This is a genomic window from Caulobacter sp. FV1ye6ST (assembly GCF_058681225.1).
Window position 1 is genome coordinate 1,062,813 of the sequence record NZ_CM178733.1, and the last position, 112,095, is coordinate 1,174,907.

Genomic DNA, 112,095 nt, shown 5'->3' on the forward strand with positions numbered 1-112,095 from the left:
GCCGCTCGGGCGCGCCGTTATGTACGCCGGAACCGTTGGCTCCGCGGCTTCGTTCACCGAAGCAAGGCGCGGCCCTGGATGCAAAGCGCCCTTTCATTCCCAGCAAGGGGCTTCACGCCATGCGATCGATCCTACTCGTGCTTCTGGGAGTTCCGCTCCCCGTCATCCTCCTCCTGGCCTTCTGCACCCACCACTTTTGAGCCGGAGGAGCACCGCCATGGCTTACGGAGCCGAACTTTCGACGGCCGACATCCCCGACGAGCACCAGTCGCCCGTCAGCTGGGAGGCGATCCTGGCCGGCGCCGCGGCGACGGTCGCCATGCTCTTCGTGCTGGTGTCGCTGGGGGCCGGCTTCGGCCTGAAGATGTCGCCGCGCTGGCCCGCGGGTGTCGAAGCGCGTGACTTCACGCCGACGATCGGCGCGGTCTTCATCGCCTGCCAGGTGGTGGCGAGCATGCTGGGCGGCTATCTGGCAGGGCGGCTGCGCACCAAGTGGCTGCACATCCACGATCATGAGACCTATTTCCGAGACACCGCCCACGGCCTGCTGGCCTGGGCCGCGAGCATCGTTGGTCTCTTGGTGCTGGGCGCGCTGACCGTCCAAGCCCCGACCGCGCCGGTGGGTGAACTATCGGCGGCCGAGATGATCCGGGCCGGCCAGTTCGGCGCGCAGATCTCGTTGTTCCTGGGGATCGGCGCCCTGACCAGAGCCTTCGCCGCCAGCGTCGCCGCGACGATCGGCGGCATGCGGCGCGACGACATGCACAAGCTGCATCGCAACGTGAAGCCGTAAGGCGCTCTATGGCTGGGCGGAGCGCTCGCGCTCCGCTCGACCTAGTACCCCGGCGAGGTCACGTTGAAGCTGGCGTTATTGCCGATGGCGGTCGAGATGCCCGTGACCTGCCGGCCGGAATTGACCGTCGTGCTGGAGCTGGCGCCGATGTCGGCCGTGTTGGTCTGGTTGTTGGTTACGGTCATGCGGCCGTTGCACTTCGAGCAGGCATAGCCCGTCACCGCATTGCCCATGGCCGTGGCCGTGGTCACGGAGTCGTAGCCTTCCTGGCCCTGGAAGCTGGCGACCGCCCCGACCCCGCCGCCTTCATTGGTCTGCAGGTTGTCCAGTGTCAGTTCGGGACCGACATTGTTGACCTGTGAGGAGTTGCCGGCCGCGTAGGCGCTCGTCTGCGCGGCGCTGAATTGGTAGGAGGTTCCGTCCGCCTGGCCGCGAACGCTCGAGGTGTTCCACTGGTGGGACGTCACATCCGCCAAGGGGCCGTCGTTCTGGACCGCCAGGTTGTTGCCGGTGGCCGTCGCCACCGTCGCCGACAGGTAGCTATTCCCATAGGCGGTGACCTTGCTGGCCTGGGTGAGGTCGGCCGTATTGGCCTGGTCTGTAATGGCGCGGACGGCGGACTGATTGGCGCCGGTGATATTGATATTGTTGCCGGCGGTGGTCGCGGTCACAGCGCTGGTCCCCGAGACGTAGCCGACCGTGGCGCCGCCGTCGGCCAGCACATTGGCCGTGGTCGACTGGCTGATCCGCGCGCCGGCCGAGCCGTTGTCGAGATCGACGCCTTGGCTATTGCCCATGGCCAGGCTTGAGACGGTCAGATCCTTGACCGCCGCCTCGCCCGCCTGGACCTCGCCGCGCGCGGTGACCTCGTTCGAATTGACCTGTGCGACGCGGGCCGAGATCGTGCCGTTGGACGCGGAGAGGGCGCCGGAATTGCCGACCGCCGTGGCGCGTGCAGCCGAGGCCGCGCCGGCGTAGGCATCGATATTCACCACGCTCTGGGCAGAGACCTTGCCCTGATTTTCCTGGTTCGAGTTCGCCGAGGCGTCGGCATTGGTCACGCCGATCGAGACGCCGTTGGCCTGGGCCGTCGCGCTGGCCGTGACGCCGTCCGACAAGGTCTGAACGTTGAGCCCTTGCTCCGAGAAGATCTCGCCCAGATTGATCTGGTTGTTGAGAACTTGGCTAGGCGTGGTCGTCTGGGCGTGGACGGGCTGGCTAGTAGCGACCGCGCTTAGAATCACGAATATCGGGATCACGCTTAGCGTTCCAGCGAGACGGGTCGTCGCGGGTTTGCGCATTGTTCGTTCCCAGATTGTCGTAGGCCGGAGTGAAGGCGCCGGTCTGGCCGACCGTGGCGTCGCCGAACGGGTCGTAGCGCAGGCAGCTTTGCGGACCGGGCATGCCGTAGAGGTTGGCGCTCATCTCAACGACGGCGCGTTCGATCAGCGCGCGCACCGCCAGCTGCATGGGCTCGAGCGCCCCGCGACCGGCCGAGATGTCGAAGATATTGCCGTTCAGGAAGTCGAAGATGCCGGCGCTCACTTCGCGGCCCACCACCTGCTTCTGATAGGAGATGACGTCCACCACCTCGAGCGTGCGGGTGTTCACCAGCCGCAGATCCAGCGCGATGTTCATGATGAAGACGCGGCGGCGGAAGTTGCCCTTCAGCCCGTCGGTGTCCTTGTCGCCGACATAGGCGTCCACGCCCTGCGAACGGATGTTATAGTTCAGTTCGGTGATGCCGCCGACCACGTAGAAGTCCGAGCCGGGCACTTGGCCGGCCAGGATCTTGCGGTACTCCGCCGGCGCGTCGGGCGCGGGGTTCGGACGGTCCGAGATCAGCTTGTTGTTGGCGTATTTCAGTTCGAACTCCGACACCGAGGTGTCGAAACGCTCGACCATCGGCATTCCGGCCTTGGCGAAGGCCGAGGTCGCCATCAGCGAGGCGCCTTGCGTCACCTTGCGGCCAGAGCCGTCGGACTCTTCCTTGCCGGTATAGTCGGCTATGCGGCCGATCGCGATGCGTGGCGCGGCCACGTGGTTGGCCCGAGCGTACTGGTTCAGGCAGACCAGGGCGGCCGAATAGTCGGTGGGGTTGGCCGTGACCGGTGCGCTGCCGATCGGCTGTGCATAGTTGCCGGCCGTCGACGCCACCGGCACGCTGCCGCATCCGGCCAGGGCCGTCGCGCCCATCAGGGCCAGGACCAGGCCTGTACGCTTGAAGCTCATTGCGGGGTTCCCGCCTTCACCACGTTCGAGCCGGCGGTGACGTTGCCGTTGTTCACCTGGCTGGAATTGACGATGACCGTGTTGTTGTTGCCCTGGGTGATGACCGTCAGGTTGTTGCCGATCGCCGTCGAGCCGGCATAGCCGCCCACGCCGCCGACGCCGCCGACGCCCGAATAGGCGTCCAGCGAGCCGGACGAACGGCTGGACGAGTACACGCTCTGGTCCGAGCCGGTCAGCATGACGCCGTCGACGATCACTCGGTTGCCGTTGGCGTCGCGGGTCGAATACTCGACCATGCGATTTTCCTGGCCCGCGCTGCGGCCATAGCCGGCGTTCATCGAGGCCGAGTTCGTCGACATCGATTGCGCGGCGGCGACGCCGCCCACGCCCAGAGAGATGACGACGGCGGCGGCCGTCGTGACGCTCATCTTCTTTTTCCGATGCCAGGCCATGAGAGGCTCCGCGAACTGCAGACACCGAGCGCAAGCAACACCCGTGCCAAAAAGATACAGATCGACGTGTAGACCCCAGGTCGAGAAAAAATGGTTAAGCGCTGTTCGGAGCGCTGAGCGGCGGTTCGAATCGCCGTCGGACGCCCTAGATAGGTGGTCATGAGCGAGCAGCGTCCCGAGCCAATCTTCAACGCGCCCTGGCCCGCCCTGTTGGCGGCCGCCTCGATCCTGCTCCCGCATATGCTGCTGCTGCGCGCCAGCGATGCGACCATCGAGTCCCTGGCCCTTGTCCCGCGCGACTTCTGGAACGGCGCCTGGACCGGGCCCGTGACCATGATGTTCGTGCATGGCGGCTGGGTTCACGCCCTGATGAACAGTGCGTTCGCCCTGGCCTTCGGCGCTCCCGTGGCCCGGCTGCTGGGACTAAACGGCCGGGGAGGGGGAATATTCTGCCTCTTCTATATAGTCAGCGGCGCGCTTTCCGGTGTCGGCTATGCCGTCATACACCCCGACAGCGCCAATGCGGTGATCGGCGCGTCCGGCGCCGTCTCGGCCCTGATGGGCGCGGCCGCCCGGACCATGGACTACGAAGGACGTATCGGGCCGATCCTTGGGCCGCGCGTCCTGTCGCTCGGCCTGGGCTGGCTGATCGTCAATCTTGTGATGGCCGTGACGGGCAGCCTTGTGACCATGGGCGCCGGCGCGGTGGCCTGGGAGGCGCACCTGGTGGGCTTCGTCGTCGGCGTCCTGCTGATTGGTCCGTTCGCCCGCTGGGCCGGTGTTCAGCCGCGAACGCCGGAAACTGATTGATCGCACGGTCTCTTTGCGAGACCCTTGTTCCCTAAAAACCATAAGGGAGAGGCGCGGTGCTGGTTTCTCAGATCCTGAAAGACAAGGGTGATCTCGTGTTCACGGCCTTCCCACAGGAGACCATCGGCGCGGCGGCCGCTCTGCTTCATACAAGACGTGTCGGGGCCATGGTGGTGGTCGACGCAGAGGAAGCCGTGGTGGGCATCCTCTCGGAGCGCGACATCGTTCGGGCCATCGCCAAGGAAGGCGCGGCCGCGCTGGCCAAGCCGGTCAGCAACTGCATGAGCACCAGCGTAGTCTTCGCCCAGCCGGACGAAACGATCGACGCCCTGCTCGAGCGCATGACCGATCGTCGGATTCGACATCTTCCGGTGATCCGGGGCGGGCGTTTGGCCGGGATCGTCTCGATCGGCGACCTCGTGAAGTACAAGATCAATGAGGCCCAGGCCGAGGCCGAGGGGCTGAAGGCCTATATCGCCGCCGGCTGAGCCGGCGGGTCCCTCTACGCCGCGAGACCGTCGAACATGGCCGCCTGCCCTGGAGGGGGGGCGGTCGTCTGGCGGCCCATCCTGGTTGAGCGACGATCGAGATCGCGGCTGCGCGTCTCCATGGCTCTATAGAGCATGCCTCTATAGAGAGAGTATCAGCCCTCGATCAGTTCGGCGCCGGCGCCTTGGGCCGCGTCGGCGATGCTGTAACCTTCCAGCACCGCGGCCGTGGCGTCGCGAGCTCGCAGCAGGGCCTCGCGCAGCGCGCAGGTGACTAGGTCCCTGCAGTCCTCGCAGCGGCGGAAGGCGGTGCGGCTGACGCAGGGCGCGAGGGCCAGAGGGCCGTCGACCAGTCGAATGATCTCGGCGAAGCTGATGTCCTGCGCCGGGCGGCCCAGGACATAGCCGCCGAACTTGCCGCGCCGGCTGGCCACCAGGCCCTCGCGCGAGAGGGACAGGAGAATGGCTTCCAGGAACTTGCGGGGAGCGTCGGCGCGCTCGGCCAGCTCGCCAGCCGTCACCTGGGTATCCGCGCGCGCCAGTTCGATCATCGCGCGTAGGGCGTAGCGGGCCTTTTGAGACAACATGGACGCCGGTCACCTTATGTAAGCGCGCCTATATATAGAGGCGGCGCCCTGGAGAGCGTTGTAGCCGAAAGGTGATGCCGGTCTCGGCGACCGCCACGCTCTCAATCTAACGCGATCGAGCCTGTTATCCGTTTCGGATGGGTCACCCGAAACGGACAGGCTCGAAGTGCTCAGCCTTCTGAGGGAGGCTTGGGGCTCGTGCAAGTCCTGGATCACATCGTTCGTGCACAGGGGAATGGTCGGTCTGGGGATGAATCCGCGATTCCCCGCTTGCCGGGTCGGGAATGGGCCTCTAGAAGCCGCCCCTCGCTTCGGGGCCACGGCCCACCGGACGAAACCTTGGCCTTCGGGGCTTGCGTTTTGGAAAGTGGATCGCTAAGTTCCGCAGCCTCAATCGAATCTCTTCTGACTTACGGCGCTCCTAGCGGCGCGCCTCGGTCACCTTTTGCGCTCTGAAGTGGCTCTGGCCTCCAAGAAAACAAAAGTGAAAAGGTTGGTTGACCTGGGAGTTCTGCTTCGTTAGAAGCCGCCCTCCAAGAAATGCTAAGGAGTTCTTCGGGGCTTTTGAGTATTTCGGACTGGTCTAGTTTTTGTTTCTTTTGAGATAAGTGCTTGACTGGTTTCGGTGGTTTCTTTAGAAGCTGCCGGCTCTGCCGAAGACCTCCGGGTTGGTTGGCGGTGAGGTCGGAAAGTTTTGAAAAAAACGATTTGACACGGAATTCGAGGTTCGCTAGATAGCCGCCTCCGCCGACACCGGGCGCTAAACGGTGCGGTCGCTCCGGCGGTTCGGGTCTTTGACATTGTTGATTTGGAAAGAGAAACGCAGGCGGCGGCGCTCTGGCGGTAGACTTTAGGTCTACCTTCGACGCTGACAAATGCGGTCTCTTGAAGACACCATGAATATCATGGACTGGAAACTTCGGTTTTCATTTCATCGATGTGATTGGGAACTCGTCAAGATACTATGCAAACCAGATACCTGGTTCTGGGTTTTCCCCCGGGACTGGAAGTCTGATGTCAATGTCAACTCAACCTGAGAGTTTGATCCTGGCTCAGAGCGAACGCTGGCGGCAGGCCTAACACATGCAAGTCGAACGGATCCTTCGGGATTAGTGGCGGACGGGTGAGTAACACGTGGGAACGTGCCTTTTGGTTCGGAACAACTCAGGGAAACTTGAGCTAATACCGGATAAGCCCTTCGGGGGAAAGATTTATCGCCATTAGAGCGGCCCGCGTAGGATTAGCTAGTTGGTGGGGTAAAGGCCCACCAAGGCTACGATCCTTAGCTGGTCTGAGAGGATGATCAGCCACATTGGGACTGAGACACGGCCCAAACTCCTACGGGAGGCAGCAGTGGGGAATCTTGCGCAATGGGCGAAAGCCTGACGCAGCCATGCCGCGTGAATGATGAAGGTCTTAGGATTGTAAAATTCTTTCACCGGGGACGATAATGACGGTACCCGGAGAAGAAGCCCCGGCTAACTTCGTGCCAGCAGCCGCGGTAATACGAAGGGGGCTAGCGTTGCTCGGAATTACTGGGCGTAAAGGGAGCGTAGGCGGACTGTTTAGTCAGAGGTGAAAGCCCAGGGCTCAACCTTGGAATTGCCTTTGATACTGGCAGTCTTGAGTACGGAAGAGGTATGTGGAACTCCGAGTGTAGAGGTGAAATTCGTAGATATTCGGAAGAACACCAGTGGCGAAGGCGACATACTGGTCCGTTACTGACGCTGAGGCTCGAAAGCGTGGGGAGCAAACAGGATTAGATACCCTGGTAGTCCACGCCGTAAACGATGAGTGCTAGTTGTCGGCATGCATGCATGTCGGTGACGCAGCTAACGCATTAAGCACTCCGCCTGGGGAGTACGGTCGCAAGATTAAAACTCAAAGGAATTGACGGGGGCCCGCACAAGCGGTGGAGCATGTGGTTTAATTCGAAGCAACGCGCAGAACCTTACCACCTTTTGACATGCCCGGACCACCAGAGAGATCTGGCTTTCCCTTCGGGGACTGGGACACAGGTGCTGCATGGCTGTCGTCAGCTCGTGTCGTGAGATGTTGGGTTAAGTCCCGCAACGAGCGCAACCCTCGCGATTAGTTGCCATCAGGTTTGGCTGGGCACTCTAATCGTACTGCCGGAGTTAATCCGGAGGAAGGCGGGGATGACGTCAAGTCCTCATGGCCCTTACAAGGTGGGCTACACACGTGCTACAATGGCGACTACAGAGGGCTGCAATCCCGCGAGGGGGAGCCAATCCCTAAAAGTCGTCTCAGTTCGGATTGTTCTCTGCAACTCGAGAGCATGAAGTTGGAATCGCTAGTAATCGCGGATCAGCATGCCGCGGTGAATACGTTCCCGGGCCTTGTACACACCGCCCGTCACACCATGGGAGTTGGCTTTACCCGAAGGCGCTGCGCTAACTCGCAAGAGAGGCAGGCGACCACGGTAGGGTCAGCGACTGGGGTGAAGTCGTAACAAGGTAGCCGTAGGGGAACCTGCGGCTGGATCACCTCCTTTCTAAGGATGCTTCTCCAGCCTCTCACGAGGCTATTGAAGCTCCAATTAGTGCGCTAGACGCACACAAATGAGCGGATCGCCGCCGTCTTCGTTTCTCTTTCCACTTGTTCTGGACCGTCGAGGTTCAGGACACGATCGCGAGCCCTGGAGCGGGTCAGACTGTTGTCTGATCTGATCTGAGCGGCCTATGGGCCCGTAGCTCAGTTGGTTAGAGCGCACGCTTGATAAGCGTGAGGTCATAAGTTCAAGTCTTATCGGGCCTACCACTCTTCCATCCTACGGATCCGCAACCGACCAGTTCCCCGCTGGGCAAGCAACTCACACCGAGTGTGAGGGGCCATAGCTCAGTTGGTAGAGCGCCTGCTTTGCAAGCAGGATGTCGTCGGTTCGAATCCGTCTGGCTCCACCATTTTTCCTCGCAATCCTCGCTACCGCTTCGCTGCTTGAGCGAGGCTAGCTGGTAGGGTTGGGAAAATCGCGATCGAGGATGATCAAGTTTGCGCTGGCTCTTGAGCCAGTTGCGAAATGACATTGTGAAGGCAGGGTTCCTCCGCCAACCGTAGCTCACCCCTGGGATACGGACCTGGTTTAAGGATGGACTTAAGAAGACATCATTGTCTGACTAAAGGTAGAGCTCATGCTCGAGGCCTTCCCGCGCGATGCGGCTAGGTCTCAAGAGGCATGGGTTTTGCTGAGAACGATCAAGCGCATAAGGGCTTCTGACGGATGCCTTGGCATTGAGAGGCGATGAAGGACGTGGCACGCTGCGATAAGAGCCGGGGAGGCGCGAGCACCCTTTGATCCGGCTATCTCCGAATGGGGAAACCCACCTTTATGGTCACCCAACTTAGTCTTGCCTTCGGGCAGGGCCAGGATTGGTTGATCAGAAGAGGTATAATGGGCTGAATACATAGGCTCCATTAAGCAAACCCGGGGAACTGAAACATCTCAGTACCCGGAGGAAAGGACATCAACCGAGACTCCCGTAGTAGTGGCGAGCGAACCGGGACCAGGCCAATGCTGTCGTGACATAAAGCTGAATGTGCTGGGAAGCACAGCCATAGTGGGTGATAGCCCCGTAAGCGTCAAATAGCGACAGACTCGAGTAGGGCGGGACACGTGAAATCCTGTCTGAACATGGGGGGACCACCCTCCAAGCCTAAGTACTCCTCAATGACCGATAGCGAACAAGTACCGTGAGGGAAAGGTGAAAAGCACCCCGACAAGGGGAGTGAAACAGATCCTGAAATCGGAAGCCTACAAGCAGTCGGAGCCACCGAGCGTGGTGACGGCGTACCTTTTGTATAATGGGTCAGCGACTTCATGTGCCGTGCAAGCTTAAGCCGTTAGGTGTAGGCGCAGCGAAAGCGAGTCTGAATAGGGCGAATAAGTACGTCGCATGACGACCCGAAACCAGGTGATCTATCCATGAGCAGGATGAAGGTAAGGTAACACTTACTGGAGGTCCGAACCGGTGAATGTTGAAAAATTCTCGGATGACTTGTGGATAGGGGTGAAAGGCCAATCAAACCTGGACATAGCTGGTTCTCCGCGAAAACTATTTAGGTAGTGCCTCGGACGTATTCCTTGGGGGGTAGAGCACTGAATGGATGCGGGCGGCGCGAGCTGTACCAATTCTAATCAAACTCCGAATACCCAAGAGAACTATCCGGGAGACACACGGCGGGTGCTAACGTCCGTCGTGAAAAGGGAAACAACCCTAACCATCATCTAAGGCCCCCAAGTACTGGCTAAGTGGGAAACGATGTGGGTTTGCTTTGACAACCAGGATGTTGGCTTAGAAGCAGCCATCATTTAAAGAAAGCGTAACAGCTCACTGGTCAAGCGAACCTGCGCGGAAAATGTAACGGGGCTTAAGCCAGTCGCCGAAGGTATGGGTGTGCACTCTGTGCACGCGGTAGCGGAGCGTTCCGTAAGCCGATGAAGGTGAGGCGTGAGCCTTGCTGGAGGTATCGGAAGTGAGAATGCTGACATGAGTAGCGATAAAGAGGGTGAGAGACCCTCTCGCCGAAAGCCCAAGGGTTCCTGCGTAAAGCTAATCTGCGCAGGGTTAGTCGGCCCCTAAGGCGAGGCCGAAAGGCGTAGTCGATGGGAATCAGGTGAATATTCCTGAACCAGTTGGAAGTGACGGATCTGGTAAATTGTCGGGGCTTATTGGATTGCTCCCGGCAGTGAACAGGTCCCTGGAAATAACTCCAACGGAGACCGTACCCGAAACCGACACAGGTGGGCAGGTAGAGTATACCAAGGCGCTTGAGAGAACTGTGCTGAAGGAACTCGGCAAATTGCACGCGTAACTTCGGGATAAGCGTGACTCTCTTTTGGGCAACCAGATGAGAGTGGCACAAGCCAGGGGGTAGCGACTGTTTATCAAAAACACAGGGCTCTGCGAAGCCGCAAGGCGACGTATAGGGTCTGACGCCTGCCCGGTGCCTGAAGGTTAAAAGGAGGGGTGCAAGCTCTGAATTGAAGCCCAGGTAAACGGCGGCCGTAACTATAACGGTCCTAAGGTAGCGAAATTCCTTGTCGGGTAAGTTCCGACCTGCACGAATGGCGTAACGACTTCCCCACTGTCTCCAGCACAGGCTCAGCGAAATTGAATTCCCCGTGAAGATGCGGGGTTCCCGCGGTCAGACGGAAAGACCCTATGAACCTTTACTGCAGCTTCGCCTTGGCGTTAGCAACAACATGTGTAGGATAGGTGGGAGGCTATGAAACCGGGGCGCCAGTCTCGGTGGAGCCATCCTTGAAATACCACCCTTATTGTTGTTGACGTCTAACCGCGGCCCGTTATCCGGGTCCGGGACATGGCGTGGCGGGCAGTTTGACTGGGGCGGTCGCCTCCCAAAGTGTAACGGAGGCGCGCGATGGTGGGCTCAGACCGGTCGGAAATCGGTCGTCGAGTGCAATGGCATAAGCCCGCCTGACTGCGAGACTGACAAGTCGAGCAGAGACGAAAGTCGGCCATAGTGATCCGGTGGTCCTGCGTGGAAGGGCCATCGCTCAACGAATAAAAGGTACTCTAGGGATAACAGGCTGATTTTGCCCAAGAGTCCATATCGACGGCAAAGTTTGGCACCTCGATGTCGGCTCATCACATCCTGGGGCTGGAGCAGGTCCCAAGGGTTCGGCTGTTCGCCGATTAAAGTGGTACGTGAGCTGGGTTCAGAACGTCGTGAGACAGTTTGGTCCCTATCTGCCGTGGGTGTACGAGACTTGAGAGGATCTGTCCCTAGTACGAGAGGACCGGGATGGACACACCTCTGGTGGACCTGTCATGGCGCCAGCTGTGCAGCAGGGTAGCTAAGTGTGGAATAGATAACCGCTGAAAGCATCTAAGCGGGAAACTAACCTCAAAACAAGGTCTCGCTGAGAGCCGTGGAAGACCACCACGTTGATAGGCCGGGTGTGGAAGTGCGGCGACGCATGGAGCTTACCGGTACTAATAGCTCGATAGGCTTGATCGTTCTTCAGTCAAACCCATGCAATCGCATGGCTCTACTTCAGACACTGATGTCTTCTTCACAATCCTCATCCCAACGGGCGTGATCCCTGAGGGATGAGTGATATCCTTTTCGCTGACCTGGTGGCTTTGCCGGGGGTTCCCCACCCGATCCCATTCCGAACTCGGTCGTTAAGTCCCCCTGGGCCAATGGTACTTCGTCTCAAGGCGCGGGAGAGTAGGTCGCCGCCAGGTCCGCCAAAAGGATATCAAACCCCAAGTCCAAAACCCTGCATCACAATCTCGAAACACCCTGACGCGGGGTGGAGCAGCCCGGTAGCTCGTCAGGCTCATAACCTGAAGGTCACAGGTTCAAATCCTGTCCCCGCACCCAAGGCCTATACCGTAACACCACACACCCTGTCCGCGCGCGGATAGGGCTTTTTTGTACCTAGACGTGCAATCACCGGTGGCATAAACGCAACGCTCGCCGCCTGAAGCGCGAATTTTTGTGGACTTCGCCGCCTTACAGCCGATTTTCTCCGTTCAAAGCCCATAGCGCATGGCGCGGTTTTGCGTCATGACTTCCGTCGGAAGGACGCGGGCCGACTATCAGCCCGTCGATTGAGGTGTTTGAGGATAATATGGCGAACGGTGTCGTTAAGTGGTTCAACCCGGCCAAGGGCTTTGGTTTCATTCAGCCCGAGGACGGCGGCCAGGACGTGTTCGTCCACATCGCCGCGGTTGAACGTTCGGGCCTGGCGGGCCTGAATGAAGGTGACCAGGTCAATTACGAGCTGGAAGAAGATCGTCGCTCGGGCAAGACCTCGGCCGGCAACCTGCGCGTCACGGGCCAAGGCGCCGTGCCGGCCGGTGGCGCGCGTGGTGGTCCCGGTGGCGCGCGTCCGCCGCGCAGCTTCGACGCCCCGCGTGGCGGCGGCTACGGCGGCGGTGGCGGTGGCGGCGGTGAAGCCGGCACGGGCGTCGTGAAGTGGTTCAACACCACCAAGGGCTTTGGCTTCATCCAGCCGGACAACGGCGGTGGCGACATTTTCGTGCACATCTCGGCCGTGGAACGCGCCGGCCTGCGCGGCCTGAACGAAGGCCAGCAAGTCGGTTACGAGCTTGAACAGGACCGCCGCTCGGGCAAGACCTCGGCCGGCAACCTGCGCATCCTCTAAGACGCGCTCGCGAAAGGGCCGCCCGGACGGACGGCCTTTTCAGACACTTTTGAGGGGCCCCGCCGACGGTAAACGTCGGACGGGGCCTTTCGGCGTCTTGGACAAGCTTCAGCAGAGGCCTTCCTGGCGCCATCCGATCATGAAAAAGGCCGCCCTAGATGGGCGGCCCTTCAATATTCCGGACGTGGTCGAGGTTGGCCGTCAGGTTGCCGGGCGCGCCCGCTCCGACGCCGCCTGGTTCACGCTGAGCGCCGTCAGGTTGACGATGCCGCGCGCCGTGACGCTGGGCACCAGCACGTGCAGCGGCCTGCTCATGCCCAGCAGGATCGGGCCGACCAGCAGAGACTCCGTGGCGGCGCTGAGCAGGGTCAGGGCGATGTTGGCCGCGTCGAGCGTCGGCATGACCAGCAGGTTGGCCGAGCCCTTGAGCGGGCTGTCGGCGACCATGCGATCCCGCAGGTGCTGGCTGAGGGCGGCGTCGGCGTGCATCTCGCCGTCCACCTCGAGATCCGGCGCCTGCTCGCGCAGGATGGCCAGGGCCTCGCGCATCTTGCGGGCGGTCGGCGAGTTGCTGGCGCCGAACGAGGAATGCGAGAGCAGGGCGGCCTTGGGCGTCAGGCCGAACCGTCGCACGGCCTCGGCCGCCAGCTGGGTGCATTCGGCGACCTGTTCGGCGGTCGGATCGACATTCACATGGGTGTCGCAGAAGAACAGCGTGCCGTTGTCTAGGATCAGCGTCGACAGGGCGTAGACGCGGCTGACGTTCTCGCGGCGCGGAATGATCGGCAGGGCGTAGGTCATGTGCTGCCACCAGTCGCCGCTGCCGCCGACCAGGGCCGCCTCGACATAGCCCGACGATAGCAGCATAGAGGCGGCCACGGTGCGGCGACCCTCGACACGACGTTCGGCGGCCGTCGGCGGCACGCCGCGCCGACCCACCAGCTTCTGGTAGTCGGCGACTAGCGGCCCGAACAGATCCCTGTCGGTGTAGGGATCGACGATCTCGACCTTGCCGCCGAGGTCCAGGCGCAGGCCCATCTCGGCGACCTTGGCCTTGATCACCTCGCGGCGGCCGACCAGCACGGGGTGGGCCAGGCCTTCGTCGACCACGGTCTGGACGGCGCGCAGCACGCGCTCGTCCTCGCCCTCGGCATAGGCCACCTTGACCGGGGCCTTGCGGGCCCGCTCGAACACCGGGCGCATCAGCTGGCCCGAGCGGTAGACGAACAGCTCCAGCTCGGCCTGGTAGGCTTCGAAGTCGGTGATCGGCCGGGTGGCCACGCCGCTGTCCATGGCCGCCTTGGCGACGGCCGGCGCGATCTGCAGGATCAGGCGCGGGTCGAACGGCTTGGGGATGATATATTGCGCGCCGAACACGGGGGCGACGCCGCCATAGGCCGTGGCCACGACTTCGGAAGCCTCGGCGCGAGCCAGTTCGGCGATCGCCTCGACGGCCGCGACCTTCATCGCCTCGTTGATCTCGCTGGCGCCGACATCCAGCGCGCCGCGGAAGATGAAGGGAAAGCAGAGGACGTTGTTGACCTGGTTGGCGTAGTCGCTGCGGCCGGTGGCCATGATGGCGTCGGGGCGGGCGGCGTAGACGAGTTCGGGCAGGATTTCCGGCTCGGGATTGGCCATGGCCAGGATAAGCGGGTTCGGCGCCAGCAGCGGCAGCCACTCAGCCTTGAACACGCGCGGGGCCGACAGGCCCAGGAAGATGTCGGCGCCGGCGATCACCTCGGACAGGGTGCGAGCGTCGGTCTGGCGCGCATAGCGGGCCATGTTGTCGAGCATGTCGTCGTCGCGACCGGCGTACACGACGCCCTTGATGTCGGTCAGGGTGACGTTCTCGACGGGCAGGCCCATCGAGACCAGCAGGTCGACGCAGGCCAGGGCCGCCGCGCCCGCGCCCGAGGTGACCAGCTTGACGTCCTTCAGCATCTTGCCCTGGACGAGCAGGGCGTTGCGGACGGCGGCGGCGCAGACGATGGCGGTGCCGTGCTGGTCGTCGTGGAAGACCGGAATGTTCATCCGCTCGCGCAGCGTGCGCTCGATGATGAAGCACTCGGGGGCCTTGATGTCCTCGAGATTGATGCCGCCGAAGGTAGGCTCCAGCGCCGCCACCACCTCGATGAAGCGGTCGGGATCGTCGGCGTCGACCTCGATATCGAAGACGTCGATGCCGGCGAACTTCTTGAACAGGACGGCCTTGCCCTCCATCACCGGCTTGCTGGCCAGCGGACCGATATTGCCCAGGCCCAGCACGGCGGTGCCGTTGGAGATCACGGCCACCAGATTGCCGCGCGCGGTGTAGTCGCGGGCCTTGTCGGGATCGGCGGCGATGGCCTCGCAGGGCGCGGCGACGCCGGGGGAGTAGGCCAGGCCCAGGTCGCGCTGGGTGGCCATGCGCTTGGTGGCCTCGATAGCCAGTTTCCCGGGCCGCGGCAGACGGTGATAGTCCAGGGCGGCTTTACGGAAATCCTCGTCCATAGATCGTTCCTCTGGGCGGCCTGCGCGGCGCGTTGGCAAGCGTGACGGCCGAAGGGGATATCGGCTTCGGCGGCCGTCACGCGTCTTGGTTTTTGATCGGCGCCTGACTTTCGGACAGGCGCCAGCGGCTTCATCTCACTGCGAAGCGTCGGAACCTTTGCTAGCGGTGTTGGCTCGGCAATTCCAACTCTTCGCCGCCTCACACGCGATTTTTGTTGGTAGCGGTACCAGTCGGCGCGTGCGTTCCGGCGCAATTCCAGCTCTTATAAGTAATAAATCTATTATATAGTGCCTGTGCTTCGGGCGCCGTCCGCCCCGTTCCTCGGCGCTCTTCCTTCCCGGGCGGCCCGAAGGGGCATGGTGCTGGACAGGGCGCCCCGAGCGACCGAGCATCGACTCGGCAATGAGATCCGAGGGCGGAGCATGAGCGGACTGACGACACATATCCTCGACCAGGCGGCCGGCAAGCCGGCGGCCGATGTCGCGGTCCGCGTGTCGCGACGGGAGGGCTCCGACCTTTCGCTGCTGGCGGAATTCCGCACGGATTCCGACGGCCGTGCGCGGCTTGTCGCCGGCGAGGACCTGAAGGTCGGCGCCTACCGTCTGGAATTCGCGATCGGCGCGCATTTCGCGGCCTCCGGTCCGCCCGTCACCGACCCGCCGTTCCTGGACGTGGTGGTCATCGATTTCGCCGTCTCCAATGTCGAGCAGCACTGGCACGTGCCGCTGCTGGTCTCGCCGTACGGCTATTCCACCTACCGGGGCAGCTGATGGGCGAGACGATCCGCTTTCTGTTGGACGGCGAGGCGCATGAGGTGCGCGGCGCCAACCCGACGACGACCCTTCTGGAGCACCTGCGCGGCCCGCTGCGTCGGACAGGGACCAAGGAGGGCTGCGCCGAGGGTGACTGCGGCTCCTGCACGGTGCTGGTCGGCGAGGCCGACGGCGAGGGCCCAGAGGGGAGCATCTCCTGGCGGGCGGTCAACAGCTGCATCCAGTTCCTGCCCATGCTGCACGGCAAGGCGCTACTGACGGTCGAGAGCTTGGCCAAAAGCGGGGCGCTGCATCCGGTGCAGCAGGCCATGGTCGACAAGCACGGCTCGCAGTGCGGCTTTTGCACGCCGGGCATCGTCATGTCGCTTTACGGCCGTGCGATCGCGGCCAAGGGCGCGTCCGCGCCGGTCGGCGAGGTGCTGGCCGGGAACCTCTGCCGCTGCACAGGCTATGGTCCGATCATCGAGGTCGCCAAGGGCGTGGCGGCCGAGGCGGCGCCGGCGGTCGATCTGTCGGCGGTGCGTGACGAGACGATGCTGAGTCTCAGCTATGAGGACGAGATTCACGGCGTCACCCGAACGTGGCTGTCGCCGCGCACGGTCGACGAGTTGGCCCAGGCCTATCTGGAGCATCCAGAGGCGACGATCGTGGCCGGCGCCACCGATGTCGGGCTGTGGGTCACCAAGCAGCGGCGTCCGCTGCCGACCCTGATCAGCGTGTCCGAGGTCGCTGAGCTGAAAGTGCTGGAGGACACCGCCGAAGGCCTGCGCATCGGCGCCGGCGTTCGCTATGTCGACGCCATCGAGGCGGTGGCCAGGCTCTATCCGGATCTCGGCGCCATGATGCGTCGACTGGGCTCCACCCAGGTGCGCAACAGCGGCACGATCGGCGGCAATATCGCCAACGGCTCGCCGATCGGCGATATGCCGCCGGCGCTGATCGCGGCGGGGGCGACGCTCGTTCTGCGGCGGGGCCAGGCGCGGCGCGAGATGCCGCTGGAGGACTTCTTCCTCGACTACGGCAAGCAGGACCGCCGGTCGGGCGAGTTCGTCGAGGCGGTGATCGCGCCGCGCCTGGACGCCGGCCGGATCTTCAAGGTCTTCAAGCTGTCCAAGCGCTTCGACCAGGACATCTCGGCGGTGTGCGGGGCGTTCTCGCTGGCGGTCGAGGGCGGCGTCGTCACCGACGCGCGCATCGCGTTCGGCGGCATGGCCGGGACGCCCAAGCGGGCGAAGGCCTGCGAGGCGTCGCTGGTGGGGCAGCCCTGGAGCGAGGCGACGATTGCCGCCGCCATGGCCGCGCTCGATACGGACTACGCGCCGATGAGCGATATGCGCGCCTCGGCCGCCTACCGGTCGCTGACCGCCAGGAACATGCTGCGCAAGGTGTTCCTGGAGAGCCAGGGCGCTGCTTCGGAAACCCGCGTGGTTCCGGAGAGCGCTCATGGCTGACTCCGCCGCGACCACTCCCGTTCAGAGCGCCGCTTTCCAAGGCGTCTCAGCACCGCTGCCGCACGACAGCGCGGCCCGACACGTGGCGGGCTCGGCGGTCTATATCGACGACATGCCCGAGCCGGCTGGCCTGCTGCACGTGGCCTTCGGCATGAGCGCCCAGGCGCACGCGAAGATCATGAAGATGGACCTGTCGGCCGTCCGCGCCGCGCCGGGCGTGGTGTTGGTGCTGTCGGCCAGAGACATTCCCGGTGAGAACGACGTCAGTCCGGTCCTCCACGACGACAAGCTTTTCGCTGATGGCGAGGTCTATTGCGTCGGCCAGAGCCTGTTCGCCGTCGCCGCCACCTCGATCGCCGCCGCCCGCGCCGCCGTCGGCCGGGCCGTGGTGGAGTACGAAGACCTGCCTGTCGCCGTCGACATCGCCGCCGCGCGCGCGATGGACCTGAAGATCGAGGCCAGCCAGCGCATGGCGCGGGGCGACGCCCAGGCCGCGCTGGCGACGGCGCCGCGCCGCGTCCAGGGCCGGTTCGCGATCGGCGGCCAGGACCACTTCTATCTCGAGGGCCAGGTCGCGCTGGCGACGCCGGGCGAAGACGGCGATGTCCACATCTGGTCCTCGACCCAGCACCCCAGCGAGGTCCAGCACCTGGTCGCCCGCGTGCTGGATCGGCCGCACACCGCCGTCACCGTCGAGGTCCGCCGCATGGGCGGAGGCTTCGGCGGCAAGGAGACCCAAGCCTCGCTATTCGCCGCGGCCGCCGCCCTGGTCGCGGTGAAGACCGGCCGCGCCGCCAAGTGCCGGCCGGACCGCGACGAGGACATGGTCATGACCGGCAAGCGGCATGACTTCGAAGTCGCCTACGATGTCGGCTTCGACGACGACGGCCGGTTGACCGGGCTGTCGCTGGAACTCGCGTCGCGCTGCGGGGCGACGACCGACCTGTCGATGGCGATCAACGACCGGGCGATGTTCCACGCCGACAACAGCTACTTCCTGCCGGCGGTCGAGATCCTGTCGCACCGGTTCAAGACCCACACGGTCTCGAACACGGCCTTCCGGGGCTTTGGCGGGCCGCAAGGGATGCTGGCCATCGAGCGGGTGATGGACGCGGTCGCCGCCGCCACCGGCCTCGATCCCTTGGCGGTGCGTCGCCGCAACCTCTATGGCGGCGAGGGTCGCGACCTGACGCCCTACCACCAGGTGGTCGAGGACAACGTCGCGCCGCAGCTGATCGACGAGCTGGCCGCCTCCTGCGCCTATGAGGCCCGTCGCCGCGAGATCGAGGCGTTCAATCGGACCAGCCCGGTGCTGAAGAAGGGCATCGCCCTGACGCCGGTGAAGTTCGGGATCTCGTTCACCACCACCCACCTGAACCAGGCAGGCGCGCTGATCCACCTCTATGCCGACGGCTCGATCATGCTGAACCACGGCGGGACCGAGATGGGGCAGGGGCTGAACATCAAGATCGCCCAGATCGTCGCCAACGCCTTCCAGGTCGAGATCGGTCGGGTGAAGATCACCGCGACCGTGACCGACAAGGTGCCCAACACCTCAGCCACCGCCGCCTCGTCGGGCGCGGACCTGAACGGCATGGCGGCGCTGAACGCGGCCGAGACGATCAAGGCGCGGCTGGTCGAATTCGCGGCTGGGAAGTGGGGCGTCGCGCCACACGAAATCGCCTTCACGCCAGACGGCGTTCGGGTCGGCGCGGAGACGTTCGAGTTCGGCTGGTTCGCCCGCCAGGCCTATCTGGCGCGGGTGTCGCTGTCGGCGACCGGCTTCTACGCCACGCCCAAGATCCACTACGACCGCGCGACGCATACAGGCCGGCCGTTCTACTACTTCGCCTATGGCGCGGCATGCAGCGAGGTGCTGATCGACACCCTGACCGGCGAGATGAAGGTCACCCGGGCCGACATCCTGCACGACGTCGGCAAGTCGCTGAATCCGGCCATCGATCTGGGCCAGATCGAAGGCGGCTTCATCCAGGGCATGGGCTGGCTGACGACCGAGGAACTGGTCTACGACGCGCAAGGCCGCCTGCGGACCCACGCGCCGTCGACCTACAAGATCCCGACCATCGGCGACCGACCGGCGCACCTGGATGTTCGCCTGTGGAAGGCCGGCCGCAATGTCGAAGCGACGGTGCACCGCTCCAAGGCCGTGGGCGAGCCGCCGCTGATGCTGGCGATCTCGGTCTACAGCGCGATCAACCATGCCGTGGCCAGCGTCGGCGACTACCGAGTGTTTCCTCAACTGGACGCGCCCGCCACGCCCGAGGCGATCCTGATGGCCTGCGAGGACGTGCGAGCGAGGGCGGCCGATGCGTAACTGGGCTCGCGCCGCCCTGGCTCGCCTCGACGTCCACGACGAGGCGGCCCTGGTCACCGTGCTGGCTACCGAGGGCTCGGCCCCGCGTGAGGCCGGGACCAAGATGGTCGTCTGGCGCGGCGGACAGTCGGGCACGATCGGCGGCGGCAATCTGGAGTATCGCGTCGCCGACCAGGCCCGGCGGATGCTCGATGCCGGCCAGGCCCATTTCGCGATCCAGGATTATCCGCTGGGCCCATTGCTGGCCCAATGCTGTGGCGGCCGGGTGCGCCTGTTCCTGGAGCGCCTGAACGACAACAGCCGCGACTGGCTGACCGACGCCGCCAAGCGGATGGACGCGGCCCAGCCGTTCGAGGTTCGCACCCGCTTCGACCCTGGCCTGCTGACCAAGATGGTCGCGCCGATCCTGGCCACGGATGGCGCGGGCCCCGCGGTCTCGTTCGGCGATGCGCCCGCCACCGCGCGCGGAGCCCGACCGGACCTGGGCGAGGTGATGGTCGAGCGCGCGGATGCGCCGCGTCCGCCGCTGCTGCTGTTCGGCGCCGGCCATGTCGGGCAGGCCATCGCCAAGGCCTTCGAGCCGCTGCCTTTTCGTCTCGCCTGGTACGACACCCGACCCGAAACCGCCGACATCCCCGGCGTCACGGTGCTGGCGCCCGCCGAGGTGGCCGCGAAGGCCATGGGCGCCAGCCCCGACGCCTACGGCCTCGTCCTGACCCACGACCACGCCCTGGACTACGCGCTGGTCTCGGCCGGGCTGGCGGGGGGCGGATTTTGTTTCTTCGGCGTCATCGGTTCGAAGACCAAGCGCGCTAGGTTCATGAGCCGGTTGCGAGACGATGGTTTCTCGGAGTCGGTGCTGACCCGCCTGACCAGTCCCATCGGCCTGCCGCAGCTGAAGAGCAAGGCGCCGGAGGTAATCGCGGTCTCGGTGGCGGCCGACCTGCTGATGCGCCAGGAAGCGGCGCGCATTCGAAACGACGAGAGCGCCAGTGCAGGCTTATAGGGCGTCGATCCTCCACCTGGTGGATGATCCGACCAAGAACGCGGAGGCCGTGGCCTTCCATGAGGACGGCCTGTTGCTGGTCGAGGACGGCCGCGTCGCCGGCTGCGGCGCCTATGCCGAGCTGTCACCGTGGCTGGGCGACGCCGAGCTGCATGACCTGACGGGCCATCTGATCACGCCGGGCTTCATCGACACCCACATCCACTTCCCGCAGGTCGACGTCATCGCCGCCCACGGCAAGCAGCTGCTGGACTGGCTGGAGCAGCACACCTTCCCGGCCGAGGCGGCCTTCGCCGATCCCAAGCACGCGACCGACGCGGCGGCGTTCTTCATCGACGAACTGCTGCGCAACGGCACCACGACGGCGCTGGTGTTCGGCTCGGTGCACAAGGTCTCGGTCGACGCCCTGTTCGCCGAGGCCTATGCGCGCGACATGCGGCTGATCGCCGGCAAGGCGCTGATGGACCGCAACGCGCCGGACGGCTTGACCGACACGGTCGAGAGCAGTCGCGCCGACATGGAGCAGTTGATCGCCGACTGGCACGGCAAGGGGCGGCTCGGCTACGCCGTCACCCCGCGCTTCGCGATCAGCTGTAGCGACGAACAGCTGGCCATGGCCGGCGAGGTCCTGGAGGCGCATCCCGACATCTGGATGCAGACCCACCTGTCGGAGAACATCCACGAGATCAAGGAGACGGCCCGCCTGTTTCCGAAGGCCAAGGACTATCTCGACGTCTATGACGGCTTCGGCCTGCTGCGCGAACGGTCCGTCTTCGCCCACTGCGTCCACCTGAAGGGCGACGCGTTCCGGCGGCTGGCGGCCAAGGGCGGGGCGGTGGCCTTCTGCCCGACGTCGAACCTGTTCCTGGGGTCGGGCCTGTTCCCACTGGAGGAGGCCTGTTCGCACGGGGTGAAGGTCGGCATGGGCACCGACGTCGGGGCCGGCACGACCTTCTCGATCCTCCACACCCTGGGCGAGGCCTACAAGGTCGGCCAACTGCGGGGCGACGCGCTGGATCCGTTCCACGCCCTATACCTGGCGACCCTGGGCGGGGCGCGGGCGCTGGATCTGGGCGACAAGATCGGCAATCTGGAGCCAGGCAAGGAGGCCGACTTCCTGGTGCTGGACCTAGCCGCGACGCCGCTGCTGGCGCGTCGACTGGCCGGGGCGAAGAGCCTGGAGAACAAGCTCTTCGCGCTGACCGTGCTGGGCGATGACCGGGTGGTGGCCCGGACCTATCTGGCGGGCGTGGAGCGGTACAGGCGCTAAGCGCCCATCGTCTCCGCATACAGCTTCAACAACCGCGCCCCATCCACCGCCACCGTCGCGGCCTGGATCGGCTGATCGTCCCAGGCTGACGGGCCGAACAGCTCGCCTTCCGGCGCCTGGCAGGTCTGACCCAGGGCCACGCCCTCGGTCACCACGCGCACCGAACCGCGGCGCACCTTGAAAAGCGTCGGATCGATCACGAAGGCCACCGCGGCGGCGTCGTGCACGCAGCAGCCGACGATGCCGTCGCGGCCGCCGTAGAAGGCGGCATAGGGCTTGGAGATCGCGTTCAGGAACTGCCCGGCGTCGCTACCCGTGGCGGCCAAGGCGTCCATATAGTCCGGCGACATCACCACCTGGGTGGTCACGTCCAGGCTGACGGCGGTCAGGTTCCAGGGGGCGGTGAACACCTGGTCGGCGGCTTCCGGGTCGTTCCAGATATTGGCCTCGGCCACCGGGGTGACATTGCCTGGCTTGCCGGCCACGCCGAACGCGCCGCCCATGATGACGACCGACTTCAGCAGGGTGGCGACCTCGGGATCGGCCTTCAGCGCCAGGGCCAGGTTGGTCAGCGGACCGACGGCGCAAAGCACGACCTCGCCCGGATACTGGCGCGCCAGGTCGATGATCGCCTGGTGGGCCGGCTTGGCTTCCGGCCGCGCGGCGACAAGGCCGGTCAGTTCGACATCGCCCAGGCCGTTCTCGCCGTGCACGAAGGTCGGCGAGGGGTTGCGCGGCCGGGTCAGCGGCTTGTCGGTTCCCTTGTAGACCGGGGCCGTCAGGCCGAAGCGGTCCTTCAGATACAGCGCGTTGCGTGTCGTGGTGTCGATGTCGGAATTACCGAAGATGGTCGTCACCGCGATCAGCTCGAGGGCGGGGCTCGCCTCGATGAACAGCAGCGCCATGGCGTCATCGATGCCGGGATCGGTGTCGAAAATGATCTTGGTCGGGGTCGTGGCGTTCATGGCGGAGGCTCTAGCGCTTTTCTTGTTCTGGAGCGAGGCGCTGGTCGGCCCCGCCTTGCATCAGGGACACGTGGGCCGAGGCGACCTTCCAGCCGGCCTCGGTGCGGATCCAGGTCTGGCTCTGGCGACCGATCTTGCCGCTGTCGTCGCGGCGGAATTCGACATGGGCGACGGCGAAGTCCGCGCCGAAGGTGGTGATCTCGGTCCGCAGCCGCGTGCGCGGCGGCGAGCCGCCGGCCCGGCCGACGCGGAAGGCGGCGATCTCGTCGAAGCTCCACAGGTTCTCGGCCACGCCCAGACGCACGGTGTGGGGAGAGTTCCAGAACGCGCCGTCCAGGGCCTCGACGTCGTTGCTCATCAGCGCCGCCTCATAGGCGTCGACCACAGCCGTCACCTCGGCCAGCACGGCGGGATCGTTGACGATCATAGGGCGCCCTTCGGGGGATGGGCGGCCACGACGCCTTCGCGCTGCAGGCGCAGGGCGGCGGCGAAGGCCAGGTCCTCGCGCCAGGCCGGGGCGATGATCTGCACGCCGATGGGCAGTTGGCCCGGACGGTTCACGGGGGCGGCCACGACGGGCAGGCCGATATAGCTGATCGGCTGGGTGAAGGCGCCCAGGTTCTTGCGCACCGAGACGGGTACGCCGTCCATCTCCATGGTCGCCTGGCCGATCGGCGGAGCGGGGCAGACCGACGAGGGCGCCAGAAGGATATCGCAGCGCTGGAAGGCCTCGCGAACCTCGTCGCGGAAGACCGTGCGGAAGCGTTGGGCGGCTTCGTGGACGCCGTCCGGCAGCAGGGCGCCGGCCAGCAGGCGGTCGCGCACAGCCGGATCGTAGTCCATGGCGCGGGCGGCCAGGTCGGCGTGATGCAGCTCTCCCCCCTCGAAGGCGGTCAGGCAAAAGGCCGCGGCCCGGGCGGCGACCGCGTTCGGCAAGGTGACGAGGTCGTCGGCCTTCAGCGCCGAGCCGACACGGCCAAGGGCCTCGAGCACCTCGGGGAAAGCGCCCTGCTGGAACCAGCCGCCCAGCACGCCGACCCGCAAGGGACGTTCCGCCAGCTCGTCGAGGCGATCGGCCAGCGGCTCGGCGTCGCGGAGGCAGATGGGATCACCTTCGGGATCGGGCCCCTGCAGAACATCATAGGCCAGGGCCAGGTCCTCGACCGACCGGGCGAACGGACCGACATGGTCCAGGCTCTCGACGAACGGAAATACCCCCTGGCGCGACAGACGACCATAGGTCGGCTTGAGGCCGAAGACGCCGCACAGGCTGGCCGGGATGCGGATCGAACCGTTGGTGTCCGAGCCCAGTGTCAGGGGAACCAGCCCCGCCGCCACGGCTGCGGCCGAGCCGCCCGACGAGCCGCCGGCGATCCGGGTAGGGTCATGCGGGTTATGGACCGGCCCGTCATGGGCGTTCTCGGTGACGAAGCCGTAGGCGAACTCGTCCATGTTCAGCGCGCCCACGAGGATCGCGCCGGCGGTGGTCAGGCGCTGGACCAGGGTCGCGTCGCGGGTAGGCGGGGCGGAGTCGCGGCGGATCTTCGAGCCGGCCAAGGTCGGCAGGCCTTCCAGATCGAACAGGTTCTTCACCGCCACGGGCACGCCGGCCAGCGGACCGACAGGACGGCCGGCGGCGATCTCGGCGTCGACCGCTTCGGCGGCGGCCAGGGCGCGCTCGGCGGTCACGGCGGTGAAGGCGTTGATCCCCCCGTCCAGGCGCTGGATGCGCGAGAGGGTGGCCTCGGTCACGGCCCGGGCGGTGACGCGGCCGGCGCGGACCTCGCCGGCGATCTCGACGACGCTGCAGAAGCTCACGGCTGGAAGGTCTCCGACGGTTCGCCGGCTTGGTCGCCGAGCGCCGAAACGAACAGCGACGCCTGGGTGCGCAGCAGGGCGACATTGTCGATCACGGTCGGCAGGACGTCCGGCGACAGGACCAGATCGCGCGCGGCGGCGCGGGCGGCCGTCCACGGCGCGATCTCAGGATCCTTGAGGTCCAGGAAGGCCTTTGTGTCCGCGTCCAACGCCATGCGGTCTCCCCCTCGAAAGGCAGCAAGTAAGAAAAAACTTCATACACCCGTGTTCGCGGGAGTCGCCAGCCCCGCCGACCCCGGAAGGGCGCATCGCCCAAGCCCGCGCCATCGTGGCGTCCGATCGCCCGCGTCGCGAGCAGGCAGGGACGATCGCGTCTCGCGGCGCCCGTCAGCCCTAGCCGCCGAGCCCCCGCCGACGCGAGATGTGCTTGTAAGAAGGAACTTACTTGATGACGCACCACCGGCTGGCTTCCACCCCCGACACCGTCCGCTTCGGCATGTTCGACGCGGCCTTCGATCCCGTGCTGACGGTGAACTCGGGCGACAGCGTCACCTTCGAGTGTGTGTCGGGCGGGGTCGAGGTCATGCCGCCGCCGGGTTCGCCTCTCGTCGTGCCGCCGGCGCTGCGGGCGATCCACGACAGCAATCCGCCGAGGATCGGTCCGCACATCCTGACCGGCCCCGTCGCCATCGCCGGCGCCGAACCGGGCGACACGCTGGAGGTGCGGATCGAGGCGATCGAGCCGAACAACGACTGGGGCTACTGCGCTGTCCGTCCCCTGGCCGGCACCCTGCCGGAGGACTTTCCCGAGCGCTATGTCAGCCACATCGCCGTCGATCGCGCGGCGGGAACCTGCAAGCCCGAGTGGGGCCCCGAACTGCCGCTGGCGCCGTTCTTCGGCACCATGGGCGTCGCCCCGCCGGCCAAGTACGGCCGCCTCTCCAGCCGCGAGCCCCGTGAGCATGGCGGCAACATGGACAACAAGGAGCTGGTCGCCGGCTCGACCCTCTTCCTGCCGGTGTGGGTTCCGGGGGCGAACTTCTCGGTCGGCGACGGCCATGGCCGGCAGGGCGACGGCGAGGTCTGCGTCAACGCCCTGGAGATGGGCCTGACCGGGACCTTCACCTTCGTACTTCACAAGGCCGGGGAACCCTTCGAATGGCCGCGCGCCGAAACGCCGACCCACTACATCTTGATGGGCTTCAACGAGGATCTCGACCTCGCCATGAAGCAGGCCCTGCGCCAGACGATTGACTTCATCACCGCCCGCTCGCCCCTGAGCCGCGTGCAAGCCTATCAGTTCTGCTCCCTGGCCGTGGACTTCCGCGTGACCCAGACCGTCAACGGCGAGAAGGGCGTCCACGCGCTGTTGGCCAAGGGACTGTTGTTCTAGAACGAAACGACCGCGCCAAACTGGCACAGGACTGGGTCCTGATGGTCCGGAAACGCTGAAGTCGCTCCGGCCCGCCTCTTGCACTCGCTAGGTCACGCTGAGGTTGCAGTGTGTGGCGAGGGGTTGAGGCGATGGATATTCGGGGCACGGAAAGCGCGGACGTTCTTAACGGCGGCGCGGGCGATGACGTCATTTACGGCTTTGGCGGCAACGACACCCTGAAGGGCGGCGCGGGCGACGACGTCCTGGCCGGCAATGACGGCAACGACATCCTGCAGGGCGGCGACGGCGACGACTACCTCCAGGGCGGCCCTGGAAATGACACGATCGACGGCGGCGCCGGCAGCGATTGGGCGGGTTATGATGACGCCACGGCCGGCGTGAAGATCGACCTCAACATCACCGGCGCGCAGAACACGGGCGGCTCCGGGACCGACAGGCTGACCGCGATCGAGAACCTCCACGGCTCGGCCTTCAACGACACGCTCATCGGCGACGCCAAGGACAACGTCATCATTGGCGACGACGGCGCCGACACGATCAGCGGCGGCAAGGGAGACGACACCCTGTTCGGCTCGGCCGGCGCCGACACACTGGACGGCGGCGACGGCGACGACTGGCTGGTCGGCGGGGCGGGCGACGACGTGATCAAGGGCGGCGCGGGCAGTGACTGGGCCTCCTACGAGGACGCCACGGCCGGCGTGAAGGTCGACCTGACCAAGACCTCGGCCCAGGACACGGTCGGCGCCGGCAAGGACACCCTGACGGGTGTCGAGAACGTGTGGGGTTCGGCGTTCGACGACACCCTGACGGGCGACGCTGGCAGCAACTACCTGTTTGGCGCGGCTGGAAACGACACCCTGTCCGGCGGCGCGGGCGACGACTTCTTCGCGGGCGGCGCGGGCGTGAACGTCATCGACGGCGGGGCCGGCAACGACACGATCGACTATGCGATGAGCGACGTCGGGGTCGATATCGACCTGTCTCGCAACACCGCCACCAGCCGCACCGACGGCTCGATCAAGGACACGCTGTCCTCGATCGAGCTGGTGACGGGCTCGACCCACGACGACACGATCGTCGGCAATGACGCCGAGAACTATCTGTTCGGCGACGCGGGCGATGACGTCCTCACCGCGGTGGGCGGTCACGACACGCTGGACGGCGGCGATGGCGACGACATTCTGCGAGGCAGCTTCCGCGAGCCTGGCGATCTGCTGCTGGGCGGTGAGGGTAATGACACCGTCATCGTGTGGACCGGACCCGGAAGCGAGGGCCTGACGACGGTCGACGGCGGCGCCGGCGTAGACCTCCTGTCGTTCGCGGCTGTCTACGACATCACCTTCGACCTGAGGAACACCGGCGATCAGCTGATCGCGCCGGGCGTCCACATGGTGGCGCGGAACTTCGAGAACGTCACGGGCGGCGCGGGAAATGATCACCTGACCGGCGACGCGAGCGGCAACATCTTGAACGGCGGCGCGGGCGATGACGTGCTGGACGGCGGCGCGGGCTTCGACATCGCCTCGTACGAGGGCGGCCCTGGCGTCAGGGTGGACCTTTCCAAGGCCGGCGCGCCGCAGGACACCCAAGGCGCGGGCATGGACACCCTGATCAATATCCAAGGCCTCCGGGGCTCCAGCCTGGGCGACATCCTGATCGGCGACGCCAAGGACAACACGCTGGAAGGCAGCTCGGGCAACGATATCCTGGACGGTGGCGCCGGTGTCGACACGGCGATCTTCTGGGGCAACGCCTCGGACTACAGCTGGACGCTGAACATCAACGGGACCTGGACGGTGAAGGGGCTGGACGGCGTCGACACCCTGCTGAACATCGAGACCCTGAAGTTCAACGACAAGACGGTGACGCTGTCGCCGTCGGCGACGACGGTGACGGTGGATGACTTGGTCGAGGCTGCGGCACCCAAGTCCATCATCAGCGCCGGTGCAGGCGTTCTGCAGGACGCCATCGTCTCGGCGGACGGCCAGACCATCTATGTGTCGGACAAGGACGGCTACGTCACTGCCTTCAATGCCGCGACCGCCCAAACACTCGGCCGCTGGAAGGTGGGAACGACCTTGGGCGGCATGGATCTGTCGCCGGAAGGCCATTATCTCGTCGTCGCCGAACGGGCGGTAGAAGCTGCAACCGGAGATCAGTGGGGCTTTAAGGCGACCGTCCAGGTCCACGTTCTTGATCTGACGACCGGAGCCGTTCGCAACTATGCAACTACAGCCACTGGGTACGATCGCGGCTTTGCAGATGCAGCCTTCCAAGAGAACGGCAAGGTCATCCTCACTCAGGATTTCGCGGGGTCCGGTTTTACCCCGGTGTGGTCTCTGGACTTGGCGAGCGGCCAGTTCTCGAAGACGGGAAACTTCGACGTTCCGGGGAACTTGACCTCGCAAAGCGGGGTACTCTCGGCCAGTGACAACGGCGGCGTCATTCTGGTGGCCCCGCAGAACATCTCCGACGCGCCCCTATTCATCCTCACCGCAGGCAAGGGGGTTACCGCAAGCCACGGCGGTTACGCCGACGGAGTCTCGGGGTTCAATTTCGGGATCCAGGCCATTTCCGGCAATGGCGCGTTCGTTGCGCAAGGAATCTATCCGAACCAGCTCAACGTGTATGACGGAAATCTGAAGTACCTCGTCGATCTTACCAAGTTGCACCCGGAAATCTCTGGTCTGTTCGGCATGGATTTCAGCGCAGACGGCAAGCACTTCTTCGTGGTTGATCACGCGTCAGACCGGATCTTCGAATATTCGACCGCCGACTGGTCGCTTGAGAATGCCTACTCTCTGAGCTTTGACATCAAGCAGGGCGAGTTCTGGAATTCGGGCTCACAGTTCGGCGATCGCGTCACGCTCAGCGACGACGGCCGCCGCATGGTCCTGTTCAATGGCCAAGAGGTGTTGTCCCTCAACCTGGACAGGATGAACCCGGACGGGGGATCTGACGCGGCGAACGTCATCGTGGGGACCGAGCAAGCCGATAAGCTGTTCGGTTACGGCGGCGACGACATCATCACCGGCGGCAAGGGCGCCGACACCCTGATCGGCGGAAAGGGCGTCGACACCTTCGTGTTCGGCGCCGGCGACACGACCTGGTCGGCCACTAGCGACGCGGGTGTCGACGTGATCACCGACTGGGAGGCCAGCGACAAGCTGTCGTTCGGTTCGCTCGCGACGGGCTTCCAGATCAGCAGGCTGCCGGCGAACAGCTGGCAGGAGGCCCTCGCGGACGCCACGCAGCCTATCGGGGCGGGAACCGCAGCCTACCTAGCCTATCAGGTCGGAGCGGACGTTTATGTGTTCTATAAGCCTAACGGTACGACGGGCGTCATCGAGAACGTGGTCAAGCTGGCCAACACCACGCTCGACAAGATCGACGTGACGACCTTCATTCCGAACGTGGCCCTGCCGCTCGACGGCGACGACGGCGCCAATGTCCTTGCAGGCGGGGCGCTGGACGATTTCATCAACGGCAAAGGCGGCGCCGACATCATCAACGGCGGTAAGGGCAATGATGTCCTGACCGGCGGCGCCGGCGCGGACGTCTTCAAGTTCTTGGCGGGCGAAGGTCTATTCAACCCGAAGCTTCAGAACTTCGACACGATCACTGACTTCGGTTCGGATGACAAGCTGGCGTTCTCCGGCGCGCCAGCGGTGGTCCAAAACACAGACATCTTCCATGCGACACTGGGTGTGAACGCCAATGGAACGTTTACCGCCCTATCGCAACTCGTGATTGAAGCCTACAGCAACGAGTACCTTACGGGCGTCTTAGGTCATAAATACCTCGTCATCGGCGCTGGCGCCGACACCTACGTCATCGCCGACGACGACCCGTTACGTCCTGGCTACGATCAGGTCGTCCTGCTCAAGAACGTCTCCTCGTCCCTCGTGACGGCCGACATGTTCATGGCCGCCTAACCGACTTCCCACCGCAACCTCTCTCGCGCCCCCTACGTTGACCTGGCGTCGGCGTAGGGGCTTCTTGCTCCGGTCGGACGCCCGTCGCGACGATCGGGCTCCTTGGAGGAAGCGTATGAAATCGATCCTGCCCGTGGTCGCGATGCTGGCCCTGACCGCTTGCTCGCCCCAGCCCGACGCCGACAAGAAGGCCGAGGCGCCCGTCGTCGCCGCGCCGGCCGCGACCGCGCTGAAGCCGCCCAAGGCCGACATCCCGGCCGGCGACTACACGCTGGACAAGTCGCACGCGTCGCTGGTGTTCAAGGTCAGCCACCTAGGCTTCTCGAACTACACAGCTGGCTTCGCCGATTTCGACGCCAAGCTGCGGTTCGACCAGAACAACGCAGCCGTCAGTACGCTGGAAGCGACGATTGATCCGCGATCGCTGACGCTGCCGTCGCCGCCCGCCGGCTTCCAGCAGACGCTGGCCGGGCCGCAGTGGCTGAACGCGGCGACCTATCCGGCCATCACCTTCAAGTCGACCAAGGTCGAGATCACCGGTCCCGACACCGGCAAGGTGACCGGCGACCTGACCCTGCATGGCGTGACCAAGCCGGTCGTGCTGGATGTGACCTATAACGGCGGCTATCCGGGCCATCCGATGGATCCGCACGCCCGCGTCGGCTTCTCGGCCAAGGGCGCGTTCAAGCGCTCGGACTTCGGCATCGCCTATGGCGTCCCGGCGCCGGGCACGACCATGGGCGTCAGCGACGAGGTCCAGGTGACGATCGAGGCCGAGTTCAGCGGTCCGCCGCTGGCCACGGGTCGGGCAGCCGCGACGCCCAAGCCCTAACGCGCCCCCCGCGTGAGATAGGCTTCGAGCAGGCCCAGGGCGTGGTCCAGCCGCGCCTTGCGCCACTCGGGGGCGCTCATGTCGGTGTCCAGGGTCGCCGACAGCGAATAGCCGTTGGCCAGGTGAAAGCGGCTCATGGCCGCGATCGTCACGTAGATCTGCACGGGGTCGAGGTTCGGACCGAAGATCCCTTGCCGTTGGCCGCTCTCGATCAGCTTCTCGATCGTGCGGCGCAGGGGGAAGGCGGTCTCGGTGACCACGCGCGACTGGGCGGCGAACTTGCCGTGCTGCAGGTTCTCGTTCCGCAGCAGTCCCTCGAAGCGCGGGTTCTTCTCGAAATAGTCGAAGGTGAAGCGCTGCAATTCCAGAAAGCCGTCGAGCGGCTTGTCGAAGTCGATCTTCAGCTCGGCCTCGCGGGTGCGCAGGTCCATATAGGCGCTTTCGAGGACGGCCATGTACAGGCCCTTCTTGTCCCCGAAGTAGTGGTACAGCATCCGGATGTTGCACTTGGCGGCCTTGACGATCCGCTCGATGCGGGCGCCGGCGAAACCAGCCTGGGCGAACTCCTTCAAGGCCGCGGCGAGGATCGCCTTGCGGGTGCGCTCGGCGTTGCGCTTGCGAGGCGCGGCGTCACCCTCGGTCTTCGTGGTCGCGTCCAGGACGGCGTCGGTCACGGGATCTTGGCTCCCTGATTGATCCAGGCGCCCAACTGGGCGCGCTCCTCTACAGTCATGCTCGTCTCGTTGCCAAGGGGCATGCCGGTCGAGAGCACCGCCCGCTCACGGATTTTCGGCGCGTAGGTCTGGATATGCTCAGGCGTGTCGAAGGTCGCGCCTAACGGGGGCGCCGAGAAGCCCGCGTGCGTCGGCGTGGCGCTGTGGCACATGACGCAGTGCTTCTGGACGATCGCCTGGGCGGTGGCGAACGGCACCGGCGTGGTGATCTCGACCCTGTCCTTGGGCTTCGTGCTGGCCACGACCGTGGCGGCGAACACCAGCATCGCGCCGTAGAACAGGAAGTCGTGTCGGATCTTGCCGTGGTGCTTGAGCAGGAAGAACTGCCGGATCGAGATCCCGCCGGCGCTGATCATGGCCAGCAGCAGCCAGCTCAGCGGATGGCCGGTGACCATCGGATAGTGATTGCTGATCATGATGAAGATGACCGGCAGGGTCATGTAGGTGTTGTGCACCGATCGCTGCTTGCCCATCGCGCCCAGGCGCGGATCGACCGGGCGGCCGGCCAGCATGTCGGCGACGATCTTGCGCTGGTTGGGGATGATCACCAGGAACACGTTGGCGACCATGGCCGTGCCGATGATCGCGCCCACGTGGATGAAGGCGCCCCGGTCGCTGAACAGCTTGGACAGGACGTAGGCCGCCGCCGTCAGCGCGCCGAACCAGACGATCCCGAACCACACGCCGCGCTGGCCCAGGGACGAGCGGCACAGCGCCTCGTAGACCGCCAGACCGCCGAAGATGAAAGCCAGGCCCGTACCGATAGCGGCCGGCTGGCTGAAGGCGTGCTTGGCGGTGTCGATCAGATAGACCGGCGCCTGCCAGTAGTAGAGCACGATCAGCAAAGCAAAGCCCGACAGCCAGGTGGTGTAGGCCTCCCATTTGAACCAGTGCAGGTGGTCGGGCATGTGCGCCGGGGCCACCATGTACTTCTGAGAATGGTAGAAACCGCCGCCATGAACGGCCCACAGCTCGCCCTTCACCCCGTCCTTCTCGGGGACGGGCGCGCGCAGATTGTTGTCCAGCCAGACGAAGTAGAACGAGGCGCCGATCCAGGCGACGCCGGCGATCACGTGCAGCCAGCGCAGGCAAAGGTTCAGCCAGCCGGGAAGGTCGTAGTCCATCTTATTGCGCCACCGCGTCGAGCAGTCGGAGTTTGGAGATCAGGCCGATCTGCTGGATCGCCTCGGCGATCTCCTCGGCCTCGTCGTTGGCGAGGCGGGCCTGCATGGCGGCCAGGATCGCGGTCTTGTCGTTCAGCCGCACGGCGATGATGAACGGAAAGCCGAAGCGCGTGGCGTAGGCGGCGTTGAGCTCGTGGAATCGCGCGAACTCGTCCGAGGTCAGCTTGTCGAGCCCGGCGCTGGCCTGTTCGGCGTTGCTCTCGGCGGTCAGCTGCTTGGCGATGGCGGCCTTGCCGGCCAACTCCGGGTGGGCGCGGATCAGGGCGAGCTTGTCGGTGATGGTCGCGGCGTCCAACACGGCCATCATCGCGCCGTGCAGAGCTTCGACGCTGGCGAAGGGCCGCTCGTCGAACGCGCGCTCGACCACCCAGGGGGAGAGCTCGAAAGCAAAGCCCAGGGCGGTGGTGAAGCCGGTCTGGTTCATGCTGTTCAGCCGAGCCAGGGTCAGGGGCGGCGCGCCGCTCATGCCTTCACCTCATAGGGATGGGCCGCGATCCAGTGGCGAGCGATGTCGATGCGCTTGGCCACCCAGACGCGGTCGCGACGGGTGATGTGCTCCAGGAACCGCCGCAGGGCGCCGATGCGGCCGGGCTTGCCGACCACGCGGCAGTGCAGTCCGACGCTCATCATCTTCGGCGCGGTCTCGCCTTCCAGATAGAGGGCGTCGAAGGCGTCGCGGAGATAGGTGAAGAACTGCTCGCCGGTGTTGAAGCCCTGGGCGGCCGTGAAGCGCATGTCGTTGGCTTCCAGCGTGTAGGGCACGATCAGTTGGGCGCGGCCGTGCTGATCGTCCCAATAGGGCAGATCGTCGGCATAGCTGTCGGCGTCGTAGACGAAGCCGCCTTCCTCGGCGACCAACCGCGCGGTGTTGGGGCTGGTGCGGCCCTGGTACCAGCCCAGCGGGCGCTCGCCCGTCAGCCGCGTCTGGATATCGATGGCCTGCTGGATGTGCTCCAGCTCTTGCTCGGGCGTGAAGTGCTGATAGTCGATCCAGCGATAGCCGTGGCTGGCGATCTCCCAGCCGGATGTCATCATCGCCTCCACGGCGTCCGGGTGGCGCTCCATGGCCTGGGCGACGCCGAATACCGTCAGGGGCAGATCGAATTCCTCGAACAGTCGCCGGATGCGCCAGAAGCCGGCGCGCGAGCCGTATTCGTAGAGGCTCTCCATCGACATGTTTCGCATGCCCTCGATGGGCTGCGCGCCGACCATCTCGGACAGGAAGAACTCGCTGACCGGGTCGCCATGCAGGATGGAACGCTCCGCGCCTTCCTCGTAGTTCAGCACGAACTGCACGGCCACGCGGGCGCCGTTGGGCCAGTTGGCTTGGGGCGGGTGCTCGCCATAGCCGATCATGTCTCTCGGATAGCTCATGCGAAGACCTTCGCCGCCGCGTCGACGCCCGCGCCGGCCGGAGCCTTGAAGCCTTCCCAGCGCAGCACCGCCTCCAGCGCCGCGAGCGTCTGCAACACCGCATGCTTGCGGGCGTTCACGCCCATGGTCCCGATGCGCCAGATCTTGCCGGTCAGAGGACCAAAGGCCGAGCCGATCTCGATTTCGAAGTCTGTGCGCATCCGGGCCTTGACCCGGTCGTAGTCGACGCCGTTCGGGACCCAAATGCCCGTGACATTGGTCATCTTGTGGGCCTGGTCGCCATATAGGCTGAGGCCCATCGCCGCGAGGCCGGCGGCCATGGCCGCGCCGGCCTGAGCGTGGCGCGCGATGCGGGGGCCTAGGCCTTCCTCCAGCACCAGCCGGGCGCATTCGCGGGCGGCGAACAGCATCGGCGCGCATTCGGTGTGGTGGTTCAGGCGCCTGTCGGACCAGTAGTCCATGATCATCGCCAGGTCGAAATAGTTGGAGGCGATGCGGCGGCCATTGCCGGTCACGGCGCTTGCCCCAGCCAGACCCTTCTCGACGTGACGTCGCGAGAAGATGTGCTCGGCGGCCTGGTCGCTGATGGTGATAGGGGCCGAACCCGATGGACCGGCCAGGCACTTCTGCAGGCCGGCCGTGACGATGTCCGCGCCCCAGGAGTCGACCGGAACGTCCATGCCCGACAGGGTGGCGGTGGCGTCGACATACATCAGCGCCCCATGCGCGCGGCAGATCGCGCCGATCTCGGCCAGGGGCTGGGCCATGGTGGTCGAGGTGTCGCCATGCACGCAGGCGACCAGGCGCGGCTTGACCCGTTTGACAGCATCCTCGACCGCCTGCGGATCGACCACGGTTCCCCATTCGCCTTCGACGAAGGTGACCTTGGCGTCGCAGCGCTCGGCGATCTCGGCCAGCAGCAGGCCAAAGCGACCGGCATTGACCACCACGACGTCGTCGCCTGGCGAAAGCGTCGAGACCAGAGCCGCCTCGATGCCCGCGCGCGAGGTGCCGTCGATGACGAAGGTCCAATGGTTCGTGGTCTGGAACACGCCGCGATACAGCGCCATGACCTCGTTCATATAGCCGGTGAATTCGGGGTCGAACTGGCCCAGCAGCTGCACCGACATGGCCCGCAGCACGCGCGGGTGCACGTTGATCGGGCCAGGCCCCATCAGCAGGCGGGCGGGGTGGTCGAGTTCTTTGAAAATACCGTTGGCGTCTTGGGTCATGCGCGTTCGCGTCGTTCTAGCTTGTCAATGAAATGGAGCATGGCCCGGGCCGCCAAGGCGCAGTCGGCCTCGGTGACGGCCTCGGCCGGGTTGTGGCTGATCCCGCCCTCGCAGCGGATGAACAGCATGGCGACCGGGCACAGGTTGGTCATCACCATGGCGTCGTGACCCGCGCCCGAGGGGAGGCGACGGGCGGGCAGGGACAGGTCGGCGAGCGCCTCGTCGAGCAGGCTCATCAGCGACGGATCGCACGGGCTTTCGGCCAGGGCCTGCATCAGGGTGACGCTCGCCGAAAGGCCGCGCTTGGCGGCGATGGCATGGATCTCGGCGCCGATGGTGATCACCGCCTCGTCGCGGGTCGCGGAGGTCTCGGCGCGGATATCCATCGAGAACTCGATCGCGCCGGGGATGACGTTGAACGCGCCGGGCAGGGCGGTCATGCGGCCGACCGTGCCGACCAGGCCATCGGTCCCGGCGCGGCAGATCCGCTCCAGGGCCAGGATCGCCTCGGCGGCGGCCGGACCGGGATCCTTGCGCAGGTTCATCGGCGTGGTGCCGGCGTGACCCGCGGTCCCCTCGATGCGGACCATGAGCCGCTTCTGAGCGGCGATGGCGGTGACGACGCCCAGGGCCAGACCTTCGGCTTCCAGCACCGGACCCTGTTCGATATGGGCCTCGAGGAAGGCCAGCACCTGATCGGGCTTGCGCGCCGCGCTGGCGATAGCGTCCGGATCGCCGCCGAACGCCTTCAGCGCCTGCGCCACCGACACGCCCTCGGCGTCCTTCATGTCCAGCGCCGAGGCGTCCAGCGTGCCGGCGATCGCCCGGCTGCAGCTCATCGAGGCGGGGAAGCGCGAGCCTTCCTCGTCGCCGAAGGCCGTGACCTCGATCGCGAACGGCAGGCGGCGGCCGGCGCGGTTCAGGGCCTCGACCACGTCGATGCCCAGCATGATCCCCAGCGGGCCGTCATAGCGGCCGCCGTTGCGGACGCTGTCGATGTGCGATCCGATCATCAGGGCCTTCGCGCCGGGGCGCTCGCCCTCGTAGCGGCCGATCAGATTGGCGGCGGCGTCGCGGCGCACGCTCATGCCGGCGTCCAGCATCCAGCCGCTCACAGCGGTCAGGGCGGCCTCGTGCGCCGGGGTCAGGAACCGTCGCGTCAGCTGGCCCTCGGCCTCGCTGTAGGGCGGCGCGCCCAGCAGGTCGCAACGCGCCTTGGCTCTCGCGCCAATCTCGATTGCTTCCGCCACGCCCGATTCGACCCCGCTCTTCTCGCCGTCGAGACGCCAGCGATAGCAGGAGAGACCCTCGAAGCCCCGTTCCGCAACCGTCCCGGCGTGCTCATCACGCGCGGGCGCCTCCACACGCGCCATCCATCGAGCGGCGGCGCCTGTTGCTAAGTCATAAACGACTTACTTAGTGACGGCGAGAGCGGCTATTCCGTCTGGGCCACGAACTTGCCCGCCGCGCGCACCGAGCCCGTGGGGGCGCCGCTGGGAGAGCCGCCTAGAGGTTCGTCGGTGACGGCCAGTGTGGCGGTGTAGTGGCCGGCGCCGGTTAGGATAGCCGGTACGGCGATGCGGGCGGACGCGTCCCGCGGGATAACGCCCAGCGAGATGGGCTTCTGGCCGTCGGGGATGATCCACAGTTCTGCGTCGCGGCTAGCCGGCATCTTCATCGAGACAGGCGTCAGGATCAGCTTGCCGGCGGCGTGGTCGAGGGTCGCGACCAGGGCGGGCTGCCTGGTGGTTGGATCGGCGATCAGCGCCACTTCGGCGGCGGGCGGCGGCTTGGCCGGAGCGACGGCCGGCGGCGGGACCGGGCGCGGCGTCGCGACCAGGGCGACGACGCTGGCCGCGGCGAGCGCGAGCGCGCCGGCGGATGCGCCCTGCCACAGGCGGACATTGCTCCAGGCCGAGGGCTTCTGAGTCGCGGCGGCGCCGACCAGGTTGGCGATGCGCGGCCAGACCGTAGCCGGCGGCTCGACGGGCGGGATGCGTTCGGCCAAATGCGCGAGGCGGCCTTCCCACCATTCGACGGCGCGCGCGAAGGCCGGTTCGGCGGCGATCCGGCGTTGAGCGTCCGCGCGCTCGTCGGCGTCGAGGACACCCAGGGCGTATTCGCCAGCCAGGGGGCGGTCTTCACCTTCGGGAGGCAGGGTGTCGGTCATGATTCTAGGCACGCGCGCAGGCTGATCAGGCTGCGCCGGATCCAGCTCTTCATGGTGCCCAGCGGCATGCCCAGCATCTTGGCCAGCGCCTCATAGGTGACGCCCTCGAAGAAGGCGGTACGCACCGCGCTGGCGTGCCTGGCATCCAGCTGGTTCAGGCAGCCTTCGAGGCGGCGGCGGTCATCCTCGTCCTCGACCAGCGTCGAGGCCAGCGGCGCGCCGTCGGGCAGGGCTTCGGCTTCCTCGACGCCGGCGATCACGCGGCCGCCTCGGGCGCGAATGCGGTCGATCGAGCGGTTGCGGGCCAGGCTGACCAGCCAGGTGATCGGGCTGGCGCGCTCGGGATCGAACCGGTCGGCCTTGTTCCAGACGGTGAGATACACATCCTGAAGCACGTCTTCCGCCTCCTCGCGGTCGTTCAAGATACGGAGGCAGACGCCAAACAGTTTCGCGGAGGTGTGGCGATAGACGTATTTCAGCGCGTCGGGGTCGCGGTTGGCCACCCGTGCGATGGCGCGCGACAGCAAGGCCCGGCTGGTGTCGGCGTTCATCAAACGTCCCCGCGCGGTCCCAAGAGGCAGGACGCTCGCATGGTCAACTCCGTCTGACAACGGGACTATTTCCCCATCCAGCGCATCACCGCGTAGCCAGCCGAGGCGGCGGCGGTCGTGACCAGGGTCCCCCAAGCCATGTCGACCAGCGTGATGGTGGTCGACCAAGTCTTCAGCGTCGCCTGGTTGGTGAGGTCATAGGTGGCATAGGCGACGAGACCGAAGACGACGGCGTGGATCAGCAGGCGTCGCCAGCCGCCCTCGCGCAAGGCCGGCTGGATGGCCAGCACCACAATGGCGGCGATGTACAGAAAGTAGAAGACGACGGCCGGCCCCAGCGACGGCTTGTCGGCCAGCAGTTCGCCGATGCGGGGCTTGTAGAGGCGCGGCGTGGCCAGGGTCAGCCAGAACCCGTCGAGGATGAGCATGGTCAGGGCGGTGGTCGCGTAGCCGGCGGCGATGCGGATCATCGGGCGGTCTCCTGAACGGGACGCATGCGGTAGTGGCTGACGCCCCATTCCTCGCCGCCGCGATGGCCGAACAGGCCGGCCGTGGCCAGGAAGAACAGTCGCCAGCGCCGCCGCCAGACGGCGGCGTCCTTGCCGTAGACCTCGGCCAGCACTGGATCGAGCTTGGCGCGGTTGGCGTCCATGTTGGCCAGCCACTGACGGGCCGTGCGGGCGTAGTGATCGCCGCTCCAGCGCCAGTCGGCCTCGACGGTGAACAGGTCGGGGAACTGCCGCGCCAGGTCGTGACTGGGCATCACCCCGCCGGCGAAGAAGTACTGGGCGATCCAGTCGGCGGAGTCGTTGGTGTCGAACCGGTAGGGCGTCGAACGATGGGTGAAGACGTGCAGGAACAGCAAGCCATCCGGCTTGAGCCAGCCGCGCACCCGCGCCAGCAAGGCGCGCCAGTTGGACATGTGCTCGAACATCTCGACCGAGACCACGCGGTCGAAGCGGCGGTCCGTGCTGAAGTCGTTCATGTCGGCGGTGACGACGGTGAGGTTGGCGAGCCCGCGTTCGGCCGCGCGGCCCTCGATGAAGGCCCGCTGCGAGGCGGAGTTGGAGACGCTGACGATCCGCGAGTTCGGATAGCGCTGAGCCATCCACAGCGACAGCGAGCCCCAGCCGCAGCCCAGCTCCAGCACGTCCTGGCCGTCGTGCAGGTCGGCGTGGGCGGCGGTCTCGCGCAGCGCCTCGGCCTCGGCGTGCTCCAGCTTGGTCGCGCCGGGCGGATAGAGGCCGCTGGAATATTTCAGGTTCGGACCCAGCACGGTCTCGAAGAAGACGGCGGGCAGTTCGTAGTGCTGGGCGTTGGCGTCCTCGGTGTGGGTGGCGATCGGATGGTGGTCCATGTCGCGGGCGAAGAGGGCGGTGGCGTCGGCCGGGGCGTAGGACAGCCGGCGGCGCACGTCGCCCACCAGCATGTCTATCGCGGTGCGCGACACCAGGTCAGGCATCGGCGCGTCCTCGAAAGCGTGGATCGCCGCCTTCATCAAGCTCATGGGCCGTCCTCTTGCCTGTTTCGGGGATAGTTACGCGCGGAGCGGCGGATCGGATGCGTCCGTTTGTCGCGATGACCCGTAGCTGTTCCCGAGGCGTCGCTCCGACGCTGTTGGGAGACCGCCTTGGCCACCGTCGCACCTCGTCTGTCCGTCGCCGTGATCGGCGCCGGGATCTCGGGACTATCCGCCGCCTGGCTTTTGTCGCGCGGCCACGACGTGACGCTGTACGAGGCCGATGACCGGCTCGGCGGTCACGCCCACACCGTGCGCGTGGACGGGACGGCGATCGACACCGGCTTCATCGTCTACAACGAGCCGAACTATCCGAACCTGACGGCGCTGTTCCAGCATCTGGGTGTGGAGACGGCGGCGACCGACATGTCGTTCGGCGTATCTCTGGACAACGGAGCGCTGGAATATTCCAGCACCAACATCCTGGCCCAGAAGAGGAACGCCCTGAACCCGCGCTTCCTGAAAATGCTGCTGGACGTCATGCGGTTCTATCGCGAGGGCCGACGCATTCCGCCGGATCTGGAGAGCGGCGGCCTGTGCCGGCTCGACGAATATCTGCGCCAGCAGGGTTTCGGGCGTGCGTTCCAAGAAGACCACCTGCTACCCCAGGCGGCCGCGATCTGGTCGACCTCGATGAGCGATATCCGCGAGTTTCCGGCCGCCGCCCTGCTGCGGTTCTTCGACAATCACGGCCTGATGCTGCCGGTCGACAAGCGGCCGATCTGGCGCACCGTGGCCGGCGGCAGCGCCCGCTATGTGGAGAAACTGGCCGCCGGGATTTCGGGCGACATCCTCACGGGGAGGCCCGTGAGGGCGATCCATCGTCAGGCGGACCGGGTTTCGATCGAGGATGCGGCCGGTCAGACCCGGATCTACGACCAGGTGGTCATCGCCTCCCACGCCGACCAGGCGCTGCGGATGCTGGCCGCGCCGACGGCCGAGGAGCGCGAACTTCTGGGCGCCTTCCGCTATAGTCGCAACCGGGCGGTGCTTCACACCGACGTCGCCCAGATGCCGCGCCGCCGCGCCGCCTGGGCCAGCTGGAACCATGTCGGCCGACGTGGCGAGGACGGCGGGGTGACCTACTGGATGAACCGCCTGCAGCCGATCGGCGAGGCGCCGGTGTTCCTGTCGCTGAATCCGGACGAGACGCCGGGCGGGCTGTTGCACGATCAGGTCTATGAGCATCCGTTGTTCGACAGCCCGGCCATGCTGGCCCAGCGTCGGCTGTGGTCGCTGCAAGGCCGCCGCCGGACCTGGTTCTGCGGCGCCTATTTCGGCTCGGGCTTCCACGAGGACGGCCTGCAGGCGGGCCTCGCCGTCGCCGAGCAGCTGGGCGGCGTGGATCGTCCGTGGCGGACCGCGAACCCGTCGGGGCGCATCTTCCTTGAGTCGCCGGCGGTCGAGGTTGAGCCGGAGCTGGTTGCATGACCGTCCGCTCGGCGCTGTACAGCGGCCATGTCGTCCACGAGCGCATGCGGCCCAAGCGCCATCGGCTGAACTACCGAGTGTTCATGCTGCTGCTGGATCTCGACGAGATCGACGTGCTGGACCGGTCGCTGAAGCGGTTTTCGCGCGGGCGCTGGAACCTGATCGGCTTCCATGATCGTGACCACCTTGACGAGTCCGAGACGTTGCTGAAGGACACCGTCCTGGCCAAGCTGGCGGCGCGGGGCCTGGCGCCGGAGGGCGCGCGGATCAGCGTGCTGGCCATGCCGCGCATCCTGGGCAAGGGCTTCAATCCGCTGAGCGTGTTCTTTTGCCACGACGCGGAGGGGAAGCCGGTCGCCACGGTCCACGCCGTGCGCAACACCTTCGGCCAGCGCCACGACTATGTGCTGCCGGTGCGCCGGACCGTCGGCGGCTGGATCGAGCAGGACGCGGGCAAGGCGTTCTACGTCTCGCCCTTCCTGCCGATGGACCTGCGCTACGGCTTCGAGATCGCGCCGCCCGGCGACAGCGTCCACATCGGCGTCGACGTGCTGGACGAGGAGGGCCTGGTGCTGGCCGCGACCTTTTCGGGCGAACGGCGAGACCTCACCGACGCCGCGATCTGGACGGCGCTCGCCAGCCATCCCTGGCAGGTGGCCGGAATCCTGGCGGCGATCCATTGGGAAGCGCTGAAGCTCGTTCTGAAAGGCTTCAGGATCTTCCCGCGGGATCGCGCCACCCGGGGCCTCAGGCGGCCGGCTTCGCCGCCTCCGCCCACGCGTCCAGATCCTTCAGCGCGCGCAGGCTCATCAGCCGCTTCTTTGCACGGCCGCGCTCCTTGAGCGGGATCTTCTTGCCGTCCTCGTCTACCTTCGGGGCTTCGAGCGGCGGCAGCAGGCCGTAGTTGATGTTCATCGGCTGGAAGCTGCCGGGGCCAGTGCCGGCCTCCAGGTGGCCGCCGGTGATGTGCTCGACCAGAGCACCCAGCGCGGTGGTCGGCGGCGGAGCGTCGATCGGCGCGCCCTTTCGGTCGGCGGCGGCGAAGCGGCCGGTCAGCAGGCCCATGGCGGCGCTCTCGACATAGCCCTCCACGCCCGTGACCTGGCCGGCGAAGCGCAGGCGCGGCTGGACCTTCAGGCGCAGCGACCTGTCCAGCAGCTTGGGCGAATTGATGAAGGTGTTGCGGTGCAGGCCGCCCAAGCGGGCGAACTGGGCGTTCTCCAGACCCGGGATCATCCGGAATGTCTCGGCCTGGACGCCGTGCTTCAGCTTGGTCTGGAAGCCGACCATGTTCCACAAGGTCCCCAGGGCGTTGTCCTGGCGTAGCTGGACGATGGCGTACGACTTGACCGTCGGGTCGCGCGGATTGGTCAGGCCGACGGGCTTCATCGGACCGTGGCGCAGGGTCTCGCGGCCGCGCTCGGCCATCACCTCGATCGGCAGGCAGCCGTCGAAATAGGGGACGTTCTCCCACTCCTTGAACTCGGACTTCGGACCCGCCAGCAGGGCGTCGATGAAGGCCTCGTACTGCTCCTTGTTCATGGGCAGGTTGATGTAGGCGGTCGCGTCGCCGCCCGGGCCCTCCTTGTCGTAACGAGACTGGCGCCAGGCGACGTCCATGTTGATGGACTCGAAGTGGATGATCGGCGCGATGGCGTCGAAGAAGCTCAGCTGGCCTTCGCCCGATAGTTCCAGGATAGCCTCGGCCAGAGCCTGCGAAGTCAGCGGGCCGGTGGCGACGATGACGTTGTCCCACTCTTCGGGCGGCAGGCCGGCGATCTCTTCACGGACGATGGTGACGAGCGGGTGGGCCTCCAGGCGGCGGGTGACCTCGGCCGAGAAATTGTCGCGGTCGACGGCCAGGGCGCCGCCGGCCGGCACCTGATGCTGATCGGCGCAGGACATGATCAGGCTGTCCAGCTTGCGCATCTCGGCGTGCAGCAGGCCCACGGCGTTGAACTGCCAGTCGTCCGAGCGGAACGAGTTGGAGCAGACCATCTCGGCCAGGCCGTCGGTGTTGTGGGCGTCCGTGATGACTTTGCCGGTCGCGTCGTCCTTGCGCATCTCGTGCAGGATGACGGGCACGCCGCTCTGGGCGATCTGCCAGGCGGCTTCGGAGCCGGCGAGGCCGCCGCCGATGACGTGGACGGGCTGATGAGGAGAATTCGTGGTCATGGGCGGGCCTATACCCCCGGCTGTCGCTCGGCGAAACCTGCTGGTAGAGCCTGTCCGTTTCTGATGGAAACATCAGAGGCGGATAAATAGGCTCTATCTCAAGCATTTAGAGCGTGGCAGGCGCCGAAACCGCTCACACTTTCGGCTGCCACGCTCTAGGGTCGCGTGACTGGGCGGGGCCCTTCGCGCCTGGCGAGCATGGGTGGGAACATGGCGAGCTTTTCCGTGGGCGAGGCCGCGACGGCCGGCTTTGGTGTGATCGGGCGCAAGCCCCTGGCGGTGCTGGCCTGGGGGCTGGCCATGGCCGTGGCGCTGGCCGCGCCGCTCTACCTGCTGACCTGGTTGATGGCGCCTGACCTGGCCAGGATGATGGCGATGGGCGCACGGGGCGGCGAGCCCAGCGATCCCCAGTTCTTCGCTCAGGTCATGCGGATCCAGTCCAGCATGATGCTGTTCCAACTGCTGATCTGGCTGTGGTCGACAGCGGTGCGGGCGGTGTTCTGCTCGGCGGTGTTCCGCGTGGTGCTGGAGCCGAAGGAGTCGCGCTGGGCCTATCTGCGCCTGGGTCCGCAGGAGGGATGGCTGACTCTGCTGTTCCTGGTCGAATACGTGCTGGCCTACATCGCGTGTTTCATCATCGTGCTGCTGGGCATCATCGTGGTGGCGATCGTTTCGGTCGGCGCCGGCGGACAGGCGACGCCGACCACGGTCGGAACCGCCATCGTCGTCGGCCTGGCGGCGCTGGTCCTGATCCTGTGGGTGGCGATCAAGCTCTCGATGGCCGCGCCCATGACCTTCGCCCATCGGCAGTTCCGACTGTTCGAGTCGTGGAACTTCACGCGGGGCCATGTCGGGAAGCTGGTGGGCGTGGGTCTGCTGCTGGTGGTCTTCCTGATCGGCATCGAGGTGTTGTTCGGCGCCCTGGCGCTCGGCGGAGTGTTCGCGCTGGGCGGCTCGATGAGCTGGCTGTTCCAGCCGGGCGCGCTCCAGGACCTGGTGCGCGAACCGCCGATGGAGATCGTCCGCAAACTGGGACCGGCCATCACCGTCGTGGGCACGCTGATGATCGTCTTCTCGACGATCGTCACCACGGTGTTCTGCGCGCCATGGGCCGTGGCCTACAAAGGCCTGCGCGAGGAGGCCGAGGCGCTGGCGTAGCGGCGGCGCTACGGCTCCCGGAAATCCGCTCACGGCCGCGCGACGCCATCGCCAGAACCGTGACGAGGCCATAGATTGCGCGGATAACGGCGACTCGCCGCGCGAGAGGGACTTGATCGGATGACGGACGGATCGGCGGCGATCGGCGCGACCTTGCGCGCGGGCCTTTCCGATGTGACCAGCGCCGTGCGCGACTGCTGGGCGGCCCTGGCCGTCGCCGCGGTGGTCAGCGTCGCGGCCGATGTCCTGCCGCCGGGCCTGAAGATCATCGGCGCGCTTTTGCCCATTGTCATCGCCCAGGGCGCGCTGTTCCGGCGCGCGTTCGGTCGCGAGAGGGGGCTGAAGGGTCTGCGCTGGGGTCGTGACGAGTGGCGACTGCTGGCCGCCGAGCTGATGGCCCTGGCCCTGCTGTGCCTGATCGGCGCGATCCTGATGATCATCGTCGGCGGCGTCGCCATGGGCGTGGCCCGCACCGCCGCGCCGAATTTCGACCCCGGTACGATCGCCGGTTGGAAGGGCGCGTTCGCCAGCGCGGGTCCTGCCGGCTTCATCCTCATCGTGGCCCCGCTGGGCAGCCTGGCCATCCTGATCTGGCTGAGCCTGCGCCTGTCGCTGGCGGCGCCGGCCACGGTCGAGCAGTCGGGCGTGCGGGTGTTGAGCGCCTTTCCGCTGACCAAGGGCCGCGTGCCGATGCTGTTCGTCGTCGGTCTGGTAATCGCCATCCCGCTTTTCGCGCTCAGCGCTCTGCTGACCCTCGCGCCTGGCCAGGGACTGATCGTGGCGGCGATCCTGGCGGCGGGTTCCTATTTCTACGCCATGCCGGCCTGGGCCGGTTCGCTGGCCCATTTCTACCGCGCGAGCGCGGTCACGCAGGACGCCTAGATGTCTGTTCGCCCCGTCGACGCCGCGCTTGAAGGCCTCCAGACCATGCGGCGTAAGCCGTTGGCGGTGTTGGCCTGGGCGATCTTCTCGCTGGTCATGCTGCCGATCCTGGGGCTGTTCGCCAAGATCGTGCTGGGCGAGGAAGGCCGGGCGGCCCTGGCCGGGCGCGCCGGCTCGGCCGACCCGCGCGAGATCCTCGACCTGATCACCCACCTGGGCGGCGTGATGGTGATCCTGATCGCCGTGGCCCTGTTCCTGGCTTCGGTGCTGCAAGCGGCGATCATCCGCTCGGTGGTCGACCCCCGGAACGACCGCTTCGCCTATCTGCGGCTGGGCAAGGAAGAGCTGCAGTTGCTGGTCGTCTCGCTGATCACCTGGGCCGCGGCCCTGGGCGTCACGGTGATCCCGTCCGGCGCCGTGGTGCTGGGCGCTTCGCTGCTGTCGGGCGCGGCGGCGGGTTGGTTCGCCACCCTGGGCGCCCTGGCGGTGATCGGCCTGTCCCTCTGGGTGGCCGTGCGTCTGTCCCTGCTGGGGCCGCACGCCTTCTCGCATCATCACATCGACATCCGCGAGGCCTGGGTCCAGACCCACGGCCAGTTCCTCCGCCTGCTGGGCATGTACGTCCTGGCCATCGTCCTGTCGGCCTTGGTCTCGATCATCGGCGCGACGATCTCCAGCATCATCGGCAATGTCGTCGGCGGCGGTGTCGATCCGCTGAGCGGCGGCGACGTAGTGGCCAGTCACCCGCGCCTCATCCTGGTGCTGCTGGCCAACCTGCTGCTGGCGCCGGTCTTCCTGACCCTGCAGACCGTGATCCTGGTCGCCGCGCCGGCCAGGGCCTTCGCTCAACTGAACCAGGACGAGATCGACGCGGGCCTGCACGACTAGAGCATTTTTCGACCCAATTGGATCGGTGAAATGCTCCAGTTTTTGTTTTGACGCATTTTCTGACGACGAGCCGGTGCTCACTTCGTCGGAAAGCTCTTTAGCTCGCGCATGCTCGGCGTCCGCCGCGGCGTCGCAAGCCCAGGCGAATAAAGCCGTCTCCGCCCTGTCGAACCGGCGCGAACCTGTTTAGCCTTGGGGCCGTCCATTCCTCGATGAGCACGACATGTCCAAGTTCTCCGCCTCCGATGTGGCCTTCTCCGGTTTCCGGCTCGTGCGGGAGAATCTGAAGACCGTCGCCGTCTGGACGCTCGGCATGACGGTGCTGTCGCTGATCTCCAATGTGCTGGCGATCCGCTTCTTCGGCGTGCAGATGCAGGCCTTCGCGGACTACCTGGCCGACACAAGCACGCCGGACCCGGAAACCTTCGCCCGCCACCTGTCGAGTCTGGCGCCGCTGACGTTGTGGTCGCTGCCTTACAGCCTGATCCTGAACGGGGTGGTCTTCGCGGCCTTGAACCGTCTGGTGCTGCGTCACAACGACAGCGGGATGGCCTATGTTCGTCTGGGCGCACAGGAACTGCGCCAGGGCGCCGTGTGGCTGCTGCTGAGCCTGGTTATTATGGGTGTGATGTTCTTCGGCTCGCTGCTGGCCGGCTTCCTCGGCGCGATGGGCGGGCCAACGGGCGCGTTCCTGGGCCTGCTGACCTTCGTCGGCGCGTTCTGCGCCATGATCTATCTGGCCGTGCGCCTGTCGTTCGCCTCGTCGGTCACCTTCGACACCGGCAAGATCACCTTGTTCCGATCGTTGCCGGAGACCAAGGGGCTCTTCTGGCCGCTGCTGGGCGCCTATCTGCTGGCGGCGGTGATGAGCGTCATCGTGGTGCTGCTGATCTGGACGATCGTCTCGGCCGTCGGCCTGATCGCCTCGGGCGACCTGGCCGCCACCGGCAAGATGCTGCGCGCCGACACGACCTCTCTGAAGGCCTACTTTACCCCGGCCGGCATCGTCCAGACGCTGTTCGCGGGCCTGATCACCGTCCTGACGACCCTGATCGTCTTCGGCCCCGCGCCGAGCATCTACCGCGAACTCAAGGACCGCCGGGCCGGCGCCGACACCAACGGCGGCTGGTAAGACAAAGACCCCGGAGATCACTCTCCGGGGCCTTCGTCTTTCTTGGGCATAGGCTCTATCCGAAAACCGGTCCCCACTTTTCGGGCCGCTGCGCCCCTTACGCCCGCTTGGCCTTTTTCAGTTCCGCCACCCGCGCCTTGCGGCGGTCCTCGTGGCGATCCAGCAGTTCCTTGAGGTAGCGGCCGGTCCAGCTCGCCTCGACCTTGGCCACGTCCTGGGGCGAACCGGTAGCGACGATCTCGCCGCCGCCGTCGCCGCCTTCGGGACCGAAGTCGATCAGCCAGTCGGCGGTCTTCACCACGTCCAGGTTATGCTCGATGACGACCACGGTGTTGCCTTGGTCGGCCAGCTCGTGCAGCACCTCGAGCAGCTTCTTGGTGTCCTCGAAGTGCAGGCCGGTGGTCGGCTCGTCGAGGATGTACAGCGTCCGGCCGGTGGCCCGGCGCGACAGCTCCTTGGACAGCTTCACGCGCTGGGCCTCGCCGCCCGACAGGGTCGTGGCCTGCTGGCCGACCTTGATGTAGCTGAGGCCCACGCGCTTGAGGGTCTCCATCTTGTCGCGGATCGGCGGCACGGCCTTGAAGAAGTCAGCGGCCTCCTCGACGGTCATGTCGAGGACGTCGGCGATCGTCTTGCCCTTGAACAGCACGTCCAGGGTCTCGCGGTTGTAGCGCTTGCCCTTGCAGATATCGCAGGTGACGTAGACGTCGGGCAGGAAGTGCATCTCGATCTTGATGACGCCGTCGCCCTGGCAGGCCTCGCAGCGGCCGCCCTTGACGTTGAACGAGAAACGGCCCGGGCCGTAGCCGCGCGCCTTGCTCTCGGGCAGGCCGGCGAACCAGTCGCGGATCGGACCGAAGGCGCCGGTATAGGTCGCCGGGTTCGAGCGCGGGGTGCGGCCGATCGGCGATTGGTCGATGTCGATGACCTTGTCGAACTGCTCCAGGCCCTCGATCCGCTCGTGCGGGGCGGGGGCGTCGCTGGCGTTGTTCAGGCGGCGCGCGGCGGCCTTGTACAGGGTCTCGATCGTGAAGGTCGACTTGCCGCCCCCCGACACGCCGGTGATGCAGGTGAAGGTCCCCACGGGGATCTCGGCCGTGACGTTCTTCAGATTGTTGCCGGTGGCGCCGATGACCTTCAGCACCTTCTTCTTGTTGATCGGCCGGCGCTGTTCGGGGACCTCGATCTCGCGCGCGCCGGTCAGGTACTGGCCGGTGATGCTCTTGGGGTTGGCCATGATGTCGGCCGGCTTGCCCTCGGCGATGATTTCGCCGCCGTGGACGCCGGCGGCCGGACCCATGTCGATCACGTAGTCGGCGGTGAGGATGGCCTCCTCGTCGTGCTCGACGACCAGCACCGAATTGCCGAGGTCCCGCAGGCCCTGCAGCGAGGTCAGCAGACGGGTGTTGTCTCGCTGGTGCAGGCCGATCGACGGCTCGTCCAGCACGTACAGCACGCCGGTCAGGCCCGAGCCGATCTGGCTGGCCAGGCGGATGCGCTGGCTCTCGCCGCCCGACAGGGTGCCCGAGCCGCGCGACAGGTTCAGGTAGTCGAGGCCGACATCGACCAGGAACCGCAGGCGGTCATTGATCTCCTTCAGGATCCGCCGGGCGATCTCCATTTTCTTGTCGGTAAGCTTGCCTTCCAGGCTCGCGAACCAGTCGCGGGCCGGGCGGATGGCCAGCATCGAGACCTCGGCGATGTCCATGGCGTCGATCTTGACGGCCAGGGCTTCGGGCTTCAGGCGCTTGCCGTGGCAGGTCTCGCAGGGGGTGTCTGACTGGTAGCGGCCCAGTTCTTCCCGAACCCACGACGAGTCCGTCTCGCGCCAGCGGCGCTCCAGATTCGGCAGCACGCCTTCGAAGGGCTTCTCGACCTCGTACTTGCGGGCGTTGTCGTCGTAGATGAACTTGATCTTGGTCCCCTTGGACCCGTTCAGCACCACGTCGCGCGCGTCGGGCGACAGCTTGTACCAGGCCTCGTCCATCGAGAAGCCGTAGTGGCGCGCCAGGGCCTGCAGGGTCTGGGTGTAGAGCGGAGAAGGTCCTTTCGCCCACGGCGCCACGGCGCCCTTGTGCAGGCTCTTGTCTTTGTCGGGGATCACCAGGTCGGCGTCGAAGGCCAGCTTCGCGCCCAGGCCGTCGCAGACCGGGCAGGCGCCCGCCGGATTGTTGAACGAGAACAGGCGCGGCTCGATCTCGGCGATCGTGAAGCCGCTGACCGGACAGGCGAAGCGTTCCGAGAACAGGATGCGCCGCGGCTCCTTCTCGCCTTCCTCGATCGTGGCGAACTCGGCGACGGCCAGGCCGTCAGCCAGACGCAGGGCCTGCTCGATGGAGTCGGCCAGGCGCTGCTCCATGTCGGGCTTGGTCACGACGCGGTCCACGACCACGTCGATGTCGTGCTTGAACTTCTTGTCGAGGACCGGGGCGTCCTCGATCGGATAGTATTCGCCGTCGATCTTCAGGCGCTGGAAGCCGGCCTTCTGCCACTCGGCGATCTCTTTCCGGTATTCGCCCTTGCGGTCGCGGACGACGGGGGCCAGCAGGTAGAGACGCGTGCCTTCGGGCAGGGCGGTGATCTTGTCGACCATCTGGCTGATGGTCTGGCTCTCGATCGGCAGGCCGGTGGCGGGCGAGTAGGGGACCCCGACCCGCGCCCACAACAGGCGCATGTAGTCGTGGATCTCGGTCACCGTGCCGACGGTCGAGCGCGGGTTGCGACTGGTGGTCTTCTGCTCGATCGAGATCGCCGGCGACAGGCCCTCGATCAGGTCGACGTCGGGCTTGCTCATCAGCTCCAGGAACTGACGGGCATAGGCCGACAGGCTTTCCACATAGCGGCGCTGGCCCTCGGCATAGATCGTGTCGAAGGCCAGGGACGACTTGCCCGAGCCCGACAAGCCGGTCAGCACGACCAGTTCGCCGCGCGGGATGTCGACGCTGACGTTCTTCAGATTGTGCTCACGGGCGCCGCGAACGCGGATGAAGTTCAGTTGCTCAGCCATGTTTTCCGGAACGTTGGGCCGCGACATTGGTCGCGGCGCAGCGGCTATATGTAGGGCTCGACGCGCGAATTAACACAAGAACAACATGCGAACAAATGTCGCGCACGCGAGGGCGCGCTTCTGCTGACAGCGGATGTCAGCAGGCCGACTCTTTGATGGCGCTGATTCAACACGCCACCGCCTCGAAAACGGCGCCAGCGGCGCGCGTGCTGCTGCTCAGCTTAACCAGAGGTGGTGAATGAGTCGGAGGCTGGGAGGGCGACGCTGGATCGCCGTGTCGGGCGGTGTCCTGATCAACGGCCTGATCATGGCCGCCCTGGTGTTGGTCGAGGAGCCGGCGCCGGTCGTCGAAGAGCAACCGGTATTCGTCGTGAATCTGGAACGGTTCGAGCGGCAGAGGCCGCGATACTGGCCAGTAGGCGCGCGGGCGGTGTCGGCCTCGTCGGCGGCTCCCGCGCGGGCGGCCGCGCCATCCGCCGTTCCCGACGGAGCATCAGCGCAACCCACCGGACCGCCCGCCGTCGCGTCGCCCGCGATCGAGCACACCTGGACGGTCGATCCGAAGGCGGTCGAGCAATGGCGCCTGACCGAGGGCAATCCGGACTATGGCTGGGGCCGTTACCACCGTGCGTGCGGGGGGCTCGGCAACGAGCACATGACCCCGGAGGAGAAGGAGCGCTGTTATGGCGGCGCGCTCAAGCCGCCCAGCGCGTTCATCGGTCCGATCGACGGGCGTAAGGTCTGGCGGCCGGAGCCGAAGTTCGAGAACAATCAGACCCGCCGCCAGGAACGCTGCCGCACCTATCGAGGCATCCGGACCCAGCCCGGTGCGGACCCGCCGCCCATGCCGTCGTTGCGCGAGGGCGGATGCTTCTGAGCGGCGCCGTTGGGAATCCCTCAACCCTGTTTGGAAGCGGGTTCTTCAGTCCACGCATGATTTAACGCCCAGGCTCGGGCTGAAGCTCGACCCTACAAAGGAACGAGCCATGGCCAAGAAAGAGGCCGGAAGCACTAAGCAGGATGCCAAGCAGGAGGCGTTCGACGCGCTGAAGGCGCCGAAGCCGCGCTCGATCATCATCGACATGATGGTCTTCTGCGGCGGGATCGGCTCGCTCATCTGGGTGCTGCGCGAGATGGCGCCCACCTAGAGATCCCCGCTCACGCTTGCCGCCCAGGGCGCGGCCGCGTAGAAACTCCGCTCCCAATCGATGGAGGTTCCCATGATCAGCAAGACGGAAGACCGCTTCGTCCTTCCCGTTTCCCTGACCGTGGGTTCGCATGTCCTTCGTCACCCTGGATGCCGTTTCCGCCGCCACGCCTGACGGCCGGCGCCTCTTCGAAAATCTGAATCTCGCGCTCGGGGCCGAGCGTATTGGCCTCGTGGGGCGCAACGGCGTGGGCAAGTCCAGCCTGCTCGCCTTGATCGACGGATCGCGTATGCCGTTGGCCGGGACGGTCACGCGGGCGGGAACCGTCGCGACTCTTGATCAGACGCCAGATGTCTCGCCGGGCGCGCGGCTGGCCGACTTGCTGGGCGTCGGCGCGGCCTGGGACCGCCTGGCGCGTATCGAGCGCGGGGAGGGCGACGAGGTCGACCTGTCCGACGCCGACTGGGACCTGCCGGCGCGGGTGGATCAGGCCCTGGCCGATGTCGGCCTGACCGGCTTCGACCCCGAGCGACCGGCGGCGGCGCTGTCGGGCGGTCAGGCGACGCGCGCCGGGCTGGCGCGGCTGTTGATCGCCAGGCCCGACGTTCTCTTGCTGGATGAGCCGACCAACAATCTGGACGCCGAGGCGCGGGGGATCGTCGGCAAGGTGCTGGCCCGCTGGCGCGGCGGGGCGGTGGTGGTCAGCCACGACCGAAGCCTGCTGCGCGGCATGGACCGGATCGTCGAGCTCTCGTCGCTGGGGGCGCGATCCTATGGTGGCGGCTGGGACCTCTATGCCGAACGCAAGGCCGCCGAGGCCGACGCCGCCCAGCGCGACCTCGACCATGCCGAGAAGGAGGTCCGCCGCGTCGCCCGCGACGCTCAGATCGCCCGCGAGCGCAAGGAGCGCCGCGACGCCGCCGGCCGTAAGTTCGCCGACCGGGGCGGGACGCCGAAGATCGTCCTGGGCATGATGGCCGAGCGGGCCGAGATGAGCGGCGCGCGCGAGGGTAAGCTCGCCGACAAGCTGGCGGCCGAGGCGGCCCAGGCCAAGGTCTCGGCCGAGGCCCGGGTCGAGCGCGTCCGGACTCTCGGCTTCGACCTGCCGTCGTCGGGCCTGCCGGAAGGACGCGGCGTGCTGGCCTTCGAGGCCGTAACCTTCGCCTGGCCGGACGTTCCGCCGGTGATCGAGGGCCTGTCGTTCCGCATCGCCGGACCCGAGCGGGTGGCGATCTCCGGACCGAACGGGTCGGGCAAGACGACCCTGCTGCGCCTGGCCACCGGCGCCTTGGCGGCCACGGCGGGTGAGGTGAAGCTGTCCGTCCCGTTCGCCCTGCTCGATCAGCGCGCGGCGCTGCTGGCCGACGACGAGACCATTCTGGAGAACTTCCGCCGCCTGAACCCAGCCGCGAGCCAGAACGACGCCCATGCGGCGCTGGCGCGGTTCCTGTTCCGCAACACCGCCGCCCACCAGATCGCGGGGACCTTGAGCGGCGGCGAGCGCCTGCGGGCGGCCCTGGCCTGCGTGTTGAGCGCCGCGGCGCCGCCGCAGCTGCTGATCCTGGACGAGCCGACCAACCACCTGGACCTGGCCTCGATCGAGGCCGTCGAGGCGGCGTTGTCGGGCTATGACGGGGCGCTGCTGGTGGTCAGCCATGATGCCGATTTCCTGGATGCGATCGGCGTCGAGAGGACGGTAAGCTTGGGCGGCAAGCCATGACCAGCGATCTCGAAGCCTTCATCCTGGACCGTCTGCCGCTGGAAGCCGTCCCCGGCGTGCCGGAGATCCGCCTGCATCGCGCCGGACCCCGCAGCGGGCTGATGCGTCTGGCCGAGGCCGATCGGGACTTCGGCTCGCCCTACTGGGCGCGGCCGTGGGGCGGCGGCCTGGCTCTGGCCCGGCACGTCCTCGACCATCCGGAGATCGTCGCGTGCAAGCGCGTGCTGGACCTCGGCGCGGGCTCGGGCCTGGTGGCCATCGCCGCCGCCCTGGCGGGTGCTGGCGCGGTGAGGGCGGTCGACGTCGATCCCTACGCCGCGACCGCCACGCGGCTGAACGCCGCCGCAAACGGCGTGGCGGTCGAGGTCACGCGGTCCGACATCACCGGCGGCGATCCGCCGGAGGTCGACCTGATGCTGGTGGGAGACCTGTTCTACGACCCTGACCTGGCCGAACGGGTCGAGCGATTCCTGCGGCGCTGCCTGGCGGCGGGGATCGTGGTGCTGATCGGCGACCCGTTCAGGGCCTTTCTGCCCGTCGACCGGTTGCGAGTCGTGGCCGAGTATCCGGTCGCCGACTATGGCGATCCGGACGGCGCGGGACGCGCGGCGGCGGTGTTCGAGTTGTTCTAGGCCTTGCGGTTCAGGGTGATCGCCGCGCCGTGCTGCGGGCGGTCGGTGACCATGCCGCCAGCGCCGTAGGTGGCGGCCGGGGCGGCGCGCTGGCTGGCGATCTCCTGGGCCACCGCATGAACCAGGCCCTCGGTCACGGTCTTGGCGGCGTTCACGGCGCGCGCCTGGCGGGCCAGCACGGCGTCGAAGGCTTCGGTGGCGCGGATCAGGCGCTGGCGCAGCTCGGGGCGGGCGTTTTCGAGCAGGGCGGGGTTGTGGCGCACCCGCATCGATTCGTGCCGGTAGACATTGGCCAGCTTGGCCGTCTCTTCGACATGCTGGGCCGCCTCGTGCGGGCGGTGGCTTTCGAAGGCCGAGGCCTCCCGAGCGATGAGGTCGGTCAGGCGTTCGGTCAGCAGGGTCAGCTGGTGGACGCGATCGTCGGCGTCGACGGCGGCGATGGCCATGGGGTTACTCCTTCAGACCTTGCATCTTCAGCATTTCGCGCTGGATCGTGGACGCCAGACCGATGCCGCCGGCCTTGGTCACTTCCTTGGACATCGCGTCGGTCAGGACCGACTTGAACATTTCCTCGCCGTTGCCGCCGCCGAACGGTTCGGAGGTTTTCACGCCTTCGAACATCTGTTGCATCATCACGGACATGAACGAGGACTCGAAGGTCTTGGCCGTGTCGGCGATCTTAGCGCGCTGCTTGGCTTCCTTGGCCGCGCTGGCGGTGTCCTCGACGACGCCCTGAACGGTGGTCGCGGCGGACTTCACCGCCTGGGCGGCCGTCTTGATCGTGGCGGCGGTCGCGCCGAACGACGGGACATAGGTCGAGATGGTCGAAAGAGCGCTCATCACATCACCTCGATGTCGGCTTGCAGGGCGCCCGCGGCCTTCACGGCCTGCAGGATCGAGATCATGTCGCGGGGCGTGACGCCCAAGGCGTTGAGACCGCCGACCAGGCTCTTGAGCGACGGCGAACCGCCCAGGGTCAGCAGTTGCTTGCCCTTCTCCTCATCGACGCTGACGGTCGACTGCGGCACGACCTTGGTCTGGCCCTGGCTGAATGGCGCCGGCTGGCTGACGGCGGGGTTTTCCTGGACCGAGATGGTCAGGTTGCCCTGGGCGATGGCCACCTTGCTGATGCGGACGTCGTCGCCCATGACGATGACGCCGGCGACTTCGTCGATCACCACCTTGGCCGGGCCGTCAGGCTCGACCATCAGGTTCTCGATGTTGGTCATGAAGCTGATCATGTCCATGCCGGCCGGGGCGCGGGTGGCGATCACGGTGGGGTTCTGGGCCTGGGCGCAGCCGGGGAACTTGGCGTTGATGGCGTCCGCGACGCGGCGTGCGGTGGTGAAGTCCGGATTGCGCAGGGTCAGGCGCATGATGTCCATATTGACCATCTGGAAGCCGGTCTCACGCTCGATGATGCCGCCGCTGGCGATGCGGCCGGCGGTCGGAACGCCCTTGGTGACCGAACTGCCCGAGGCGCCGCCGGCCGAGACCGAGCCGGTCTGTACGGTGCCCTGCGCGACGGCATAGGTCTGGCCGTCCGCGCCTTGCAGGCTGGTGACCAGCAGGGTGCCGCCCAGCAGGCTCTTGGCGTCGCCCAGGGTCGAGACGGTGACGTCGACCTTCGAGCCGGCCGCCGAGAAGGGGGGCAGGGCGGCCGTGACCATGACGGCGGCGGTGTTCTTGGTGTTGAGATTGCCGTCGCGGACGTTGACGCCCTGGCGTTCCAGCATGGCCTCCAGGCTCTGCTTGGTCATCGGCGCGTTGCGCAGGCTGTCGCCGGTGCCGTTCAGGCCGACGACGATGCCGTAGCCGATCAGCTGGTTCTCGCGAACGCCCTCGAACGCGACGATGTCCTTGATCCGCGACTTGGCGAACGCCGGGGCGGCGACCAGCGCCGAGGCGGCGACCAGGGCGGTCAGCAGGAAGCGAAAGAATGAACGCGGCATGGCAATCTCGTCGCGGGGAACCGTCCCCGCGCCGCTCCATGCCAGAAGCGGGCCAGTTTCCTGAGGGGGCTCAAGGCCTTGTCGCTCAAGGGATTCTGGATTTGGCGATGGTCCGACAGGCGCCTCGCGGCAGAATCTGCCCGGCATTAACCATACTTCAAGCGCGCCGATGGATATTGATGGCGCTGCGGGATAAGTGACTCGCGCGCACGAGCTTTTTGGAGCTGTCGGATGAAGGTTTCCAGCACGGGGGGCGTGGGGTCGACTGGCGCGTCGCGGGCCAGGCCGTCCGGCGGGTCGACGGGCTTTTCGCTGCCGTCCGTGAACGCCGCCAGCGGCGCGGCGAGCACCGCCTCGGTGGGCGGTTTGTCCGGCGTCGGCTCGGTCGACGCCCTGCTGGCCCTGCAGGCGATGGGACCGGTCGGCAATCCGCTGGAGCGCCGGCGCCGCGCCGTGCGTCGCGGCGAGCAGATCCTGGATCTGCTGGGCGATGTCCGAATCGGGCTGATCGACGGCGACATCTCGTCCGACACCCTGGATCGCCTGACCCGGGCCATCCGCGAGCAGCGGGAAAATACCGACGATCCCAACCTTGAGGGGATCCTCAACGAGATCGAGACACGCGCCGCCGTCGAGCTGGCCAAGCTTCAGGCGCGTAGCTGACATGGCCAAGGTGGGGAGCTCAAAATCGGCTTTTCCCTGCCACGCTTGCCTTTCTCGCGCGTTTTATATCCGTCGTCGCCGTGTTCACGGCCCTTTTGCGGGAGGCGCGCGACCTGAACGCGCCGCTCACGCGAGGTTCATTGAACCCGGCTCACCTTTTGCTATAAGCACGCAGCCCTTAAGGGCTGAGTTCATTGGGGCGTGAGGCGTTGATGCAAACGGCCACTGTTCTTGTTGAGAAGTCTGGCTATCGTCCTTCCGACGATGAGCCTTTCATGAATGAACGGCAGCTTGAGTATTTCAAGGACAAGCTGCTGGCCTGGAAAGAGGAGATCCTTCGCGAATCTCGCGAAACGGTCGCCCATCTCCAGAAAGAAACCGAGAATCACGCCGATCTCGCTGATCGTGCGTCCTCGGAAACCGACCGGGCTCTCGAGCTCCGTACCCGCGATCGTCAACGGAAGCTGATCTCCAAGATCGACCAGGCCCTGCGCCGCGTCGAGGATGGCTCCTACGGCTATTGCGAGGAGACGGGCGAGCCCATCGGCCTGGCTCGACTGGATGCTCGCCCCACGGCGACCATGAGCGTCGAGGCCCAGGAACGCCACGAGCGCCGCGAACGCGTCCACCGCGACGACTAAGCGCTGCTCGCCAAGGTAACTTGGGGCGACTGATGTGTTTCAAGCGGCCTTGGGTGGGGAGCCCAGGGCCGCTTTTGTTTGGCGCGCGGCGCGGCTTGCCCCTGGCGTCACCACATCGTCTTGGCGGCGCGATCCGGCCATTCGCGGTCGTAGGTCTCGCCTCCGACCTCGCCAGCGGTGACGGCGGCCAGCATGGCGCCGGGCGTGGGCAGGGATTTCGGGTCGACCTGGCTTTCCGGCTTCCAGAGGCCCGAGCGGACGATGGCGCGGGCGCACTGGAAATAGGCTTCCACGACCGTGACCACCATGACCGTGCGCGGCGCCTTGCCGTCGACGGCGAAGCTTTCCAGCAGATCGGGATCGACGCTCAGCGCCGCCCGGCCGTTGACGCGGAAGGTCGTGCCCGAGCCGGGGATCAGGAACAGCAGCGCCACGCGCGGGTCGCGCACGACGTTGCGCAGGCTGTCGATGCGGTTGTTGCCCCGCCGATCTGGCAGGATCAGCGTCCGCGGGTCGGCGATGCGGACGAAGCCGGGCAGGTCGCCGCGCGGGCTGCAGTCCAAGCCCTCGGGCCCGACGGTGGCGAGGGCTGCGAACGGCGAGGCCTGGATCAAGGCCGCATAGTGCGGGGTGATGTGGTCGGTGACCTTGACGGTCGAGGCGGGCGCGGGCTGTGGCTGATACAGAGCCTCGAGCGCCTCAACGGTGGTGATCTCGTGCATCGCGTCCTCCCGTGGCCCTGCTTCTAGGGTCTTGGCGCACGGCGGACAATCTCAGGACTGGCCAGGTCAGGATAGGGCGGCGCGGACGCAGGCCTCGCGCAGGCGCCGAGCCGAGATCGGCTTGTCGACGATGGGGTTGAGGCGACCCTGCAGCTGGTCGGCGTTGCCGGTGACATAGACGACGGGGATCCGGCCCAGCTGGCGCTGGATGGCCTCGACGGCCTCCTCTCCGGTGCCGCCGACGATACGATAGTCGGCGGTGATCAGATCTGGCGGATTGGCCATGGCCAAGGCCAAGGCGTCCGACAAGCTGTCGGCTATATCGAAACTCGTGAAGCCCTGCTCCGCCAGGAGGGCTTCGACCTCGAACGCGACGAGGATTTCATCCTCGATAATCAACACGTGTCGGGCCTTCCCGTGCTCGGTCATTCGCCGCAGCCTTCGTGATCGTCCCTGACGCCAGTCAATGTCGCCACGCGCCGCCGCGCCAGTCGCGTTTTCGTGATCCTCGAAAACGTCCAGGTTGTATTGGCCTGTTCGGCTGCACGATGTGGGAAAGCAGGCTATGGAAGGAAAAAAGCAGAAGTCGCAGGAGCGCCACCCTTGTCCCTGATCCTTACCGAGAAGCGCGGCCACGTCGCCATCCTCACCCTGAACCGCCCCGAGGCGATGAACGCCCTCGGCGCGCCGGGCGATGGCGACCAGGTGGCCGCCGCCTGCGAGGCGATCAACGATGACCAGGACATCCGCTGCGTGATCCTGACCGGCGCGGGCAAGGCCTTCTCGGCCGGCGGCGACGTCAAGGCGATGAAGGCCCGCGAGGGCGCGTTCGGCGGTAACGGCGTGGCCGTGCGCGACGGCTATCGCAAGAACATCCACCGCGTCGTGCGGGCCATCTATGGCCTGGAGGTCCCGTCGATCGCGGCGGTGAACGGCGCGGCGATCGGTCTGGGCTGCGACGTGGCCTGCATGACCGACATCCGCATCGCCGCCGACACCGCCAGGTTTGGCGTCACCTTCCTGAAGCTGGGCCTGATCCCCGGCGACGGCGGCGCGTGGCTGATGCCGCGCACGATCGGCATGAGCCGCGCGGCGGAACTGCTGTTCACCGGCGACGTCATCGACGCGGCCAAGGCGGCCGAGTGGGGCCTGATCAGCAAGGCCGTGCCGGCCGAGATCCTGATGGACGAGGCCCTGACGTTGGCCAACCGTATCGCCCAGCAGCCCCCTCACGCTCTACGCATGGCCAAGAGCCTGCTCAAGCATGGCCAGACCGCCAGCTACGACACCCTGATGGAGATGAGCGCGGCTGCCCAGGCCATCGCCCACCACACCGAGGACCACATGGAGGGCGTCGACGCGATCCTCGAAAAGCGCGCGCCCGTGTTCAAGGGCGCCTGAGGTCATGGGCAAGGAAGCGAGCGGCGTCTGGGGCCAGCTGTCGGACGGCGACAGCGAGGGCAAGCTGCTGTGGGAGCCGCCGAAGCTGATCTTCCGCGGAGCCTATCGCGGCATCTATCAAGGCCACGCCCTGAAGAACCCGCGGACCGAAGGCGATGACCTAGTGCTGAGCGACGGCACCCGCTTCACGCTGGCGCCGGGTCAGGCCGAAAAGTGGCTGCACGCCATCCAGAACCCGCCGTCGCGCCTGGACAAGCTGGGCGTGAAGCCGGGCATGACCGTGGTGGTCGACGGCGTCGAGGACGAGGAGTTCCTGGCCGAGTTGTCGACCCGCGTGGAGCCGGTCGACGCCGACGAGGCCGATGGCGTCGACATTCTGTTCCTGGCCGCCGACGACCTGGCCGACCTCGACCGTCTGGAGGACCTGATGTGGACCCTGGGCGAGAAGGGCGCGATCTGGATCGTCTCCCAGAAGGGCAAGGGCGCGCCGCTGAAGGATACCGAGGTGCTGACCGCCGCGCGTGCCTTTGGCCTGTCCGACACCAAGGTCTGCGCCTTTTCGAAGAGCCACACGGCGCTGCGCTTCGTGAAACGCAAGGCGCCGAAGGCGGCCCCGGCGGCGGCCCCGGTCGCCGACGACGAAGAGTTCGACGAGGAGGTGTAGAGCGATCCCGATACCGCTCATCGCCGCTTTCGCAGGGATGAGCGGAGGGAGGGGAAGTCGCTGGCGGACGCCTCGCGCGCCCGCCGCGACCTATCGGATCCGATAGGGAGGCTTGATCAGGCGGCCGCCATCGCCTTCACGGGGTGGGCCTTGACGCTGGTCTTGCGCCCGAACCGCATGACCCCGTCCTCGACCTTGCCCAGGCGCAGGGCGGCTAGGTCCAGGGCGTAGTTCTGGTGCACCTTCCAAGGCTTGCGCAGGCCCTGCTTGGGGAACTGGCCGATGGAGCGGGTGACGTAGCCGGACGAGAAGTCGAGCCACGGCGCGACCTCCATCTCGCCGTCGACGCGCGGCACGCAGAAGTCGGTGCGCGTGCGGGTCATGTGGTTCAGCAGGCGGCAGACATATTCGCTGGTCAGGTCGGCCTTCAGGGTCCAGCTGGCGTTGGTGTAGCCGAACGCCGAGGCCAGGTTCGGCACGTCGCTGAACATCATGCCCTTGTAGCTCATCGACTGGGACAGGTCGGCGACCTTGCCGTCGACCACGACCTCCATGCCGCTCAGCAGCTGCATCTGCAGGCCGGTGGCCGTGACGATGACGTCGGCGTCGAGCGTCTTGCCGGACTTCAGCTGGATCCCGGTTTCGGTGAAGGTCTCGATGTGGTCGGTGACGACCGAGCTGGCGCCCGACTTGATGGAGTCGAACAGGTCCGCGTCCGGCACCAGGCACAGGCGCTGGTCCCAAGGATTGTAGCGCGGCGTGAAGTGGGCGCCGATGTCGTAGTCGGGCCCCAGATGCTCGCGGACCAGGCCCAGCAACTGCTCCTTCACTTTCTCCGGCCTCTTGCGGGCCATGTTGAAGAACAGCATCTGGAAGAGGACGTTCTTCCAGCGGGTGATGCCGTAGGCGGTCATGGCCGGCAGTTTCGAGCGCAGCCAGTTGGCGACGCCGTCCTCTGCTGGGCGCGAGACCACATAGGTCGGCGAGCGCTGCAGCATGACCACGTGCTCGGCCGTCTTGGCCATCTCGGGCACCAGGGTCACGGCGGTGGCCCCACTGCCGATCACCACGACCTTCTTGCCGGCGTAGTCGAGGTTTTCCGGCCAGTGCTGCGGGTGGGCGATCGCGCCCTTGAACCGCTCCGTCCCCGCGAACTCGGGCGTGTAGCCCGCTGAATAGCGGTAGTAACCCGAGCACATGTAGAGGAAGCCGCAGGTGAAGGTGACGGTCTGGCCGTCATGCTCGGCCTCCACCGTCCAGGTCGCGGTCTCGGTGGACCAGCTGGCGCGCTTGACCATGTGCTTGAAGCGGATGTGGCGGTCGACATCGTGCTCGCGCGCGGTCTCGCGGACGTAGCTTAGGATCGACGGGCCATCGGCGATGGCCTTGGCGGCCTTCCAGGGCTTGAAGCTGTAGCCCAGGGTGTACATGTCGCTGTCGGAGCGGATGCCGGGATAGCGGAAGAGGTCCCAGGTGCCGCCGATCGCCTCGCGCCCTTCCAGGATCGCATAGGTCTTGCCGGGGCAGTGCTTCTTCAGGTGATAGGCCGCGCCGATCCCTGAAAGCCCCGCGCCCACGATCAGGACGTCGACATGTTCGATGGTCATCCGCTTCCGCCCGTTTGCTCCGCCCGCCGGTTGACCCGGCGTGGTCGTATGTGAACAGTGTTCACCAACAAACGACCGTTTTGACCGAACGTCAACCGCGGCCTATCGGATAGTTCATGTCTCTTCGCGACTTCGGCCTGCTGGTCCTGATCTGCCTGGTCTGGGCCAGCAACAACATCATCTCCAAGATCGTGGTGGCCCACTGGGGCGTGCCGCCGCTGTTCTACGCGGCCGTGCGCTTTTCGCTGGTGGCGCTGGCGACCTTGCCCTGGCTGCTGCCCGCGCCGAAGCCGACCTGGCGGATCGTGGTGGTGGCGCTGCTGATGGGAGCGGGGAACTTCGCCCTGCTGTTCATGGGCTTCAAGACCGCCTCGCCGTCGGCCGCTTCCGTGGTGATCCAACTGGGCGTGCCGTTCACGACCCTGCTGTCGATGCTGATGCTGGGCGAGACCATCCGCTGGCGGCGTGGCCTGGGCATCGCCCTGACCCTGGCCGGCGCGGTGACGGTGATGTGGAGCCCGCGCGGCTTCGTGCTATCGCCCGGTCTCTGGCTGATCGTCGCGGCGGCCTTCGCCGGTTCGCTGGGCGCGGTGATGATGAAACAGGTCGAGGGCGTGCGGCCCCTGCAGTTCCAGGCCTGGGTCGGCTTCTCGTCGATCTGGCCGCTGGCGGCGATGAGCGCGGCGATCGAGCCCGGACAGGTCGCGGCGGGCATCGCGGCCGGCTGGCCCTTCGTGGCGGCGGTGGTGTTCTCGGCGCTGGTGGTTTCGGTCGTGGCCCATACGGCCTATTACGGGTTGATCCAGCGCTACGAGGCCAATCTGATCGCTCCGCTCACCCTGCTGACGCCGCTGTTCACCATACTGCTGGGCGTGCTGGTCACCCACGATCACTTCGATCTGCGGATGGGCGTGGGAGCGGGCCTGGCCCTGACCGGCGTCTTGATCATCGCGCTTCGGCGGAATCAGGTCATGCCGTTGCTGATGTCGATCCGGAACCGCGCCCAATGAGTCTGAGCCTTATCGAGGCCCCGTCGCCGAACTTCGACGCCCGCAAGGCCGTGCCCGACACCATCGTGCTGCACTATACGGGCATGGAGACCGGCGAGGCCGCGATCGAGCGCCTGCGCGACCCCGAGGCCAAGGTCTCGGCCCACTACTGCGTCGAGGAAGACGGCCGCATCTTCCGCCTCGTGCCGGAAGAGCGCCGGGCCTGGCACGCCGGGGCCGCCTTCTGGAAGGGCGTCAAGGACATCAACTCTGCCTCGATCGGCATCGAGATCGTCAATCCCGGCCACGAGTTCGGTTATCGCCCGTTCCCCGAGGCTCAGATCGCTTCGGTGATCAACCTGCTGGCCGACGTCCGCTCGCGCTGGATGATCCCCGACAGCCGGATCCTCGGCCACTCCGACATCGCGCCCGCCCGCAAGATCGATCCGGGCGAGCTCTTCCCGTGGAAGCGCCTGGCCGAAAGCGGCCACGGTCTCTGGATCGAACCGCCCCCGTCGCCCGGCGCGCCGCTGGGCCAGGGCGAGGAGGGGACCGGCGTCTTCGCGCTGCAAGCCGGCCTGACCCGCCTGGGCTTCGACTGCGCCCCGACCGGCAAGTACGACGCGTGGACCACGACGGTGATCTCGGCCTTCCAGCGTCACTGGCTGCAGAGCCGCTTCGACGGCATCGCCGACGGCGAGACCCGGGCGCGCCTGGTGGGGCTGCTGCGCGCGGCGGCCGACTGATGCACCCGGACGGCCGCTTTCGCGTCGAGGATCGCGCGGTCCTGCTGGACTTCATCCGCGCGCATCCGTTCGTGACGATCGCCGCCGCGGTCGGCGGTCGGCCGTTCGTGGCCCAGTCGCCGGTCGTGATCCGCGACCTGGACGGCGAGGTCGCCCTCGACTTCCACCTGTCGCGCGGCAACGTCCTGACCCCACACCTGACCCAGGGCTTCCGAGCGGTGGTGCTGGCCACGGGGGTCGACGCCTATATCAGCCCCGACTGGTATGAGAGCGCCGACCAGGTTCCGACCTGGAACTATCAGTCCGTCGAGGCCGAGGGCTCGGTCGCGCCGCTGAACGACGAAGAACTGATCGCCCTGCTCGACGACCTCTCGGCCCAGGAAGAGGCGCGGCTGCTGCCTAAGAAACCTTGGACCCGCGACAAGATGAAGCCCGGCAAGTTCGAGGCCCTGCTGCGGGGCATCCAGGGTGGCCGGCTGTTCGTCGAGCGGTTGGACGGGACTTTCAAGCTCTCTCAGAACAAGGCGGATGCTGATCGCCTTGGCGCGGCCAAGGGGCTGGGCGAGCATCCGATCTCTGGGCTGATGACATCGATCTAGAGCGACAGAACGGGCGCGCCATACCGTTTGAGCTGGCTATCCACCGTCAGAAGGCGCGCGCCTTCCACAATCGCTTGAGCCAAAAGCATGCGATCGAAAGGATCCTTGTGAATGGCGGGTAGGCTTCCTGCCAGGATCGCGTGATCCGATGAAATCGTCAGTTCGCGCCAGTCATTCCCAAGCAGTTGGCGGCGAAAGCGATGAGTGTCGATATGGAAGTCCGCTCTGCCCTGCGCGCGTTTTATCGAGATTTCCCAAAGGCTCACGACGCTGAAGGTGGGCTTGGTCGTCTCCGCCGTCAGAAGATCTTGCGCTGCCTCTGAAAGCCTCTCAGGCGCTTCAGCCACCCAAAGCAGGACGTGCGTGTCGGCGAGAACGATCAATCCTTGCCCTCGAACATCGCCTGGATTTCTTCGGCGAACATGGTGTCGAAATCATCAGGGATCTTGATTTCGCCCTTCATGAAGCCCAGACGCCGCTTGGCTGGCCGCTCCTGCGCTTCAATCGCCACCACCTTGACCATCGGCTTGCCCGCCTTGGCGATGATGAAGCTTTCGCCGTCCGCAGCCTGTTCGACCAGCCGGGAAAGGTGGGTCTTGGCTTCGTGGATGTTGACGGTCCGCATGGCGGCCTCCGTGAACTAAGTCCACTTAGTTTAGTCTATCTCGCGCCGATCTCCAATTGACCTGCGCCGCATCCACCGTCAAACACCGTCCCGGACCAGATGATCGGGCGGTCGCGTCGTCTTCGGACGCCGAGGAAAGTCCGGGCTCCACGGTGACAAGGCGGTGGGTAACGCCCACCGGGAGCGATCCCAGGGATAGCGCCACAGAAAGCAAACCTCCTCCCTACGGGGCGGGAAGGGTGAAAGGGTGGGGTAAGAGCCCACCGCGGACCTGGCGACAGGGACGGCATGGCAAGCCCCGCCTGGAGCAAGACCGAATAGGGACCCCGCGCCGGCCTCGCGTCGGATAGGCCGTCACTGGCCGAGAGGGTCCGGGTAGGTCGCGAGAGCCGTCCAGCAATGGCCGGCCTAGAGGAATGATCGTCGCCGTCGCTTTCGAGCGGCGGAACAGAACCCGGCTTACAGATCATCTGGTCCGCAACCTCCCCGTTTGGCGGGGAGGCGACAGAGAGCGTCCGCCTGAAGCGCTCCGGAGTCTTCCTCCAGATTGGGGAAGGCGACAGAAATCGAAATTCACATCCGATGGGACGAACTGGGGCGGGCCAAGGCGTTGGTCTCGATAGTTCTGTGTATGTTCTGTGGATTAACTATCGCGCCCAGTGAAGAAGGCGTGCGACATCTTTGAATTATCGATGAAATGGCCGCTGGTGTCATTGTTTCCCAGTTCATCCCATGTTAACCCAATTCGCGTCGGGGCGAGGTGTCATAGCTCGCCGACCGGCTTGGGCTTGGGCGGGGTTGGCTTCAGTGTTTCTCTCGACGTTCGAGAAACAGCTCGACAGCAAGCGGCGCATCGTTGTGCCGCAGGAATTCCGCGCGGCCGTCTCCGGCATGTTCGACGGCATCTTCTGCTTCCCCTCGATCGAGGCCGATTGCCTCGAAGCTGGCGGAAAAGCCTTGTTTGATCGTTACTTGGCGGTGATCGAGGAGATGCCGTTCGGCGATCCGACCCGCACGGCCCTGGAAACCAGCGTCCTGGGCGGCATGGCCAAGCTTTCCTTTGATACAGCTGGTCGCATTACGCTCCCCGACCAGCTGTGCGAAATGTGCGGCCTCACGGATTGGGTGGCCGTCGTCGGTATGGGTGAGCGTTTTCAGATCTGGTCCCGCGAGGCCTTCCAGGCCCATCGCGCGGCGCAGCGCGATCTGGCCAGGGAAGGTCTCGCGGCCCTGCGCGCCCAGCAGCGCGTCGCCAAGTTCGGGGCCGCGTCGTGAGCGAAGCGCCGCACATCTCCGTCCTGTTGAATGAAGTGGTCGAGGCTCTGGGCGCGGGGGCGGGCGAGACCATCATCGACGGCACCTTCGGGGCTGGCGGCTATACCCGCGCGATCCTGGCCACCGGCGCGACCGTCGTCGGCTTCGACCGCGATCCGACCGTCCTGAAGTTCACCGAAGGCCTGCCGGCGGACCGCTTCCGCCTGATCCAGGACCGCTTCTCCCAGATGGGCGAGCATTTCGAGCCCCAGTCGGTCGACGGCGTGGTGCTGGATATCGGTGTGTCGTCCATGCAACTGGACGAGGCCGAGCGCGGCTTCTCGTTCATGCGCGATGGCCCGCTGGATATGCGGATGAGCGACACCGGCCCGACCGCCGCCGACCTCGTCAACGAGCTCGACCATACCGAGCTGGCCCGCATCCTCTATGTCTATGGCGAGGAACACGCCTCGCGCCGCATCGCCAGCTTCATCGTCAAGCGCCGCGAGGAGCGTCCGTTCGAGCGCACCCTGGACCTGGCGCACGTGATCGAGCGCGCCCTGGGCGGTCGCAAGGGCGCCAAGGTCCACCCGGCCACGCGCTCCTTCCAGGGGCTGCGCATCGCGGTCAACGAGGAGCTGGCCGAACTGGAGGCGGGGCTCGCCGCCGCCGAGCGAATCCTGAAGCCGGGCGGCCGGCTGGCGGTGGTGACCTTCCACTCGCTGGAAGACCGTATCGTCAAGAACTACCTGGCCGAGCGGGCCGGGCGCACGCCGGGCGGCTCGCGCCATCTGCCGCAGGCGCCGACCGGCGCGCCGGCCAGCTTCCAGCTGATCGCCAACAAGGCGATCGCGCCGGGCGAGGCGGAGCTGGCGGTCAATCCGCGCGCGCGTTCATCGAAGCTGCGCGCCGCCGTGCGCACGACGGCGCCCGTGTGGGAGGCCGGCGCATGACCAGCGTCGGCCTGTTCGATCGCCGCATCCGGGGCTTCCGCATCGTCGAGGTCGCGGGCATGGGCGTCCTGCTGACCTTGGTGACCAGCGTCTATCTGGCCAAGACCTTCGCGGGGCGCGAGCGCCAGGAGATCAGCCGCATCGAACAGGAGATCGTCGACGAGGGTGTGCGCAAGCGCTTGCTGGAGGCCGAGGTCGCCCACCTGGAGCAGCCGCGCCGCATCGAGCAACTGGCGCAGATGATGCAGCTGAAGCCGATCGCGCCGGACCACGAGATCTCCGAGGACGCCTTGATCGACGTCGCGCGCCGTCGCGAGCTGCCGCGCGCGCCGATCTCGGCCGCGCCGGTCGCGCCCGAGGCCCTGGCCGCCGATGCGCCGGAAGCCGTGCCCGATGACCTCCCGCCACCCCCTCAAGCTGAAGGGGCTCAGCGATGAGCCTCTCGAACCTTGGTCCTGGCGGCTTCCAGTCGCCCCTGTGGCGGTGGTTGATCGAGCGCGTCTGGCGGCTGGAGCACGCCTTCGAGCGTTCGCGCGCCGCGGCCAAGCCCGAAGACGACACGCGTATCCGCATCTTCCTGGTCATGGGCTTCTTCAGCCTTTGCTTCGTCGGCGTCGCCGTGGGCGCGGGCTGGGCGGCGCTGTTCTCGGACGCCGGGCGCGGCAACGGCTACGCCCAGGGCGCGGAGGGCGCGCGCGGCGATGTGGTCGACCGCAATGGCAAGCTGTTGGCCGTCGACCTGGCCCACTACGCGCTCTATGTCGACCCGCGCGAGGTCTGGGACGCCCGGGAAGTGCGCCGCGCCCTCGGCAAGGCCCTGCCGCAGGTTCCGGCCAAGCGCCTGGATAAGGCCGTGTTCGGCGATCACCGCGCTTTCGTCCTGGGCGGCCTGACGCCGGACGAAAAGGACGCCATCTTCAATCTGGGCCTGCCCGGCATCTCATTCGAGGAGCAGGAGCGGCGGATGTATCCGCTGGGTCCGACGGCCGCGCACCTCGTCGGCTTCGTCGACAGCGGCGGCAGGGGGCTGGCCGGCGCGGAGCGCGCCCTTGACGACCCGATCCGCAAGGCCGCGGGCGGGGAGGGCGGCCCAACCCAACTGTCGATCGACGTGCGGGTGCAGGCGGCCCTGGAGGACGAACTGCGCAAGGGCGTCGCGGAGTTCACGCCGAAGGGCGCGGTGGGCATCGTCACCAACGTCCACACCGGTGAGATCCTGGGTCTGGCCAGCTGGCCCGACTACGACGCCAACAAGGCCGGCGAGGCCAGCGACGAGCAGCGCCTGAACCGCGCGGCCGCCTCCGTTTACGAGATGGGCTCGACCTTCAAGGCGTTCACCGTGGCGATCGGTCTCGACACCGGCGTGGCCACTCCCGCCTCGACCTTCGACGCGCGCGAGCCTTTCAAGCTGGGCTACCGCACGATCCATGACTACCACGCGGCCAAGGCCATCCTGACCCTGGTCGAGGTGTTCAAGCACTCGTCGAACATCGGCACGGCCATGCTGGCCGAGCGGATCGGCGGCGAGCGCCTGTCCAAGTACTTCACGGCCTTGGGCCTGACCAAGCCGGCCAAGGTCGAGCTGATGGAGTCCGCGCGTCCGCTGACCCCGCGCAAGTGGGACATGGACGCGGTCGCCTCCACCTCGTTCGGCCACGGCATGAACGTCAGCCCGCTGGCCCTCGCCCAGGCCATGAACGCCCTGCTGAACGGCGGCCAGATGCGGCCCTTGACCATTCGCAAGGTGCCGACGGGTGTGCGTCCCGAAGGCGTGCAGGTGATCAAGGAAAGCACCTCGGCCGAGATGCTGAAGATCATGCGCGCCAACGTCCTGCCGGGCGGCAGCGGCGGTAAAGCCGACGTTCCTGGTCTGTCGGTCGGCGGCAAGACCGGCACCGGCGAGAAGTACGACCCCTCGATCCGCGGCTACAATCACCAGCGCCAGGTCTCGTCGTTCGCGGCGGTGTTCCCGACCGACGGCCCGGTGGAGGCCGACCGCTACTTCGTCCTGATCCTGATGGACGAGCCGCACGGCACGGCCAAGTCGTTTGGCTTCTCGACCGGCGGCTGGGTCGGCGCGCCGCCGGCCGGCAAGGTGATCGAACGCATCGCGCCGTTCCTGGGCGTGCAACGCAAGACCGAGCTGGTGACCATCGCCGGCCCGAAGAACGCCACACCGGACGCAGGGCTATGACCAGACACCTGTCGCAACTGTTCAACCGCCCTTTCGAGAACGATCCGGTGATCGCCGGCGTCACCGCCGACAGCCGCAAGGTCACGGCCGGCTGGCTGTTCGCCGCACTGCCAGGTACGAAGGTGGATGGCCGCGACTTCGCGCCCGGCGCGGTGTCCAAGGGCGCCGCGGCGATCCTGGCCCCCGAAGGCGGGCTGGAGGGCCTGGGCGTTCCGGTTGTGCGTTCGGAAGACGCCCGCCGCGCCTACGCCCTGGCCTCGTCGGCCTTCTGGGCCAAGCAGCCGGCCATGTGCGTGGCCGTCACCGGCACCAACGGCAAGACCTCGGTCGCCGGCTTCTGCCGCCAGATCTTCGCCAAGCTGGGCCACAAGGCCGCCAGCATGGGCACCCTGGGCGTCGTGGTGAGCCAAGCGGGCCAACCGGATCAGCAACTGACCCCCCCGGGCCTGACCACGCCGGACGCCGGCGACGTGGCCGAGATGGTCGCGCGCCTGGCCGAGATGGGCGTCACCCACCTGGCCCTGGAGGCCAGCTCGCACGGTGTCGACCAGCGCCGCGTCGACGGCGTCAATCTGCGCGCCGCCGGCTTCACGAACTTCACCCAGGACCACCTCGACTATCACGGCTCGATGGAGGCCTATCGCGCGGCCAAGCTGCGCCTGTTCGACACGCTGACCCCCGGCGGGGCCATGGCGGTGCTGAACGCCGACAGCGAGGCGTACCCGAACTTCGCCGCCGCCGCGATCACTTCGGGCCAAAGCGTGTTCTCGGTGGGCGAGGACGGCCAGGGTCTCCGCCTGATCTCGCGCACCCCGACCCCCGCCGGCCAGGACCTGGTCATCGAGGCCGAGGACGTCATCCACCAGATCAAGCTGCCGCTGGCCGGCGCCTTCCAGGCCTCTAACGTGCTGGTCGCCGCCGGCCTGTGCGTCGCCGCGGGCGAGGACACCGGCAAGGTGCTCAAGGCGCTGGAGAGCCTGGAAGGCGCCGCGGGGCGCCTGCAACGCGTCGGTCGCGGCCCCAAGGGCGGCGAGGCCTATGTCGACTACGCCCACACGCCGGACGGCCTGCGGACGGTGCTGGAGGCCTTGCGCCCGCACACGCGCGGCAAGCTGATCGCCGTGTTCGGGGCGGGCGGCGACCGCGATCGCGGCAAGCGTCCGCTGATGGGCGCGATCGGCGCCAAGCTGGCCGACATCGCCATCGTCACCGACGACAATCCGCGCTCGGAAGACCCGGCGTCGATCCGCGCCGCCATCCTGGAGGCCGCGCCGGGCGCCCGCGAAATCGGCGACCGTCGCGCCGCGATCCGCGCGGCCGTGGACCTGATGGGCGAGGGCGACGTGCTGGTCATCGCCGGCAAGGGCCACGAGCAGGGCCAGATCGTCGCCGGCGTCGTCCACCCGTTCGACGACGTGGCCGAAGCGCTTGAAGCGCTGGAGGGCGTCGATGCCTGAAGCACTTTGGACCGCTGACGAGATCGCCAAAGCCGTCGGCGGCAAGGTCGCCGACGACTTCGCCGTGACCGGCGTCTCGATCGACACCCGCACCGTCGAGGCGGGTGACCTGTTCGTGCCGCTGGTCGGCGCGCGCGACGGTCATGACTTCGTCCCGCAAGCCGTCGCCAACGGCGCGACCGGCGTGCTCGCCGCCAAGGCGGTCGACGCCCCGGCGGTGATGGTCGAGGACACCTTCAAGGCGCTGGAACAGCTGGGCGTCGTCGCCCGCGAGCGCGCGCCGCAGTGCAAGCGCGGCGCGGTGACGGGCTCGGTCGGCAAGACCAGCGTCACCCGCGCGGTCGAGGCCGGCTTGCGCCTGGCGGGCAAGGCCCACGCCTCGGTGAAGAGCTACAACAACCACATCGGCGTGCCGCTGACCCTGGCCCGGATGCCGCGCGACACCGAGCGCGCGGTGTTCGAGATCGGCATGAACCACGAGGGCGAGATCACGCCGCTGTCGGGCTTCGTCCAGCCGCAGGCGGTGGCGATCACCACGGTGGGTCCGGTCCACCTGGAGAACTTCCCCGACGGCGAGCAGGGCGTGGCCCGCGCCAAGGCCGAGATCTTCGCCGGCTTGCAGCCGGGCGGCATCGCCGTGCTGAACGCCGACAACAAGTGGTTCGACGTCCTCAAGGCCGAGGCCGAGAAGGCCGGCGCGACCGTCTGGAGCTTCGGCGAGGTCGAAGGCGCGACCGCGCGCCTGACCGGGTTCGCGGTCGAAGGCGAGGGCGCGACGGTCTCGATCGATCTGCGGGGCGAGGCCCTGAGCTTCCCGATCCGCCAGACCGGCGTCCACTGGGGTCCCAACAGCCTGTGCGTCCTTTTGATGCTGGAGGCCCTGGACGTGCCGCGCGAGACGGCCCTGGCCGCCCTGGCGGCCTTCGCCCCGATCGAAGGGCGTGGCGCGGAGAAGACCGTCCGCATCGACGGCGGGGTCTTCACGCTGGTGGACGAGAGCTACAACGCCAATCCGGTCTCGATGCAGGCCGCGCTGAAGACCCTGGGCGCGCGCAAGGTCGCCGGTCGCCGGGTCGTGGCGCTGACCGACATGCTCGAATTGGGCGAGGGCAGCGACCAGTTTCACGCCGAGCTTGCAGGCCCGATCGACCATGCAAACGTTGACGTCGTTTTTGTCGCAGGCGTCCACATGAAATCGCTGTGGGAGGCGCTTCCGCCGACTCGGCGAGGCGGCTACGCGGAAGTTACTGAAAAGTTAACGGCGCAGCTGGCGGGGGCGATCCGGCCTGGCGACGTGGTGATGGTGAAGGGGTCGAACGGCTCTAAGGCCGGGGTTCTCGCCCGGGCCCTGGCCGCGCTCGACCTTGGGGAACAGGGCTGATGCTGTACTTCCTGTACGAATGGCTGGCGCGCTCGCAAGAGCATGTCCCGGCGCTGAACCTGTTGAAATACCTGACCTTCCGGTCCGGCATGGCGATGCTGACCGCCTATATCGTCGCCGTGGCCATGGGCTCGCGCTTCATCCGCTGGATGAAGGCCAAGCAGGGCAAGGGCCAACCGATCCGCACCGACGGCATCGCCCGTCACGTCACCGAGAAGGCCGGTACGCCCACCATGGGCGGCTTCATGATCCTGGCCGGCCTGTTCGTCGGCGCCCTGCTGTGGGCCGACCTGCGCAACATCCACGTCTGGGTCGTACTGCTGATCACCGGCAGCTACGGCCTGCTCGGCTTCATGGACGACTACGCCAAGGTCACCAAGCAGACCACGGCCGGCCTCTCCAGCGTCCAGAAGCTGGTCGCCCAGTTCGCGGTGGCCATCGTCGCCGCCGTGATCCTGATCCTGTGGGCGCCCAAGTCGCCGATGACGCCGGGGATGGAAACCAGCGTGGTCTTCCCGATCTTCAAGGCGCTGGTGATCAATCTGGGCTGGTTCTACGTGGTGTTCGCGGCGGTCACGATCGCCGGCTTTTCCAACGCGGTGAACCTGACCGACGGCCTGGACGGCCTGGCCATCGTGCCGGTGATGTTCGCCGCCTCGACCTTCGGCCTGATCGCCTACCTGGTCGGCAACTACAAGTTCGCGGACTATCTGAACCTGCACTTCGCGCCGGGCGTCGGCGAGCTGGCGGTGCTGTGCGGCGCGATCATCGGCGGGGGCATGGGCTTCCTCTGGTACAACGCCCCGCCGGCCAAGATCTTCATGGGCGACACCGGCTCGCTGGCCCTGGGCGGCGCGCTGGGCGCGATCGCCGTGTGCGCCAAGCACGAACTGGTCCTGGGCATCGTCGGCGGCCTGTTCGTGGCCGAGGCGCTGAGCGTCATGATCCAGGTCGCCTACTTCAAGAAGACCGGCAAGCGCGTCTTCCTGATGGCGCCGATCCACCACCATTTCGAGAAGCTGGGCTGGGCTGAATCCACCGTCGTGATCCGGTTCTGGATCGTGGCGATGATGCTGTCCTTCGTCGGCCTCGCCACGCTGAAGCTGCGTTAGGGAGCCCGAGTATGATCCCCGTCCGCGGATTCGAGGACAAGACCGTCGCGGTGTTCGGCCTGGGCCGAACCGGACTGACGGCCGCGCGCGCCTTGATCGCGGGTGGGGCGAAGGTCGCCCTCTGGGACGAAAAACAGGAGAGCCGCGAAGCCGCGGCCGCCGAGGGTTTCCCCGTCGTCGACCTGCAGGCCGCCGACTGGAGCCAGTTCGCCGCCCTGATGCTGTCGCCGGGCGTGCCGCTGACCCATCCCAAGCCGCACTGGACCGTCGGCAAGGCCAAGGCCGCCGGCGTCGAGATTCTGGGCGATGTCGAGCTGTTCGCCCGCACGGTCAACGCCGCGCCGGTCCACAAACGCCCGAAGATCATCGCCATCACCGGCACCAACGGCAAATCGACCACCACCGCCCTGATCGGCCACCTCTGCGCCTCGGCCGGCCGCGACACACGAGTCGGCGGCAATATCGGCCTGGGGGTTCTTGGCCTGGAAGACATGCACGGCGGCGCGGTCTACGTGCTCGAGCTGTCGTCCTACCAGCTGGACCTGACCTCGAGCCTGAAGCCCGACGCGGTGGTGCTGCTGAACATCTCGCCCGACCACCTCGACCGCCACGGCGGCATGGACGGCTACATCGCCGCCAAGCGCCGGATTTTCCTGAACCAGGGCAAGGGCGACACCGCGATCATCGGCGTCGACGATCCCTGGTGCCAGCAGATCTGCACCGAGATCACCGCCGCCAACCGCCGGACCATCTGGCCGATCAGCGCCGGCAAGGCGATGGGCCGGGGTGTCTATGCGCTGCAGGGCGTGCTCTACGACGCCACCGGCGAGCGCGTGGTCGAGATGGCCGACCTGCTGCGCGCCCGCAGCCTGCCAGGCCGCCACAACTGGCAGAACGCCGCGGCCGCCTACGCCGCCGCCCGCGCCATCGGCATCCCCGCCCATGACGCGGTGGAGGGCCTGATGACCTTCCCGGGTCTTGCGCACCGGATGGAGACCGTCGGCAAGATCGGCAGGGTCCGCTTCGTCAATGACAGCAAGGCCACCAACGCCGACGCCGCCCGCCAGGCGATGTCCAGCTATCCCAAGTTCTACTGGATCGCCGGCGGCGTCGCCAAGGCCGGCGGCATCGACGACCTGAAGGACCTCTTCCCGCGCATCGCCAAGGCCTACCTGATCGGCGAGGCGGCCAACGTCTTCGCCGTGACCCTCGCGGGCAAGGCCGACGTGAAGATGAGCGGCACGCTGGAAAAGGCGGTTCAGCAGGCCTATGCGGACGCCGCCGCCAGCGGCGAGGACGCCGTCGTCCTGCTCTCGCCCGCCTGCGCCTCGTTCGACCAGTTCAGCGACTTCGAGGCCCGGGGCGAAGCCTTCCGCGCCGCGGTCAACGGACTGACGGTCGGCGGCGGCAAGTCGGCCGTGGCCTGAGGACCGTATCACCCAAAGACTCCGCCGCCGTCCGCGTATCGGGCGCGGCCCGCTGAACTTAGCCGTGGCTTCGGCGTTCAACCGTCGTGCGCCGCTGAGGGGGCCGGCGCGTCGTCTACGGAGCGAGCATGTCTGAAGTCAGGGTCGAGAAGGAAGGCGCCCGCGCCAGCACAGGGGTGCCCGGGCTTGACGATATCCTGGGCGGCGGCCTGACGCGCGACCGCATCTACCTGGTCGAGGGCACGCCCGGTTCGGGCAAGACTACCCTCGCCCTGCAGTTCCTGCTGAAGGGGCGTGAGCTGGGGGAGAGCGGGCTCTACATCACGCTTTCGGAAACCGAGCACGAACTCAAGGCGGCCGCCGCCAGCCACGGCTGGTCGCTGGACGGCATCGACCTTTTCGAGCTGGTCAGCGAAGAGGGCCTGGACCCAGACAGCGAGCAGTCGGTGCTGCACCCGTCCGATGTAGAGCTGGGCGAGACCACGCGCGGCGTGATGAAGCAGGTCGAGCAGACCAAGCCTCTCCGCGTGGTCTTCGACAGCCTGTCGGAGATGCGGCTGCTGGCCCAGAATCCGCTGCGCCACCGCCGCCAGATCCTGGCGCTGAAGCACTTCTTCGCCACCCGCCGGTGCACGGTGCTGCTGCTGGACGACCAGACCGCCGAGGATGGCGACCTGCAGCTGCACAGCATCGCCCACGGGGTGATCAGCCTGCGACGGATGACCCAGGAATATGGCGCGCAGCGCCGCCAGCTGGAGGTCGTCAAGATGCGGGGCATCAAGTTCCGCGGCGGCTTCCACGATTTCTCGCTCGACACCGGCGGCATCCGGGTCTTCGAGCGCCTGGTGGCGGCCGACCATCCGGCCACCTTCGTTCAGGAGAGGGTGTCCACGGGCGCGCCGGGCCTGGACGCGCTCATGGGCGGCGGGCTGACGCGCGGCACCAACACCTTGATCAGCGGCCCTTCGGGTGTCGGCAAGACCACCACGTCGGTGCGCTGCGCCCTGACCGCCCTCGAGCGCGGCGAGACGGTGGCCTACTACCTGTTCGACGAGGGCCTGACGACTTTGCTGGCGCGCTCCAAGGCGCTGGGCATGAACCTCAAGCCCTATATCGACAGCGGCCAACTGGCCGTCCGCGCCATCGATCCGGCCGAGCTGTCGCCGGGCGAATTCGCCTTCCTTGTCCGCGACGCGGTGGAGCGTCTGGGTGCGCGCACGGTCGTCATCGACAGTCTCAACGCCTACCTGCAGGCCATGCCGGGGCAGAAGTTCCTGCTGCTGCAGATGCACGAGCTGCTGACCTATCTCAACCAGCAGGGCGTGGTGACCCTGCTGATCCTGGGCCAGCACGGGTTCATCGGCGAGGTCCGCAGCGACATCGATCTCAGCTATCTCAGCGACGGCATTCTGCTGTTCCGGTTCTTCGAGGCCGCCGGTTCGGTGCTGACGGCGGTTTCGGCGGTCAAGAGCCGCACGGCAGAGCACGAGAAGACCATTCGCGAAATCCGTCTGACGGAAAACGGCATCGAGGTCGGCGAGGCGCTGACCGACTTCCAGGGCGTGATGTCCGGCCTGCCGTCGTACCAGGGCAATATCGTCATGCTGGGCGGGGAGAAAAGTCGGCCGGCGGATGCCTAAGCCCATCCTCATCCTGGCGCCGCGAGGGCGCGACGCGGCGGTCATCGCCGAGACCCTGGTCCATGTCGGTCATGCCCCGCGGATCTGCGCCGACCTTGAGGCGCTGACCCAGGCGCTGGGCGACGAGGCCGGCGCGGCGATCCTCACGGAAGAAGCGCTGGCCCAGGGCGCCACGAACGCCCTGACGGACTGGCTGGCCCATCAGCCCAGTTGGTCGGACTTTCCGTTCATCGTGCTGGTCACCAAACAGCCCGGCAAGCGGGCCCAGGCCGACGCTGAACGCCTCAGAGGCATCGGCAACATCGTGCTGCTGGAGCGGCCGATCAACGCCGAGACCCTGGTCAGCGCGGCCCATTCGGCGATCCGCGCCCGTCATCGCCAGTACCTGGCCCGTGACCATCTGCACGCCCAGACCAAGGCCGAGGAGCAGCTGCGCTTCGCCTTGGAGGCCGGCAAGCTCGGCGCCTGGGACCTGGATCTCGACAACGGGGCCCTGACCACCTCGGCGGCGACACGCGCGCACTTCGGCTTCGGGGCCGAGCAGCCGCTGACGCTGGCCGCCATCGAGGCGGCCGTCCATCCCGAGGACGAGGCGCTGCGCGCCACCGCGCTGGCCGCCTCGATCGAACGCGCCGAGGACTACGACGTCGAGTACCGGATCCTTTGGCCGGACGGCTCGCTGCACTGGGTGCAGGTGCGGGGGCGGCTCAATCGGACGCGGCCCGGCGAGCCGCGACGGATGTCGGGGATCAGCCTCGACATCACCGCCCGCAAGACCGCCGAGTCGGAGCTTCGCCTGCTCAACGAAACGCTCGAACAGCGCATCGCCGACAGCATCGGCGAGCTGCGGCGCGCCAACGAGCGCCTGCTGGCCGAGATCAGCGAGCGCGAGCAGGCCCAGGCCGCCCTGGTCCAGGCGCAGAAGATGGACGCCATCGGCCAGCTGACCGGCGGTATCGCCCACGACTTCAACAACCTGCTCACCGCCATCGTCGGCAATATCGACATGATTGAGCGGCGCAGCGACGACGAGCGGGTCAAGCGCATGGCCGCCAACGCCCGCGAGGGCGTCGAGCGCGCCACCAAGCTGACCGCGCAGCTCCTGGCCTTCTCGCGCAGCCAGCAACTGGACTTGCAGCCCGTGGAGGTGGACGCGCTGATCGCCGGCATGGACGACCTGCTGACCCGGACCCTGGGGCACACGGTCGAGGTCCGCATGGCGCTGGCCGCCGGTCCGGCGCGGGCCAAGGCCGACGCCAACCAGCTGGAGCTCGCGGTGCTGAACCTGGCCATCAACGCCCGCGACGCCATGGGCGAGGGCGGAACGGTGACCATCTCCAGCCGGATCTCCGACGAGTGGCACGAGGGCCTGCAGCCTGTCGGCCACGTCGTGATCGCGGTCGGCGACACCGGCCACGGCATCCCCGAGGCGCTGTTGCAAAAGGTCTTTGATCCCTTCTTCACGACCAAGAGCGTGGGCAAGGGGACCGGGCTTGGCCTCAGCCAGGTCTATGGCATCGCCACCCAGTCGGGCGGCACGGTGCGGATCGACAGCACCGTCGGGGTCGGGACGACGATCGAGATTTGGCTACCCGTCACCGAGGCCGGCGATCGCGTCCGGCCTAGCGACATTCCGCCGAACGAGACCCCGCTCAGCGAGGGCGAGCGCGTCCTGGTGATCGACGACGACCCCAGCGTTCGCCGCTTTCTGGTCCAATGCCTGCGCTCCCTGGGTTACCGGGTCACCGAAGCTTCGGGCGGGCAGGAAGGGCTGGCGCGCCTGGTCGAGGATCGGCCGGACCTGATGGTTGTCGACTTCGCCATGCCCGGCATGGACGGCGCCCAGGTCGCCAGGCGAGCGCGTCAGGTCATTCCCAAGCTCGGCATGCTGCTGATCACCGGCTATGCGGACGCCGGCGCCATTCGGGAGCTAGTCAATTCCGAGGCGGTCCTGCGAAAGCCGTTCAAGGTCAGCGACCTGGCGGTCGCCGTGCGCAAGGCCTTGGGCGAGCGCGTCGCCGTGGTCGGTTAGGCAGCCAAGATCTTCAGGCGAGCGGCATGAACGCATCGACCTTGTCCAGCGCCGCGAGCGGTGACCGGATCGAGCAGCGCAGGCCGTCGGCGCGATAGTCCACGACCACCGCGCCGCCCAGCTCGTTCGGCAGGGCCGTCTGGACGATGCGCGTGCCGAACCCCCGCCGCTCCGGCGGACGCACGGTTGGCCCACCCCGTTCAGCCCATTCAATGACCAACTGGTCGTCGGGATCGATCGACCAGTGGACGTTCACATGGCCGTCGGGGGCGGAGAGGGCGCCATGCTTCAGGGCGTTGATCGCCAGTTCGTGGAAGGCCAGGGCCATGACCACGGCCGGCTTGGGCGAGACCTGCAGGTCCTGGCCGGTGATGGTCAGCTGGCTGGGATGGGCGCTGTAGGGCGCGACCGAACCGTCGACGATCTGGCGCAGGCTGGCCGCCGACCAGTTCTGGTCAGTCAGCACGTTGTGGGTGGCGGCGATGGCCATCAGCCGGCCTTCCAGGGCGTCGCGCACCGATGGTTCGACCCCGGCATTGCGCAGCGACTGGTTGGCGATCGACTGGATGGTGGCCAGGGTGTTCTTGACCCGGTGATTGAGCTCGTTGACCAGCAGTTGCCGGTGCGCCTCGGCCGTGCGCTCGCCGGAGACGTCGCGTGAGGTGGCTAGCACCCGGATCACGCGGCCGTTCTCCAGAATCGGCGAGACGGTGGTCTCCCACCAGCGCGGCGCGCCCCGCGCCGTGGGGCAGAAGGCGCGGAAGGCGACGGCGCGGCCGCCGAGGGCGGCGCGCAGTGATTGTTCGACGGTCTCGCGGCTTTCAGCCGGCCACATCTCGGGCCAGTAGCGTTGACGGTTGCGGGCGTCGAAGTCGTCGATCTCGAACAGCGACTGGCCCTGGGCGTTCATGTACTCGATGTGGCCGGTGGCGCTGATCACGCGGATGCAGTCCTGGCTGGCCTCGACGACGCTGAGGAAGTAAGCCCCCGCGCCCTCAAGAACGGCCTTGTCGGATCCTTCGTCGGCCACACCACGCCCCTGCCACACAGCCCATGATCACCCGCTGGCGCGGGAATTCAAGCAAAGCCTGTGCGACAGGGCGCACCTTCACGCGTCTTGCGCCGGTCCGGGCGTCAGGCCATCTGAATTTGCTTGGCGTCCTGGTGGAACGGCGGGGTTTCGCGACTGTTTCCAAAGCCAGGGCTTGAAGGAGTTTCTATGTCCCAGGTCGTCTGTGTCGCCTGCGGGGCGGGCAATCGCCTGCCGGAGGATCGCGATCCTCTGTCGGCCAAGTGCGGTCGCTGCAAGGCCCTGCTGTTCACCGGCGCGCCCACGGCCGTGACCGGCGCTGACCTTGACCGTCACCGTCGCCTGACCAAGGGAACGGCGCTGCTGTTGGATGTCTGGGCGCCATGGTGCGGGCCGTGCCTGAGCATGGCGCCGGCCTTCGCGGCGGCCGCCCGTCAGCTGGAGCCGACGATGCGTTTGTTGAAGCTTGATTCCGAGGCCGAACCGGCCGCGGCGGGGGCGCTGAACGTCAGCAGCATCCCGACCCTGGTGCTCTACCGCGATGGCCAGATCGTCGCGCGTCAGGCCGGGGCCATGACCGCGCCGCAGATCGTCGACTGGGCGCGGCGCGCTCTTGTTTAACCGTCGTTGGACGGAGACGGATCGTCCGAGGCGGGACGCTTGGCGGCGGCTTTCTCGGCGGCCTTGGCCGCCTTCTGGCGCTCGCGTTCCTTGCGCTCGAAATCGTAGTTGGGTTTGCGGGCCACCGGTCTAGTTCCGGGCCTTGCGGGCGGCGTAGCGCTGGTCGCGCTTGGCCTTGGCGTCGGCGGCGGAAAGCGCCTTGCGTTCCTTGCGCTCACCGCGCTTGGCGGTCAGGGCCTCGGCCTCCAGAGCGGCTTGCGCCTCGATCCGCGCGGCTTCGGCGTCGGCGGCGGCCTGCTTGACGGCGGCTTTGGCGTCGGCGCGGACCTTGCGGACCTCGACCAGCTCCTGGGCGCGCAGCGTCGCGCGCTCGGCGAAGAGCGGATCGATGCTGGCGACGCGCGGCTTGAACTTGGCCAGCAGGGCGGCCTTGGCGTCAGCGGCGGTCTTCAGGCGGTCCGAATGGCGGATGTCTAGTGGGTTCATGGTCGCTTTCGTATCCGGACGCGAGATCGCGGACCGGCGGGAAGGTAAACGGACGCCAGGCCCGGATGATCCATCCGGGCCTGGCTAAATTCCTAGGCGGCGGTCAGCTGGCCGGCCGACATCTTGCCGCTGCGCTGGTCGCGTTCCAGTTCGAAGTTGATCTTCTGGCCTTCGTCGAGCGAGCCGAGGCCCGAACGTTCGACGGCCGTGATGTGCACGAACACGTCAGCGCCGCCGTCGTTGGGTTGAATGAAGCCAAAGCCCTTGGTGGAGTTGAACCACTTCACGGTGCCGGTAGCCATGGATGTATTCCTTGCATGACATGAGACACGCGGCCCGAATACGAGCCACGTGATCAAATTTTCGGAGAGGATTTGGAGAGGCTCGGGGCTCGATCCGAAGAGCAAGCGTGGAGAGCGGCCGAACCAGTTCGATATTCGATGAAATATACCATGCGCCGGCAAATGAAAATGTGCAAGCAGTTTTCGAATATTATTCTACATGCGGCGATTTGGTTCTGTAATAATGGGGCATGTTTTTCAACTTCGTGTCTCGTATTCGATGCCTGTAGCCAAGGTTCAGAAGCTTCCCCGCACCGGAGACGGCGTGCTGACGGTCGCCCGCCAGGACAGCGCCGTGGCCTTCTCCCTGCTCCTGGCCAGCGGTCCCGCCGGACGCAAGAGCGGCAAGGGCAGCGTCACGGGTGACCCTGACGTCCTGCGGCAGGCCTTTCGGGCCGGCGAGTGCCGGCTGACGCTGGATGACGGCGAGGCGATCAATATCGCCGTGGTCGCCCATACCGAGGGCGGCGATGTGGCCTACTTCGAATTGCGCTGATCGCGGCGGCTTGCTCGCGCTTTTCGACGCATGTCCACCGACGTAGAGCGGTGCGGCAAGATTTGATTAACCCCGTGGTCCGACTCTCCGGCCATGGCCTCCAACGCGACACACGCCTTCGCCCGCACCGACCGCACCGCGCTCGGGATCTGGTGGTGGACGACCGACAGATGGTTGCTGGGCGCGACGGCCCTGCTGGCCACGCTGGGCATGTTGCTGTCGTTCGCGTCCAGCCCCGCCGCGGCGCAGCGGATCGGCATTGACGACCAGTTCCATTTCGCGATCCGCATGTGCTTCTTCGCCAGCGCCTCGTCGGTGCTGATGCTGATCGTGTCGATGCTGTCGCCCAAGGGCATCCGGCGCACGGCCTTCTTCATCTATATCGGGGCGATCGCGATCATGATCGCCCTGCCGTTCATCGGCCACAACGCCAAGGGCGCGACGCGCTGGCTGCAGTTCGGCGGTTTCACCCTGCAACCCTCCGAGTTCATGAAACCGGCCCTGATCGTGCTGGTCTCGTGGATGTTCGCCGAGGGCCAGAAGGGCGAGGGGGTGCCGGGCGTCTCGATCGCCTTCCTGCTCTATTTCATCGCCGTGGCTCTGTTGCTGATCCAGCCGGACGTCGGCCAGACCGTGCTGATCACCGTCGCGTTCGGGGCGGCCTTCTGGATGGCCGGCGTGCCGATCTCGTGGATCATGGGCCTGGGCGCGGTGGCGCTGGCGGGCCTGGCCTCGACCTACTTCCTGTTCGACCACGTGCACGCCCGGGTGCAGAAATTTCTCAGCCCCGACCAGGCCGACACTCACCAGATCACCCGCGCCGCCGAGGCCATTCGCGCGGGCGGCTTCTTCGGTAGAGGTCCGGGCGAGGGCGTCATGAAGCGCCACGTCCCCGACCTGCACACCGACTTCATCTATTCGGTGGCGGCCGAGGAATACGGCCTGATCTTCTCGTGGGCCCTGATCGCGATCTTCGCCTTCCTGGTGGTGCGCGGGCTGTACAAGGCCATGAAGCTGAACGACCCGTTCGAGCAGGTCGCGGCCGCCGGTTTGTTCGTGCTGGTGGGGCAACAGGCCATCATCAATATCGCCGTGAACTTGAACATGATCCCGACCAAGGGCATGACGCTTCCGTTCATCAGTTACGGGGGCTCCTCGATGCTCGCGATGGGTTTGACTTTGGGCATGGCCCTGGCCTTGGTGCGCAAGCGCCCCGGCGCCTATGGGGCGAGTGGCGAGTTCGGCCACGACGGCGCTTTCGCCTGAGATGAGCAAGCTGGCTGTCGTCGCCGCCGGAGGAACCGGCGGCCACATGTTCCCCGCCCAGGCGCTGGCTGAAGCCCTGTCCGCGCGCGGCTGGCGTATCGTGCTGGCCACGGACGATCGCGGCGCGCTGTATGCCGACAAGTTCCCGGCCGAGGAGCGGCTGGCCCTGTCGGCCGCCACGGCCAAGTCCAACGATCCGCTGGGCATGATCCGGGCCGGCTTCACGGTCATGCAGGGCGTACTGGAGGCTCGCGCGGCCTTCAAACGCCTGGACCCAGCCGTGGTCGTCGGCTTCGGCGGCTATCCTGCCCTGCCGGCCTTGCTGGGCGCGCTGAGCCAGAAACGCCCGACGGTGATCCACGAGCAGAACGCGGTCCTGGGCCGCGTGAACCGTTTCCTAGCCCCGCGCGTCGACGAGGTCGCCTGCGCCTTTCCGACGCTGCAGATGGCCAAGCCCGCCGTGAAGGCCCGCGCCCACGTCGTCGGCAATCCCGTGCGCCCGCCGGTGCGTGCGCTCTACGACGTGCCCTATATCGCGCCGGAAGTGCAGCTGCGGATCCTGGTGACGGGCGGCAGCCAGGGCGCGCGCCTGCTGTCCGAACTGATCCCCGAGGCGGTGGCCAAGCTGCCCGAGGACATCCGGGGCCGGCTCAAGGTCTTCCAGCAGGCCCGCGCCGAGAGCATGGAAAGCGCCCGCAAGATCTATCGTAACGCCATGGTCGACTGCGAGGTCGCGCCGTTCTTCCGCGACATGGCGGGCTATCTGCGCCAGGCTCACCTGGTCGTCGGCCGCTCGGGCGCCTCGACCTGCACCGAGCTGGCCGTCGCCGGCCGGCCGTCGATCCTGGTGCCGCTGAAGATCGCGGCCGATGACCACCAGCGCTTCAACGCGCGGCTCCTGGAAGAGGCGGGCGGCGCGGCCGTCTGTCTCGAGGACGAGCTGACCGTCGACGCCATGGCCGGGGCGCTCAACGCCCTGCTCAAGAACCCCGAACGCCTGGCCAAGATGGCGGCGGGCGCGCGGTCGGTGGCCAAGCCGAACGCGGCGGAGGAACTGGCGGACCTGGTGGAGCGGACGGCGCGCTAAGGCTCCGCGCCGCTCTCGATCAGCGGGCGCGCAAGCTTCACGGCCTGCTCGACGCTGCTCGACACCGGAACCTTCGCGAAGGGCTTCCAGCCGAAGCAGACGACCTTGAGCACCGCCTCGTCGGTTCCACCGCTGGCGGGGACCCCAGCCGGGCGGCGGTCGCCCATGACCGGACCCTCGCGACCAGTGGCGCGCAGGCTGGAAAAGCCGGCGTGGGACAGGGTGCGGTCCGGGCAATCGATGACCTCGTGGCGCCAGCCGCCCCAATAGGCCTCGCCGGCCACTTGGAAGTCGGCCTCGGCCACCTGCAGCACCCGGACGTGTACGGCTGAGCCTTCAGGCTGGCGGCTGGTCATGTCCACGAAGCTGGCGAAACGGCCGACATCGGCCAGCCGCAGCTCAAGCGGGGCGGGGGAGGGCGCCTGGGCCAGAGCGGGCGCTGTCCACACCATGAGGGCCAGGAGGGCGTTTCGCGCCGCGCGGAATTGGTCTAATCGGCTTTTCATGATCCAGCGTCGACGCCCCGTCCCCTTCGAACTCGGCCCCGTGCACTTCATCGGCATCGGCGGCATTGGCATGTCCGGCATCGCCGAGATCATGCTGCGTATCGGCTACACCGTTCAGGGCAGCGACGCCAAGGCCAGCGCCAACACCGAGCGGCTGGAAAAGCTGGGCGCGCGCATCTTCATCGGCCATGACGCCGCCCACGTCGAAGGCGCCTCGGCCATCGTCTATTCCACGGCCGTGAAGGCCGATAACCCGGAAATGGTCGCCGGCCGCGACAAGCGCCTGCCGTTGGTCCGCCGCGCCGAGATGCTGGCCGAGCTGATGCGCCTGCAATTCTCGGTCGCCGTCGGCGGCACCCACGGCAAGACCACCACGACCTCGATGGTCGCGGCCCTGCTGGACGCCGGCGCCCTGGACCCGACCGTGGTCAACGGCGGCATCATCAACGCCTACGGCACCAACGCCAAGGTCGGCGAGGGCGACTGGATCGTCGTCGAGGCCGACGAGAGCGACGGCTCGTTCCTTAAGCTCAAGTCCACGGTGGCCATCGTCACCAACATCGACGCCGAGCACCTGGACCACTGGGGCGACTTCGACGCGGTGAAGAAGGGCTTCCAGGACTTCATCGAAAACATTCCGTTCTATGGTTTCGCGGCGGTCTGCACCGACCACCCGGAAGTCCAGGCCCTGACCTCGCGGATCGAAAACCGCCGTCTGGTCACCTACGGCACCAATCCGCAGGCCGAGGTGAGGGTCTCCAACATCGAGATGGGCCCGGAGGGCGCGACCTTCGACATCATCGTCTCGACGCGCGACGGCGAGGTCGTTCGCTATGACGGCCTGAAGATGCCGATGGCCGGCCACCACAATGTGCTGAACGCCACCGCGGCCGTGGCCGTCGCCCGCGAGCTCAGCGTCGACGCCGAGTCGATCCGCAAGGGTCTGGCCGGCTTCGGGGGGGTCAAGCGTCGCTTCACCACCACCGGGGTGGCTAACGGCATTCGGGTCGTCGACGACTACGGCCACCATCCCGTGGAGATCGCCGCCGTGCTGAAGGCGGCTCGCGCGGTCTCGACCGGCAAGGTCATCGCCGTGGTCCAGCCGCACCGCTACACCCGCCTGCGCGACCTGATGACCGAGTTCAGCAGTTGCTTCAACGACGCCGACACGGTGATCGTCGCCGACGTCTACACCGCCGGCGAGCAGCCGATCGAGGGCGTCGACCGCGACCACCTTGTCGAAGGCCTGAAGAAGTTCGGCCACCGCCGCGCCTTGCCGCTGGAGAGCCCGGCGGCCCTCCCGGCCCTGATCGCGGCCGAGGCGGCCAGCGGCGACCTCGTCGTGCTGCTGGGCGCGGGCGACATCACCAGTTGGTCCTACGCCCTGCCGGGGCAGCTGGAAGCCTTGGCGAAGTGAACATCAACCGCTGGATCGCGACCAAGGCCGCGATCGTCGCCGCGGTGATCGCTTACCTGGCCGGAAGCTGGTGGTTCACCAGGCTGCTGACGACCCAGCGACCCAAGGCGCCCGACCGCTCATTCGTCGTGGCGCTGAAACAGCCCGGCGGCGTCACCTATGTCACGCCCTTCGAGCACGGGGCGCACATCGCCCTGATCGTCGTCGGCATCCTGTTGGTCGTAGCCTGGTGGACGGTCGAGCACTTTGAGAAACGGTCCAGGACGCGCTAGAGCCCCTGTATGAGCTGGAAAACCAATCTCCCCGCCGTCCGCGGCAAGCTGCTGCTCAACGAGCCCCTGGCGCCGTTCACCTGGTTCCGCGTGGGCGGTCCGGCCGACGTGGTCTTCCTGCCGGCCGACGAGCAGGACCTCTCCGATTTCCTGAAGACGTTGGATCCGGCCGTACCGGTATTGGCCATCGGCGTGGGCTCGAACCTCCTGGTCCGCGATGGCGGCGTCGAGGGCGTGATCATCCGTCTGGGGAGGGGCTTCAATGGCGTCGAGCCGCTGGGCGACAATCGCATCAAGGCCGGCTCGGCCGTGCCGGACGCCATCCTGGCCCGCAAGGCGGCGGAAGCCGGCATAGCCGGGCTGGAGTTCTATGCCGGCATCCCCGGCACGATCGGCGGCGCGGTTATCATGAACGCCGGCTGCTACGGCTCGGAGACGGTCAACGTCATCAAGTCCGCGCGGGTCATGAACCGCAGGGGCGAGGTGTCGGAAATCTCGGGCGAGGGCTTCGGCTATACCTACCGCCACAGCGACCTGATGGGCGCTGATTTGATCGTGCTGGACGCTCTCTATGAAGGGACCGCCGACGAGCCCGAGGTGATCAAGGCCCGCATGGCCGAGATCACCAGCCGCCGCGAGGCCACCCAGCCGATCCGCGAGAAGACCGGCGGCTCGACCTTCAAGAACCCGCCGGGCCATTCCTCTTGGAAGCTGGTCGATGAAGCCGGCTGGCGGGGCAAGCTGTTCGGCGGCGCGATGTTTTCGCCCCTGCACAGCAACTTCCTGATCAATACCGGCGAGGCGACCGCCGCCGACCTGGAAGGCTTGGGCGAGGCCGTCCGGGCCGACGTCAAGCAAAAAACCGGCGTGCAGCTGGACTGGGAGATCAAGCGGATCGGACGCCCGTCCTAGCGGCGCCCATCGGCTGTATGACAGTTCAGCGCAATGCTGACTCCCCCGGGCGTGGAGCGGTGCTATGACTCCCGCGCCATTGGGGAGAATCCTTGCTCATGTACCGTCGCTTACTGGCCGCCACCGCGGCGCTCGCCCTGCTTTCGGGCGCCGCCCACGCTGAATCGTCCAAGTCGGCCAAGGCCTCGGCCGTCGCGCCGAAGCCCGCCGATCCCGTCGCCACGGCCGAGGCCCTGCGCGACAAGGCGCTGCTGGACCGCACCGCCTGGGAGGTCACCGAGGACCTGACCACCACCATCGGCCCGCGCCTCGTCGGCTCGCCGGCCATGGAGCGCGCCAAGGACTGGGGCGTCGCCAAGCTGAAGGCTCTGGGCTTCACCGACGTGAAGGTCGAGCAGTTCGCCAAGCCGTCATGGACGCGGGGCGAAGAGAGCGCCGAGCTGGTCGGCCCGTATCCGATGAAGCTGTCGATCGTCGGCCTGGGCCGTACGGTTCCGACCCCGCCCGAGGGCATCGAGGCCGACGTCGCCTTGTTCCGCACCTTCGCCGAGCTGATGGCCGCGCCGGAAAGCGCCGTGAAGGGCAAGATCGTCGTCATCACCCAGCCGATGGTCCGCACGCAGGACGCCTCGGGCTATGGCGTGGCCGGCATATCGCGCCGAGCCGGCCCGACCGAAGCCGCGAAGCGCGGCGCGGTGGCCGTGCTGATCCGTTCGATCTCGACCTCGGACTCGACCGTGCCGCACACCGGCGTCACCGCCTTCGGCGACGGCGTCTCGACCGTGCCGTCGGCCGCCCTGGGCGTGCCGGAGGCCGAGCAGCTGGAGCGCCTGGCCAAGAAGGGCCCGCTGCGCATCAAGCTGAAACTGGCCTCGACCACAGACCCGAACGACGTCGCCTGGAACATCTCGGGCGAGATCAAGGGTTCCGAGAAGCCGGACGAAGTCATCGTCATCGGCGGCCACCTGGACAGCTGGGATGTCGGCACCGGCGCCCTGGACGACGCCACGGGCATCGGCATCACCACGGCGGTCGGCAAGCTGATCGGCGACCTGCCCAAGCATCCCAAGCGCACCATCCGCGTCGTGATGTGGGGCTCCGAAGAGAGTGGTGGTTCGTCGGAGGCCTATCTGGAGGCTCACAAGGCCGAGGTCGGCAAGATCGTCCTGGCCGGCGAGAGCGACGAGGGCGCGGACAACATCTTCTCGCTGAAGCTGCCAGCCGGCGCTCAAGGCACGCCGTTCGCGACCACGGTCGCCAACGTTCTGATGCCGCTGAAAATCATTGTTGCGCGTGAACCCGCGCGCGGCGGCGGCGCCGACATCTCGGGCCTCGAGTCCGTCGGCGTTCCGTCCGTCGAGATGCGCCAGGACGCCAACCGTTACTTCGACTACCACCACACGATGGACGACACCCTCAACAAGGTGCGTCCGAACGAGCTGGCGCAGAACGTCGCCGCCTGGGTCAGCTTCATCTACCTGGTGGCCGAGACGGACGTGGACTTCCGCGCCCTGAAGGCGGCGGCGCCGGCCGCGAAGTAAGCACGACCTTAGCTCTCCCTTCCCCCTCGATGGGGGAAGGGTAGGGATGGGGGTGTTGGCAGGGCCTTTCCGCCTCTCTAGGAAGGGCTTCCAAGGCGTCCGATGTGGCGCGGCACCCCCACCCAACCCTCCCCCATCAAGGGGGAGGGCTCATAGAGCGCCCTCATGACCCAACCGCATTCCGCCCCCTTGGCCGGCCGCCATATCGCCGTCCTGCTCGGCGGCCCTTCGTCGGAACGGCAGGTCAGCCTGGTGTCGGGCCGCGAGTGCGCCGACGCGCTGGAGCGGCTGGGGGCCAAGGTCTCGCGGATCGACCCCGGCGCCGACGTCGCCCAGGTGCTGACCGCCACCAAGCCCGACATGGTGTTCAACGCCCTGCACGGCGAATGGGGTGAGGACGGCTGCGTGCAGGGCGTGCTGGAAACCCTGAAGCTGCCCTACACCCACTCGGGCGTGCTGGCCTCCGCGCTGGCCATGGACAAGGCCAAGGCCAAGGCCGTGCTGGCGGCCGCCGGCGTGATCGTTCCAGGCGGCGGCCTCTACAACCGACACGATGTCGCGCGCGACCATGTGTTGCAGCCCCCCTATGTCGTGAAGCCCAATGCCGAGGGATCCTCGGTCGGCGTCTTCCTGGTGTTCGAGGGCGCGAACCGGCCCCCGGTAGAACTTTCCGCCCCTACCTGGAGTTTTGGCGAGGAAGTGATGGTCGAACCGTACATCCGAGGGTTGGAATTGGCCGTCGCGGTGCTGGGCGAGTCAAAAGGTCCCAGGGCGCTGGCGGTCACGGATATCCGTGCATCCACAGGTTTCTACGACTACGAAGCCAAGTACTCCGAGGGCGGTTCAATCCACGTTCTACCGGCCCCAATCCCTGATGGCGTAAGGGATCGCGCCATGCGAATGGCCGAGCTGGCCCATACCGCTCTTGGTTGCCAAGGGGTGACTCGGTCGGACTTCCGTTATGACGACATTAACGACCTTCTGGTCCTTCTAGAGGTCAACACGCAGCCCGGCATGACGCCGACCTCGCTCGCTCCCGAGCAGGCCGCCCACGTCGGGATCCCGTTTGACCAGTTAGTTCTATGGATCGTGGAGGACGCTTATGCCCGCTGTAGTGCGGGGGGGACCGCCTAAGCCTAGGCGACCCCGGGCCGAAGCGCCCGCAAGTCCGAGCAAAGGCAAGCCGGCGCCCCGGGGGGCGCAGCCGGCCGCGAAGTTGCACGCCGCCAAGGGCGTGGGTTTGTCGCCCACGGTGGCCCTGAGCGTAGCGGGCGCGGCCTTGGGTCTCGGTCTTGTAATCATGCTGGCGACCGGCCATCGGGCCGAGCGCATCGGCGTGTCCATGGTTCAAGGCGTCGACAACAGCTTCGCCTCGGCGGGCTTCAAGCTGAAGACGGTTCACATCCGCGGCGCTTCGGCGACCGCGCAAGGCGATATTCTGGCGGCCTCGGGCCTCTACCTGAACCAGCCGACGCTGGGCATGGACCTGAACGATGTCCGCACGCGGGTGCAGGGTGTCGGCTGGGTCAAGGACGCCAAGGTCGTACGCATGTTGCCCGACACCGTGCTGATCGCGGTGGAAGAGCGGCCGGCTCTCGCCGTCTGGCAGAACCAGGGCCGCATGAAGGTGATCGATGGCGAAGGCCGGGTGATCAGCGAGGCCGATCCGGCCCGCTTCCCCGGCTTGCCTCTGGTGGTAGGGCAGGGCGCCGACCAGGCGGCCGGCCTGATCCTGCCGGCCGTGGCCTCGCGGCCGCGCCTGCGAGATCGTCTCGAAGCGCTGGTGCGCGTCGACGATCGCCGCTGGGACTTGAGACTGAAGGACGGTTCGCTGATCCAGCTGCCGGCCATTGACGAAGAATCCGCGCTGATTCAATTGGATCAGCTCGACCAACGACAGCGAATCCTCGACATGGGTTTTGCGCGGATCGATCTGCGCGACCCCGAAATGGTGGCTGTGAGACCTCGCGACGCGGCGCTGCCAGGGCAGCCCGTGGCCGGCGGGGCGTAACGAGTGATGGACTGAGGTGACGATAGCGATGTCGCGATTGGAGGAACGGAAGCAAGCTCGCGAGGGCCTGAAGGCCACGCTCGTGCGCCAGCCCGCCATCGCGGCCGTCGACCTGGGCGCGTCCAAGGTCACGTGCTTCATCATGAAGGCCGACGGGATCCACCGCGACAACCGCACCCTGACGACCGCCGGTGTCGGCTACGTCCAGTCGCGCGGCGTGCGCGGCGGTGCGATCGTCAATCTGGACGAGGCCGCCCAGGCTATCGCCCAGGCCGTCGAACGCGCCGAGACCGTGGCTGGCGTCAACGTCCAGGGCGTGTCGGTCTGCACGGCCGGTGGCCAGCTGGCGTCCAATCGCGTCCACACCCAGGTGTCGCTGGGCGCCCGTCCGATCGGCGACGGCGACCTATCGCGCGCCATTTCCGCGGCCCTGGCCCAGGTCCGCATCCCGGGCCGCAAGCCGATCCACCTGCTGCCCATCGCCTGGTCGGTCGACGGCCAGCGCGGCATCCGTGATCCGCGCGCCATGTTCGGCCGCTCGCTGGGTCTCGAGTTGCTCGTGGTCTCGGTCAACGAGAACATCTTCCACACGCTGGCCCACTGCGTTGAACGCGCTCACCTGTCCTTCGAGGGCGTGGTCGCCGCGCCGTTCGCCTCGGCCCTGGCGGCCCTGGAAGAGGACGAGATGGACCTGGGCGCGGTCTGCATCGACATGGGCGGCGGCTCGACCTCGGTCGCCGTGTTCAACAACGGCGCGCTCTGCCACGTCGACAGTCTGGCCGTCGGTGGCGCGCATGTCACCCAGGACATCGCGCGCGGCCTGCAGACCTCGGTGGTCGGCGCCGAGCGCATCAAGACCCTACACGGTTCGGCGATCGCCTCGGCCAACGAGGACCGCGAGATGATCGAGGCGCCGCCGCGCGGCGACGATCCGGGCGCCGGTCCGGTGATCGCGCCGCGTTCTCTGCTCAAGGGCATCATCCAGCCGCGCGTCGAAGAGACCCTGGAACTGCTGCGCGAGCGCCTGAAGGCCTCGGGCGCGCCGGTCGAGCCGGGCGCGGGCATCGTCCTGACGGGCGGCGCCAGCCAGCTGGCCGGCGTCCGCGAAGTCGCCGTGCGCGTGTTCGATCGCCCGGTCCGCCTGGGCCGTCCGCGCCGGGTGCCGCACCTAGCCGACGCCGCCTCGGGTCCCGCCTTCTGCGCCGCCGCCGGCACCTTGCACCGCACCGCCTTCGGCCCGCGCGAAGCGGTGTCGAGCAAGGCGCTGGCCGGCAATGTGTCGCGCAAGCGTCCGCTGGATCCGAACGCCAGCCCGATGGCCAAGGCCGCCGCCTGGCTGAGGGACAACCTCTAAAGCGCCGCTGTTTCAGCGCTCGAAGTTAAAGCGTGAGTAACTCTACAGTTTAACACCTTGGGCCCGGTCGATCGTATCGACCGGGCCTTTTGCTGCCCGAGTCAGCCTATAGTCTCCAGAATTGGCGTTCAGCGTCGTTCGGTCGCACGCGCCTGTGGATCCCCAGCGGAACCCTTGGTTCGCCAAGAGATTCTGTTGATAGACCACAATTTATCCCACGGTCGCGCTCGACCAGATCACGACTCAGATTATGCAGTTAACTGCCGATTAACGATGGTGGTTGTTCTGTTAACACGATCGTCGAGGCAATCCTGGGCGATCGGGTGTCGCCGAGGTCTAGTTCGACGATTTCGGCGTTAAGGACGCGAGGGTCCCATGGCTATTTCTCTTTCCGCGCCGCGTACGACCGAGCTGAAGCCGCGTATCGTGGTGTTTGGTGTCGGCGGCGCTGGCGGCAACGCTGTGAACAACATGATCGAGGCGGGCCTCGAAGGTGTTGAATTCGTAGTGGCCAACACCGACGCACAGCAGCTGCAGTTCGCCAAGACGGACCGCCGCATCCAGCTGGGCGTGCAGATCACGCAGGGCCTGGGCGCCGGCGCGCATCCTGAAGTCGGCATGAGCGCCGCTGAAGAGAGCTTTCCGGAGATCGGCGAGCACCTCGACGGCGCCCATATGGTCTTCATCACCGCCGGCATGGGCGGCGGCACCGGCACCGGCGCGGCCCCGATCATCGCCAAGTGCGCCCGTGAGCGCGGCATCCTGACCGTCGGCGTCGTGACCAAGCCCTTCCACTTCGAAGGTCGTCACCGCATGCGTCTGGCCGACAGCGGGATCCAGGAGCTGCAGCGCTACGTCGACACCCTGATCGTCATTCCGAACCAGAACCTTTTCCGCGTCGCCAACGAACGCACGACCTTCGCCGAAGCCTTCGGCATGGCCGACCAGGTGCTGCACTCGGGCGTTCGCTCGATCACCGACCTGATGGTCCTGCCGGGCCTGATCAACCTCGACTTCGCCGACGTCCGCACGGTCATGACCGAGATGGGCAAGGCGATGATGGGGACCGGCGAGGGCGCCGGCGAAGACCGCGCCCTGATGGCCGCTCAGAACGCCATCGCCAACCCGCTGCTGGACGAAGTTTCGCTGAAGGGCGCCAAGGCCGTGCTGGTCAACGTGACTGGCGGCATGGACATGACCCTGCTGGAAGTCGACGAGGCCGCCAACGCGATCTCGGACCAGGTTGATCCGGAAGCCAACATCATCTTCGGCGCGGCCTTCGATCCGTCGCTGGAAGGCGTGATCCGGGTCTCGGTGGTCGCCACCGGCATGGACGGCGCCTCGATCGCCCAGATCGAGCCTAAGCCCGTCTCGCGCAACATCACGACCCAGCCGTTGATCGCCGACACCGCGCGCGCTCCGGCGCCGCAACCGGAACCGGCCCGACCGACCGCCCGCTACGAAGCCGCTCGCCCCGTCGAGCGCCCGTCGTCGGCCTTCGCGCCCGAGCCCGCCCAGGAGCCCGAGGTCGTCATGTCGGCGCCTCAGGAAGCGGAAGCCGAGCTCTATTACGACGAACCCCGTGTAGCTGAAGAACCACGTATTTCCGCGCCTTCGGCCCGGGTGACCCGCATCGTCGACCCGATGGTCGATGAAGTCGCCGAAGAGCCGCTGTTCCCGGAGAACAACTACTACGAAGAGCGTCGCCCCCAGAAGCAGGGCGGCGGGTTCTTCTCGATGTTCGGCGGTGGCCGTCAGCGCTACGAGCAGCAGGCTTCGTCGGCTCCGCAGCCGCAGGCTCGTTCGGCCCAGAGCGCCCGCCCGCAGCTGCAGCCGATCGAGGCCCCGCAGACCGACGACGGCGAGGACCTGGAAATTCCGTCGTTCCTGCGCCGTCTGGCCAACTGAAAGGAAGACCCCAAGCGGGATCCTTCCGAACGGCCCAAGTGAACTTAAACGCACGCGAAACGCCCTGGGAGAAATCCCGGGGCGTTTTGCGTCGCGGGCTTGCTTGCGACTCCAGTTCCGCTTGGCCAGAGTGCCGCCTTCGATCGCGACGTTCGCGACGGGGGAGAGCGCATGCGGAAGTTCCTGTACGGCCTGTCGGGGCTGGCGTTGTTGGCGGCCTCGGCTTCGGCCGCTCCGGCGGCGGACAAGGATCCGGGCGCCAATGCGCCCGTGCAGTACGAGGTCTCGTTCGAGAACGCCCGCCACCACGAGGCCAAGGTCGTCGCCACCTTCCGCAACGTGCCCAAAGGCCCGCTAAAGGTGCGCATGTCGCGCTCGTCGCCTGGCCGCTACGCGATCCACGAGTTCGCCAAAAACGTCTACCAGGTCAGCGCCGTCGACGGCGCGGGCAAGCCGCTGAAGCTGGAGCGCGGCGAGCCCTACGGCTGGACCGTTGAGGGCCACGACGGCACGGTGAAGGTGACCTATACGCTCTATGCTGACCGCGGCGACGGCACCTATTCGCAGGTCGACACGACCCACGCGCACCTGAACATGCCGGCCACCTTCCTGTGGGCCCAGGGCTATGACGACAAGGCGATCCGCGTGCGCTTCAAGCGCGCCGATCCTAGCTGGAAGATCGCCACGCAACTGCCCGCCGTCGCCGGTGAGGCCGATGCGTTCTGGGCGCCGAACCTCCAGTACTTCATGGACAGCCCGACCGAGATCAGCGCCCTGACGGTGCGCGAGTGGCAGGTCACCGACAGCGGCCGCACCTACACCTTCCGCCTGGCGCTGCATAATCCGGGCACGGACGAGGACGCCGACAAGTTCGTCGAGAAACTGAAGGCCATCGTGCCCCAGCACATCAAGGTGTTCGGCGAGCTGCCGAAGTTCGACCACGGCGAATACACCTTCATCGCCGACTACATGCCGCAGATCACCGGCGACGGCATGGAGCACCGCAACTCGACCTTCATCAGCCAACCGCGCTCGCTGTTCCGGGGCAATTTCAGCCAGCTGGGCACGGCCAGCCACGAGTTTTTCCACGCCTGGAACGTGGAGCGCATCCGCCCGGCCGAACTGGAGCCGTTCGACTTCACCAAGGCCAACCCGACCCCGTCGCTATGGCTCGCCGAGGGCTTTACTCAGTATTACGGCCCGCTGCTGATCCGCCGCGCGGGCCAGTCCACGGTGGACGAGTTCCTCACCGGCCTGTCGGGCACGCTGAACGGCGTGGTTACGGGTCCTGGCCGCCTCTACGGTTCGCCGCAAGAGATGAGCCTGCGCGCGCCGTTCGTCGACGCCGCCGCGGCGCTGGATCCGACCAATCCGAACATCTTCACCTCGTACTATCCGTACGGCGCGGTGATTGGCCTGGCTCTGGATCTGCAGCTGCGCGGGCGCGAAAAGCCGCTCAGTCTGGACGACTTCATGAAGCAGATGTGGCGCGCGCACGGCGTCAACGAGAAGGCCTACAAGCCCGCCGACGCCCGCGCGGCCCTGGCCAGGACGACGGGTGACCAGGCCTTCGCCGACGGGTTCTTCAAGGCCAGCATCGAGGGCTCGGCTCTGCCGGACTTTGGCCCTCTGCTGGATCAGGCCGGCCTGAAGCTGCGGCCCAAGTCGCCGAAGAAGGCCTGGCTGGGCGCATCGCGCGTCAAGGTCAGCGGGACAGACGTGATCCTTGACGCCCCGCCGGTTCCGAACAGCCCCCTCTACGCCGCCGGCGTCGAGGTCGGCGACCGGATCGTCAGCATCGGACGCTTCGAGTTCGCCAATGAAGGCGACTGGACCGACGCCCTGGAGCGCTTGAAGCCCGACGAGGCCACCACCGTGAAGTTCGTCCAGCGCGGCCAGGCCCGCGAGGCCCCGCTGAAGGTCGCCGCCGACCCGACCCTGGAAGTCGTTCGCTACGAAAAGGCAGACCTGAAGCCGACAGAGGCGCAGCTGGCGTTCCGGAAGGCTTGGCTGGGCGCGGAGGTCGAAGCGGTGAAGGCGGCGCCGTAGCGAATTCGGGCGGGGCTTGCCCTGCGAGCCTGCCCTAGCGCTCGCGGTCTAGGTGCGTAGCCCCGAGCATGATGGAACGGCGCGGGCGCGAGCCGTCGTCAGTGCGCCGGTCGCCGCGAGATAGATGGAGCCGCCGAACAGAACGACGGTGGTCGCGACGCTGGCCTCTGGACCGAAGGCGCCGCCGGTCAGCCACCAGGGCGCGCTGGCCTTGGGCGCAAGGTCGATGACCAGGCTCTGGACCGCGATACGGCCGCCGCTGACTTCGAGGCCAAAGCCGACGCCCAGCAGCCAGTTCCAGGCGGTGTGCCAGGCGCAGACGCCCCACAGCGAGCCTTCCTTGATTGCGTAGAGGCTGATCATCACGGCGAAGAGCACCAGATTGGCCAAGGCCAGGGCCAGCTCCTTCGAGGGGGCGATGTTGCCGCCATGCATGATCGCGAACAGCAGGGCGTTGATGACGATCGCGGCGGCGAGGCCGTGGCGCGAAGCGACAAGTTGCATCAGCCAGCCGCGCATCAGCAGCTCTTCAGTCCCGCCCTGGATCATGAAGCCGCCGAACAGGGCGAGGATGGGCAGGAACAGCATTGGCGATGGCGCGGTCCACACGCCGTGTCCCTCAATACGATACCCGCCCGTCGCCCAGATCAGGCCGATCACCGCGAACAGGAAGCCCGCGCCGACCAGCAGGCCTCGGGCGTACCGCTGAACAAACCGGCCGTTGAGGCCCAGAACGATCGGTGAGCGGCGCTCGAACAGGCGGACCCAAGCGAGCAGGAGCAGCGCGGTGACGCCGAAGCCGACCAGTTGGATGACCATCGGCAGCCATTGGGTCTCGAGGTCAGCCTGGTGGAAGCCTATCGGCTTCAACACGCCGAAGATCGTGACGAGCTGGCCCAGGACGAAGAAGACTATAATTAGCGGTATGGCAGCCGCCGTCCACGTGCGACGATGTGTAGGCTCTCCGGCCCCATATAGTTCAACGTTTTTCAAGTGCGCCCCCAGTTCTAGATCGCAGCCGTGTGTATTCGGCCTTCGGGGTGCGCTATTCTGTAAAACGCCGCATCTGGGTACTTAATTATATCTCATGAAGTTTTCGCCATCTGGCGCGGCCGGCATGTTCGCGCGGCGGATCGACCGCGACTCCTGTGCGGGCGCGCGGGAACCAGGCGGCGACCCGCGCGCCTTTTGGGGCGGCTTCTAGTCGATCTTGACGAAGGGCGTGGAGCCGCCGGTGACCTTCGGCAGCTCGCCGTTCCACTTCTCGATGGCCAGTTGCTGGAGCACCTGCGGGTTGGCGCGCAGGGCTTCGCCCTTGATGCGGATCGACTCGGCCTCGCCGCGCGCGCGGGCGATGGCGGCGTTGGCCAGGGCGGTTTCCTTGGCTTCCAGCGCCTTGGCGGCCAGGGCCTCCTGCTCCAGCTGGGTCTTGGCCTGCATCTGCTGGATGATGGCGGTCGGGTAGCGGATGGAGCCGATCCAGTCGAGCTGCGAGACCGTCACGCCATGGCGCGCCCACTTGGTGGCCACGCGTGCATAGGCGCGCTGGATCACCTGCTGGCGGCCGCCGCTGTAGAGGGTCTCGACCCCGACCTTCTCGGCCTCGGCGGCGACGGCCGAGCGGACGTCGTTGCGGATGGGCCCGTCCAGCAGCTGGTCGAACGACAGGCGATAGGTCTGGTAGAGGTTCGGGGCGGAGGCCGGATTGACCTGCAGGGTCACCGAGATGTCGGCCGTCATCGGCAGGCCGGTGTTGTCGGAGAAGGTGATCTCCTCGTTCTCGTTGCCGCGCTCGTCCTTCTCGCGTGTGTAGCTGTAGGTGCGCTGGATCACCGGGTACTGGATGATCCGCTCGCCGATCCCGCGGAAGTACCAGCGGGCGGGAAGGGGCTCGGGCGCGACGCCAGCCGACGAGCCCAGGGTGCGGATCTTCACCCCGACATTGCCCGGCTCGACCGTCGTGCTGTGCGATAGCACGCTGCACGAGCCCAGCAGAAGGATCAGCACCGCGACGACGCCAATCAGGATCATCTGGCCCTGCTTCTGGAACGGCGCCTTGAGCTTGCGCGAGGGCGATGCGAACGGACTGTCGGTCATTCGGAATCCTTGGGCGATGTCGTCATGGTCTTGGAGAGGTCGCGGAGCAGAAGGCGGGCCAGCCAGCCCAGCGCCAGGACGCCGGCGGCGAAGGCGGCGGGCGCGGCGATCAGGCCAAGGTCCGTGCCGGAGCCCCACAGCGGTCCGACGACCACCCGCATCAGCACGACGGCCAGGAACATCCACCCGACCAGATAGGCGGCGGCCTTTGCGTAGATCACGGCGGCCCTCCCTCGGCGACCTTCGTCTCGCCCCATGGTAGAGCCTCAACAGGCGCCGCTGGCAAGGCTCGTCTCCTCTCGGACCGGAAAGCGCGATAGACTGTCATGATCTGCCAACGCTTAGCCTGAACCGGTCACGATGAAGCTCACCCGCGCCGATCGGAAGATTCTGCAGATCCTGCAGGAGGACGGCAAGATCTCGAACGTCGACCTGGCCGAGCGGGTGGGGCTGTCGCCCAGCCCATGCCTGCGCCGGGTCAAGCAGTTGGAGGCGTCGGGGCTGATCAGCGGCTATGTCGCCCTGCTGGACCGGCGCAAGGCCAAGCTGGACGTCCTGGCCTATGTCGAGGTGCAGGTGAACCACGTGGAGGGCGCGGCGGAAGCTTTCCAGCAGGCCGTGCTGCGCCAGCCCGAGGTGGTCAGTTGCCACGTGATGACCGGCAGTTTCGACTACCTGCTGAAGGTGGCCGTGCCCAATCTCGACGCCTATGCCGACTTCACCATGAAGCGCCTGCTGAAGATGCCCTCGGTCAAGGACATTCGCTCGTCGTTCGTGCTGGACACGATCAAGGATTCCACCGCCCTGCCGCTGGACTATCTGGAGTGATCGTATTCGGCCAGTTTTAGCGATATCACTGGCATGATGTGACCATGAGGGTGCATATCCTGGTCATCATCGCCACGTTCTGACTTCAGGCTCGCGATAAGCTGCCTTCCGACATCCATCCGGAATGCGCCATGACCTCCTCCGTGTTCACCGGCCTGACGCTCCAGGCCCCGGACTCCCTGCTGTCGTTGATCGGCCTCTATCGCCGCGATCCGCGCCCCGGGAAGATCGACCTGGGCGTGGGCGTGTTCCGCGACGACCATGGCGCGACGCCGGTGTTGGAGGCCGTCAAGGCCGCCGAACGGATCCTGCTGAACACCCAGACCACCAAGTCGTATCTTGGCCCGGAGGGCGACATCGGCTTTCTGGACCTGCTGAAGCCGATCATCTTCGGCGACGCGACTTCCCACGAGATGTTCGGCGTGCAGACGCCCGGCGGCACCGGCGCGGTGCGCTTGGCCTGCGAGCTGCTGAAGGCCGCCAAGCCGGACATCCGCATGTTCATCGGCGCGGCGACCTGGCCCAACCACACCCAGATCCTGGACCAGCTGGGGATCGAGACCGTCACCTTCCGCCACTACGACCAGCGCGCCCAGCGCATCGGCTTCGACGAGATGATGGCGGCGCTGGAGACCGCGCGGGCCGGGGACGCGGTGCTGCTGCACGCCTGCTGCCATAACCCGTCGGGCGCCGACTACAGCCTGGAGCAATGGGCGGCGATCGCCGAACGGGTGGCGCGAAAGGGGATCGTCCCGCTGATCGACCTGGCCTATCAGGGCCTGGGCCTGGGGCTCGAGGAAGACGCGGCGGGCATGCGTCTGGTTCTGGCCGCCGCCGTGGACGGCCTGCTGGCCTATTCCTGCGACAAGAATTTCGGCCTCTACCGCGAGCGGGTCGGCGCGCTCTACACCCTGACCCGCGACGCGGCGACGCTCGATCTAGCCGCCAGCAACATCCGGGCCCTCGCGCGCACCAACTGGTCTATGCCGCCGGATCACGGCGCCGCCACGGTTCGGATCATCCTGGAATCCGAAACGCTCACGGCGCTGTGGAAGTCCGAACTGGACGCCATGCGCACGCGTGTGGCCCACCTGCGCCAGCGCCTGGCGACGGCGGTTCCGCTGCTGGCGCCGCTGGCCGGTCAACACGGCCTGTTCGCCCTGCTGCCGCTGTCGCCGGCCCAGGTCGCGACACTGCGCGAGGACCACGCGATCTACATGGCGGGTTCTGGCCGCATCAATCTGGCCGGCCTGACCGTTGAGAACATCGACACATTCGCGCGGGCGCTGAACGCCTGCCTGCAGGGAGAAGCCGCATGACCGTGACCCAAGACAACCCGCTCGGCCTCGACGGCTTCGTCTTCGTCGAGTTCACCAGCCCCGAGCCGGCCGCCATGAAGGGCCTGTTCGAACAGATGGGCTTCGTGGCCGCCTCGACCCACCCGACCAAGGCCGTGACCCGCTACAAGCAAGGTAGAATAAACCTGCTGGTCAATGACGAGGCGACCGGCCAGGTGGCCGCGTTCCGCGCCGCCCACGGCCCTTCGGCCAACGGCATGGCGTTCGGCGTCGCCGACGTCGAGCAGGCCTATGCCGAGGCTCTGAAACGCGGCGCCGTGGCGGCCGACGCTTCAGCCACGGTGCTGGGTGAGGGCGCGCGGGTGCTGGAAGGCATTGGCGGCTCGATGCTCTACCTGGTCGAAGGCGCGGACGCGGTGTTCGCCAGCTGGACCCCGGTGGCCGGCGCGGCCGAGGCCGAAGCGGCCAACAATGTCGGCCTCGATCTGCTCGACCACCTGACCCACAACGTCAAGCGCGGCCAGATGCGCACCTGGTCGACCTTCTATCGCGACGTCTTCGGCTTCGAGGAGCAGAAGTATTTCGACATCAAGGGCCAGGCCACGGGCCTGTTCAGCCAGGCGATGATCGCGCCCGACAAGGCCATCCGCATCCCGCTGAACGAGAGCCAGGACGACAAGAGCCAGATCGAGGAGTTCATCCGCCAGTATAACGGCGAGGGCATCCAGCACTTGGCCCTGACCACGGACAATATCTACGACACCGTCGAGCGCCTGCGCGCCCGCGGCGTCAAGCTGCAGGACACGATCGAGACCTATTACGAGCTGGTCGACAAGCGCGTGCCCGGCCACGGCGAGGACCTGGAGCGCCTGAAGAGGAACCGCATCCTGCTGGACGGAAATGTTGGCGAGGAAGGCCTGCTGCTGCAGATCTTCACCGAGAACCTGTTCGGCCCGATCTTCTTCGAGATCATCCAGCGCAAGGGCAACCAGGGCTTCGGCAACGGCAACTTCCAGGCCCTGTTCGAGAGCATCGAGCTGGACCAGATCCGCCGTGGCGTGATCACGGTCGAGGCTTAAGCCCAGCGCTCGCAATGCTCTTCGTTGTCATCCCGGCCGAAGCGTAGCGTAGAGCCGGGACCCAGGGGCCACCGCGGTGCGCCGGCCCCTGGGTCCCGGATCGCCCTCTAGGGGCGTCCGGGATGACAAGAAAATTGGGCTCGGAACGCACATGGACCTCCGCTACCAAACCGGCTTCGGCGCCCACTTCGCCACAGAGGCCGTGGCCGGCGCGCTGCCGGTGGGCCAGAACTCGCCGCAGCGCGTGCCGTTCGGCCTCTATGCCGAGCAGCTGTCCGGCACCGCCTTCACCGCGCCCCGCCATGAAAACAAGCGCAGCTGGCTTTATCGTTTGAGGCCCAGCGCCGGACACGGCCCGTACGCGCCCTACGTCCAGGACAGGCTGGTCTCGGCGTTCGGCGGGCCGGTGACGCCCAACCGCCTGCGTTGGAACCCGCTGGAGATCCCGGCCGCGCCAACGGACTTCGTCGACGGCCTCGTCACCCTGGCGGGCAACGCCGACGCGGCGACGCTCAATGGGATCGGCGTTCACATCTATGCGGCCAACGCCTCGATGAAGAACCGCGTGTTCTACGACGCCGATGGCGAGCTCTTGATCGTCCCGCAGCAGGGCGTGCTGACCCTGGTCACCGAGCTGGGCGTGCTGACGGCGGGTCCGGGCCACATCGCGGTGATCCCGCGCGGCGTGCGGTTCCGCGTCGAGGTCGACGGTCCCTCGCGCGGCTATGTCTGCGAGAACTATGGCGCGGCGTTCAAGCTGCCGGACCTGGGGCCGATCGGCTCCAACGGCCTGGCCAATCCGCGCGACTTCGAGACCCCCGTCGCGGCGTTCGAGGACGTGGACGAACCCACCCTCGTCATCCAGAAGTTTCAAGGATCGCTGTGGGCCGCCGCGTGGGATCACAGCCCGCTGGACGTCGTGGCCTGGCACGGCAACCTCGCGCCGTACCGCTACGAACTGTCGCGCTTCAACACGATCAACACGGTCAGCTTCGACCACCCCGATCCGTCGATCTTCACGGTCCTGACTTCGCCCAGCGACACGCCGGGGACGGCCAATTGCGACTTCGTGATCTTCCCGCCGCGCTGGATGGTGGCCGAGCACACCTTCCGCCCGCCCTGGTTCCACCGCAACGTGATGAGCGAGTTCATGGGCCTGGTCCACGGCGCCTATGACGCCAAGGAGGGCGGCTTCTCGCCGGGCGGATCCAGCCTGCACAACTGCATGAGCGACCACGGTCCCGACGTCGCCAGCCACAGCAAGGCGACGGAGGCCGAACTGGGGGCCCACAAGATCGACGGGACCATGGCCTTCATGTTCGAAAGCCGCTGGGTGATCCGGCCGACGAAGTTCGCTCTGGAGACTTCCGCGCTTCAGGGTGACTATGACGCGTGCTGGGCGGGCTTTCCCAAAGCCCGCCTGCCGTAACAAGAACGAGAATAGAGGAAGCGCCCATGAAGCTCGCGTCTCTCAAGGGCTGCCGTGACGGCCGGCTTGTGGTGGTCTCCAACGACCTGGCCTGGTTCACGGACGCCGGGACCATCGCGCCGACCTTGCAGGCCGCGCTGGACGACTGGACGCGCTGCGGGCCGATGTTGCAGGGGCTGGCCGACAGCCTCGAGCACGGTTCGGTGCCGAAGGAGCGGTTCCATGAGCACGACGCTCTGAGCCCGTTGCCGCGCGCGTTCCAGTGGGTCGACGGCTCGGCCTATGTGAACCACGTGCAGCTGGTGCGTCAGGCGCGCGGCGCGGAGATGCCCGAGAGCTTCTGGACCGATCCCCTGATGTATCAGGGCGCGTCCGACGGTTTCCTGGCCCCCCGCGATCCGATCCCGCTGGCCGACGCCTCCTGGGGCTGCGACCTGGAGGGCGAGGTCGCCGTGATCGTCGATGACGTGCCGCTGGGCGCGACCCGCGAGGAGGCCCTGGCCGCTATTCGCCTGATCATGCTCTGCAACGACGTCTCCCTGCGCAACCTGATCCCGGGCGAGCTGGCCAAGGGCTTCGGCTTCGTGCAGTCCAAACCCGCCAGCGCCTTCTCGCCGGTGGCGGTGTCGCCGGACGCGCTGGGCGAAGCCTGGAAGGACGGCAAGCTGCACGGAGCCCTGCTGGTCGAACTGGACGGCAAGGACTTCGGCAAGGCCGACGCCGGCGTCGACATGACCTTCGACTTCGGGACCCTGGTGGCCCACGCGGCCAAGACCCGGTCGTTGAGCGCCGGCACCATCGTCGGCTCGGGTACCGTCTCCAACCGTGGCGAGGACGGCGGCCCCGGCAAGGCGATCAGCGAAGGCGGGGTCGGCTATTCGTGTCTGGCCGAGCTGCGTACGGTCGAGACCATCCTGACCGGCGCGGCCAAGACGCCTTTCCTGCTGGGCGACGACACCATCCGCATCGAGATGAAGGACGCCAAGGGCCACTCGATCTTCGGCGCCATCGAGCAGACGGTCGAGCGGGTTTGAGCCTAGAAGGACCTGAAGAGCTCGCCGTCGCGGCAGTAGGCCGGATCTGGGAAACGCGGGCCGGGATCAATCTCGGCCCGCTGGACCTGATCGCCGACGGCAAGGCGCGGAACTACGTTCTCCAGATCGGCGAGGCGCGCTTCCACGGCTTCGTGGTGCGCCGAGGCGAGGCGGTGTTCGGCTATGTCGACCGCTGCCCGCACGCCGGTCTGCCCTTGGCCCAGGAGCTGGACCGCTACCTGACGCCGGACGGCGAGTTGATCCTGTGCTCGTGGCACGGAGCGGTGTTCACGGTTGAAGCGGGCGCCTGCGTTGGCGGACCCTGTGTCGGAGCGAAGCTGACGCCCTGGCCGGTCGAGGCGAGGGATGGGCGGATCGTCACGGCCTGAGGGTTAACCCTGTTTGGTCGGGTCTGTTTAAGGGCTTGGCGACCAGATTGCCGTCGATCCTGAAAGGAACGCGCCGTGCAGGTTTCCGCCACCAACACCGCCCAGTACACGCCGCGCCCGGCGGCTTCGAGCGAGGCGGCCGCGCCGATCGTCGACCTGACGCAGCTGGCGGTAGCCCAGACCAACGCCAAGGCGACGGCCGCTGCGGGCGCAGCGCTAGGTCAGGCTACCGGCGAACTGACGGGCGTGCTGGTCAATATCTCGGCCTGAGCCGAGCTCCAGACAAAAGAACGGCCGCCTTCCAGGAGAAGAAGGCGGCCGAGTCATTGGGAGGAAACGCCCGAAAGGGCTGATTTCCATATAGCCGTTTGGATCGCCCTTGACAACGTTGTCACGAAATTAATTTCGCGTAACGGTGAAATTCAAGGGACGGGCCCTCAGTGCTTCTTGGCCGCCTGGACCTCGATCTCGACCAACATGCCGTCGGCGACCAGGGACGCCACCTGGCTGGTGACGCGCGAGGGCTTGTTGGGTTGGGCCGCCGTGCCGAAGTAGGTCTTGTAGGCCTCCATCATGCCCATGAAGTCCATTTTGCCGTCCTTGGCCGGGTCGCCGACCAGCAGAACGCGCATCATCACGACGTCGGCCATGGTCGCGCCCTGCGCCTTCAGGGTGGCCTCGATGCGGCCCAGCACGCCCAGGGTCTGGGTCTTGGTGTCCCCGAACTTGGCCACGCCGGTGGCCTTCTCGTCGATGACCGGCGGGGTCATGCCGCTGACATAGATCGTGTCGTAGCCGGCCGGGACGGTGACCACGCTGGCGATGGGCGACTTGGGGTCGCCGCCGCGGACGATCTCCTGGGCGTGGGCGGCGCCGGCGAGGGCGGCGACGCCGAAGGCGACGGCGATGAGGCGTTTCATGATGTCTTCTCCCTGTGGAATTCAAACATTGACGCGTGACGGGCGCCGAAGCCGGTATCCAAATTCGGCGGTCACGCTTCGGTTAGTGGGCCTGCAGGCCGCGCGCCTTGGCGGCGGCCTTGGCCGCGTTGCGGGCGGCCACGACGTCCGCGGGCTTGATGGCCGAGGCCTTGTTGCCCCACGAACCGCGAACATACGTCAGGATGGCCGCCAGATCCGCGTCTGTCAGGTCGTCCTTGAACGCAGGCATGCCCGCGCGGCCATTCAGCACCGTGGTTATGACGATCTTCGGATCGCCCTGCACGAGCGGCGAGCCGGCCAAGGCCGGGAAGGCGCCCTTGATGCCCTTGCCCGTCGCCTGGTGACAGGCCGAACAGTTGTCCAAGAACTGAGATTGCGGCGTGGCGGCCGAGGCGAGCGCGGGAACGGTGAGAGCCGTGAAAAGGGCGGCAAGGTGGATAGCTTTGCTCATCATCTTTTCGGGTCTCAGGCTTGCGACACGCGGGCGTGGATCTTGCCGATCTGCTGCCAGGCGGACTCGATGGCCCCAGCCTGCCAGCCGCCCAGATAGCTGAGGTGCTCGCCGGCCAGGTACAGGCGGCCGTCCGGCTCGCACAGTGTCGGATAGCTGTTTTTGCGGCCGCCTTCGCTCCATTCGGCCCAGCCGCCCAGATTGTACTCGGCCAGGTGCCAGCTGAAGGAGAAGGCGTTGTCGAAGTTCTCGGCGTATTCCGGGAAGATCTTTTGACCCGCCGCCACGGCGAAGGCGGCGCGCTCGGCCGGGGTCTTGGCGCTGATCCGCGCCGCCTCGCCGCCGAAGGCGTAGTAACCCAGGAGCACGCCCTTCTGTCCCTGCCAGCCGCAGGAGGGCAGGGTGATCGTGTTGATCCCGGGGATGTCGTTGTAGATGTGGCCGCCGTAGATGTGGTGGTTGTCCTCCCAGAAGCGGCTCTTCATCTGCAGGCCGATCTTGTTGACCGGCGCATAGGCCACGCCCTCCATCGCCGCCTTGAAAGGGGCCGAGGCGTCCAGGTCGATCTGCTTCAGCACGCTGAGCGGGATGGTGCACAGGCAGTAGTCAGCGGTGACCTCGGCCTTCTTGCCGTCGGCGCCCTTGTACGAGACCGTCACGCCGGTGGGCGACTGCTTGATCTTCTCGACGACCGCCCCGTAGCGGATCATCGACCCGACCTGCTTTTCGAAGGCCTTGGCGATCTGGTCCATGCCGCCGATAGGCTGCAGCATGGTGCGCTGCTGCTCGTAGCCGGTGACCGAGCTCAGCACCCGCCAGGCGTTGCTGTCGAGCACGTCCTTGAAGGCGAAGGGCGGCAATTCCTTGCCGGGGCCGGGGTCGACGCCCGCGCCGGGATGGACGGAGAAGCCGCGCCCTTCGGTGCCCTTGTAGGCGAGGTCCTTGGACAGCCGGCCTTCGGTGACGAGGTAGGAGACGAACTTCTCGCGATCGATGCCGGTCAGCGGCGCGTCCAACTGGCCCTGGCTGGCGGCCTTGGCGACCAGTTCGGCGGTGTAGCCGCGGATGTCGGCGGCGATCTCACCCTTGCGCACCGGCTTGCCGGCCAGAGGCCCCGACGCCTTCTCGAAATAGACATAGGACGCGTCGTTATCGTTGACGAAGCTCTCCAGCGGCACGCCGAACTTCTTGGTGTAGTGTAGGGTCGAGCGGTGGTGATACGGGATCCGCCACGGACCGTGGTTGATATACTGGCCCTCGTCGAACTCGCAGGTCTGCTCATGGCCGATCAGGTCTGTGTGCTTGAAGCCCTTGCGGGCGGTCTGGCAGCGGCCACCGGCGAAGGAGCGGGCCTCAAGCACCTGCACCTGATAGCCGGCCTTACTCAGTTCGTAGGCGGCGGTCATGCCCGCCAGGCCCGCGCCCAGGATGACGATCTTGGTGTTCTTGGCGCCGCCCGTCAGCTCCGGCGGCAACTCCGTGGCCGAGGCCATGCCGTAGCCGAGGGCTTCCATCCCCGACAGAACCAGCGACATGCCGCCGACAGCGGCCAAACTTTCGAAGAACCGACGGCGTGTGAGAACTCCACCCGCCGAAGACGCGTCCAATCCACTCATAACGATCCCCGCCCGTCTGTTATCGGCCGGCGCCTGAAGGCGCCGAGCTCGAGGCCGGCGGACCCTGCCGCGCCGGAACGTCGCCATCTCGAAATCATGGCCCCGCTGAAGCAATCCGTTTTCAGTCGAGACGCGGACTGACATGTTAGACGCCTCGCCATTGGGCGCCTCAGGCGGTCAGTGAGCGATCGGTGAGCGGGGGCGGAACATTGTCCGACCTCATGCCGAATCCCTGTTTTCTGAACCCCCGCCACGCCGCGATGGAGTCGCTATGAATTCGTCCGAACACGACGCCAAGAGCGACCTGACCCTGCGTCTCGCGGTCCCGGAGGACGTGCCCGTCCTGTCGGCCCTGATGGATCGCGCGATCGGCGAACTGCTGCGGGCGTTCCTGCCGCCGGAGGGCGTGAAGGCCTCATTCGAGATCATGGGTCTGGATACGCAGTTGATCGCCGACGGCGCCTATTTCGTGGTCGAGGATTCCGGGGAGATCGCCGGATGCGGCGGCTGGAGCCGGCGGGCCACGCTGTTCGGCGGCGATCACTCGGCTGGGCGCGACGCGGCGCTGCTGGATCCGAAGGTCGACGCGGCGCGGGTGAGGGCGATGTACACCCACCCTGACCATACCCGCAAAGGCGTCGGCCGGCTCGTCCTGGACGCCTGCGAGGCCGCCGCTCGCGCCGAGGGCTTCAGCCGTGTGGAGATGGCCGCCACCATGGGCGGCGTCCCGCTGTATCGCGCTTGCGGCTACCACGACATAGAGCCATTCGAGGCGGTGACCTCGACCGGCTACCGCGTGCCGTTGATCCGGATGGGCAAGGGGCTCCAGGGGCTAAAGTAGGCCGCGTTGCCTACTGAGCTTCACCCAGGCGATCACCAGGCGCTCATAGTCTGGATACTGAATCCGCCCTGGATCTAATCTCGCATCACGAGCCAGTTCTGGCAGGGCCACAACGAACTGGTCGTAGCAGTCGAGAACGGCTCGTGTGCCGGGTATTGAAGCCCGTCTTGATGCGGTCATGAGCCAATCCCGGGCGCATTCCACCATCCTGCGGGGATCAGATTCATGCGCAACGGGGTCTATCCCGCCCAGATCGGAAATGAACTTCTGAAATCTGTACGCTTCACGGTCCATGAGCAAAGCGGACTTCTTCTTCTGCAGCGGCCCGCCGAAACGCTTTGCGCCGAGGAAGATTCCTAATTCCAGGGGCATGTTGAACCGAGGAAGGCCGTTTACGTCGTCCAACTCGGTCCGGGAGATATCGTGGATGCCGTATCGGCACTGCTCGATAATTCGATAGATCTTGTCGATGCGGTTCTCGGCTGCATCGGCGGCTTCGCGTGCGCACCTAGCTCTGAACCCGCATGCGATGACGGAGAAGACCAGCGCCTGAAACCCTTGAGCGAACTCCGGGTCGAACGGGCAGTTGATGAAGACGTCGCGAGTTGAGCTTTCAGTCACTTGCGAGGCGGGGTCGACCTATTGGGTGGCGCTGGATGCGTCGAGCCTTTGGGGTCGCGGCTTCCAAAGTAGGAGCCCACAACCTTTGTCGCCTCGGTCAAGGTGATCTGTCCGCCCTTCGACACAGGGTTACCCCATGCCCCTGTGGGAGAATGCGAAGGACTGGAGCTAGCGCGCTTGACCATGCCCGATCTTATCAAGCCGTGCGGTGAACAACCATGATTTTCGTTCCCACGCAAAAGGGGCGGACCTTTCGGCCCGCCCCCTCGCGTTTAGTCTGAGCCCAAGCCTTAGAAGGCGTAGGTCAGTCGGCCGTAGTAGTAGCCGCCGTTGATGCCGTAAGGCGAGAAACCGGGGTACTGGGTCACGCAGCCGCTGCCCGAGGCGATACAGGCGGTCTGGAACGCGGCCGTGAACTTGTCCGGATACTTGTTGAACAGGTTGTTGGCCCCAATCGCGGCGGTGACGCCGACCGGGAACTTGTACGAAAGCTCGGCGTCGGTGATCGCCGCGCTGCTGGCCACGGTGTCGAGCAGCGGACCGGTGCCGGGGTCGGACAGGGCCGAGGCCTTGCCGTAGAAGGTCTCGGTCAGCGACAGCGACAGCTTGCCGAAGGTGTAGAGGCCGTTGACGCCGATCTTGTACTTCGGCGCGGCCTTTTCGAGCAGCGAGGCGGCGTTGCCGGCGAACAGGACCTGGCCCGACGGGAAGGCGGTGCTGGTGGTCGCCAGGGCCGTCGGCGCGGCCTTGACCTTGGTGATCTTGGTCTTGTTGAAGTTGCCCGACAGCGTCCAGTCGATGCGGCCCATGTCACCCAGGTCGGTCGGATAGGCGACCACGAAGTCCAGGCCGCGGGTGCGGGTGTCCAGACCGTTCGAGAAGATGTTGATGCCGGTGCTGGCCACCGTGCTGTCCAGCACGTTGCCGTTGGCGGCGATCGCGGCGTTGACGTTGCTGTTGACCACGACGCCGTTACGCAGGCCGTAGACCGAGCTGGAACCGAAGATGCGGTTCTTCAGGTTGATCTGGTAGGCGTCGATCGTCGCCGTCATCTTCGGGATCGGGTGGGCCACGATGCCGAGGCTGTAGTTCTTCGACTTCTCGGGCTTCAGCCCATCGATGCCCAGCAGGCGAGCAGCCGCCGAGTTCGGCGCCAGTTGCACGAAGGCGCTGGTCGGCGAGACGTTGGTCGCCGAGTAGTAGGATTCCGCCAGGGTCGGCGCGCGGAAGCCGGTCGAGACCGTGCCGCGGATGGCGAACTTCTCACTGAAGTCATAGCGGCTGGTCAGCTTGGCCACGGTGGTGTCGCCGAAGTCGCTGAACTTCTCGTAGCGGACGGCCGCGTCGATCTTCCACTCCGGAACCGGGGTGGCGGCGACGTCGCCGTACAGCGCCCAGCTTGTGCGGGCGTGGCCGCCGGCGTCGGTGCTCTGGAAGCCCGGATAGGACTGCGAGCCTTCCTTATAGGTCGAGGCGGCGTCGCCCTGGCCGATGCGGTAGGTATCGCGGCGCTGTTCGTAGCCGACGGCGACGTCCACCGGCGCCGACAGGCCGACGTCGAAGCCGCGACGCAGGTCGATATTGTTGGTCCACTGGGTCGTGCGCCAGCTGCCGGCGTGGAACGAGGTCGGGGTGAAGCCCTTGGTCGTCAGGGTCGAGGTATCGGCATAGAGGCTGGCGTTGGCCGAATCCTCGACACGCACCTCGATGTCGTCCTTGCCGTAGGTCGACGAGACGTCGAGATCCCAGCCGGCCAGCTTGCCCGAGACGCCCAGGGTCAGGGCGTAGTCGTCCTCGATGATCCGCTCACGAGGGCTGAAGCCCAGCGGGAGAGGCCTGTCGGCCGCGCCCTGCTTGCCCTGGATACGGTTGTAGCGGCGGTAGTTTTCGTAAGCCGAGGCGTCCTTGTGGCCTAGGGTGCCGAATGAATAGACCTCGAAGTCGGCCGGCAGCTCGACGCCGGCGTTGAAGGCCAGATTGTTCAGGCGATACTCGGCGTCGCCCGAGATCAGGTTCAGGTTCGGATAGCCCGGAATCTTGCTTTCGACGGCGTTGTTGGCGGCCGAATAGCTGGGGCTGGCAGGATTGAAAACGCGTTGGTCAGGCAGGCCGCGGTTGGAGAAGCCGTGGTATTTGCTCTCGACCGTCAGGTTCAGATAGCTGTTCTCGGTCGGCGCCATGCCGATATTGATCGAGCCGCCGGCCGTCTTGCCGCCGCCGTCGAAATATTCGCCGCCCGTGGCCGAGATCGAGCCGCCCGACGGGTTCTTCTTCAGGATGATGTTGACGACGCCGGCGATGGCGTCGGTGCCGTACTGGGCGGCGGCGCCGTCCGTCAGCACTTCGATCCGGCCGATGCCGGCCATCGGGATGAAGCCCAGGTCCGCCGCCGCGGCGCCCTGATAGACGCCCGAGAGAACGGCGAGGTTGCCGGTGGTGTGGCGGCGTTTGCCGTTGACCAGCACCAGGGCCTGGTTGGGCGAGAGGCCGCGCAGGCGGGCCGAAAGGGTCAGGTTGGCGGTGTCGCCGCCGAACGCCTGGGCGTTGAACGACGGGACCAGGTTGGCGAGGCCAAGGCGCAGGTCGACCGCGCCGGTGCGTTCCAGCGTGCTGGTGTCGACGACCTGGACGGGGGCGGGGCTGTCGATCACGCGCAGACCCGTCTGGCGCGTGCCGGTAACGATGATGGTGTCGACTTCAGTCTGATCTGGCGCCTTGTCAGGCGCATCAGCGGCATAGGCCGCTGAAGAGTATCCAAAAGTAATCGATAGCGCCGAAATACCCGCCAACAGGGCGGGTTTGAAACGCTGAGTCATTAGTAGCCCCCTCTTTGTATTTATGAACGCGCGATGATTCCCTTCTCCATGGCGTTTTTCTCCCCGTTTTCTTATTTTTGACGCGGGTACTAAAAATATATCGGATGCTAGCCGATCTATTCATGGGGATCGAAGTTGCGCATTTCGGCAATGGGGCATTGAAATAAATCCGCAACACAAAGTTCGGCGCCCGGCGGGCGCCGCTTTGCGCGGCGGCTGATCTCGTATTTTGAGCAGATGGACGCGTTTTTCCGCACGCGGAGGCGGTAGGGGCGTGGGCGGCGCGGTCCGGTTCAGGCGACGAGGCGTGTCGGCTCGGCCAGTTCGTCGGTCTCTTCGGTCTCGAACAGGTCGAAAGCCTCTTCCCAGGCGGCCATCCGGGAATCACGCAGCTCGGCGTCGTCGGTGACGCGGACGATCTGGTCCTCGCGATCGTTCCAGACCAGGCCGATGTCGGTGACCCGCCCGGCGTCGCGCCCGAGCAGCAGGAAGATGTCGGCGCGCGCCGCGCGTTCGTGGCTGATCCGGCGCAGAGTACGGCCGCCGCCCAGGTCGCGATGGATGTCGGCGAAGTCCAGCACGGCCGAGATCATGGCCGAGTTCACGGGCGCGGTAGCCCAGGGGCTGCAGGCAAAGCGCGACATACAAGGCTCCTCCGGGGCTTCTCCAGGCTCGACATCCGCAGAATGTGCGGGCATTGCGACAGAAACGGTCGTAAGCTGCGGGTCTGTTTGGGGAACGCATGAGACACGAGAAAGCAACCCGCCTGCTGGACCTGGCCCGCATGTTGGCCGGCTCGGCTGAAGGCCTGACCCTGGACGAGATGGCCCAGGCGCTGGACGTCGGCCGTCGCACCGCCGAGCGGATGCGCGACGCCGTGTGGGCCGCCTTCCCGCAGATGGAGGCGATCGACGACCCGCCGACCAAGCGCTTCCGCATCCCCTCGGGCCTGGACGGCCTGTTTCAGACCCCGACCGCCGAGGAGCTGGCGGCTTTGCGCACGGCGGCGGATTCGCTGCGCGCTTCGGGCGCCGAGAGCCGCGCGGCCTCGCTTCATGCCCTCGAGGCCAAGCTGCTGTCGGCCCTGCGCGGTTCGGCCCGCCGACGGGTGGCCCCGGACGTCGAGGCCCTGGTCCAGGCCGAGATGATCGCCGTCCACGCCGGCCCCCGTCCCTTCGAGGAAGAGTCGGTGTTGGCCACGATCCGCACGGCGATCAAAGGTCTGTCGGCGCTCTCGTTCCGCTACGAGGGCGGCAGTACGCCCGGGCGCACGCGGGAGGTGACGCCGTTGGGCGTCCTGTTCGGCCGCAGCAACTACCTGGTGGCGCTGGAGGGCAAGGGCGGCAAGCCGCGCTCGTGGCGTCTGGACCGCATGACCGACCTGAAGGCGCTGGACAAGCCCGCCCCGCCGCCGGAGGGGTTCTCACTGCAAGCCTTCGCCGACGAGAGCTTCGGCATCTATCACGACGAGATCCAGGACGTGGTCCTGCGCATCAAGCCGAAGGGGGCCGAGGACGCCCTGCGCTGGCGCTTCCACCCGACGCAGACGGTGACGCAGGAGCCGGATGG

General features: G+C 66.7%; 105 protein-coding genes, 3 tRNA genes, 3 rRNA genes, 1 other RNA gene and 3 pseudogenes (1 of these 115 cut by a window edge). 72 read left to right on the top strand and 43 right to left on the bottom strand.

Annotated elements, in window-relative coordinates:
* Positions 1–217 precede the first annotated feature (217 nt).
* Entirely contained in the window at positions 218–793 is a 576-nt protein-coding gene (locus ACW175_RS05225; RefSeq protein ID WP_492103572.1) for a hypothetical protein, read from the top strand.
* Positions 794–834: 41 nt separating this feature from the next.
* On the opposite strand, the gene hfaD is transcribed toward ACW175_RS05225, so the two are convergent.
* Genes hfaD through hfaA form a run of 3 tightly spaced genes read right to left on the bottom strand, consistent with a single transcriptional unit; the run spans position 835 to position 3,477 of the window.
* Positions 835–2,094 carry a holdfast anchor protein HfaD gene (gene hfaD, locus ACW175_RS05230; RefSeq protein ID WP_492103573.1) on the bottom strand — a complete coding sequence of 420 codons (1,260 nt, stop codon included), beginning with the start codon at positions 2,092–2,094 and terminating at the stop codon, positions 835–837.
* Entirely contained in the window at positions 2,012–3,025 is a 1,014-nt protein-coding gene (gene hfaB, locus ACW175_RS05235) for a holdfast anchoring protein HfaB (RefSeq protein ID WP_492103574.1), read from the bottom strand. The genes hfaD and hfaB overlap by 83 nt, the downstream gene beginning before the upstream one ends.
* On the bottom strand, positions 3,022–3,477 hold the full coding sequence (hfaA, locus tag ACW175_RS05240) for a holdfast anchoring protein HfaA (protein WP_492103575.1): 456 nt from the start codon (positions 3,475–3,477) through the stop codon (positions 3,022–3,024). Before hfaA ends, hfaB begins: the two co-directional genes overlap by 4 nt.
* A gap of 159 nt (positions 3,478–3,636) precedes the next feature.
* Between hfaA and ACW175_RS05245 the strand changes: the two genes are divergently transcribed.
* Both ACW175_RS05245 and ACW175_RS05250 read left to right on the top strand, forming a co-directional pair.
* Positions 3,637–4,287, top strand: a complete 651-nt coding sequence (locus ACW175_RS05245) for a rhomboid family intramembrane serine protease (protein WP_492103576.1) — start codon at positions 3,637–3,639, stop codon at positions 4,285–4,287.
* 56 nt (positions 4,288–4,343) lie between these two features.
* The gene (locus tag ACW175_RS05250) at positions 4,344–4,775 is read left to right on the top strand and encodes a CBS domain-containing protein (RefSeq protein WP_492103577.1); all 432 of its coding nucleotides are present in this window, start codon (positions 4,344–4,346) and stop codon (positions 4,773–4,775) included.
* A 155-nt stretch (positions 4,776–4,930) separates the two neighbouring features.
* Here ACW175_RS05250 and ACW175_RS05255 read toward each other — a convergent pair whose 3' ends face one another.
* The gene (locus ACW175_RS05255; protein WP_492103578.1) at positions 4,931–5,362 is read right to left on the bottom strand and encodes an RrF2 family transcriptional regulator; all 432 of its coding nucleotides are present in this window, start codon (positions 5,360–5,362) and stop codon (positions 4,931–4,933) included.
* Positions 5,363–6,391: 1,029 nt separating this feature from the next.
* On the opposite strand from ACW175_RS05255, the gene ACW175_RS05260 reads away from it, so the two are divergent.
* From ACW175_RS05260 to ACW175_RS05295, 8 genes and pseudogenes are all read left to right on the top strand, one after another.
* Positions 6,392–7,877: ribosomal RNA gene (locus tag ACW175_RS05260) — 16S ribosomal RNA — on the top strand.
* Between the two features lie 189 nt (positions 7,878–8,066).
* Positions 8,067–8,143 (top strand) — tRNA-Ile (locus ACW175_RS05265).
* Positions 8,144–8,210: 67 nt separating this feature from the next.
* Positions 8,211–8,286 (top strand) — tRNA-Ala (locus tag ACW175_RS05270).
* A gap of 290 nt (positions 8,287–8,576) precedes the next feature.
* Positions 8,577–11,365: ribosomal RNA gene (locus tag ACW175_RS05275) — 23S ribosomal RNA — on the top strand.
* A gap of 115 nt (positions 11,366–11,480) precedes the next feature.
* A 5S ribosomal RNA gene (gene rrf / locus ACW175_RS05280) occupies positions 11,481–11,595 on the top strand.
* The 16S, 23S and 5S rRNA genes sit together here with 3 tRNA genes alongside, the layout of an rRNA operon.
* A 62-nt stretch (positions 11,596–11,657) precedes the next feature.
* Positions 11,658–11,734: transfer RNA gene (locus ACW175_RS05285), tRNA-Met, on the top strand.
* Positions 11,735–11,984: 250 nt separating this feature from the next.
* Positions 11,985–12,188 (top strand): annotated as a pseudogene (locus tag ACW175_RS05290) (cold-shock protein); the annotation flags it as partial.
* Between the two features lie 138 nt (positions 12,189–12,326).
* Positions 12,327–12,521, top strand: a complete 195-nt coding sequence (locus ACW175_RS05295) for a cold-shock protein (RefSeq protein ID WP_233206781.1) — start codon at positions 12,327–12,329, stop codon at positions 12,519–12,521.
* Positions 12,522–12,722: 201 nt separating this feature from the next.
* Here the strand turns inward: ACW175_RS05295 and ACW175_RS05300 are convergent, their stop codons facing one another.
* On the bottom strand, positions 12,723–15,011 hold the full coding sequence (locus ACW175_RS05300) for an NADP-dependent malic enzyme (protein WP_492103579.1): 2,289 nt from the start codon (positions 15,009–15,011) through the stop codon (positions 12,723–12,725).
* Positions 15,012–15,434: 423 nt separating this feature from the next.
* Between ACW175_RS05300 and uraH the strand changes: the two genes are divergently transcribed.
* From uraH to guaD, 5 genes are read left to right on the top strand one after another with little or no spacing between them, the layout of a single operon-like run.
* Positions 15,435–15,782 carry a hydroxyisourate hydrolase gene (gene uraH, locus ACW175_RS05305; protein ID WP_492103580.1) on the top strand — a complete coding sequence of 116 codons (348 nt, stop codon included), beginning with the start codon at positions 15,435–15,437 and terminating at the stop codon, positions 15,780–15,782.
* Positions 15,782–17,236 (top strand): xanthine dehydrogenase small subunit, encoded by a 1,455-nt coding sequence (gene xdhA / locus ACW175_RS05310; protein WP_492103581.1) that lies wholly within the window; start codon positions 15,782–15,784, stop codon positions 17,234–17,236. Before uraH ends, xdhA begins: the two co-directional genes overlap by 1 nt.
* The gene (gene xdhB, locus ACW175_RS05315) at positions 17,229–19,571 is read left to right on the top strand and encodes a xanthine dehydrogenase molybdopterin binding subunit (protein WP_492103582.1); all 2,343 of its coding nucleotides are present in this window, start codon (positions 17,229–17,231) and stop codon (positions 19,569–19,571) included. The genes xdhA and xdhB overlap by 8 nt, the downstream gene beginning before the upstream one ends.
* The gene (gene xdhC, locus ACW175_RS05320; RefSeq protein ID WP_492103583.1) at positions 19,564–20,577 is read left to right on the top strand and encodes a xanthine dehydrogenase accessory protein XdhC; all 1,014 of its coding nucleotides are present in this window, start codon (positions 19,564–19,566) and stop codon (positions 20,575–20,577) included. The genes xdhB and xdhC overlap by 8 nt, the downstream gene beginning before the upstream one ends.
* Positions 20,564–21,847: a guanine deaminase gene (gene guaD, locus ACW175_RS05325; protein WP_492103584.1), complete on the top strand. Its 1,284-nt coding sequence runs from the start codon at positions 20,564–20,566 to the stop codon at positions 21,845–21,847. The genes xdhC and guaD overlap by 14 nt, the downstream gene beginning before the upstream one ends.
* Here guaD and ACW175_RS05330 read toward each other — a convergent pair.
* The 4 genes from ACW175_RS05330 to ACW175_RS05345 are packed head-to-tail and all read right to left on the bottom strand — an operon-like array spanning position 21,844 to position 24,845.
* The gene (locus tag ACW175_RS05330; RefSeq protein ID WP_492103585.1) at positions 21,844–22,812 is read right to left on the bottom strand and encodes a nucleoside hydrolase; all 969 of its coding nucleotides are present in this window, start codon (positions 22,810–22,812) and stop codon (positions 21,844–21,846) included. The two genes, guaD and ACW175_RS05330, sit on opposite strands and share 4 nt — an antisense overlap.
* A gap of 10 nt (positions 22,813–22,822) precedes the next feature.
* Positions 22,823–23,239 (bottom strand): oxalurate catabolism protein HpxZ, encoded by a 417-nt coding sequence (gene hpxZ / locus ACW175_RS05335; RefSeq protein WP_492103586.1) that lies wholly within the window; start codon positions 23,237–23,239, stop codon positions 22,823–22,825.
* Positions 23,236–24,630 (bottom strand): AtzE family amidohydrolase, encoded by a 1,395-nt coding sequence (locus ACW175_RS05340; protein ID WP_492103587.1) that lies wholly within the window; start codon positions 24,628–24,630, stop codon positions 23,236–23,238. Before ACW175_RS05340 ends, hpxZ begins: the two co-directional genes overlap by 4 nt.
* Positions 24,627–24,845 carry a hypothetical protein gene (locus ACW175_RS05345; protein WP_492103588.1) on the bottom strand — a complete coding sequence of 73 codons (219 nt, stop codon included), beginning with the start codon at positions 24,843–24,845 and terminating at the stop codon, positions 24,627–24,629. Before ACW175_RS05345 ends, ACW175_RS05340 begins: the two co-directional genes overlap by 4 nt.
* A 230-nt stretch (positions 24,846–25,075) precedes the next feature.
* Between ACW175_RS05345 and ACW175_RS05350 the strand changes: the two genes are divergently transcribed.
* The 3 genes from ACW175_RS05350 to ACW175_RS05360 all read left to right on the top strand — a co-directional run bounded on the left by ACW175_RS05350 (position 25,076) and on the right by ACW175_RS05360 (position 30,793).
* Positions 25,076–26,023 (top strand): acetamidase/formamidase family protein, encoded by a 948-nt coding sequence (locus tag ACW175_RS05350; RefSeq protein ID WP_492103589.1) that lies wholly within the window; start codon positions 25,076–25,078, stop codon positions 26,021–26,023.
* A 131-nt stretch (positions 26,024–26,154) separates the two neighbouring features.
* Positions 26,155–29,961: a hypothetical protein gene (locus tag ACW175_RS05355; RefSeq protein ID WP_492103590.1), complete on the top strand. Its 3,807-nt coding sequence runs from the start codon at positions 26,155–26,157 to the stop codon at positions 29,959–29,961.
* Positions 29,962–30,076: 115 nt separating this feature from the next.
* Positions 30,077–30,793 carry a YceI family protein gene (locus ACW175_RS05360; protein ID WP_492103591.1) on the top strand — a complete coding sequence of 239 codons (717 nt, stop codon included), beginning with the start codon at positions 30,077–30,079 and terminating at the stop codon, positions 30,791–30,793.
* Here the strand turns inward: ACW175_RS05360 and ACW175_RS05365 are convergent.
* The 10 genes from ACW175_RS05365 to ACW175_RS05410 form a co-directional block, all read right to left on the bottom strand.
* A complete protein-coding gene (locus ACW175_RS05365) occupies positions 30,790–31,467 on the bottom strand; it encodes a TetR/AcrR family transcriptional regulator (protein ID WP_492103592.1) in 678 nt (225 codons plus the stop codon). The two genes, ACW175_RS05360 and ACW175_RS05365, sit on opposite strands and share 4 nt — an antisense overlap.
* Positions 31,464–32,651, bottom strand: a complete 1,188-nt coding sequence (locus ACW175_RS05370) for a urate hydroxylase PuuD (RefSeq protein WP_492103593.1) — start codon at positions 32,649–32,651, stop codon at positions 31,464–31,466. The genes ACW175_RS05365 and ACW175_RS05370 overlap by 4 nt, the downstream gene beginning before the upstream one ends.
* Position 32,652: 1 nt before the next feature.
* The gene (uraD, locus tag ACW175_RS05375) at positions 32,653–33,177 is read right to left on the bottom strand and encodes a 2-oxo-4-hydroxy-4-carboxy-5-ureidoimidazoline decarboxylase (RefSeq protein ID WP_492103594.1); all 525 of its coding nucleotides are present in this window, start codon (positions 33,175–33,177) and stop codon (positions 32,653–32,655) included.
* Positions 33,174–34,085: an allantoinase PuuE gene (gene puuE, locus ACW175_RS05380; protein WP_492103595.1), complete on the bottom strand. Its 912-nt coding sequence runs from the start codon at positions 34,083–34,085 to the stop codon at positions 33,174–33,176. Before puuE ends, uraD begins: the two co-directional genes overlap by 4 nt.
* Positions 34,082–35,317 (bottom strand): pyridoxal-phosphate-dependent aminotransferase family protein, encoded by a 1,236-nt coding sequence (locus ACW175_RS05385; RefSeq protein WP_492103596.1) that lies wholly within the window; start codon positions 35,315–35,317, stop codon positions 34,082–34,084. The genes puuE and ACW175_RS05385 overlap by 4 nt, the downstream gene beginning before the upstream one ends.
* Positions 35,314–36,567, bottom strand: coding sequence for an allantoate amidohydrolase (locus tag ACW175_RS05390; RefSeq protein ID WP_492104900.1), 1,254 nt, complete (start codon positions 36,565–36,567; stop codon positions 35,314–35,316). The genes ACW175_RS05385 and ACW175_RS05390 overlap by 4 nt, the downstream gene beginning before the upstream one ends.
* Before the next feature lie 185 nt (positions 36,568–36,752).
* Positions 36,753–37,487: an anti-sigma factor gene (locus tag ACW175_RS05395; RefSeq protein ID WP_492103597.1), complete on the bottom strand. Its 735-nt coding sequence runs from the start codon at positions 37,485–37,487 to the stop codon at positions 36,753–36,755.
* Positions 37,484–38,038: a sigma-70 family RNA polymerase sigma factor gene (locus ACW175_RS05400; protein ID WP_492103598.1), complete on the bottom strand. Its 555-nt coding sequence runs from the start codon at positions 38,036–38,038 to the stop codon at positions 37,484–37,486. The genes ACW175_RS05395 and ACW175_RS05400 overlap by 4 nt, the downstream gene beginning before the upstream one ends.
* A 65-nt stretch (positions 38,039–38,103) precedes the next feature.
* The gene (locus ACW175_RS05405; RefSeq protein WP_492103599.1) at positions 38,104–38,508 is read right to left on the bottom strand and encodes a DUF2177 family protein; all 405 of its coding nucleotides are present in this window, start codon (positions 38,506–38,508) and stop codon (positions 38,104–38,106) included.
* Positions 38,505–39,545 (bottom strand): SAM-dependent methyltransferase, encoded by a 1,041-nt coding sequence (locus tag ACW175_RS05410; RefSeq protein ID WP_492103600.1) that lies wholly within the window; start codon positions 39,543–39,545, stop codon positions 38,505–38,507. Before ACW175_RS05410 ends, ACW175_RS05405 begins: the two co-directional genes overlap by 4 nt.
* Before the next feature lie 123 nt (positions 39,546–39,668).
* Between ACW175_RS05410 and ACW175_RS05415 the strand changes: the two genes are divergently transcribed.
* Together ACW175_RS05415 and ACW175_RS05420 are read left to right on the top strand one after the other, a co-directional pair.
* A complete protein-coding gene (locus ACW175_RS05415) occupies positions 39,669–40,988 on the top strand; it encodes an NAD(P)/FAD-dependent oxidoreductase (protein ID WP_492103601.1) in 1,320 nt (439 codons plus the stop codon).
* The gene (locus ACW175_RS05420; RefSeq protein ID WP_492103602.1) at positions 40,985–41,830 is read left to right on the top strand and encodes a DUF1365 domain-containing protein; all 846 of its coding nucleotides are present in this window, start codon (positions 40,985–40,987) and stop codon (positions 41,828–41,830) included. Before ACW175_RS05415 ends, ACW175_RS05420 begins: the two co-directional genes overlap by 4 nt.
* Here the strand turns inward: ACW175_RS05420 and trmFO are convergent.
* Positions 41,736–43,163: a methylenetetrahydrofolate--tRNA-(uracil(54)-C(5))-methyltransferase (FADH(2)-oxidizing) TrmFO gene (trmFO, locus tag ACW175_RS05425; protein ID WP_492103603.1), complete on the bottom strand. Its 1,428-nt coding sequence runs from the start codon at positions 43,161–43,163 to the stop codon at positions 41,736–41,738. The genes ACW175_RS05420 and trmFO overlap by 95 nt on opposite strands.
* Positions 43,164–43,373: 210 nt before the next feature.
* On the opposite strand from trmFO, the gene ACW175_RS05430 reads away from it, so the two are divergent.
* The 4 genes from ACW175_RS05430 to ACW175_RS05445 all read left to right on the top strand — a co-directional run bounded on the left by ACW175_RS05430 (position 43,374) and on the right by ACW175_RS05445 (position 47,223).
* On the top strand, positions 43,374–44,321 hold the full coding sequence (locus tag ACW175_RS05430; protein ID WP_492103604.1) for a hypothetical protein: 948 nt from the start codon (positions 43,374–43,376) through the stop codon (positions 44,319–44,321).
* Positions 44,322–44,441: 120 nt separating this feature from the next.
* Positions 44,442–45,203 carry a hypothetical protein gene (locus ACW175_RS05435; RefSeq protein ID WP_492103605.1) on the top strand — a complete coding sequence of 254 codons (762 nt, stop codon included), beginning with the start codon at positions 44,442–44,444 and terminating at the stop codon, positions 45,201–45,203.
* Positions 45,204–46,091: a hypothetical protein gene (locus ACW175_RS05440; protein WP_492103606.1), complete on the top strand. Its 888-nt coding sequence runs from the start codon at positions 45,204–45,206 to the stop codon at positions 46,089–46,091.
* Between the two features lie 223 nt (positions 46,092–46,314).
* Positions 46,315–47,223 carry a hypothetical protein gene (locus ACW175_RS05445; protein WP_492103607.1) on the top strand — a complete coding sequence of 303 codons (909 nt, stop codon included), beginning with the start codon at positions 46,315–46,317 and terminating at the stop codon, positions 47,221–47,223.
* Between the two features lie 97 nt (positions 47,224–47,320).
* On the opposite strand, the gene uvrA is transcribed toward ACW175_RS05445, so the two are convergent.
* Complete coding sequence (gene uvrA / locus ACW175_RS05450; protein ID WP_492103608.1) at positions 47,321–50,230, bottom strand: excinuclease ABC subunit UvrA; 2,910 nt, start codon at positions 50,228–50,230, stop codon at positions 47,321–47,323.
* Positions 50,231–50,468: 238 nt separating this feature from the next.
* Here uvrA and ACW175_RS05455 point away from each other — a divergent pair, with 238 nt between their 5' ends.
* From ACW175_RS05455 to ACW175_RS05475, 5 genes are all read left to right on the top strand, one after another.
* Positions 50,469–51,107 (top strand): hypothetical protein, encoded by a 639-nt coding sequence (locus ACW175_RS05455; RefSeq protein ID WP_492103609.1) that lies wholly within the window; start codon positions 50,469–50,471, stop codon positions 51,105–51,107.
* A 109-nt stretch (positions 51,108–51,216) separates the two neighbouring features.
* The gene (locus tag ACW175_RS05460) at positions 51,217–51,378 is read left to right on the top strand and encodes a hypothetical protein (protein ID WP_492103610.1); all 162 of its coding nucleotides are present in this window, start codon (positions 51,217–51,219) and stop codon (positions 51,376–51,378) included.
* A gap of 60 nt (positions 51,379–51,438) precedes the next feature.
* Positions 51,439–51,552, top strand: a complete 114-nt coding sequence (locus ACW175_RS05465) for a hypothetical protein (protein WP_492103611.1) — start codon at positions 51,439–51,441, stop codon at positions 51,550–51,552.
* Positions 51,509–53,098 carry an ABC-F family ATP-binding cassette domain-containing protein gene (locus tag ACW175_RS05470; RefSeq protein ID WP_492103612.1) on the top strand — a complete coding sequence of 530 codons (1,590 nt, stop codon included), beginning with the start codon at positions 51,509–51,511 and terminating at the stop codon, positions 53,096–53,098. Before ACW175_RS05465 ends, ACW175_RS05470 begins: the two co-directional genes overlap by 44 nt.
* Entirely contained in the window at positions 53,095–53,730 is a 636-nt protein-coding gene (locus ACW175_RS05475) for a class I SAM-dependent methyltransferase (RefSeq protein ID WP_492103613.1), read from the top strand. Before ACW175_RS05470 ends, ACW175_RS05475 begins: the two co-directional genes overlap by 4 nt.
* On the opposite strand, the gene ACW175_RS05480 is transcribed toward ACW175_RS05475, so the two are convergent.
* Genes ACW175_RS05480 through ACW175_RS05490 form a run of 3 tightly spaced genes read right to left on the bottom strand, consistent with a single transcriptional unit; the run spans position 53,727 to position 55,682 of the window.
* On the bottom strand, positions 53,727–54,176 hold the full coding sequence (locus ACW175_RS05480) for a flagellar basal body protein (RefSeq protein WP_492103614.1): 450 nt from the start codon (positions 54,174–54,176) through the stop codon (positions 53,727–53,729). The two genes, ACW175_RS05475 and ACW175_RS05480, sit on opposite strands and share 4 nt — an antisense overlap.
* 4 nt (positions 54,177–54,180) lie before the next feature.
* Positions 54,181–54,570 (bottom strand): rod-binding protein, encoded by a 390-nt coding sequence (locus ACW175_RS05485; RefSeq protein ID WP_492103615.1) that lies wholly within the window; start codon positions 54,568–54,570, stop codon positions 54,181–54,183.
* Entirely contained in the window at positions 54,570–55,682 is a 1,113-nt protein-coding gene (locus tag ACW175_RS05490) for a flagellar basal body P-ring protein FlgI (RefSeq protein WP_492103616.1), read from the bottom strand. The genes ACW175_RS05485 and ACW175_RS05490 overlap by 1 nt, the downstream gene beginning before the upstream one ends.
* 231 nt (positions 55,683–55,913) lie before the next feature.
* Between ACW175_RS05490 and fliX the strand changes: the two genes are divergently transcribed.
* Positions 55,914–56,345: a flagellar assembly regulator FliX gene (fliX, locus tag ACW175_RS05495; protein ID WP_492103617.1), complete on the top strand. Its 432-nt coding sequence runs from the start codon at positions 55,914–55,916 to the stop codon at positions 56,343–56,345.
* 212 nt (positions 56,346–56,557) lie between these two features.
* Complete coding sequence (gene dksA, locus ACW175_RS05500; protein WP_099576206.1) at positions 56,558–56,986, top strand: RNA polymerase-binding protein DksA; 429 nt, start codon at positions 56,558–56,560, stop codon at positions 56,984–56,986.
* Between the two features lie 107 nt (positions 56,987–57,093).
* Here the strand turns inward: dksA and ACW175_RS05505 are convergent, their stop codons facing one another.
* Together ACW175_RS05505 and ACW175_RS05510 are read right to left on the bottom strand one after the other, a co-directional pair.
* A complete protein-coding gene (locus ACW175_RS05505; RefSeq protein ID WP_492103618.1) occupies positions 57,094–57,708 on the bottom strand; it encodes a pyridoxamine 5'-phosphate oxidase family protein in 615 nt (204 codons plus the stop codon).
* Positions 57,709–57,774: 66 nt separating this feature from the next.
* Positions 57,775–58,137 (bottom strand): response regulator, encoded by a 363-nt coding sequence (locus ACW175_RS05510; RefSeq protein ID WP_492103619.1) that lies wholly within the window; start codon positions 58,135–58,137, stop codon positions 57,775–57,777.
* A 174-nt stretch (positions 58,138–58,311) separates the two neighbouring features.
* Between ACW175_RS05510 and ACW175_RS05515 the strand changes: the two genes are divergently transcribed.
* On the top strand, positions 58,312–59,109 hold the full coding sequence (locus tag ACW175_RS05515; RefSeq protein ID WP_492103620.1) for a crotonase/enoyl-CoA hydratase family protein: 798 nt from the start codon (positions 58,312–58,314) through the stop codon (positions 59,107–59,109).
* Between the two features lie 4 nt (positions 59,110–59,113).
* Complete coding sequence (locus ACW175_RS05520; protein WP_492103621.1) at positions 59,114–59,773, top strand: DUF3052 family protein; 660 nt, start codon at positions 59,114–59,116, stop codon at positions 59,771–59,773.
* A gap of 116 nt (positions 59,774–59,889) precedes the next feature.
* Here ACW175_RS05520 and ACW175_RS05525 read toward each other — a convergent pair whose 3' ends face one another.
* Complete coding sequence (locus ACW175_RS05525) at positions 59,890–61,380, bottom strand: flavin-containing monooxygenase (protein WP_492103622.1); 1,491 nt, start codon at positions 61,378–61,380, stop codon at positions 59,890–59,892.
* Positions 61,381–61,496: 116 nt separating this feature from the next.
* Here ACW175_RS05525 and ACW175_RS05530 point away from each other — a divergent pair, with 116 nt between their 5' ends.
* Genes ACW175_RS05530 through ACW175_RS05540 form a run of 3 tightly spaced genes read left to right on the top strand, consistent with a single transcriptional unit; the run spans position 61,497 to position 63,714 of the window.
* Positions 61,497–62,390 (top strand): DMT family transporter, encoded by an 894-nt coding sequence (locus tag ACW175_RS05530; protein ID WP_492103623.1) that lies wholly within the window; start codon positions 61,497–61,499, stop codon positions 62,388–62,390.
* On the top strand, positions 62,387–63,115 hold the full coding sequence (locus ACW175_RS05535) for an N-acetylmuramoyl-L-alanine amidase (RefSeq protein WP_492103624.1): 729 nt from the start codon (positions 62,387–62,389) through the stop codon (positions 63,113–63,115). The genes ACW175_RS05530 and ACW175_RS05535 overlap by 4 nt, the downstream gene beginning before the upstream one ends.
* Entirely contained in the window at positions 63,115–63,714 is a 600-nt protein-coding gene (locus ACW175_RS05540) for an FMN-binding negative transcriptional regulator (protein ID WP_492103625.1), read from the top strand. The genes ACW175_RS05535 and ACW175_RS05540 overlap by 1 nt, the downstream gene beginning before the upstream one ends.
* Here ACW175_RS05540 and ACW175_RS05545 read toward each other — a convergent pair.
* Both ACW175_RS05545 and ACW175_RS05550 read right to left on the bottom strand, forming a co-directional pair.
* Entirely contained in the window at positions 63,711–64,097 is a 387-nt protein-coding gene (locus ACW175_RS05545; RefSeq protein WP_492103626.1) for a type II toxin-antitoxin system VapC family toxin, read from the bottom strand. The genes ACW175_RS05540 and ACW175_RS05545 overlap by 4 nt on opposite strands.
* Positions 64,094–64,339 carry a type II toxin-antitoxin system Phd/YefM family antitoxin gene (locus ACW175_RS05550; RefSeq protein WP_492103627.1) on the bottom strand — a complete coding sequence of 82 codons (246 nt, stop codon included), beginning with the start codon at positions 64,337–64,339 and terminating at the stop codon, positions 64,094–64,096. The genes ACW175_RS05545 and ACW175_RS05550 overlap by 4 nt, the downstream gene beginning before the upstream one ends.
* A 95-nt stretch (positions 64,340–64,434) precedes the next feature.
* Here ACW175_RS05550 and rnpB point away from each other — a divergent pair.
* The 11 genes from rnpB to ACW175_RS05605 all read left to right on the top strand — a co-directional run bounded on the left by rnpB (position 64,435) and on the right by ACW175_RS05605 (position 77,789).
* An RNA gene (gene rnpB / locus ACW175_RS05555) (RNase P RNA component class A) lies at positions 64,435–64,817 on the top strand.
* Positions 64,818–65,146: 329 nt separating this feature from the next.
* Positions 65,147–65,614: a division/cell wall cluster transcriptional repressor MraZ gene (locus ACW175_RS05560; protein ID WP_492103628.1), complete on the top strand. Its 468-nt coding sequence runs from the start codon at positions 65,147–65,149 to the stop codon at positions 65,612–65,614.
* The gene (gene rsmH, locus ACW175_RS05565) at positions 65,611–66,546 is read left to right on the top strand and encodes a 16S rRNA (cytosine(1402)-N(4))-methyltransferase RsmH (protein ID WP_492103629.1); all 936 of its coding nucleotides are present in this window, start codon (positions 65,611–65,613) and stop codon (positions 66,544–66,546) included. Before ACW175_RS05560 ends, rsmH begins: the two co-directional genes overlap by 4 nt.
* Positions 66,543–66,983 carry a cell division protein FtsL gene (gene ftsL / locus ACW175_RS05570; protein ID WP_492103630.1) on the top strand — a complete coding sequence of 147 codons (441 nt, stop codon included), beginning with the start codon at positions 66,543–66,545 and terminating at the stop codon, positions 66,981–66,983. The genes rsmH and ftsL overlap by 4 nt, the downstream gene beginning before the upstream one ends.
* Positions 66,980–68,740, top strand: coding sequence for a peptidoglycan D,D-transpeptidase FtsI family protein (locus ACW175_RS05575; RefSeq protein WP_492103631.1), 1,761 nt, complete (start codon positions 66,980–66,982; stop codon positions 68,738–68,740). The genes ftsL and ACW175_RS05575 overlap by 4 nt, the downstream gene beginning before the upstream one ends.
* Complete coding sequence (locus tag ACW175_RS05580; RefSeq protein WP_492103632.1) at positions 68,737–70,197, top strand: UDP-N-acetylmuramoyl-L-alanyl-D-glutamate--2,6-diaminopimelate ligase; 1,461 nt, start codon at positions 68,737–68,739, stop codon at positions 70,195–70,197. The genes ACW175_RS05575 and ACW175_RS05580 overlap by 4 nt, the downstream gene beginning before the upstream one ends.
* Positions 70,190–71,578, top strand: coding sequence for a UDP-N-acetylmuramoyl-tripeptide--D-alanyl-D-alanine ligase (locus ACW175_RS05585; RefSeq protein WP_492103633.1), 1,389 nt, complete (start codon positions 70,190–70,192; stop codon positions 71,576–71,578). Before ACW175_RS05580 ends, ACW175_RS05585 begins: the two co-directional genes overlap by 8 nt.
* Positions 71,578–72,690 (top strand): phospho-N-acetylmuramoyl-pentapeptide-transferase, encoded by a 1,113-nt coding sequence (gene mraY, locus ACW175_RS05590; RefSeq protein ID WP_125159455.1) that lies wholly within the window; start codon positions 71,578–71,580, stop codon positions 72,688–72,690. Before ACW175_RS05585 ends, mraY begins: the two co-directional genes overlap by 1 nt.
* Before the next feature lie 11 nt (positions 72,691–72,701).
* Positions 72,702–74,117 carry a UDP-N-acetylmuramoyl-L-alanine--D-glutamate ligase gene (murD, locus tag ACW175_RS05595; RefSeq protein WP_492103634.1) on the top strand — a complete coding sequence of 472 codons (1,416 nt, stop codon included), beginning with the start codon at positions 72,702–72,704 and terminating at the stop codon, positions 74,115–74,117.
* A gap of 128 nt (positions 74,118–74,245) precedes the next feature.
* Positions 74,246–75,757 (top strand): ATPase domain-containing protein, encoded by a 1,512-nt coding sequence (locus ACW175_RS05600; RefSeq protein ID WP_492103635.1) that lies wholly within the window; start codon positions 74,246–74,248, stop codon positions 75,755–75,757.
* Positions 75,750–77,789: a hybrid sensor histidine kinase/response regulator gene (locus ACW175_RS05605; RefSeq protein ID WP_492103636.1), complete on the top strand. Its 2,040-nt coding sequence runs from the start codon at positions 75,750–75,752 to the stop codon at positions 77,787–77,789. Before ACW175_RS05600 ends, ACW175_RS05605 begins: the two co-directional genes overlap by 8 nt.
* Positions 77,790–77,802: 13 nt before the next feature.
* Here ACW175_RS05605 and ACW175_RS05610 read toward each other — a convergent pair whose 3' ends face one another.
* Positions 77,803–78,819, bottom strand: coding sequence for a sensor histidine kinase (locus ACW175_RS05610; RefSeq protein ID WP_492103637.1), 1,017 nt, complete (start codon positions 78,817–78,819; stop codon positions 77,803–77,805).
* 189 nt (positions 78,820–79,008) lie between these two features.
* On the opposite strand from ACW175_RS05610, the gene ACW175_RS05615 reads away from it, so the two are divergent.
* Positions 79,009–79,440 (top strand): thioredoxin domain-containing protein, encoded by a 432-nt coding sequence (locus ACW175_RS05615; RefSeq protein WP_492103638.1) that lies wholly within the window; start codon positions 79,009–79,011, stop codon positions 79,438–79,440.
* Here the strand turns inward: ACW175_RS05615 and ACW175_RS05620 are convergent.
* The 3 genes from ACW175_RS05620 to ACW175_RS05630 all read right to left on the bottom strand — a co-directional run bounded on the left by ACW175_RS05620 (position 79,437) and on the right by ACW175_RS05630 (position 80,228).
* Positions 79,437–79,565: a hypothetical protein gene (locus ACW175_RS05620; RefSeq protein ID WP_255408335.1), complete on the bottom strand. Its 129-nt coding sequence runs from the start codon at positions 79,563–79,565 to the stop codon at positions 79,437–79,439. The genes ACW175_RS05615 and ACW175_RS05620 overlap by 4 nt on opposite strands.
* A gap of 4 nt (positions 79,566–79,569) precedes the next feature.
* Positions 79,570–79,926 (bottom strand): DUF6481 family protein, encoded by a 357-nt coding sequence (locus ACW175_RS05625; RefSeq protein WP_492103639.1) that lies wholly within the window; start codon positions 79,924–79,926, stop codon positions 79,570–79,572.
* A gap of 92 nt (positions 79,927–80,018) precedes the next feature.
* The gene (locus ACW175_RS05630; RefSeq protein ID WP_099576231.1) at positions 80,019–80,228 is read right to left on the bottom strand and encodes a cold-shock protein; all 210 of its coding nucleotides are present in this window, start codon (positions 80,226–80,228) and stop codon (positions 80,019–80,021) included.
* Positions 80,229–80,532: 304 nt separating this feature from the next.
* Between ACW175_RS05630 and ACW175_RS05635 the strand changes: the two genes are divergently transcribed.
* The 3 genes from ACW175_RS05635 to murG all read left to right on the top strand — a co-directional run bounded on the left by ACW175_RS05635 (position 80,533) and on the right by murG (position 83,116).
* Entirely contained in the window at positions 80,533–80,763 is a 231-nt protein-coding gene (locus ACW175_RS05635) for a hypothetical protein (protein WP_492103640.1), read from the top strand.
* Between the two features lie 93 nt (positions 80,764–80,856).
* A complete protein-coding gene (gene ftsW, locus ACW175_RS05640; protein WP_492103641.1) occupies positions 80,857–82,029 on the top strand; it encodes a putative lipid II flippase FtsW in 1,173 nt (390 codons plus the stop codon).
* 1 nt (position 82,030) lies between these two features.
* Positions 82,031–83,116 carry an undecaprenyldiphospho-muramoylpentapeptide beta-N-acetylglucosaminyltransferase gene (gene murG, locus ACW175_RS05645; RefSeq protein ID WP_492103642.1) on the top strand — a complete coding sequence of 362 codons (1,086 nt, stop codon included), beginning with the start codon at positions 82,031–82,033 and terminating at the stop codon, positions 83,114–83,116.
* Here murG and ACW175_RS05650 read toward each other — a convergent pair.
* Complete coding sequence (locus ACW175_RS05650) at positions 83,113–83,622, bottom strand: hypothetical protein (protein ID WP_492103643.1); 510 nt, start codon at positions 83,620–83,622, stop codon at positions 83,113–83,115. The genes murG and ACW175_RS05650 overlap by 4 nt on opposite strands.
* Between ACW175_RS05650 and murC the strand changes: the two genes are divergently transcribed.
* The 10 genes and pseudogenes from murC (at position 83,621) to ACW175_RS05700 (ending at position 95,086) form a co-directional block, all read left to right on the top strand.
* Positions 83,621–85,039 carry a UDP-N-acetylmuramate--L-alanine ligase gene (gene murC / locus ACW175_RS05655; RefSeq protein WP_492103644.1) on the top strand — a complete coding sequence of 473 codons (1,419 nt, stop codon included), beginning with the start codon at positions 83,621–83,623 and terminating at the stop codon, positions 85,037–85,039. The two genes, ACW175_RS05650 and murC, sit on opposite strands and share 2 nt — an antisense overlap.
* Complete coding sequence (locus ACW175_RS05660; protein WP_492103645.1) at positions 85,036–85,311, top strand: hypothetical protein; 276 nt, start codon at positions 85,036–85,038, stop codon at positions 85,309–85,311. Before murC ends, ACW175_RS05660 begins: the two co-directional genes overlap by 4 nt.
* A 9-nt stretch (positions 85,312–85,320) precedes the next feature.
* Positions 85,321–86,223, top strand: coding sequence for a UDP-N-acetylmuramate dehydrogenase (murB, locus tag ACW175_RS05665; RefSeq protein ID WP_492103646.1), 903 nt, complete (start codon positions 85,321–85,323; stop codon positions 86,221–86,223).
* A gap of 92 nt (positions 86,224–86,315) precedes the next feature.
* Positions 86,316–87,764 carry a M28 family peptidase gene (locus ACW175_RS05670; RefSeq protein WP_492103647.1) on the top strand — a complete coding sequence of 483 codons (1,449 nt, stop codon included), beginning with the start codon at positions 86,316–86,318 and terminating at the stop codon, positions 87,762–87,764.
* Between the two features lie 165 nt (positions 87,765–87,929).
* Positions 87,930–88,898 (top strand): D-alanine--D-alanine ligase, encoded by a 969-nt coding sequence (locus ACW175_RS05675; protein ID WP_492103648.1) that lies wholly within the window; start codon positions 87,930–87,932, stop codon positions 88,896–88,898.
* Positions 88,867–89,775, top strand: coding sequence for a cell division protein FtsQ (ftsQ, locus tag ACW175_RS05680; protein ID WP_492103649.1), 909 nt, complete (start codon positions 88,867–88,869; stop codon positions 89,773–89,775). The genes ACW175_RS05675 and ftsQ overlap by 32 nt, the downstream gene beginning before the upstream one ends.
* Before the next feature lie 28 nt (positions 89,776–89,803).
* Entirely contained in the window at positions 89,804–91,129 is a 1,326-nt protein-coding gene (gene ftsA, locus ACW175_RS05685; protein ID WP_492103650.1) for a cell division protein FtsA, read from the top strand.
* 273 nt (positions 91,130–91,402) lie between these two features.
* Positions 91,403–91,469 (top strand): annotated as a pseudogene (locus ACW175_RS05690) (hypothetical protein).
* A 35-nt stretch (positions 91,470–91,504) separates the two neighbouring features.
* Positions 91,505–93,037: a cell division protein FtsZ gene (ftsZ, locus tag ACW175_RS05695; RefSeq protein ID WP_492103651.1), complete on the top strand. Its 1,533-nt coding sequence runs from the start codon at positions 91,505–91,507 to the stop codon at positions 93,035–93,037.
* A gap of 171 nt (positions 93,038–93,208) precedes the next feature.
* Positions 93,209–95,086, top strand: a complete 1,878-nt coding sequence (locus ACW175_RS05700; RefSeq protein ID WP_492103652.1) for a M61 family metallopeptidase — start codon at positions 93,209–93,211, stop codon at positions 95,084–95,086.
* 48 nt (positions 95,087–95,134) lie between these two features.
* Here the strand turns inward: ACW175_RS05700 and ACW175_RS05705 are convergent, their stop codons facing one another.
* The 3 genes from ACW175_RS05705 to ACW175_RS05715 all read right to left on the bottom strand — a co-directional run bounded on the left by ACW175_RS05705 (position 95,135) and on the right by ACW175_RS05715 (position 97,404).
* Complete coding sequence (locus tag ACW175_RS05705; protein WP_492103653.1) at positions 95,135–96,079, bottom strand: CPBP family intramembrane glutamic endopeptidase; 945 nt, start codon at positions 96,077–96,079, stop codon at positions 95,135–95,137.
* A 207-nt stretch (positions 96,080–96,286) separates the two neighbouring features.
* The gene (locus tag ACW175_RS05710; RefSeq protein ID WP_492103654.1) at positions 96,287–97,183 is read right to left on the bottom strand and encodes an SPFH domain-containing protein; all 897 of its coding nucleotides are present in this window, start codon (positions 97,181–97,183) and stop codon (positions 96,287–96,289) included.
* A complete protein-coding gene (locus ACW175_RS05715; protein WP_492103655.1) occupies positions 97,180–97,404 on the bottom strand; it encodes a hypothetical protein in 225 nt (74 codons plus the stop codon). Before ACW175_RS05715 ends, ACW175_RS05710 begins: the two co-directional genes overlap by 4 nt.
* A gap of 139 nt (positions 97,405–97,543) precedes the next feature.
* On the opposite strand from ACW175_RS05715, the gene ACW175_RS05720 reads away from it, so the two are divergent.
* From ACW175_RS05720 to ACW175_RS05755, 8 genes and pseudogenes are all read left to right on the top strand, one after another.
* Entirely contained in the window at positions 97,544–98,011 is a 468-nt protein-coding gene (locus tag ACW175_RS05720) for an Lrp/AsnC family transcriptional regulator (RefSeq protein WP_099576249.1), read from the top strand.
* Positions 98,012–98,142: 131 nt separating this feature from the next.
* The gene (locus ACW175_RS05725; RefSeq protein ID WP_492103656.1) at positions 98,143–99,330 is read left to right on the top strand and encodes an amino acid aminotransferase; all 1,188 of its coding nucleotides are present in this window, start codon (positions 98,143–98,145) and stop codon (positions 99,328–99,330) included.
* Positions 99,327–100,388 (top strand): 4-hydroxyphenylpyruvate dioxygenase, encoded by a 1,062-nt coding sequence (hppD, locus tag ACW175_RS05730; protein WP_492103657.1) that lies wholly within the window; start codon positions 99,327–99,329, stop codon positions 100,386–100,388. The genes ACW175_RS05725 and hppD overlap by 4 nt, the downstream gene beginning before the upstream one ends.
* Before the next feature lie 25 nt (positions 100,389–100,413).
* Positions 100,414–100,515 (top strand): annotated as a pseudogene (locus tag ACW175_RS05735) (hypothetical protein); the annotation flags it as partial.
* A 24-nt stretch (positions 100,516–100,539) separates the two neighbouring features.
* Positions 100,540–101,817: a homogentisate 1,2-dioxygenase gene (gene hmgA, locus ACW175_RS05740; protein WP_492103658.1), complete on the top strand. Its 1,278-nt coding sequence runs from the start codon at positions 100,540–100,542 to the stop codon at positions 101,815–101,817.
* Between the two features lie 26 nt (positions 101,818–101,843).
* A complete protein-coding gene (locus tag ACW175_RS05745) occupies positions 101,844–102,851 on the top strand; it encodes a fumarylacetoacetate hydrolase family protein (RefSeq protein WP_492103659.1) in 1,008 nt (335 codons plus the stop codon).
* A complete protein-coding gene (locus ACW175_RS05750; protein ID WP_492103660.1) occupies positions 102,848–103,240 on the top strand; it encodes a Rieske (2Fe-2S) protein in 393 nt (130 codons plus the stop codon). The genes ACW175_RS05745 and ACW175_RS05750 overlap by 4 nt, the downstream gene beginning before the upstream one ends.
* A gap of 75 nt (positions 103,241–103,315) precedes the next feature.
* Complete coding sequence (locus tag ACW175_RS05755; RefSeq protein WP_492103661.1) at positions 103,316–103,510, top strand: hypothetical protein; 195 nt, start codon at positions 103,316–103,318, stop codon at positions 103,508–103,510.
* Between the two features lie 167 nt (positions 103,511–103,677).
* Here the strand turns inward: ACW175_RS05755 and ACW175_RS05760 are convergent, their stop codons facing one another.
* The 3 genes from ACW175_RS05760 to ACW175_RS05770 all read right to left on the bottom strand — a co-directional run bounded on the left by ACW175_RS05760 (position 103,678) and on the right by ACW175_RS05770 (position 106,248).
* Positions 103,678–104,160, bottom strand: a complete 483-nt coding sequence (locus tag ACW175_RS05760; RefSeq protein ID WP_492103662.1) for a RidA family protein — start codon at positions 104,158–104,160, stop codon at positions 103,678–103,680.
* A gap of 82 nt (positions 104,161–104,242) precedes the next feature.
* Positions 104,243–104,632 (bottom strand): c-type cytochrome, encoded by a 390-nt coding sequence (locus tag ACW175_RS05765; RefSeq protein ID WP_492104901.1) that lies wholly within the window; start codon positions 104,630–104,632, stop codon positions 104,243–104,245.
* 14 nt (positions 104,633–104,646) lie between these two features.
* The gene (locus tag ACW175_RS05770) at positions 104,647–106,248 is read right to left on the bottom strand and encodes a flavin monoamine oxidase family protein (protein WP_492103663.1); all 1,602 of its coding nucleotides are present in this window, start codon (positions 106,246–106,248) and stop codon (positions 104,647–104,649) included.
* A gap of 271 nt (positions 106,249–106,519) precedes the next feature.
* Here ACW175_RS05770 and ACW175_RS05775 point away from each other — a divergent pair, with 271 nt between their 5' ends.
* A complete protein-coding gene (locus tag ACW175_RS05775; RefSeq protein WP_492103664.1) occupies positions 106,520–107,089 on the top strand; it encodes a GNAT family N-acetyltransferase in 570 nt (189 codons plus the stop codon).
* Here ACW175_RS05775 and ACW175_RS05780 read toward each other — a convergent pair.
* The 3 genes from ACW175_RS05780 to ACW175_RS05790 all read right to left on the bottom strand — a co-directional run bounded on the left by ACW175_RS05780 (position 107,081) and on the right by ACW175_RS05790 (position 111,170).
* A complete protein-coding gene (locus ACW175_RS05780) occupies positions 107,081–107,710 on the bottom strand; it encodes a hypothetical protein (RefSeq protein WP_492103665.1) in 630 nt (209 codons plus the stop codon). The two genes, ACW175_RS05775 and ACW175_RS05780, sit on opposite strands and share 9 nt — an antisense overlap.
* Positions 107,711–108,000: 290 nt before the next feature.
* Entirely contained in the window at positions 108,001–110,526 is a 2,526-nt protein-coding gene (locus ACW175_RS05785) for a TonB-dependent receptor plug domain-containing protein (protein WP_492103666.1), read from the bottom strand.
* A 293-nt stretch (positions 110,527–110,819) separates the two neighbouring features.
* The gene (locus ACW175_RS05790; protein WP_492103667.1) at positions 110,820–111,170 is read right to left on the bottom strand and encodes a hypothetical protein; all 351 of its coding nucleotides are present in this window, start codon (positions 111,168–111,170) and stop codon (positions 110,820–110,822) included.
* Positions 111,171–111,268: 98 nt separating this feature from the next.
* On the opposite strand from ACW175_RS05790, the gene ACW175_RS05795 reads away from it, so the two are divergent.
* On the top strand, positions 111,269–112,095 hold the 5' portion of the coding sequence (locus tag ACW175_RS05795) for a helix-turn-helix transcriptional regulator (RefSeq protein WP_492103668.1). The gene runs 157 nt beyond the window's last position; 827 of the gene's 984 nt are visible here — the first part of the coding sequence; it begins with the start codon at positions 111,269–111,271; its stop codon lies off the right edge, out of view.

Bases quoted from the DNA above. Each gene is read 5' to 3' on its own strand.
- ACW175_RS05225 (WP_492103572.1), top strand. From the start codon at position 218: ATGGCTTACGGAGCCGAACTTTCGACGGCCGACATCCCCGACGAGCAC.
- hfaD (WP_492103573.1), bottom strand. From the start codon at position 2,094: ATGCGCAAACCCGCGACGACCCGTCTCGCTGGAACGCTAAGCGTGATC.
- hfaB (WP_492103574.1), bottom strand. From the start codon at position 3,025: ATGAGCTTCAAGCGTACAGGCCTGGTCCTGGCCCTGATGGGCGCGACG.
- hfaA (WP_492103575.1), bottom strand. From the start codon at position 3,477: ATGGCCTGGCATCGGAAAAAGAAGATGAGCGTCACGACGGCCGCCGCC.
- ACW175_RS05245 (WP_492103576.1), top strand. From the start codon at position 3,637: ATGAGCGAGCAGCGTCCCGAGCCAATCTTCAACGCGCCCTGGCCCGCC.
- ACW175_RS05255 (WP_492103578.1), bottom strand. From the start codon at position 5,362: ATGTTGTCTCAAAAGGCCCGCTACGCCCTACGCGCGATGATCGAACTG.
- ACW175_RS05300 (WP_492103579.1), bottom strand. From the start codon at position 15,011: ATGGACGAGGATTTCCGTAAAGCCGCCCTGGACTATCACCGTCTGCCG.
- uraH (WP_492103580.1), top strand. From the start codon at position 15,435: ATGAGCGGACTGACGACACATATCCTCGACCAGGCGGCCGGCAAGCCG.
- xdhA (WP_492103581.1), top strand. From the start codon at position 15,782: ATGGGCGAGACGATCCGCTTTCTGTTGGACGGCGAGGCGCATGAGGTG.
- xdhB (WP_492103582.1), top strand. From the start codon at position 17,229: ATGGCTGACTCCGCCGCGACCACTCCCGTTCAGAGCGCCGCTTTCCAA.
- xdhC (WP_492103583.1), top strand. From the start codon at position 19,564: ATGCGTAACTGGGCTCGCGCCGCCCTGGCTCGCCTCGACGTCCACGAC.
- ACW175_RS05330 (WP_492103585.1), bottom strand. From the start codon at position 22,812: ATGAACGCCACGACCCCGACCAAGATCATTTTCGACACCGATCCCGGC.
- hpxZ (WP_492103586.1), bottom strand. From the start codon at position 23,239: ATGATCGTCAACGATCCCGCCGTGCTGGCCGAGGTGACGGCTGTGGTC.
- ACW175_RS05345 (WP_492103588.1), bottom strand. From the start codon at position 24,845: ATGGCGTTGGACGCGGACACAAAGGCCTTCCTGGACCTCAAGGATCCT.
- ACW175_RS05355 (WP_492103590.1), top strand. From the start codon at position 26,155: ATGGATATTCGGGGCACGGAAAGCGCGGACGTTCTTAACGGCGGCGCG.
- ACW175_RS05360 (WP_492103591.1), top strand. From the start codon at position 30,077: ATGAAATCGATCCTGCCCGTGGTCGCGATGCTGGCCCTGACCGCTTGC.
- ACW175_RS05370 (WP_492103593.1), bottom strand. From the start codon at position 32,651: ATGGACTACGACCTTCCCGGCTGGCTGAACCTTTGCCTGCGCTGGCTG.
- uraD (WP_492103594.1), bottom strand. From the start codon at position 33,177: ATGAGCGGCGCGCCGCCCCTGACCCTGGCTCGGCTGAACAGCATGAAC.
- puuE (WP_492103595.1), bottom strand. From the start codon at position 34,085: ATGAGCTATCCGAGAGACATGATCGGCTATGGCGAGCACCCGCCCCAA.
- ACW175_RS05385 (WP_492103596.1), bottom strand. From the start codon at position 35,317: ATGACCCAAGACGCCAACGGTATTTTCAAAGAACTCGACCACCCCGCC.
- ACW175_RS05395 (WP_492103597.1), bottom strand. From the start codon at position 37,487: ATGACCGACACCCTGCCTCCCGAAGGTGAAGACCGCCCCCTGGCTGGC.
- ACW175_RS05400 (WP_492103598.1), bottom strand. From the start codon at position 38,038: ATGAACGCCGACACCAGCCGGGCCTTGCTGTCGCGCGCCATCGCACGG.
- ACW175_RS05405 (WP_492103599.1), bottom strand. From the start codon at position 38,508: ATGATCCGCATCGCCGCCGGCTACGCGACCACCGCCCTGACCATGCTC.
- ACW175_RS05410 (WP_492103600.1), bottom strand. From the start codon at position 39,545: ATGAGCTTGATGAAGGCGGCGATCCACGCTTTCGAGGACGCGCCGATG.
- ACW175_RS05420 (WP_492103602.1), top strand. From the start codon at position 40,985: ATGACCGTCCGCTCGGCGCTGTACAGCGGCCATGTCGTCCACGAGCGC.
- trmFO (WP_492103603.1), bottom strand. From the start codon at position 43,163: ATGACCACGAATTCTCCTCATCAGCCCGTCCACGTCATCGGCGGCGGC.
- ACW175_RS05430 (WP_492103604.1), top strand. From the start codon at position 43,374: ATGGCGAGCTTTTCCGTGGGCGAGGCCGCGACGGCCGGCTTTGGTGTG.
- ACW175_RS05435 (WP_492103605.1), top strand. From the start codon at position 44,442: ATGACGGACGGATCGGCGGCGATCGGCGCGACCTTGCGCGCGGGCCTT.
- ACW175_RS05440 (WP_492103606.1), top strand. From the start codon at position 45,204: ATGTCTGTTCGCCCCGTCGACGCCGCGCTTGAAGGCCTCCAGACCATG.
- ACW175_RS05445 (WP_492103607.1), top strand. From the start codon at position 46,315: ATGTCCAAGTTCTCCGCCTCCGATGTGGCCTTCTCCGGTTTCCGGCTC.
- uvrA (WP_492103608.1), bottom strand. From the start codon at position 50,230: ATGGCTGAGCAACTGAACTTCATCCGCGTTCGCGGCGCCCGTGAGCAC.
- ACW175_RS05455 (WP_492103609.1), top strand. From the start codon at position 50,469: ATGAGTCGGAGGCTGGGAGGGCGACGCTGGATCGCCGTGTCGGGCGGT.
- ACW175_RS05460 (WP_492103610.1), top strand. From the start codon at position 51,217: ATGGCCAAGAAAGAGGCCGGAAGCACTAAGCAGGATGCCAAGCAGGAG.
- ACW175_RS05465 (WP_492103611.1), top strand. From the start codon at position 51,439: ATGGAGGTTCCCATGATCAGCAAGACGGAAGACCGCTTCGTCCTTCCC.
- ACW175_RS05470 (WP_492103612.1), top strand. From the start codon at position 51,509: ATGTCCTTCGTCACCCTGGATGCCGTTTCCGCCGCCACGCCTGACGGC.
- ACW175_RS05475 (WP_492103613.1), top strand. From the start codon at position 53,095: ATGACCAGCGATCTCGAAGCCTTCATCCTGGACCGTCTGCCGCTGGAA.
- ACW175_RS05480 (WP_492103614.1), bottom strand. From the start codon at position 54,176: ATGGCCATCGCCGCCGTCGACGCCGACGATCGCGTCCACCAGCTGACC.
- ACW175_RS05485 (WP_492103615.1), bottom strand. From the start codon at position 54,570: ATGAGCGCTCTTTCGACCATCTCGACCTATGTCCCGTCGTTCGGCGCG.
- ACW175_RS05490 (WP_492103616.1), bottom strand. From the start codon at position 55,682: ATGCCGCGTTCATTCTTTCGCTTCCTGCTGACCGCCCTGGTCGCCGCC.
- fliX (WP_492103617.1), top strand. From the start codon at position 55,914: ATGAAGGTTTCCAGCACGGGGGGCGTGGGGTCGACTGGCGCGTCGCGG.
- dksA (WP_099576206.1), top strand. From the start codon at position 56,558: ATGCAAACGGCCACTGTTCTTGTTGAGAAGTCTGGCTATCGTCCTTCC.
- ACW175_RS05505 (WP_492103618.1), bottom strand. From the start codon at position 57,708: ATGCACGAGATCACCACCGTTGAGGCGCTCGAGGCTCTGTATCAGCCA.
- ACW175_RS05510 (WP_492103619.1), bottom strand. From the start codon at position 58,137: ATGACCGAGCACGGGAAGGCCCGACACGTGTTGATTATCGAGGATGAA.
- ACW175_RS05520 (WP_492103621.1), top strand. From the start codon at position 59,114: ATGGGCAAGGAAGCGAGCGGCGTCTGGGGCCAGCTGTCGGACGGCGAC.
- ACW175_RS05525 (WP_492103622.1), bottom strand. From the start codon at position 61,380: ATGACCATCGAACATGTCGACGTCCTGATCGTGGGCGCGGGGCTTTCA.
- ACW175_RS05530 (WP_492103623.1), top strand. From the start codon at position 61,497: ATGTCTCTTCGCGACTTCGGCCTGCTGGTCCTGATCTGCCTGGTCTGG.
- ACW175_RS05535 (WP_492103624.1), top strand. From the start codon at position 62,387: ATGAGTCTGAGCCTTATCGAGGCCCCGTCGCCGAACTTCGACGCCCGC.
- ACW175_RS05540 (WP_492103625.1), top strand. From the start codon at position 63,115: ATGCACCCGGACGGCCGCTTTCGCGTCGAGGATCGCGCGGTCCTGCTG.
- ACW175_RS05550 (WP_492103627.1), bottom strand. From the start codon at position 64,339: ATGCGGACCGTCAACATCCACGAAGCCAAGACCCACCTTTCCCGGCTG.
- ftsL (WP_492103630.1), top strand. From the start codon at position 66,543: ATGACCAGCGTCGGCCTGTTCGATCGCCGCATCCGGGGCTTCCGCATC.
- ACW175_RS05575 (WP_492103631.1), top strand. From the start codon at position 66,980: ATGAGCCTCTCGAACCTTGGTCCTGGCGGCTTCCAGTCGCCCCTGTGG.
- ACW175_RS05580 (WP_492103632.1), top strand. From the start codon at position 68,737: ATGACCAGACACCTGTCGCAACTGTTCAACCGCCCTTTCGAGAACGAT.
- ACW175_RS05585 (WP_492103633.1), top strand. From the start codon at position 70,190: ATGCCTGAAGCACTTTGGACCGCTGACGAGATCGCCAAAGCCGTCGGC.
- mraY (WP_125159455.1), top strand. From the start codon at position 71,578: ATGCTGTACTTCCTGTACGAATGGCTGGCGCGCTCGCAAGAGCATGTC.
- murD (WP_492103634.1), top strand. From the start codon at position 72,702: ATGATCCCCGTCCGCGGATTCGAGGACAAGACCGTCGCGGTGTTCGGC.
- ACW175_RS05600 (WP_492103635.1), top strand. From the start codon at position 74,246: ATGTCTGAAGTCAGGGTCGAGAAGGAAGGCGCCCGCGCCAGCACAGGG.
- ACW175_RS05605 (WP_492103636.1), top strand. From the start codon at position 75,750: ATGCCTAAGCCCATCCTCATCCTGGCGCCGCGAGGGCGCGACGCGGCG.
- ACW175_RS05615 (WP_492103638.1), top strand. From the start codon at position 79,009: ATGTCCCAGGTCGTCTGTGTCGCCTGCGGGGCGGGCAATCGCCTGCCG.
- ACW175_RS05625 (WP_492103639.1), bottom strand. From the start codon at position 79,926: ATGAACCCACTAGACATCCGCCATTCGGACCGCCTGAAGACCGCCGCT.
- ACW175_RS05630 (WP_099576231.1), bottom strand. From the start codon at position 80,228: ATGGCTACCGGCACCGTGAAGTGGTTCAACTCCACCAAGGGCTTTGGC.
- ftsW (WP_492103641.1), top strand. From the start codon at position 80,857: ATGGCCTCCAACGCGACACACGCCTTCGCCCGCACCGACCGCACCGCG.
- murG (WP_492103642.1), top strand. From the start codon at position 82,031: ATGAGCAAGCTGGCTGTCGTCGCCGCCGGAGGAACCGGCGGCCACATG.
- murC (WP_492103644.1), top strand. From the start codon at position 83,621: ATGATCCAGCGTCGACGCCCCGTCCCCTTCGAACTCGGCCCCGTGCAC.
- ACW175_RS05650 (WP_492103643.1), bottom strand. From the start codon at position 83,622: ATGAAAAGCCGATTAGACCAATTCCGCGCGGCGCGAAACGCCCTCCTG.
- murB (WP_492103646.1), top strand. From the start codon at position 85,321: ATGAGCTGGAAAACCAATCTCCCCGCCGTCCGCGGCAAGCTGCTGCTC.
- ACW175_RS05675 (WP_492103648.1), top strand. From the start codon at position 87,930: ATGACCCAACCGCATTCCGCCCCCTTGGCCGGCCGCCATATCGCCGTC.
- ftsQ (WP_492103649.1), top strand. From the start codon at position 88,867: ATGCCCGCTGTAGTGCGGGGGGGACCGCCTAAGCCTAGGCGACCCCGG.
- ftsA (WP_492103650.1), top strand. From the start codon at position 89,804: ATGTCGCGATTGGAGGAACGGAAGCAAGCTCGCGAGGGCCTGAAGGCC.
- ftsZ (WP_492103651.1), top strand. From the start codon at position 91,505: ATGGCTATTTCTCTTTCCGCGCCGCGTACGACCGAGCTGAAGCCGCGT.
- ACW175_RS05700 (WP_492103652.1), top strand. From the start codon at position 93,209: ATGCGGAAGTTCCTGTACGGCCTGTCGGGGCTGGCGTTGTTGGCGGCC.
- ACW175_RS05710 (WP_492103654.1), bottom strand. From the start codon at position 97,183: ATGACCGACAGTCCGTTCGCATCGCCCTCGCGCAAGCTCAAGGCGCCG.
- ACW175_RS05720 (WP_099576249.1), top strand. From the start codon at position 97,544: ATGAAGCTCACCCGCGCCGATCGGAAGATTCTGCAGATCCTGCAGGAG.
- ACW175_RS05725 (WP_492103656.1), top strand. From the start codon at position 98,143: ATGACCTCCTCCGTGTTCACCGGCCTGACGCTCCAGGCCCCGGACTCC.
- hppD (WP_492103657.1), top strand. From the start codon at position 99,327: ATGACCGTGACCCAAGACAACCCGCTCGGCCTCGACGGCTTCGTCTTC.
- hmgA (WP_492103658.1), top strand. From the start codon at position 100,540: ATGGACCTCCGCTACCAAACCGGCTTCGGCGCCCACTTCGCCACAGAG.
- ACW175_RS05745 (WP_492103659.1), top strand. From the start codon at position 101,844: ATGAAGCTCGCGTCTCTCAAGGGCTGCCGTGACGGCCGGCTTGTGGTG.
- ACW175_RS05760 (WP_492103662.1), bottom strand. From the start codon at position 104,160: ATGAAACGCCTCATCGCCGTCGCCTTCGGCGTCGCCGCCCTCGCCGGC.
- ACW175_RS05765 (WP_492104901.1), bottom strand. From the start codon at position 104,632: ATGAGCAAAGCTATCCACCTTGCCGCCCTTTTCACGGCTCTCACCGTT.
- ACW175_RS05770 (WP_492103663.1), bottom strand. From the start codon at position 106,248: ATGAGTGGATTGGACGCGTCTTCGGCGGGTGGAGTTCTCACACGCCGT.
- ACW175_RS05775 (WP_492103664.1), top strand. From the start codon at position 106,520: ATGAATTCGTCCGAACACGACGCCAAGAGCGACCTGACCCTGCGTCTC.
- ACW175_RS05785 (WP_492103666.1), bottom strand. From the start codon at position 110,526: ATGACTCAGCGTTTCAAACCCGCCCTGTTGGCGGGTATTTCGGCGCTA.
- ACW175_RS05790 (WP_492103667.1), bottom strand. From the start codon at position 111,170: ATGTCGCGCTTTGCCTGCAGCCCCTGGGCTACCGCGCCCGTGAACTCG.